Origin of the sequence: Flavobacterium eburneipallidum (assembly GCF_027111355.2) — a bacterium.
GTDB lineage: Bacteria > Bacteroidota > Bacteroidia > Flavobacteriales > Flavobacteriaceae > Flavobacterium > Flavobacterium eburneipallidum.
Window position 1 is genome coordinate 173,015 of sequence record NZ_CP114291.2, and the last position, 115,343, is coordinate 288,357.

At 36.0% G+C, this 115,343-nt stretch carries 74 protein-coding genes, 1 tRNA gene and 1 pseudogene (2 of these 76 running past the window's edge); 24 read left to right on the forward strand and 52 right to left on the reverse strand.

Annotated features, from left to right (window positions below; translation table 11 throughout):
- From ileS to gdhA, 4 genes are all read right to left on the reverse strand, one after another.
- Window positions 1-1,866 carry the 5' portion of an isoleucine--tRNA ligase gene (ileS, locus tag OZP15_RS00695; protein ID WP_281336720.1) on the reverse strand. 1,536 nt of this gene lie to the left of the window's left edge, so only the first 1,866 of its 3,402 coding nucleotides appear in the window; the start codon lies at window positions 1,864-1,866; its stop codon lies beyond the left edge, outside the window.
- 189 nt (window positions 1,867-2,055) lie between these two features.
- The gene (recO, locus tag OZP15_RS00700) at window positions 2,056-2,769 is read right to left on the reverse strand and encodes a DNA repair protein RecO (RefSeq protein WP_281336721.1); all 714 of its coding nucleotides are present in this window, start codon (window positions 2,767-2,769) and stop codon (window positions 2,056-2,058) included.
- Between the two features lie 65 nt (window positions 2,770-2,834).
- Complete coding sequence (porZ, locus tag OZP15_RS00705; RefSeq protein WP_269226581.1) at window positions 2,835-5,123, reverse strand: type IX secretion system anionic LPS delivery protein PorZ; 2,289 nt, start codon at window positions 5,121-5,123, stop codon at window positions 2,835-2,837.
- A 74-nt stretch (window positions 5,124-5,197) separates the two neighbouring features.
- Entirely contained in the window at window positions 5,198-6,541 is a 1,344-nt protein-coding gene (gene gdhA, locus OZP15_RS00710) for an NADP-specific glutamate dehydrogenase (RefSeq protein WP_281336722.1), read from the reverse strand.
- A gap of 245 nt (window positions 6,542-6,786) precedes the next feature.
- Here gdhA and OZP15_RS00715 point away from each other — a divergent pair, with 245 nt between their 5' ends.
- Complete coding sequence (locus OZP15_RS00715; protein WP_281336723.1) at window positions 6,787-7,590, forward strand: THC0290_0291 family protein; 804 nt, start codon at window positions 6,787-6,789, stop codon at window positions 7,588-7,590.
- Window positions 7,591-7,668: 78 nt separating this feature from the next.
- Here OZP15_RS00715 and OZP15_RS00720 read toward each other — a convergent pair whose 3' ends face one another.
- A complete protein-coding gene (locus OZP15_RS00720) occupies window positions 7,669-8,124 on the reverse strand; it encodes a DinB family protein (RefSeq protein WP_269226584.1) in 456 nt (151 codons plus the stop codon).
- A gap of 79 nt (window positions 8,125-8,203) precedes the next feature.
- On the opposite strand from OZP15_RS00720, the gene OZP15_RS00725 reads away from it, so the two are divergent.
- Window positions 8,204-8,560, forward strand: a complete 357-nt coding sequence (locus tag OZP15_RS00725; RefSeq protein WP_269226585.1) for an arsenate reductase family protein — start codon at window positions 8,204-8,206, stop codon at window positions 8,558-8,560.
- On the forward strand, window positions 8,553-9,452 hold the full coding sequence (locus OZP15_RS00730; RefSeq protein ID WP_281336724.1) for a DMT family transporter: 900 nt from the start codon (window positions 8,553-8,555) through the stop codon (window positions 9,450-9,452). The genes OZP15_RS00725 and OZP15_RS00730 overlap by 8 nt, the downstream gene beginning before the upstream one ends.
- A gap of 21 nt (window positions 9,453-9,473) precedes the next feature.
- Here OZP15_RS00730 and OZP15_RS00735 read toward each other — a convergent pair whose 3' ends face one another.
- From OZP15_RS00735 to OZP15_RS00745, 3 genes are all read right to left on the reverse strand, one after another.
- Window positions 9,474-10,685, reverse strand: coding sequence for an MFS transporter (locus OZP15_RS00735; protein ID WP_281336725.1), 1,212 nt, complete (start codon window positions 10,683-10,685; stop codon window positions 9,474-9,476).
- 94 nt (window positions 10,686-10,779) lie between these two features.
- Window positions 10,780-11,823, reverse strand: a complete 1,044-nt coding sequence (locus OZP15_RS00740) for a Gfo/Idh/MocA family oxidoreductase (RefSeq protein ID WP_281336726.1) — start codon at window positions 11,821-11,823, stop codon at window positions 10,780-10,782.
- 109 nt (window positions 11,824-11,932) lie between these two features.
- The gene (locus tag OZP15_RS00745; protein WP_281336727.1) at window positions 11,933-12,997 is read right to left on the reverse strand and encodes an NADH:flavin oxidoreductase/NADH oxidase; all 1,065 of its coding nucleotides are present in this window, start codon (window positions 12,995-12,997) and stop codon (window positions 11,933-11,935) included.
- A 263-nt stretch (window positions 12,998-13,260) separates the two neighbouring features.
- On the opposite strand from OZP15_RS00745, the gene rseP reads away from it, so the two are divergent.
- The 8 genes from rseP to OZP15_RS00785 all read left to right on the forward strand — a co-directional run bounded on the left by rseP (window position 13,261) and on the right by OZP15_RS00785 (window position 21,186).
- Entirely contained in the window at window positions 13,261-14,607 is a 1,347-nt protein-coding gene (gene rseP / locus OZP15_RS00750) for an RIP metalloprotease RseP (RefSeq protein ID WP_269226587.1), read from the forward strand.
- Between the two features lie 139 nt (window positions 14,608-14,746).
- Window positions 14,747-14,820 (forward strand) — tRNA-Asn (locus OZP15_RS00755).
- A 234-nt stretch (window positions 14,821-15,054) separates the two neighbouring features.
- A complete protein-coding gene (locus tag OZP15_RS00760) occupies window positions 15,055-16,218 on the forward strand; it encodes a DNA cytosine methyltransferase (RefSeq protein WP_281336728.1) in 1,164 nt (387 codons plus the stop codon).
- A 9-nt stretch (window positions 16,219-16,227) separates the two neighbouring features.
- Window positions 16,228-16,926, forward strand: coding sequence for a hypothetical protein (locus OZP15_RS00765; RefSeq protein WP_269226588.1), 699 nt, complete (start codon window positions 16,228-16,230; stop codon window positions 16,924-16,926).
- Window positions 16,927-17,364: 438 nt separating this feature from the next.
- A complete protein-coding gene (locus tag OZP15_RS00770) occupies window positions 17,365-17,652 on the forward strand; it encodes a helix-turn-helix domain-containing protein (RefSeq protein WP_281336729.1) in 288 nt (95 codons plus the stop codon).
- Window positions 17,653-17,662: 10 nt separating this feature from the next.
- A complete protein-coding gene (locus OZP15_RS00775; protein ID WP_281336730.1) occupies window positions 17,663-18,913 on the forward strand; it encodes a type II toxin-antitoxin system HipA family toxin in 1,251 nt (416 codons plus the stop codon).
- 46 nt (window positions 18,914-18,959) lie between these two features.
- Window positions 18,960-19,523 (forward strand): DUF4256 domain-containing protein, encoded by a 564-nt coding sequence (locus OZP15_RS00780; RefSeq protein ID WP_269226590.1) that lies wholly within the window; start codon window positions 18,960-18,962, stop codon window positions 19,521-19,523.
- Between the two features lie 61 nt (window positions 19,524-19,584).
- On the forward strand, window positions 19,585-21,186 hold the full coding sequence (locus OZP15_RS00785; RefSeq protein ID WP_281336731.1) for a family 43 glycosylhydrolase: 1,602 nt from the start codon (window positions 19,585-19,587) through the stop codon (window positions 21,184-21,186).
- Window positions 21,187-21,395: 209 nt separating this feature from the next.
- Here OZP15_RS00785 and OZP15_RS00790 read toward each other — a convergent pair whose 3' ends face one another.
- The 21 genes from OZP15_RS00790 to OZP15_RS00890 form a co-directional block, all read right to left on the reverse strand.
- A complete protein-coding gene (locus tag OZP15_RS00790; RefSeq protein ID WP_281336732.1) occupies window positions 21,396-25,442 on the reverse strand; it encodes a hybrid sensor histidine kinase/response regulator transcription factor in 4,047 nt (1,348 codons plus the stop codon).
- 207 nt (window positions 25,443-25,649) lie between these two features.
- On the reverse strand, window positions 25,650-27,086 hold the full coding sequence (locus OZP15_RS00795; protein WP_281336733.1) for an MFS transporter: 1,437 nt from the start codon (window positions 27,084-27,086) through the stop codon (window positions 25,650-25,652).
- A gap of 17 nt (window positions 27,087-27,103) precedes the next feature.
- Window positions 27,104-29,419: a GH92 family glycosyl hydrolase gene (locus tag OZP15_RS00800; RefSeq protein WP_281336734.1), complete on the reverse strand. Its 2,316-nt coding sequence runs from the start codon at window positions 29,417-29,419 to the stop codon at window positions 27,104-27,106.
- Window positions 29,420-29,682: 263 nt separating this feature from the next.
- Window positions 29,683-31,332: a RagB/SusD family nutrient uptake outer membrane protein gene (locus tag OZP15_RS00805; protein ID WP_269226599.1), complete on the reverse strand. Its 1,650-nt coding sequence runs from the start codon at window positions 31,330-31,332 to the stop codon at window positions 29,683-29,685.
- 27 nt (window positions 31,333-31,359) lie between these two features.
- Window positions 31,360-34,410: a SusC/RagA family TonB-linked outer membrane protein gene (locus OZP15_RS00810; protein ID WP_281336735.1), complete on the reverse strand. Its 3,051-nt coding sequence runs from the start codon at window positions 34,408-34,410 to the stop codon at window positions 31,360-31,362.
- Window positions 34,411-34,939: 529 nt separating this feature from the next.
- On the reverse strand, window positions 34,940-36,925 hold the full coding sequence (locus OZP15_RS00815) for an alpha-L-arabinofuranosidase C-terminal domain-containing protein (RefSeq protein WP_281336736.1): 1,986 nt from the start codon (window positions 36,923-36,925) through the stop codon (window positions 34,940-34,942).
- Between the two features lie 6 nt (window positions 36,926-36,931).
- Window positions 36,932-40,069: a beta-galactosidase, LacZ type gene (gene lacZ / locus OZP15_RS00820; RefSeq protein ID WP_281336737.1), complete on the reverse strand. Its 3,138-nt coding sequence runs from the start codon at window positions 40,067-40,069 to the stop codon at window positions 36,932-36,934.
- Window positions 40,070-40,430: 361 nt separating this feature from the next.
- Window positions 40,431-41,381 (reverse strand): family 43 glycosylhydrolase, encoded by a 951-nt coding sequence (locus tag OZP15_RS00825; protein ID WP_281336738.1) that lies wholly within the window; start codon window positions 41,379-41,381, stop codon window positions 40,431-40,433.
- 20 nt (window positions 41,382-41,401) lie between these two features.
- Entirely contained in the window at window positions 41,402-42,394 is a 993-nt protein-coding gene (locus OZP15_RS00830; protein ID WP_281336739.1) for a glycoside hydrolase family 43 protein, read from the reverse strand.
- A 27-nt stretch (window positions 42,395-42,421) separates the two neighbouring features.
- Window positions 42,422-43,735: a glycoside hydrolase family 43 protein gene (locus OZP15_RS00835; RefSeq protein ID WP_281336740.1), complete on the reverse strand. Its 1,314-nt coding sequence runs from the start codon at window positions 43,733-43,735 to the stop codon at window positions 42,422-42,424.
- A gap of 203 nt (window positions 43,736-43,938) precedes the next feature.
- A complete protein-coding gene (locus tag OZP15_RS00840; protein WP_281336741.1) occupies window positions 43,939-46,305 on the reverse strand; it encodes a glycoside hydrolase family 127 protein in 2,367 nt (788 codons plus the stop codon).
- 6 nt (window positions 46,306-46,311) lie between these two features.
- Window positions 46,312-47,382 (reverse strand): glycoside hydrolase family 43 protein, encoded by a 1,071-nt coding sequence (locus OZP15_RS00845; protein ID WP_281336742.1) that lies wholly within the window; start codon window positions 47,380-47,382, stop codon window positions 46,312-46,314.
- Between the two features lie 15 nt (window positions 47,383-47,397).
- The gene (locus OZP15_RS00850; protein ID WP_281336743.1) at window positions 47,398-49,236 is read right to left on the reverse strand and encodes an NPCBM/NEW2 domain-containing protein; all 1,839 of its coding nucleotides are present in this window, start codon (window positions 49,234-49,236) and stop codon (window positions 47,398-47,400) included.
- A 587-nt stretch (window positions 49,237-49,823) separates the two neighbouring features.
- On the reverse strand, window positions 49,824-52,241 hold the full coding sequence (locus tag OZP15_RS00855; protein ID WP_269226616.1) for a glycoside hydrolase family 2 TIM barrel-domain containing protein: 2,418 nt from the start codon (window positions 52,239-52,241) through the stop codon (window positions 49,824-49,826).
- A gap of 40 nt (window positions 52,242-52,281) precedes the next feature.
- Entirely contained in the window at window positions 52,282-53,274 is a 993-nt protein-coding gene (locus tag OZP15_RS00860; protein ID WP_349293279.1) for a glycoside hydrolase family 43 protein, read from the reverse strand.
- A gap of 70 nt (window positions 53,275-53,344) precedes the next feature.
- Entirely contained in the window at window positions 53,345-55,294 is a 1,950-nt protein-coding gene (locus tag OZP15_RS00865; protein ID WP_269226617.1) for a glycoside hydrolase family 97 protein, read from the reverse strand.
- A 145-nt stretch (window positions 55,295-55,439) separates the two neighbouring features.
- Entirely contained in the window at window positions 55,440-56,672 is a 1,233-nt protein-coding gene (locus OZP15_RS00870) for a DUF4998 domain-containing protein (RefSeq protein WP_281336744.1), read from the reverse strand.
- A 14-nt stretch (window positions 56,673-56,686) separates the two neighbouring features.
- A complete protein-coding gene (locus OZP15_RS00875; RefSeq protein WP_269226619.1) occupies window positions 56,687-57,892 on the reverse strand; it encodes a DUF5000 domain-containing lipoprotein in 1,206 nt (401 codons plus the stop codon).
- A 19-nt stretch (window positions 57,893-57,911) separates the two neighbouring features.
- Window positions 57,912-59,819, reverse strand: coding sequence for a RagB/SusD family nutrient uptake outer membrane protein (locus OZP15_RS00880; protein WP_281336745.1), 1,908 nt, complete (start codon window positions 59,817-59,819; stop codon window positions 57,912-57,914).
- An 83-nt stretch (window positions 59,820-59,902) separates the two neighbouring features.
- A complete protein-coding gene (locus OZP15_RS00885; protein ID WP_281336746.1) occupies window positions 59,903-63,130 on the reverse strand; it encodes a SusC/RagA family TonB-linked outer membrane protein in 3,228 nt (1,075 codons plus the stop codon).
- 551 nt (window positions 63,131-63,681) lie between these two features.
- Window positions 63,682-67,755, reverse strand: a complete 4,074-nt coding sequence (locus OZP15_RS00890; RefSeq protein ID WP_281336747.1) for a two-component regulator propeller domain-containing protein — start codon at window positions 67,753-67,755, stop codon at window positions 63,682-63,684.
- A 458-nt stretch (window positions 67,756-68,213) separates the two neighbouring features.
- On the opposite strand from OZP15_RS00890, the gene OZP15_RS00895 reads away from it, so the two are divergent.
- Entirely contained in the window at window positions 68,214-69,611 is a 1,398-nt protein-coding gene (locus tag OZP15_RS00895) for a Gfo/Idh/MocA family oxidoreductase (protein ID WP_281336748.1), read from the forward strand.
- 521 nt (window positions 69,612-70,132) lie between these two features.
- Here OZP15_RS00895 and OZP15_RS00900 read toward each other — a convergent pair.
- The 18 genes from OZP15_RS00900 to OZP15_RS00985 form a co-directional block, all read right to left on the reverse strand.
- Window positions 70,133-70,384, reverse strand: a complete 252-nt coding sequence (locus tag OZP15_RS00900; RefSeq protein WP_269226630.1) for a hypothetical protein — start codon at window positions 70,382-70,384, stop codon at window positions 70,133-70,135.
- Window positions 70,385-70,397: 13 nt separating this feature from the next.
- A complete protein-coding gene (locus OZP15_RS00905; protein ID WP_281336749.1) occupies window positions 70,398-71,891 on the reverse strand; it encodes an FGGY family carbohydrate kinase in 1,494 nt (497 codons plus the stop codon).
- A 5-nt stretch (window positions 71,892-71,896) separates the two neighbouring features.
- Entirely contained in the window at window positions 71,897-72,871 is a 975-nt protein-coding gene (locus tag OZP15_RS00910) for an ABC transporter permease (protein ID WP_269226633.1), read from the reverse strand.
- Between the two features lie 11 nt (window positions 72,872-72,882).
- A complete protein-coding gene (locus tag OZP15_RS00915; RefSeq protein WP_281336750.1) occupies window positions 72,883-74,388 on the reverse strand; it encodes a sugar ABC transporter ATP-binding protein in 1,506 nt (501 codons plus the stop codon).
- Between the two features lie 3 nt (window positions 74,389-74,391).
- Window positions 74,392-75,021, reverse strand: coding sequence for a DUF2291 domain-containing protein (locus OZP15_RS00920; protein ID WP_269226636.1), 630 nt, complete (start codon window positions 75,019-75,021; stop codon window positions 74,392-74,394).
- A 6-nt stretch (window positions 75,022-75,027) separates the two neighbouring features.
- Window positions 75,028-75,963, reverse strand: coding sequence for a D-ribose ABC transporter substrate-binding protein (locus OZP15_RS00925; RefSeq protein WP_281336751.1), 936 nt, complete (start codon window positions 75,961-75,963; stop codon window positions 75,028-75,030).
- A 52-nt stretch (window positions 75,964-76,015) separates the two neighbouring features.
- The gene (locus OZP15_RS00930) at window positions 76,016-76,987 is read right to left on the reverse strand and encodes a transketolase family protein (protein ID WP_281336752.1); all 972 of its coding nucleotides are present in this window, start codon (window positions 76,985-76,987) and stop codon (window positions 76,016-76,018) included.
- 4 nt (window positions 76,988-76,991) lie between these two features.
- A complete protein-coding gene (locus OZP15_RS00935) occupies window positions 76,992-77,813 on the reverse strand; it encodes a transketolase (protein WP_281336753.1) in 822 nt (273 codons plus the stop codon).
- A gap of 7 nt (window positions 77,814-77,820) precedes the next feature.
- A complete protein-coding gene (locus OZP15_RS00940; RefSeq protein ID WP_281336754.1) occupies window positions 77,821-79,239 on the reverse strand; it encodes an L-fucose/L-arabinose isomerase family protein in 1,419 nt (472 codons plus the stop codon).
- Window positions 79,240-79,255: 16 nt separating this feature from the next.
- Entirely contained in the window at window positions 79,256-80,020 is a 765-nt protein-coding gene (locus OZP15_RS00945; protein WP_281336755.1) for a DeoR/GlpR family DNA-binding transcription regulator, read from the reverse strand.
- Between the two features lie 270 nt (window positions 80,021-80,290).
- Window positions 80,291-81,697, reverse strand: coding sequence for a T9SS type A sorting domain-containing protein (locus OZP15_RS00950; protein ID WP_269226644.1), 1,407 nt, complete (start codon window positions 81,695-81,697; stop codon window positions 80,291-80,293).
- Window positions 81,698-81,871: 174 nt separating this feature from the next.
- Entirely contained in the window at window positions 81,872-82,840 is a 969-nt protein-coding gene (locus OZP15_RS00955) for a glycoside hydrolase family 5 protein (RefSeq protein WP_281336756.1), read from the reverse strand.
- Between the two features lie 10 nt (window positions 82,841-82,850).
- Window positions 82,851-84,086, reverse strand: coding sequence for a glycoside hydrolase family 27 protein (locus OZP15_RS00960; RefSeq protein WP_269226645.1), 1,236 nt, complete (start codon window positions 84,084-84,086; stop codon window positions 82,851-82,853).
- Between the two features lie 336 nt (window positions 84,087-84,422).
- Window positions 84,423-87,305, reverse strand: coding sequence for a beta-galactosidase GalA (gene galA, locus OZP15_RS00965; protein ID WP_281336757.1), 2,883 nt, complete (start codon window positions 87,303-87,305; stop codon window positions 84,423-84,425).
- Between the two features lie 126 nt (window positions 87,306-87,431).
- A complete protein-coding gene (locus tag OZP15_RS00970) occupies window positions 87,432-88,490 on the reverse strand; it encodes an IPT/TIG domain-containing protein (protein WP_281336758.1) in 1,059 nt (352 codons plus the stop codon).
- A 16-nt stretch (window positions 88,491-88,506) separates the two neighbouring features.
- Window positions 88,507-90,111, reverse strand: coding sequence for a RagB/SusD family nutrient uptake outer membrane protein (locus OZP15_RS00975; RefSeq protein WP_281336759.1), 1,605 nt, complete (start codon window positions 90,109-90,111; stop codon window positions 88,507-88,509).
- A 12-nt stretch (window positions 90,112-90,123) separates the two neighbouring features.
- Complete coding sequence (locus OZP15_RS00980) at window positions 90,124-93,321, reverse strand: SusC/RagA family TonB-linked outer membrane protein (RefSeq protein WP_281336760.1); 3,198 nt, start codon at window positions 93,319-93,321, stop codon at window positions 90,124-90,126.
- 317 nt (window positions 93,322-93,638) lie between these two features.
- A complete protein-coding gene (locus tag OZP15_RS00985) occupies window positions 93,639-94,517 on the reverse strand; it encodes an AraC family transcriptional regulator (protein ID WP_281336761.1) in 879 nt (292 codons plus the stop codon).
- Window positions 94,518-94,797: 280 nt separating this feature from the next.
- Between OZP15_RS00985 and OZP15_RS00990 the strand changes: the two genes are divergently transcribed.
- The 7 genes from OZP15_RS00990 to OZP15_RS01020 all read left to right on the forward strand — a co-directional run bounded on the left by OZP15_RS00990 (window position 94,798) and on the right by OZP15_RS01020 (window position 103,942).
- Window positions 94,798-95,943 carry a glycoside hydrolase family 26 protein gene (locus tag OZP15_RS00990; RefSeq protein ID WP_281336762.1) on the forward strand — a complete coding sequence of 382 codons (1,146 nt, stop codon included), beginning with the start codon at window positions 94,798-94,800 and terminating at the stop codon, window positions 95,941-95,943.
- A gap of 22 nt (window positions 95,944-95,965) precedes the next feature.
- On the forward strand, window positions 95,966-97,891 hold the full coding sequence (locus OZP15_RS00995; RefSeq protein ID WP_281336763.1) for a sodium:solute symporter family protein: 1,926 nt from the start codon (window positions 95,966-95,968) through the stop codon (window positions 97,889-97,891).
- A gap of 30 nt (window positions 97,892-97,921) precedes the next feature.
- The gene (locus OZP15_RS01000; protein ID WP_269226657.1) at window positions 97,922-99,112 is read left to right on the forward strand and encodes a glycoside hydrolase family 130 protein; all 1,191 of its coding nucleotides are present in this window, start codon (window positions 97,922-97,924) and stop codon (window positions 99,110-99,112) included.
- Between the two features lie 93 nt (window positions 99,113-99,205).
- Window positions 99,206-100,390, forward strand: coding sequence for an AGE family epimerase/isomerase (locus OZP15_RS01005; protein WP_269226658.1), 1,185 nt, complete (start codon window positions 99,206-99,208; stop codon window positions 100,388-100,390).
- A gap of 6 nt (window positions 100,391-100,396) precedes the next feature.
- Entirely contained in the window at window positions 100,397-101,407 is a 1,011-nt protein-coding gene (locus OZP15_RS01010) for a carbohydrate binding domain-containing protein (protein ID WP_269226659.1), read from the forward strand.
- Window positions 101,408-101,413: 6 nt separating this feature from the next.
- The gene (locus tag OZP15_RS01015) at window positions 101,414-102,646 is read left to right on the forward strand and encodes a glycoside hydrolase family 26 protein (RefSeq protein WP_269226660.1); all 1,233 of its coding nucleotides are present in this window, start codon (window positions 101,414-101,416) and stop codon (window positions 102,644-102,646) included.
- A gap of 9 nt (window positions 102,647-102,655) precedes the next feature.
- On the forward strand, window positions 102,656-103,942 hold the full coding sequence (locus OZP15_RS01020) for a glycoside hydrolase 5 family protein (RefSeq protein ID WP_281336764.1): 1,287 nt from the start codon (window positions 102,656-102,658) through the stop codon (window positions 103,940-103,942).
- Between the two features lie 45 nt (window positions 103,943-103,987).
- Here the strand turns inward: OZP15_RS01020 and OZP15_RS01025 are convergent, their stop codons facing one another.
- From OZP15_RS01025 to OZP15_RS01045, 5 genes are all read right to left on the reverse strand, one after another.
- Complete coding sequence (locus OZP15_RS01025) at window positions 103,988-104,833, reverse strand: RHS repeat domain-containing protein (RefSeq protein WP_269226663.1); 846 nt, start codon at window positions 104,831-104,833, stop codon at window positions 103,988-103,990.
- Between the two features lie 36 nt (window positions 104,834-104,869).
- Window positions 104,870-105,829: an aldo/keto reductase gene (locus OZP15_RS01030; RefSeq protein ID WP_281336765.1), complete on the reverse strand. Its 960-nt coding sequence runs from the start codon at window positions 105,827-105,829 to the stop codon at window positions 104,870-104,872.
- A 95-nt stretch (window positions 105,830-105,924) separates the two neighbouring features.
- Window positions 105,925-108,219, reverse strand: a complete 2,295-nt coding sequence (gene bglX, locus OZP15_RS01035) for a beta-glucosidase BglX (RefSeq protein ID WP_281336766.1) — start codon at window positions 108,217-108,219, stop codon at window positions 105,925-105,927.
- A gap of 105 nt (window positions 108,220-108,324) precedes the next feature.
- Window positions 108,325-109,704, reverse strand: coding sequence for a sialate O-acetylesterase (locus OZP15_RS01040; protein WP_281336767.1), 1,380 nt, complete (start codon window positions 109,702-109,704; stop codon window positions 108,325-108,327).
- The gene (locus OZP15_RS01045; protein ID WP_281336768.1) at window positions 109,694-110,791 is read right to left on the reverse strand and encodes an SGNH/GDSL hydrolase family protein; all 1,098 of its coding nucleotides are present in this window, start codon (window positions 110,789-110,791) and stop codon (window positions 109,694-109,696) included. The genes OZP15_RS01040 and OZP15_RS01045 overlap by 11 nt, the downstream gene beginning before the upstream one ends.
- 526 nt (window positions 110,792-111,317) lie before the next feature.
- On the opposite strand from OZP15_RS01045, the gene OZP15_RS01050 reads away from it, so the two are divergent.
- The 5 genes and pseudogenes from OZP15_RS01050 to OZP15_RS01070 form a co-directional block, all read left to right on the forward strand.
- The gene (locus OZP15_RS01050) at window positions 111,318-112,754 is read left to right on the forward strand and encodes a circularly permuted type 2 ATP-grasp protein (protein WP_281336769.1); all 1,437 of its coding nucleotides are present in this window, start codon (window positions 111,318-111,320) and stop codon (window positions 112,752-112,754) included.
- Between the two features lie 46 nt (window positions 112,755-112,800).
- On the forward strand, window positions 112,801-113,757 hold the full coding sequence (locus OZP15_RS01055; protein ID WP_281336770.1) for an alpha-E domain-containing protein: 957 nt from the start codon (window positions 112,801-112,803) through the stop codon (window positions 113,755-113,757).
- 6 nt (window positions 113,758-113,763) lie between these two features.
- A complete protein-coding gene (locus OZP15_RS01060; protein WP_281336771.1) occupies window positions 113,764-114,729 on the forward strand; it encodes a transglutaminase family protein in 966 nt (321 codons plus the stop codon).
- Between the two features lie 181 nt (window positions 114,730-114,910).
- The gene (locus tag OZP15_RS01065; protein ID WP_269226670.1) at window positions 114,911-115,129 is read left to right on the forward strand and encodes a hypothetical protein; all 219 of its coding nucleotides are present in this window, start codon (window positions 114,911-114,913) and stop codon (window positions 115,127-115,129) included.
- A 112-nt stretch (window positions 115,130-115,241) separates the two neighbouring features.
- A pseudogene (locus tag OZP15_RS01070) lies at window positions 115,242-115,343 on the forward strand (type II toxin-antitoxin system RelE/ParE family toxin) (its annotated part continues 87 nt past the right edge of the window); the annotation flags it as partial.

A 115,343-nucleotide genomic window follows, 5' to 3' on the forward strand; every position in this document is an offset into this window, starting at 1 on the left:
AAAAGGATAATGCCATTGCGCATAAGGCATTGAACCCGAATCAAACCAAACGTCAATCAGATCCGATTCGCGTTTCATTGGTTTTCCGGAAGCAGAAACCAAAGTAATTTCATCAACTACATTTTTATGCAAATCAATCAAATCATAGTTGGCTTCATCCATATTTCCAATTTCGAAACCTTTGAAAGGATTTGCTGCCTGGAAACCTGCTAATATAGATTTTTCGATTTCGTTATATAATTCTTCAACAGAACCAATCAAGATTTCTTCTGTTCCTTCTTCGTTTCTCCAAATTGGTAACGGAATTCCCCAAAAACGAGAACGGGATAAATTCCAGTCGTTGGCATTTTTCAACCAATTCCCGAAACGTCCTTCTCCGGTTGCTTTCGGTTTCCAGTTGATAGTTTCATTTAGTTCGAACATTCTATCGCGCACTTTCGTAATTTCGATAAACCAGGAATCTAACGGATAATATAAAATTGGCGTATCTGTTCTCCAGCAATGTGGGTAACTGTGCACGTATTTCTCTACTTTGAACGCTTTATTTTCTTCTTTTAACTGAATGGCAATTTCCACATCGGCAGAACGTTCAGGAGCGTCACCATCAGTATAATATTCGTTTTTAACGTATTTTCCAGAAAAACTTCCTAAACCGTCAATGAATTTTCCTTGCAAATTGACCAACGGAACTAGGTTTTCATTTTCATCTAAAACCAGCATTGGCGGAACTTCTGGAACCGCTTCTCTAGCCACTTTGGCATCATCAGCACCAAATGTTGGAGCGGTGTGCACGATTCCTGTACCGTCTTCGGTAGTCACGAAATCTCCTGAAATTACTCGGAAAGCATTTTCTGGAATATGGTATGGCAAAGCCAACTGCATCAATTGTTCGTAACGAATTCCAACTAAATCTGCTCCTTTGCATTCGGTCAGGATTTGGTATGGAATTTTCTTGTCGCCTTCTTTAAAATTTTCAAAATCGGAAGCTTCGGTACTTGGAAAAAATCCTTTTCCAAATTGTTTTCCAACCAAATTTTTAGCCAAAATTACTTTGACAGGTCGGAAGGTATATTGATTGAAAGTTTCAACTAAAACATAATCAATTTTTGGACCAACTGTCAACGCTGTATTCGAAGGCAAAGTCCAAGGCGTTGTCGTCCAAGCCAAGATATGAATATCTCCAAATTCCTGAAGAAATGAAGGCAAAGTTTCGTTTAATGCTTTAAATTGGGCAACTATCGTTGTATCGGTTACATCACGGTAAGATCCCGGTTGGTTTACTTCGTGAGAAGACAATCCTGTTCCTGCTTTTGGAGAATACGGCTGAATGGTGTAGCCTTTGTACATCAAATCCTTGTTGTAGATTTGTTTCAAAATCCACCAAACGGTTTCCATATACTTGGATTTGTAAGTCACATACGGATCTTCCATATCCACCCAATACCCCATTTTTTCGGTCAAATCGTTCCACACATCGGTATAACGCATCACGGTTTTTTTACAGGCTTCGTTGTATTCGGCTACGGAAATAGTTTTTCCAATATCTTCTTTGGTAATGCCTAATGACGCTTCGGTACCTAATTCTACAGGCAAACCGTGCGTATCCCAGCCAGCTTTACGCTTAACTTGGAATCCTTTTTGAGTTTTATAACGGCAAAATATATCTTTAATCGCACGTGCCATCACGTGGTGAATTCCCGGTAGTCCATTTGCCGAAGGTGGTCCTTCAAAAAACACGAATGGTGGGTTGCCTTCGCGAGTGGTTACACTCTTCTCGAATATGTTTTCTTTTTTCCAAAAATCAAGTACTTCCGATGCAACTGTAGGCAGGTTAAGTCCTTTGTATTCAGTAAATTTTATGCTCATTTTATCCTTTTCTTTAATCGCGGTGCGAAAGTAAGAAATAGTTATGAATTATGAGTGATGAGTGATGAGTTTTTGTTTACCGCAAAGACACAAAAGCGCAAAGTTTTATTAAGAATAGAATCAAAACTTTAATGAGCAAACAAAAACGCATTAAATCTTTGTGCCATCGAGCCTTTGCGGTTGAATTTTTCAAGAAAAAACTTCCTTTAAAACGTCCAAGGATTTTGGTTTTCTAAAACCGTCGAGATGGAAAGTATAGTAATCAATCAGGATTTTCAAGAGGATTTGCCTTTCAATGACGTGAAAGGTTTTTTGGTCGTTGTCGAATTTTAAATGGATGAGTTTTTTGAAAAGATTGGTTTCGTGTTCTGTCAATGAACCAATGCCGTGAAATGGGGTAAAAACACCCTCGTTGGCATCAAAAAAAGGAAATTCCATTTCGGAAATGTCGGGGTAAAAACCGAGATATTTCGTTATCTCCAGCATTAAAATCAGGTGAAAATTAGCGGTTTCATCGTGATTGTCGAGCCAATGCAAGGCCGTTTCCAAGAAAGCGAAAAGATGTTCGTTTTTCTCTTCTTCGTGAATGGAATGGTGCAGAATTTCGGAAATAAACATCACAATCGTACTCTTGAAAATATCCGAATGGATCGATTGAAACGGAGTTGCAATTTTGATTTCTTTGAAGTTCTCTAAAGTGCCTTTATTTTTGTGAACGGCTTCGATTTCGAGAATGGTCAACGGCTGGAAATAGGCAATTTTCTGGTTTGATTTTCGGGAAGAAAAAGCGTCTCGAACAAAGTAGGTTTTCAAACCGTGTGCTTGTGTAAAGCATTTTACAATCAAGCTTTTCTCCTGATATTTGAGAGAAGAAATGACGATGGCTTTGGTTTTGACTAACAATTTTAGATTTTAGATTTTAGATTTTAGATTTTAGATTTTAGATTTCAAGAATCTGCCATCTGATTTTACCTGATAATCATTACTTTTTTGACTTTGGTTTCAATACCATCCTGTGCCGAAATAAAAATCATGTAAACGCCCGAAGCTACTTTATGTTTTCCAAAAGCGGTGGTGTCCCATTCTATTGTTCCTCCTTCGGAAGTGGTTTCGTAAACAAGATTGCCTTCGATATCGGTAATCTTTACAGTAGCTTTATCCAACAATCCTGCGATTTTTACGGTTCCTTCAAATTCGGGACGAACAGGATTTGGATACACATAAACGTTGCTTAAATCTTCATTGGCAGCAGTAGCAGTTCCTTTGAATGAAACCATTCCCTTGCTGGTAGCAATAAAAACTTCTCCAGTTGTGCTATTGATATCAATATCATTGATAGTATTACTAGGCAAGGGCGAATTATTTATGGTAAAATGATATTTGGTTTCCTGTCCGTTTGGCGAAACAAGAAAAATACCAGAATCGGCAGTACCAATCCATTTATTATTAGCTCCATCTACGGCAATATCCGTAATCGATTGTTCATACATGAGTTCTTGAGCCAATCCATCTTCCAAAATAATTATCGGATTAGCTTTCATCTGATCTTCAGTTTGAAAACTACTTACACTAGACAACACTCTTAACCCTTTGGTTGTTCCTATCCAAAGTTGATTTCCAGTATCTATGGCTATAGTTCTAGTATCAGTAGTAGGTAAATTACCCGTATCTACACCAGAGGAAATTTTCTTAAATTTATTAGTTGATTCATTATAACTGATTAATCCGTCGGTATTCGTACACCACCATTTTGTGTTATTCTTATCAATTAGCATTCGCCCCATACTGGCATCAATACTTTTATCCAAGATTCCGTTTAAGGAAAAACTTTGCCAGGTTCCATCTTTTTTAAGGACTTTTAATCCATTCTCTATAAGACTATTATTGAGCCAAAGGTTTCCAGCGGTATCGAATGCACCTCCATTAATTCGAACATCACCACGATAACCTGGAATAAATGTAATATCTTCTAGTCCGCTATTAGTCTGATTGTACAAAAAAGTAGGAACGTCATTCTGAATTTTTAATAAACCAGAAAAATATGAACTTAAATAAACTTCTTTTTCGTTATTGGGATTAATCATGACTCTAACTATCGATTTTGCCCCCAACACTTTTTCATAAGGAATATTTAGCCAGCCTGTTGCGCTGTATTTACTAATACCATAACTGTCCAATGGAGTTATATCGTAGGTTGCTGTATAATCCCCATAAACTACCCACATCATATCCGAAGTGGTTTGAAGTGCAAAAATATTATTTCGAGAAGGACCATCTGGTGTATCATTTTCAAAACCAGAAGCAACTGCAATTGTGGTATTTATTAGACCATTTTCATTTGTACCAATATAAGCCACATCATTAATTGCTGTAGCACAAGTAAAACTAACTGCACTTCCAGTAATTTGATTGCTATTAATTTGACGGACAATTGCCATTTGATTGTTGTAGAAATAAACACTACTTGCCGTTGTGATAACCAAATAATTGGCTGTTTTTCTCATATCTACTGCAGCTTGAGGAAGTTGTGAATACCCAACAAAAGAATTAGAACCCGAATCGTATTTATGAATGTAGCCTGAAGAATTAATCGCAAAAAGTTCGGTTCCAAAAGCTTCAACACTTGACCAACTACCCGAGGCTATTGATGTCCATTGATTGTAATCGATTAAGTTTTTATTGTTTATATCTGCCTTTTTTATGCCTTCAATAGTTGAGGCGTAAATAAAACCATTAAAGACTGCTGTCTGGCTAATGCTTATTTCGGCACCATTGTTTCCAATGAAATAAGTATCCCCAAATAACATGGTTGTCATATTGAATTGCACAATTCCAAAATCACAAGAAACATAAACAATTCCATTGTGTTCCATGAAATGATTGATTTTCTTGATATTGGTGGGAATTTGTTTGTTGATTATATCCACAATATTCAACATACTTCCATCGGCTTCATTGATAACAATCATCAACCCATTTTGATAACCCACCAGAGTTTTATTAGATGTGGTGCTGTAATACAAAGAAGTTATGGTTTCACCCGAAAGTCCATCAATGGTATTAGTCGTTTTTATTTGACTTGTAGCTGTGTTTTTAGAAAACAAAGCATTTTCCGAAGCGGCAAAAATAGCTGTAGAAGATTGTGAAACATCTTTGATATTAGTATATGAAAAGTAACCTTGCCAAAGTTGTTTGCTTTGAGCAAAACCCATTTGCATAGTCATCAGAAGTACAAAATAAAACAGCTTTTTTTTCATTAATTGCATTAATATTGGTTGGCAAATATACTACAAACGAAAGTAATGGGTTTTTGTTATATTCAAAAAATGACTTACACTACCCCTTGAGCCAACATAGCATCGGCTACTTTCACAAATCCTGCAATATTAGCGCCTTTTACATAATCGACATAACCCGTAGCATCTGTACCATATTTTACACATGAAGCATGAATAGCAAGCATAATTCCTTTTAATTTTTCGTCAACTTCTTCGGCAGACCAGTTCATTCTCAAAGAGTTTTGTGACATTTCTAGTCCTGATGTGGCCACTCCACCCGCATTGGAAGCTTTTCCTGGTGAGAATAAAATTTTAGCTTTTTGAAATACAATTATAGCCTCTGGAGTAGCTGGCATATTTGCACCTTCAGCTACACAAATGCAACCATTGGCAACCAATATTTGTGCTTCTTCTTCGTTCAATTCATTTTGGGTAGCACAAGGCAAGGCAACATCACAAGCTATTTCCCAAGGTTTTTTTCCTGCTACAAATTTTGCATTTGGATATTGGGTGACATAATCGCTAATTCGTCCTCTTCGTTCATTTTTGATTTCCATTATATGTGCCAATTTATGAGAGCCAATACCTTCGGAATCGTAAATATAGCCATCCGAATCAGACATTGTCACTACTTTTCCGCCTAGTTGAGTGGCTTTTTCTACAGCATATTGCGCTACATTTCCCGAACCTGAAACTACTACAGTTTTGCCTGAAATACTTTCGCCTCTAGTTGCCAACATACTTTGGGCAAAATAAACCGCTCCATATCCTGTAGCTTCTGGTCGGATTAAGGATCCTCCAAACGAAATTCCTTTTCCAGTTAAAACACCTGTAAATTCATTGCGAAGTCGTTTATATTGTCCGAACATATAACCAACTTCTCTTCCACCAACTCCAATGTCACCGGCTGGAACATCGGTATCTGCGCCAATATGCTTGGATAATTCAGTCATAAAGGCTTGGCAAAAACGCATTACCTCATTATCTGATTTTCCTTTGGGATCAAAATCGGCTCCTCCTTTTCCACCGCCCATAGGCAAGGTAGTTAAGCTATTTTTGAACGTTTGTTCGAAAGCCAAAAATTTTAAAATACTTAAATTGACCGAAGGATGAAAACGAATACCTCCTTTATAAGGTCCAATTGCCGAATTCATTTGGATGCGATAGCCTCTATTGACTTGGGTTTCGCCTTTGTCATCCGTCCAAACTACTCTAAAAATAATAATTCTTTCTGATTCGACCATTCGTTCCAAAAGCATCTTGTTTTGGTATTTTTTATTTTCTTCAATAAAAGGAATTACGGTTTCGGCCACCTCTTTTACGGCTTGCATAAATTCGGGTTCGTTTGGATTTTTCTTGGCAACTAATTCGATGAAATCAATAATGCTTTGTGACATGATTATAGAATATTTAGGTTTAGAAAATCGTTTTTGCTTCTCTAACAAAGATACTGTTTATGAGCATATCTATCAGCAATTTAGGGATTTCTTCTGTTTCTGATATTATTTTTATTTATGATAAATGAATTTAATTTAAAATCATAAGAATTGTTGAGAAAAACCAAAATCTGTTATATTTTATTTGGAAAAAATCGGGATTGATTGATGTTTTTATATATTTGTAGAAAAGTAATTTATAATAAATGACCCCAAAATCTATTATAGCCTTCTGTATTTTTCTTTTTGGATTTTCAAATGCAACCCATGCGCAATTTGGATTTTCTCATGAAATTGGTGCTATTGCAGGACCAGTAGTCTTTCAATCCGATTATGGAGAAAGATATGATTTCACTACAAATCTTGGAAATTCTGGATTTGGAATTGGACTAATTCATTATCTAAACTTCTCTTACACAGCAGAATGTAACTGTTATACTCCCGAAACTTATTTTAATGACCACTTCAAATTAAGAAGCGAATTATCATACAATAAGACTGAATTAGAGCATTTTGGACAATGGACAGAAGGCAAACCATCGCTTGGCAAAGAGCAATTAAAAGCCATGACTGGAAACACTTCCGTAACCAATGTAGGAATGCAATTGGAATTTTTTCCTTTCAGTATTCGTGAATTTACCGCTACTACTGGAAGCTTGGCTCCCTATATCAGTTTTGGAGGGCAATTTAGTTTTTACAATGCAAAAGCTTCGTCAACAATGGGACCTTTGGGAACGCCTTTGACTACTTTTCCAAAATATTTAACTCCAACAGATGATCGATCTTATGGATTTAGTAGCGAAAGCGGCACGGTTTGGTCTTTAGTAACCAGTTTTGGAACACGTTACAAACTATCACCATTATCTGATTTGATGGTCGATTTACGATTTCAATATTATTTCTCGGACTGGGTAGATGGATTAAAGCCTAATCCAAGTCTTTATAAAGAAAACAAAGCCAACGACTGGAATATTTGGTTAAATTTTGGATACATTTATTACTTGCAATAATCTTCTAACACTAAATAACAAAAATCCCAATGCTGAATAATTTTGGCATTGGGATTTTTATTTTGTGCTATTTCTTAACTAAACAAACTTTCGGATGCTCATCATTATTCCAATGTGGATTCCTTCGTGAAAACTATTGAAAGTCATTGCGCCAACTGCACTTGTCAAAACAAAACCTGTTGAAGTTGGATATTCCGTATAATTTTTGAAAATTCCAGCATTGTAATCTTCTTTTGTTTTTTCGATAGTCGAAAACAACAAAGCTTTGATTTCATCTACTTCGGCTTGCGTAGCGTCTTGTTCTGGCTTTGTTCCTTTTCGGTATTTTTCTACCAATTCATCCGAAACCATCATCGGTAATCCAGAGAATTTATAGACCAACAATTGTTGCGTCACAATAATATGACCCATATTCCAAATCAAATTATTAGTAAATCCTTCGGGAATTTTGTTCAATTGCTCTAATGTATGGTTTTCTAGAATTTTAGAAACCATCGTTCTGCTGGTTGTTGTAACGGTAAATAGTTGCTCCATTTTTTTTAAATTTTCGATAAAAATAATCATTTTCCGTTTCAAATGAATTTTCTTTGCACAAAGAAAACCATCGCTTATCATGAACAAAATATACTATCTCGCTTCCTGCGATACTTGTCGAAAAATTATCAAATCGTTGCCACAAAATCACAATTTGAAATTTCACGATATCAAACAAGATCCCATCACGATTGAAGAATTGGAAGAAATGCACCGACTTTCTGGAAGCTATGAAGCGTTGTTTAGCAAAAAAGCACAACTCTATAAATCCATGGATTTGAAAAACAAATCCTTGACAGAAGCTGATTTCAAAAAATATATTTTGGAACATTACACTTTTTTAAGTCGTCCCGTTTTTATTATTGACGAGAAAATTTACATTGGCAACAGCCAGCAAAATATGCTTCAGGTAATGAAAGCTTTGTCGAATGACTAAAAGAACGCTTGCCCTCATTACCGCTACAATTGTTTCTATAATTTACGGCATGACTTTTACACTTGCCAAAGACGTGATGCCGAATTATGTCCAAGCTTACGGATTTATTATTTTGCGAGCGGGAGGTGCAACGATTCTATTTTGGCTTTTTTGGCTTTTCAGCAGGCAATCCAAATCCATTCGGGAAGAACAAATTGAACCTAAAGATTACCCCCGAATTGTGGCTGCCGCCTTTTTTGGTGTGGCTTTAAACATGCTTTCTTTTTTCAAAGGATTGAGTCTTACTTCGCCTATTTCGGCATCGGTTCTAATGGTTTCTACACCAATGATTGTGCTAGTGCTTTCGGCAATTATCCTAAAAGAACGGATGAAAAAACGCATGGTTTTTGGACTCATTCTCGGATTAATTGGTACTGCTTTTCTAATACTTTACGGAAAATCTGTTGGGAGCGCCAGTAATGCTAGTTTGGGAAATTTTCTAGTTTTTGTTAATGCTGCTTCCTACGGATTGTACTTGGTTCTAGTCAAAAATTTGATGGAAAAATACAATCCTTTCAATTTTGCCAAATGGATTTATTTGATTGGTTTTTTCATGGTTTTGCCTTTTGGCTGGAGCGAATTTGTAGCCGTGAATTGGGTTTCGATGCCAATGGCTATTTATTGGAGAATTGGATTTGTAGTTGTTTTTTCGACTTTCTTGACTTATTTGCTGAATTTGCTTTCGATGAAAGAACTGAAACCCACAACTATTGCGGTCTTTGTATATTTACAACCCGTTTTTGCAACTATTTTTGCCATTAGCCTCGGAAAAGACGAATTGACTTTAGTAAAAATCATTTCGGCAGTTTTGATTTTTTCAGGCGTGTCTTTAGTGACACAGAAGAAAAATTAATTTTCTCATCACTTACTAAAATTACTCAATAGCCTTAATTCTGGATACCATCAAGGCAATTGCAAATCCAAAAATACCAATAAAAGCGAATGAAAACCGTAAACTCGACAATTCAGCAATGTAGCCAATAACGGGTGGCCCCATCAAAAACCCTAGAAAACTTACACTAGAAACAGCTGTTAAAGCTTCGCCAGTTGGAATCGTTGGATGCTTTCCTGCAATGCTGTACAAAGTAGGAACTACAGTTGAAACGCCCAATCCAATGATCATAAAAGCAATCGTGGACGGAATAATGTATGGAAAAAGAACTGCCGTAAAAAACCCTGTAGAAATCATAATTCCACTGATTTGCATCACTTTTTTACGCCCGTATTTTTGAATTAGTCTATCGCCAAAAAATCGACCGCTCGCCATCATAATCATAAAAGAAGTGTAACCTAGAATCACCAATGCGCCTGGCACTTTGATAATATCTTTGAAAAACACACCGCTCCAGTCGAACATAATTCCTTCGCTCGCCATGCTGCAAAACCCAATAATTCCGAGTAAAATTAAGGATGTATCTCTTTTTCTTGGCCCTTTATCTTTTTTGACACGAACCGTTTCTTTGGCTTTGACCAAAAATTTGAAGTTGAAAATTACCAACAAAAAGGTAATTATGGCAACAATTACAAAATGAAAATAAGTACTAATTTCTAAAGCTAACATTCCTAAACCTACTAATGCTCCTGTAAATCCTGCTAAACTCCACATGCCATGAAAGGAAGACATAATGGTTCTTTTGAAAAGTCCTTCGGTATAAACGCCCTGTGTATTGACTGAAATATTGGTCAAATTACTAAAAACTCCAAAAACGTATAAGGCAAGAGCCAATTGCCAAGCATTTTGCGCCAATCCTAAATTAGTCATACTAAAAGCATACATCAAAATAGAAAAAAACAAAATACGATGACTCCCAAAACGAGTTACTAATTTTCCCGAAAAATACATCATCGTTAACTGTCCTACTGGCATAGCAAAAAGAATGGTTCCTAATTCGCCATCAGTCAATTGCAAAGCCGATTTGATATTCGGAATTCGGCTTGCCCAAGTGGCAAAACACAAACCCATGGCAAAATAAAACATAGAAACAGCCCATCGAATACGAACTAAATAAGAAGCTTTCGCATCACGGTAGTTTTTCTTGTATTTGCCTTTGGCTTTGTACCAACCAATAAAATTAAAATACTGCAAAATCGTTGCTGTTTATAATGAAATACAAAAGTACCTAATTCAAACCATCTAATTTTAGTGTTATTCTTACCAACTGAATTTACAACGTTATTGTTTATAAATTGATGATTTTCCCTTGTTTGTTGCTTTGAATCGCCGCTTCGATAATTTGTAAAGTATGAACACCATCTTGCGCAGTTACGGGTTCTGGTGCATGATTTGCAATGGCTTGGTACAATCCATCAAAAAAATGATAATAATTCCCTCGTAGCGTTGGCACTTTTTCTCTGATAATTTTACCATCAACTTCAGTGTGCAACAATCCTTCGTAGCCTTCTTGCTCGAATCCCCAAGTGGTTAAATTTGGTTTTTTACCTAATTTCAATTCGTCTTCCTGCACATCGCCACGCGATTTCAAAAACGAACCTTTTTTGCCATGAATTACATAAGACGGATTCGGCTCTCTGACAAAAAAACCAGCTTTCAATCTTACTCTAAAATCAGAATAATATAGCAAAATATCCAAATAATCATCCACGATAGAATGTTCTCTTGTAATTCGAATATCGGCAAAAACAGCATTGGGCAAACCAAATAATGACAAAGCTTGGTCGATAATATGTGGGCCTAAATCTTTCAAAACGCCCGATCCTGCACTTGCAATTTCTTTGTGTGCTTTTGGGCTTAAAATAGGATTGTAACGGTCAAAATGAAATTCGGCTTCGACAATTTCGCCTAAAACGCCTTCGTCGAAAATCTTTTTAACGGTTTTGAAATCGCTGTCCCATCTTCGGTTTTGAAAAACAGTTAACTTTAATCCTTTTTCTTTTGCTAAAGCGTTCAATTCTTGGGCTTCGGCAACTGTAGTAGTAAATGCTTTTTCGACCAAAGCGTGTTTTCCCGCCAACAAGACTTTTTTGGTGTATTCAAAATGGGTGCTGTTGGGCGTGTTAACGATAACCAAATCAATGGATTTATCTTCCAAAACAGATTCTAAAGTTTCATAACTCTTAACTTCGGGATAATCTTCTTGAATCAATTTTTTGCTTCTTTCCCAAGAACCTAACAGTTCAAAACCAGGATGAAGTGCTATAAATGGAGCGTGAAAAACTTTTCCCGACATTCCGTAAGACAATAGTGCTGTATTTATTTTTTTCATAATTAATTTTAAATTTTAGACTGTAGCTTTTAGATTGGTTGTAATAGAAAGTTGATTTCTGATTTTAGATTTTCTGCCAATATCGAAATCTAAACTCTAAAATCTACAATTATTTAGATCGTTCATATTGTTTTGGCCAAGAAATAGCTGCGCCTAATTCTTTAGCAAAATGCAATGCTAAATTAGGATTTCTCAATGATTCTCTGGCAAATAAAACCAAATCGGCTTTTCCTGAAGCAACAATTTCTTCCGCTTGATGGGCTTCGGTAATTAATCCCACAGCTCCTGTTGCAATTCCAATTTCTTTTTTAATTTTTTCCGCAAAATCAACCTGATACCCTGGTCCAACAGGAATTTGTTGGTGCGATACCAATCCACCAGAAGAAACATCTATCAAATCGACTCCTTTCGCTTTCAATATTTTCGAAAGTTGTACCGATTCTTCAATATTCCATCCGCCGTCAGCCCAATCTGTAGCGGATATTCTAACAAACAAAGGCAAATTATCTGGCCATTCGGATTGTACCGCTTCTAGAATTTCCAAAACCAAACGAATTCTGTTTTCGAAACTTCCTCCATATTCATCGGTTCTAAAATTAGACAAAGGCGACAGAAACTGATGTAACAAATAACCATGTGCAGCGTGAATTTCGATCACTTGAAAACCGGCTTTCACTGCTCTTTGAGTCGCTGATTTGAAATCGGAAATTACATTTTGGATTCCCGCTTTATCCAAAGCAATAGGCGGTTCTTCATTAGAATGATTGCTCACCGCACTGGGAGCTACTGGTTGCCAACCTCCTTTTGATTCATCCAGTCTTTTATTACCATTCCAAGGTTCAGACATGCTTGCTTTTCTTCCGGCATGCGCCAATTGAATACCCGGAATCGAGTTTTGAGAAAGAATAAACTGATTGATAATTTGTAATTTTTCGATATGTTCGTCTTTCCAAAGTCCCATATCGCTAGGCGAAATTCGTCCTTCGGGAGAAACCGAAGTTGCTTCCTGAATAATTAAACCTGCTCCGCCACTGGCTCGACTTCCTAAATGTACCAAATGCCAATCGTTAGCAAATCCATCCACAGATGAATATTGACACATGGGCGAAATGGTAATTCTATTCTTAAAAGTGAGACTTTTTATTTGAAGCGGTGAAAATAATTGTGCTGCCATATTTTTTATTTTAGATTTCTGACTGTAGATTTTAGATTGATTGGAATACAAAGTTGTTTTTGAGTCAAGATTTAAGAATTTAAACGCTGAAACCAATCATCTAAAATTATTTCAAAAAGTAAAGTTACGGGACAAGCAGGGAAGATAAAAAGGAAACAGGGCAATTATTAACAATTTTTTATAGTCTAGGCTAAAAGTAAATCTTTGCATCTAAAGTATAAAACCTTACTTTTGTCCGTTATCATAGAATTTAAAAACAAGAAATGGAAATAGTTATCAAGCTTTCTCAATTTTTATTGAGCTTATCATTACTGATTATACTTCACGAATTAGGTCATTTTATCCCCGCTAAATTATTCAAAACCCGAGTAGAAAAATTCTATTTGTTTTTCGATGTTAAATATGCTTTAATCAAAAAGAGATTTGGCGAAACCGAATACGGAATTGGTTGGTTGCCTCTTGGTGGCTACGTAAAAATTTCTGGAATGATTGACGAAAGTATGGACAAAGAGCAAATGGCTTTGCCTCCACAACCTTGGGAATTTCGTTCGAAACCAGCTTGGCAACGTCTGATTATTATGCTGGGTGGCGTTACTGTGAATTTCATTTTGGCCTTTATCATTTATATCGGAATGGCTTATACTTATGGCGATTATTACATCAAAAATGACTCTTTAAAAGACGGTATTTGGGTAACGAATCCTGTGGTTGAAAAAGCTGGAATCAAAACGGGAGATAAAATCATTTCGATTGATGGCGACAAAATTGAGCGATTTGAACCTGTGGTAAGTATGGATATATTGACTGCCAGAGAAGTTTTGGTAGAAAGAAATGGTCAGGAAAAAACCATAACCTTGCCAGTGAATTTTATTGGCAACTTTTTAGACACCGATAAAAAAGGAGTAATTGTCTTGAGAATGCCTTTTGTAGTAGGAAGTTTTACAGATACTTCTAAAAACAAAGAAGCCGTGAAACCAAAAGATATTATCGTTTCTCTTAACGGAGTTGACATAAAATATTTTGACCAAGCAGCTACTGTATTAAAAACAAATAAAGGCAAAAAAATAAACGCTGTAGTTTTGAGAAACCTAAAGGAAACACCTGTTACTGTTGAAGTGGACAAAGAAGGTAAATTAGGAATTTATCCAGGCTCTTTGACAGAAAGTAATCTGGAGAAATTAGGCTATTATAAATTTAACAAAGAAAGCTACAGTTTCATGGAATCCATTCCTGTTGGAATAGAGAAAGGAAAAAATCAGTTAATTGGTTACGGCAAACAATTGAAAATGATTTTCAATCCTAGCACTGGAGCCTACAAAGGTGTGGGTGGTTTTCATGCGATTTACAACGTTTTTCCAGATTCTTGGAGCTGGGAAGTGTTTTGGAACATTACTGCTTTGTTATCGATAATGCTTGGTGTGATGAATTTATTGCCTATTCCTGCCTTGGATGGTGGTCATGTTATGTTTTTGTTGTACGAAATAGTTAGTGGCAGAAAACCAAGCGACAAATTCCTAGAGTACGCCCAATTAGTTGGTTTTGTTTTACTTATCACGTTGTTATTATTTGCCAACGGAAATGATATTTATAAAGCGATTGTCGGGAAGTAAAAATTTTTAAAAATTTTTAAAAATTTGCTTGGAAAAAACAAATTTAGCACTATCTTTGCCACCGCTTAAACGATGAGACACAAACATCAGCAAGCATAGCAAAACGTTCTTAATACAGAAGATTTAAAAATATACAGTTTCCTCCTTAGCTCAGTTGGTTAGAGCATCTGACTGTTAATCAGAGGGTCCTTGGTTCGAGCCCAAGAGGGGGAGCTTCATAAAGCCTTTACAGCAATGTAGAGGCTTTTTTGTTTTTGGTGGTTTAGTAAAAAAATTTCTCGGTGATTTTTATATATATTTGTTTACATCTAAAATAGATTCTTTATACAAATTTGAACATATTTATATTTTAGCATTACTACGACATACATTATAAGCTAACTTATTCCTTTGAGAGAGAATCTTCAAAGAAAAACTTTAAAACTTGGATAAAACATTAGAATTAATATGAATTGTATAGATTTATTTTGCGGCTGTGGAGGAATGACTTTAGGCTTTAAATGGGCTGGATTTAGCTCAATTATTGCATCGGATATTGATGAAAATTGCGGCAAAACAATAAATAAAAATTTTAAGGAAACAACTTTTATTTTAGGTAATATATCAGAAGTTGACAAAAAAAACTTCGATGCTATTATTAAAAACAAAGAAGTAGATATAATTACTGGCGGACCTCCTTGTCAGGGTTTTAGTTTAGCAAATAAAAATAGAAACAAAGTAGATATAGATCCAAGAAATAAACTTTTTTACGAGTATGTAAAATTTATTAAATGGTATAGTCCAAAAGCATTTGTAATGGAAAATGTAAAAGGCTTACTTTCTATGGAAAAAGGAAAAGTAATTCAAACAATTAAAGAGGAGTTTGAAAATGCTGGTATTGGATATAATGTTGATTATAAAGTTTTAAAAGCATCTGATTATGGTGTTCCACAGGCTAGAGAAAGGGTTATACTAATTGGATTCCGTAAAGACTTGGAATTATTTCCAGAATTTCCTGATAAACAAAATAAAATCATAACTGTTGACGATGCTATTTTAGATTTACCTGAAATAAATGCAGGAGAGGGAAATACTGTAATGGAATATAAAACAAATCCATTAAATGAGTACCAATCATTTATGAGAAAAAATTCAGAAAATGTTCATAATCATATAGCTATGAAACATACTGAAAGATTAATTGAAAGATTTAAAGCAATACAACCCGGGAAAAACTTATTAGATGTTTGGGAAACGCATGGTTCCGTTAAAAGAGGGAATCCTAATGAAAAATCTGAAATAAAGTTTAGTCAAAATAACTTGAGATTGATTGGGAATAAACCTGCACCAACAATTGCAGCTTCTTTCCAAAGCAACTTTATTCATCCTTATTTACATCGGAATTTTACAGCAAGAGAAGGAGCCAGATTTCAATCTTTTCCTGATGATTTTATTTTTGAAGGAATGAGAACAAAAATGAGTTGGGAGATAGGTTTAAGTCAATATCAGCAAATAGGAAATGCTGTACCGCCCTTAATGGCTAAAGCAGTAGCTGATAAAATAAGAGATGTTTTAGAAAACGGTAATTCAAAAATTATTCAAAAAGAAAAACAATTAGAATTACAATTATAAAACTTTAAAATGAGTAAAATAAAAAATATTGTAGACGCATACAATTTATTAGTAAAAGGTATTGAGCAAAAAGCAAACGAAGATGAGAATAGAGCTTATGGTGGAATAATAAGAGCAGGTAAAGGACTAATGGTAGAAAGTATTACAAAACTACTTTTAGAAGTTGCTTGGGAAGAATTAGGTGGAGAGCCTGAAAGAATTTCGTTTGAAAAAACAACTAAAAAATTACCTATAAAAAAAGAGTATATAGATAAAATTGAAAATCAAGACGTAAAAGAATTTATGCTTGAAAATATTGAAAGCTATTATTACACTTTAAAAACAGATGTTCATTGTTGTATTGATAAAAATTTAATAATAGGTGTAGAGTGTAAAGCTTACACAGAAAACGCAATGATTAAAAGAATTTTAGTCGACTTTACCTTGATGAAACATGCTTGGAAAGATTTAAACTGTTTTTTATTACAATTAGAGAGCCAATTAGGTGGAGACTATTCAAATTTAAATTCTACAACAACTTTTGGAAGTAAATCAACCCATACATTATTTTCATATTTTGACGTAAACATTGAAATCCTGACACTTTTGAAAGGAGAACGAAAAGTAAATAAAGCAATTCATAAAGCAGAATTTTTCAAAGAAATTGATGAAGAACATTTAAAATTAGTTGTTGAAAAATTTAAAAAAGTTTTGATTAAGTACAAATAGAAGACATATCATTATAGTTTAGAAATTATAGAGAAATAAATCTGAAATGATTATCTATTAAGTTTGTATTAATTAAAATTTAGACTTTTGTTAGTGTAGAAATGGTAAAATATAATTCGCTTGCTTTTTTTAATTTTAGTGTATTAGATTTTACCTCAAAACAGCGAGCTTCATAAAGCCTTTACAGCAATGTAGAGGCTTTTTTGTTTTTGGTTGGTTTCCCAGCTCAACTTACCTTCCTTAAAAAAACCTGCCGTTATCGGCAAGAAAACGAATTAAAAATGTTTTTTACTCTATAAAACTTGCCGATAGATTTTGAACCATTATAACAATTTCCTTGGAGTTGCAATTTTAACCACTTGATTTATTATTTTACTAAAACGTTTATTATTATAAACAAAAACATTACATTTGTATATAATAATAAACGTTTTTATTATGAATACTAAAAAACAAACAGTATTTCCTAAACACCAAGAGATCTTAAACACGTTAGGAGAAAACATTAAACTGGCACGAAAAAGAAGAAAACTAACTGCCATTCAAGTTGCTGAACGTGCTAGTATTGCTAGAACCACTTTATATCAAATAGAAAAAGGGAGTTCAAAAGTAACTATCGGAGCTTACTTTAATGTGATGCGCGTTTTAGGTTTGCAAAATGATTTTCTAAAATTAGCTGCAGATGATGAATTGGGCAGAAAATTACAAGATTTAGAACTACTTTAATTTTTCGACTATGGCTATTAAAAAAACAAACCTCTATGTTTATGCTCATTGGCAAGGAATGACCGAACCAAAATTGATAGGAATCCTTTCAGCTCATCAAGGAAAAGGAAGAAAATCATTTGGTTTTGAATATGACAAAAATTGGATCAAATCGGAGCAACAATTTTTATTAGATCCCGACATACAATGGTTTTCTGGTCAACAATTTCCTAATCAAAAAGAGAATTTCGGCATATTTCTAGACAGTATGCCAGATACTTGGGGTCGAACATTAATGAAACGTCGTGAATCACAGCATGCAAAAGAATCTGGCTTACCTCCAACAAACCTCTATGAGATAGATTATTTGTTAGGTGTTTATGACGAAAGCAGAATGGGAGCTTTACGTTTCAAATTAGATCCTGAAGGTTCATTTTTGGATGACAACAACAATACTCCTACTCCGCCTTGGTCTTCTATTAGAGAATTACAACAAGCCGCAAATTCAATTGAAAATGACAAAGACAATAGTGAAATTAAAAAATGGTTGGCTATTTTGATAGCCCCTGGTTCTTCGTTAGGAGGCGCAAGACCTAAAGCTAATTTGTTAGATGAACATAAACATTTATGGATTGCAAAATTCCCTTCTCAAAATGATACTATAGATAAAGCAGCTTGGGAATTTTTGGCTTATCAATTGGCATTGAAAGCAGGAATAAATATGGCTCCGTCAAAAATTGAAAAAATTAGTGGCAAACATCGCACTTTTTTTACCCAACGTTTTGATAGAAACAATGGCGAAAGAATTCATTTTGCGTCAGCTATGACAATGACTGGAAATAATGAAGATATACTCCGCAATACTACCGCAAGTTATTTGGATATTGCCGAATTTATACAATACAATGGCTGCGAAATAAACGCTGATTTACATCAATTATGGCGACGCATCGTTTTTAATATTGCTATGTCAAATACAGACGATCATTTAAGGAATCACGGTTTTATATTGACCCCAAAAGGATGGCGATTATCTCCAGCTTATGACATTAATCCATCAATAGACAAAAACGGATTAGCATTAAACATTGACATGGATGATAACGCTTTGGATTTTGAATTAGCGCAAAGTGTTGGAGACTATTTTAAATTGAATGCCAAACAAATGAATGAAATAATAAATGAAGTTCTACAATCAGTTAAAGATTGGAAAATTATTGCCAATAAAATCGGAATTAGTAGAATGGAACAGGACTTAATGGAAGGAGCTTTTTATTCTTGATTAATTTGGTAAATTTAAGAAATCATCCATACATTACTTTTAACAAATGAAAAATACAAACCTGTTATCTCCAGAAGAACAATCTACCCTACTGGAAACAATAAAAACCCGTTTCGAGAAAAATAGCAACCGTCACCCAGACTTAAAATGGACAAAAATACAAGCCAAACTAGAAGCCAATCCTGAAAAACTCTGGTCACTCAACGAAATGGAAAAAACCGAGGGCGAACCCGATGTGGTAGGTTATGATAAAGCCACGGACGAATACCTTTTTTATGATTGTGCTGCCGAAAGTCCTAAAGGGCGAAGAAGCATTTGTTACGACCAAGAAGCATTGGATGCCAGAAAAGAAAACAAACCCAAAAACAGCGCTATCCAAATGGCATCTGAAATGGGTATCGAAATTTTATCAGAAGAGGAATACCGCAACTTACAACAATTAGGAAAATTTGATACCAAAACTTCCAGCTGGATCAAAACTCCTGAAAACATTCGAAAATTGGGCGGTGCAATTTTTTCAGATTTTCGTTACGGCACTATTTTTGTGTACCACAACGGCGCAGAATCTTATTATGCCGCCAGAGGTTTTCGGGCTTCATTACGAGTGTAAGATTTTGCAAATAATTCATTCAAAAACCAAATTCTTCACAAGCTTGAAAACTATTACAATAATGAAAATTAAAAAAAACTTGTCTTTCTCATCATCTATTAGACTTTTACTATGTCTTTTAGGATTTACTATTCAGACCACTTTTGCCCAAACCGAAAATATCAAGAACGATGTTTTTTGGAATACGAAAGACGGACAACCCATCAATAGTCAAGGTGGCGGTATCTTCAAATTTGCTGATCCAAAGACGGGAATTCAAAAATATTATTGGTATGGCGTTCATTATGAAGAGGCTGATAGTTACCGGAATGCACCGATTTTTACCTATCCCAACGCTACTTTTCAATCGGTTACTTGTTACAGTTCGACGGATTTGGTCAACTGGACTTTTGAAGGCGATGTGGTTACTAAAGAAGAAACCAACAAATCAGGCAAAACTTGGGTGGGTCGTTTGGGCGTGGCTTATATGAAAGAATTGAATAAATATGCCTTGCTCGTACAACATAGAAGCGAAGTATTGATTTTGCTTTCGGATTCGCCAACAGGAAATTTCACTTGGCATCAGAAAATAAATATGACCCAAATGATTGGCACGAGCAACACTGGAGATCAAACTGTTTTTACTGATGATGACGGAAAATCGTATTTGGTTTATTCTTACGGACAAGGAAGAAACAAAATATACGTTTCCGAAATTGGCGTTAAAGACGGAAAAGTTACTCTCTTGGACTGCACCCAAATTTTTAAGGGCGAAAGTCGCGAAGGCAATTGCATGTTCAAATACAACAACAAATACTATATGTTTGCTTCTAATATTTATGGTTGGGATAGCTCGCATGCCTATTATTTGATAGCCGACAAAATCAGAGGCCCTTATCTTCCTACCAATCAAATGCAGATTTTGGATGGCGCTTCGGAAGATTATGCACATGTAACTCAAACTGGATTTTTTATTAATGTAAAAGGAACCGAACAAGAAACCGTAATCTATTGCGGTGACCGATGGGCGAATTTTGCGGGTAATGGATTGGGTTACAACCAATGGTTTCCAATTTCATTTAACGGAAAAAAGCCTTATTTCAATTCGATTAGCTCGTGGAATCTCAATGAAAAAACAGGAAAATGGAATGTTGCACCAGACAATAATTATGTCAAAAACGGCAGTTTCGAAGCCGATCGCAGGCATATTCCGAGTCATTTCAAACCGATTCAAACCGAATTAACGGGTTGGCGCAATGAGGTTTTGGAAGGCAATAAAATTAATCTTGACAGCATTAATTCGCCTGTTATCAATTATTTCAATACCGAAAATGACAGAAAGATTGTTATTGGTGAGAAAAGCTTAAATATTAGTGATAAAGTCAATTTCAAACGAAAAATTTCTCAAATTATTAGCTCTTCTCCATTTGTAAAACTGGAAGATGGAAGCTATACTTTGACCGCCAAAATAAAAAATAGCTCTGATTTTTCTACTTTAGAAATGTATGCTTTAAGCAATAATCAAACGTTTCAATACAGCATCAAAGAGGAGAATACTTCTTGGAAAACCATAACGATTACGAATATTGCTGTTCAATCTGGAAAAGTGGAGATTGGATTTTTAGCCGATGGAAAAACAAATGCTTTTTGTCATGTTGATGATGTGACGCTGGTGAAAAACTAACATTGGTTTTTCTAACATCAATTCATCAGGTCAAACGCACCAATTATTTTTTGCCACGAATTACACCAATTGTCACTAATTTTTAAAAAATTTAAAATGAATTACACAAATTCTACCCGCAATAAGAATTCGTGTAATTAAAAAAGCATTCAAATTTGTGTAATTTGTGGCTGATTTATTATTTTTCAAACTCATGTGTTTGCCCTGCCTCAATTAATCAACTTACTTGGCGGAAAACCAAACTGTTTTTTGAAACACCTACTGAAATACAATGGATCGTTGAAACCCACTAAATCGGTCACTTCAGAAACGTTGTGTTTTTTGGATTTTAAAAATTCGGCAGCCTTTTTGAGACGAACGGTTCTAATGAATTCATTAGGAGCTAAATCAGTTAACTCTTTGATTTTTTTGTACAATTTAGAATAGCTTACGCCCATTTTATCGCATAAAAAATCGGTTGATAAATCTAAATCGCTTAAGTTTTCGTTGATCAAATGAGTCACTTTTGTCATAAATTCTTCATCAATTGGCGAATGCGTTAGTAGGCTAACATTACTTTCGACTTCTCCCGAAAACTTTAATTTTAATTCCGCTCTAGACTTGATAATGTTTTCGATAACCGTTTTTAATAATGAAGGTTCAAAAGGTTTGACCAAATAACTATCGGCTCCTATTTCGTATCCTTTTACTTTGTCTTCGTTTTCAGAAAGTGCCGTTAATAAAACTACCGGAATGTGACTAATAAACTCATCTTCTTTCAGCTGTTTGCAAAATTCGAGACCGTCCATTACAGGCATCATGACATCAGCAACACAAAGAATGGGTTTTATTTGTTTGCAAATTTTCAACCCTTCTTCACCATTTTCGGCATCATACACTTTATAATAATCAGACAAATAATCAATCAAATATTTTCGAAGTTCGCTATTGTCTTCTATTACCAATATTTTTTGTTTTAAATCTGTATTCTGAATGACTTTTTTAACGGGTTTTTCTGGAATAAAAGCATTTTCATTGTCATTGGTCAAAGCATATTCAAACACTTCTTTGTCGGAATAAAAACTACGCTCTATGGGAATTTCTACCGAAAATGTACTTCCTTGTCCTGGTGTACTTTCTACTTTTATTTTGCCTTTGTGGATTTCTACCAAGGATTTTACTAACGATAATCCTATTCCTGATCCGGTGTTATTGGCCTTACTATTGGTAGCTTGATAAAATCGTTTGAATATTTTTTCTTGACTTTTCAGCGCAATTCCTATTCCGTCGTCGCTTACATCAATAATTAGTATGCCTTCTGCTCCATCTTTTCGTCTAATGGATACATCTACATTTCCGTATTTGTTGGTAAATTTCAAAGCATTGGACAAAAGATTGTATAAAATTTTATCGTACTTATCGTTATCAATCCAACCCGTAATGGTTTCGTCTTCGGCAATAAAATTGAGCTTTATATTTTTATTATAAGCCATTTCCTTAAAAGCATCAAAAATATTTCTAGAATACAAGTAAATGTTGGTTTTCGAGACTTTTAACTTTAATTCACCCGACTGTGCTTTTCTAAAATCGAGCACTTGATTGACTAGATTCAATAATCTACTGGCGTTTTGATAAATGAGATTGTACCTTCCTTTTTCGTAGTCGGTGGCATGATTGCTTTCTTCTAATAATTGTTTGGCTGGGCCTAAAATTAGCGTCAATGGGGTTCTCAATTCATGTGAAATGTTAGTGAAAAAGCGAAGTTTTTCATTGTTTAATTTAACGTCCTGTTCCCTGTTTATTTTTTCGGTCAGTAATTCTTGTTTCAATCGGATGCGGTTTTTTATTTCTTTTCTAATAAAATAAAAGACAAGAGCTAAAACTACAAAAGCCAACAAAAATGCGGTTGGTGTTAACCAAAATGGTGGCAAAATCTTTATTTGATAAGCATCTGTTTTGCTCCAACTGCCATTGCTGTTGCTGGATCTTATTTTGAAAACATAATTACCCGAATAGAGATTGGTATATTGTACAATTCTGGAGCTGCTGTTGATGGTTATCCAATTTTTATCGAAACCTTCGAGCATGTACTGAAACCTATTGAGTCGCTCATTCGTATAAGATGGCGTAGAAAATTGAAGCGAAAAATTGCGGTTTTTATAACTCAATTCTATTTTTTTGCTGTAATTCAAATCTTTTAAAAGAGGCACTTGTCCGTTGATTTCCATATTCGGAAGCACTTCTTCATTTTGAATTCTGAAATCGGTGATAATGGGCATTGGAGTCCAGGTGTTTTTTTTCATTTTATGAGGCGAGAAATAAATAACCCCATTTTTGCCACCCAAATAAATATTGGCATCATTAAAATTAAAAAAACCGCTAGAGCTGAAAACGTCCAATCTATTACCACTATTGACATGATAAATGGCAATGTCTTTCAGATTGGTTTTGAGTCTTGCTACACTGTTATTGTTGATATTCAGCCATAAATCTCCGCTGGCATCCGAGAGCATTTCGGTAACCCATTTCCCCGCAATTTCTTTCGGACTGGTTATGGTTTTGAAATTGTTTTTCAACGGATTATATAGGTACAATCCAAATCGTGAAGATGCCCAAATTTTTCCTTTTTTATCTACAATGATATCGCTAATATCCTCAACATCATCCTCTTGATTGATTCCTTTTTCCTTAATATAAAGCGATTTATAGCGATGGCTTATCCCTGATTTTATATTGTATTTAACCACTCCAGCTTCTGTGGCAAACCAAAAGTTATTGTGATTGTCTTTTTCTACAGCATTAATTCTTAACTCTGGTAATAATCTAGGCGTTCCTGTCTTTTGTTTCAATGTTTTGGTATCCAAAATGATAGCTCCATCGCCAAAAGAACCCACCATAATAAATTGATCTGAAATTTTGGCAAAGGCAAATATTGGCGAAGCTTTGAAACCCAAATTAATTTCTTTGTAGCTATTATTCAGATAATTGTAAACCAAAACATTGCCGTTCCACAAGCCACAATAAAAAGTTTTCCCATCATCGGTATAGATACTTGCCATATCTTTTTTGGGATTATTCAACGGAACAAAACCAGCCGAATTGGAAATAAAAAGTCCGTCATGACGAGTTTGGACAATAATTTTGGAGTCGTAGGTTTTTAAAATTCCTCGAATTCTAGGAGCTTGGTTGCCTATGTATTTGGATATGTCTTTGTTCAGTACGAACTGATTTTCATAAGGATCGTATTTGTCTAATCCGTCTTCGGTTCCAATCCAAAGCACTCCTGATTTATCAAAATACAATGCCGCTACCAAGTTATCTACAATCGATTTATCATCCGACAAAACCGAATAATACCATTTGTAATTTCCCGCTGGAATATCTTCTAATTGATTGCAAACCAACAATCCGCCCAGCGTTCCTACCCAATATTTTCCATCGGGCGCTTGTGCAACGGATAAAAAATAAGGGCCTAAATTGCTTCTAACCTCATCATTGCTGATGTAGAGGTTAATGAATGTATTGTTAGCTTTATTTAGTTTATACAATCCTTGACGCGTTCCAACAAATAGGTCGGATTTTGCATCTTGATAGATAAAATTAACATAAGGATTTTTCTCCTCACTATTGGGAATCGTGAGTGTATAAGTATTGATTTTCAGAATTGCACCGTTAGTTCCTAAAGTGATTTTTGCCACAGAACCTGTTTCATAACTGCCAATCCAAATGTTGCCGTTTTTGTCTTCAAAAATTTCTTTTATGTAATCAAATCCTTGAATTGGAATTTTTTCGAATCGGTTTTCTTTCCCAGAAAACAAATACAACCCTTTGGCTTTTGTTCCTACCCAAACTCTTTTGAATTTATCCACATGAACCGACCGAACTTCTTGGTCGGGCAAACTTTTGGGATTGTTTTTTTGGGTGGTGAAAGTGGTAAAAGTATGATCATCAATTTTATAAAGTGCCAAACCTTTTCGGGTTCCTATCCATAAATTATTGGATGATTCATCGAGTTCTAATGCTGTAATATCGTCATTACGCAGCTTGTTGCTCCCAACAGAAGCACTCATAAAGTTCTTGAATTGGTATCCATCAAAACGGTTGAGTCCTGAATAAGTACCAAACCACAAAAAGCCTTTTTTGTCCTGAACAATATGCCTAATAGAGTTGTGAGACAACCCATCATTATCGTTATAATGCTCAAACTTTATATTCTGGGAATGTGAACATAAAAATGACATTAAACATAAAAATGATATGATAGAATTCAGTTTCATAAATAAATTTTAAAGGCAATTTGAATAGTGGTTTTCAAAAAAAATGGTAACTAAAATTTTGAAAAAACATTGATTTTTCAAACCATTAAAGGTATTTAAAAGAATTAAGATTTGTAGTGTTCTTAATTCTTTTAAATACCTTACTATTAAAATTGTATTCTATTTGCGATAAATTGTTACTGTTTTTTATCTCATATTCTTATAAAATCAATGTCCGCCGCTTACTTTTTTATCAAAATTTATTCCTTGGGCTTTTAAAATTCCGCTGACTTTCCAGGCATAAAAAGCTAAATAAGCAAAACACAAAACACCAACAATATAGCTATTCTGAATGCCAATACTATCCGAAACAAAACCTTGAATCCAACTGATAATTCCACCACCACAAATCATCATAATCAAAAAACTACTGCCTTGACTGGTGTGTTTTCCTAATCCACTTACTGCCAAAGTAAAGATGCAAGGCCAAAGCGTACTACAAAACAATCCAACACTGGTAAAGGCATACACACTTATCATTCCTGTAGTAGCCATTCCTGTACCCAGACTGACAATACCCAAAAAGGAGAAAATCAGCAACATTCTAGCTGGATTTCCTTTACTGGCCATATCAGCAAATATTAAAACCAAAATGATGAATCCATACACATAAAAAGGTGTCAAATCGTGTTTGGCAATCGCATTAACCAACAAGAAAATACCAAATGCCAAGTAAGGAGCCAAGAATCGCAATATCTTTTGCGTGTTCATATCATCTGTAAAAGCTTCTACAGCTCCTGTCCAGCGACCAATCATTAAACTCGCCCAATACAAGGAAATGTAGGGTGCAATATCGCCAATAGAAAATCCTAAATCGTTTTCCATATAAGCGGGCAAGTTACTGGCTGTAGAAACCTCAACTCCTACATAAAGAAAAATGGCAATCATTCCCATAACCAATTGAGAATACTGCAAAGCTGATTTTTTGGCTATAACCGTTTCTTCTTCCGATTCTATGATTGCTTCGGGTTGTTCGGGTAAGGATGAAAATTTTAGTAAGATAGCCACCAACAGAAAAGCCAATCCTAGAATCAAAAAAGGCACTTTTACACTTTGGATATCCATTGTAATATCGCCCGTTGTAGTAGATCCAAAAATAGCAAAACTAACAATCAATGGCCCAATAGTAGCACCAAAATTATTGATTCCTCCTGCCAGAGTCAATCGTTGTGAACCCGTTTTTATAGGCCCCAACGCAATGGCCAATGGATTAGCAACCGTTTGTTGCAAAGAAAATCCTAATCCAACTATAAACAAACCCGCTAGCATTAAGGTGTAAGAACCTAAATTTGCTGCTGGATAAAATAACAATGTGCCAAGCGCAGAAATGACTAAACCTAAAACCAATCCGTTTTTGTAACCAATTTTGTTGACTAAATCTTTTCCTAACAACAAGGAAACTCCCATGTATATTAGCGAACCCACCGTATAGGAAATATAAAAAGCAATGGAAACAAATTGGCTTTGCCCTTGAGTTAAATCGAATGCTTTTTTAAATACGGGAATTAAAATATCGTTACTGGCAGCAACAAATCCCCAAAAGAAGAAGACTGTTACGAGAGGAATAAGTTGTCCCCATTGGGTTTTTGAATTTTCTGAACTCATAGTTTTTGGTTTTTTAGTTAAAGCTTTGGTTTATTGGTCATTTCTAAAATTAATTCTCCTCCGTTTGTAATTTTATCGTGCGAAATATGAAAGTTTTCTATAACTGTATCATTTAATTTTACCTGATTGATATAAATGTTTTCCGCACTATTTTCACTGGCTTTAATAACAAATTCTTTCCCTGAATAATATTTTGGATTTAAGGCAATGGTAATTTTATTAAAGAGCGGACTTCCTAATTGGTACTCCGGATTTTGCTCGGTTCCACCATTCATTTGAAATAGACCTATTTTGAGCAATACATTCAAACTTCCCATTAATCCTTGATCTTCATCACCGTTGTAACCTGTGTTTGGAGCCAATCCGCTGAAGGTTTCTTTCAATACATTTCTGGTCCAATATTGTGTCAAATCAGGTCTTCCTAATAAATTGAAAATAAAGGAAGTTTGGATAGAAGGCTGATTCCCAAAATTGATAGGAATACGACTGTACTCGGGATGCAATTCAGCAGCATGAGAAGTTCCAGAAGTGAAACTCAACTTTTGAGCCACTTCGAATTGGGCATTTAATTTGGTTATGGCTTTTTGTTTTCCTCCCATTAGTTCTACTAAACCGTCAATATCATGTGGTACGAACCAGGTAGATTGCGCACTATTGGATTCTATAAATCCGTGTTCGTATTGATACGGATCAAAGTTTTGGAACCATTTTCCATCTGCATTTTTAGGGCGCATCCAGCCTTGTGATGGATCAAAAACATTTTGATAGTTTTTAGACCTTTTCATGAAATAGTTGTAATCGTCTTGATGATTTAATTTTTTGGCGAGTTGTGCCAAAGTCCAATCCTGATAGGCATATTCCATGGTTTGACTCGCACCATCTTGATGCAATCCGAAAGTAGTACCTTCGGGCAACGGATACGGCACATAGCCTTTGTCCATATAGTATTTCATTCCACCGCCAATATTAGTATCATGTTCGTAACCTGCTTTTCCCATGATTCCGTTGAGCATGTGGTTTTTTTTGAGTGCTACATAAATAGCTTCTAAATCATCTTTTATCAGTCCTTTTTGGATGGCACTCACCATAAACGGTGTGGTCGAAGCTCCCGTCATTACATACGTATAATTTCCACCCGCTGGACCACGAGGAATCATGCCGCCGTCTTTGTAATATTGCATTAAGGAATGTACAAAATCTTCCATTATTTCAGGATAAACCAATCCCCATAATGAATTTATAGTCCATTGAGCACCCCAAAAGGAGTCGGAATTGTATTGATTGTATTTTGGTTTTCCATCAGCTCCAAGCGGCAATTGTCCGATTCGGAATTTTTCGCCTGTATTGTCTGGATAAGCACCATTGACATCGCTAATCATTTTTCGACCTTGCAAAGCATGCCAAAGATCGGTGTAGAATCGTCTTTGGTCTTTTTCGGTTCCGCCTTCAATTTTAATTCTTCCCAACAAATTATTCCATTCGGTTCTTGATTCTGAAACGACTTGGTCAAAATCCCAATGGGGTAATTCTTGTTCGATATTATTGGTGGCATTTTCAACCGAAGTATAAGACAGACCGACTTTCATCAACACTTTTTGGCTTGATGGCTCTAAATTCACCAAATAATTGCCTGTTTTTTTGTCTAATTCTATTGCTGTTATAGGCTGATTTAATTTGATTTTAAAAAATACTTTTAACGGTTTTGGACGTCTGGTAGTAGGCGCCATTACGAAACTTCCTGTCAGTTCCTGATTGTTGTTTTTTTCTAATGTTCCTTCGATATTATCACAAGGTCCTAAAATGGTATTGAGATTAAACAGAATCGCTTTTTGTGCTTTTTCTGGGAAAGTGTATCTGTGAAATCCTACTCTTTTGGTACTCGTCAATTCAGTTGTGATTTGGTATCTTTCTAATACTAATGAATGATAACCTGGGGTAATTTTTTCTTTTTTGTGACTGAATTTAGAATAGAAATCGGTAAAAATACCTTTCTTATTCTCATTCGTTACCGAAACTGGCATCAGCGAAAGTCCCGCCATTTGCCATTCGTGAATGTGGCTAAATCCTTTTACGGTGTCTGTTTTGTATTTGTATCCCGTTCCCCAATCGCCTTTTATTTCGGTATCTGGACTCAAATTCATCATACCAAAAGGACGAGTAGCAGAAGAGAAGAAAAACCAACGAGAATTTTCGGTATCCAGCAAAGGATACACTTTATCTACTAATTGCTCTTTTGGAACAGCCATTGTGTTTTGCGTTTTGCAGGATACAAGCAAAACAAACAATAAACTTATTCCTATACTGCTGCTATAAAAAATTTTATTTCGTCTCATTTATGGTACTTTATTACATCATTTATTTTCAAGCTGCATTTTCTAGAAAAAGAACTTGTTGCATGATTGGTTTACTTTTCTATTTTAATTTTTGGTAGTACAGTTAGGTTGTTTTAAACCTTAAATGGCTTTTGTTAAGCGTTAATTTATAAAATAAATACAGGCGGGCAATTTCTTGCCCACCCATACCAACCAACAAAAGTTTATTTTTAATATTGTATTACATCTCACTTTTTGATTGAACCCAAAAGATTTCTTTTAGATTAATCGTACAATGGATTTTGTTTTATGCTTTTATTTGTATTATCAATTTCATATTGAGGAATAGGTCTCAAAAGGTGTTTTTCTTTCAAGGCATTATTCATTTTAGCATGTGGATTGTGTAATAAAGTACGCTCGATCAATTTTCCTGTTCTTTTCAAGTCCATCCATCGGTTTACTTCCCCTATTAATTCTCTAGCTCTTTCGTCAAGAATGAAATCAAGGGTTACTTGTCCAGCTGTTACTGGCGTAGTCAATCCGGCTCTGCTTCTTATTGCAGTAAGTTTAGTAGCTGCTGCTGTTGGATTTGATGCTTTCAAATAGGCTTCGGCAGCAATTAAGTATGCTTCGCCTGAACGCATCATGACCATATCTCTAGTTCCTTCTGAAAGTTCATTAGGCTGTTTGAAAGCTACGCCTGGTTCATCAAATTTTTTGAACATTGGCGTGTGCGCATTCGTAACACCATCTACTTCAAAATACTGGTCTGGATTGATAACTTTGTAAGGCACTGCAGCAATTTGAGCTGGTGTCCAAGCCACTTTTGGAAAATAAATCGCTCTACTTCCTGCAGGTACTGTAACTGGAACTCCTCCTAATGTAGATTGAAAATCTTTGTCGGCAATAATCTCTCTACGGAAACTAGCATCGGCTCTTTGATCGTTATCATCAAAAAGATTGTAGAAGAATAGTGTTGGCAACGGATCTAACCCTTTTTGGTACAAATTCCCTCTAATCATTCCTGGATAATCGTAGTAAGGAAACTTATACAACTGGTGTCTTGAATTTCCCCAACCTCTACTCACAGAAGTGCTTCCAAACAAATAAGAGAAGAAAACTTCCGAGTTGCGTTGATTAGTAATACTGGTCAATGAAGCAAAAGTAGGTACTAAAGCGTGTTTGCTAATAATAGTTTCGGCCAAAGTCGCTGCATTGGTAAAATCAGCAGGCAAACCAAAAGTTTTATAGCCTCTGGTAAGCAATACTTTTGACGTTAAATGTCTTACTGCATCTTTCGTTACTCTACCGTAAGCAGTAGCGGTTTCATTGGTTTCGGCCAAAGCTTCATCAAGATCTTTTAGGATTTGAGTGTAAACAGCCTCTTCGGTTGCACGAACATAATCTGTAGAAGAAGTTTTTACTTGGTTCAAAACCAATGGTACTCCTCCAAAATTCTCCACTAAATGGAAGTAAGACATGGCTCTGAAAAATTTAGCTTCGCCCACTCCAGCCGTTTTCACAGCAGGAACTACACCTTGAATTAGGTCTGCGTTATCTATTGCCAAATTGGCAGCAGCAATAATACTGTACTGATTTCTCCAATAATAAAAAACTGCCGAGTTGAATGAATTAAAATCGACGTAATCATTAACATCACTAACCCCAGAAACGGTTGTTCCTCTGGTTACAATATCAGTCCCTATATCTTCCAGTTGGTAATACAAATTAACATTAGCTTCATAGCGGGTTGAAGTTTCTCTCGCTCTTTCATAGATTGAAGCAACCAACTGATCAAAAGTTTTAGGATCAGAAAGAGCCAATTCAATAGTTACTTTTGATTTATTCTCTTCCTCAAGGTAGCTGTCGCAAGCTGTACCAAGAATACTTGCCGTTAGCAGTATTCCAATAATTTTATAATTAGAGTATTTCATTTTTCTCGAATTTTTAGTAAAAAATAATTAAAAGCTAATATTAAGACCTGTCATGAATGTACGTGAAGAAAATGATCCTCCAAACTGATCTCTTCCTGCATTTTCAGGATCCCATCCGTCGTATTTAGTGAATACAAAAGGATTTTGTACTGTTCCATACACTCTTAAACTTGCAATTTTAAGTTTTTCGAGAATTGTTGCTGGAATCTTGTACCCCAAAGTCATGAATCCTACTTTTACGAAAGATACGTCTTTGTAATATTCCGCATTCGCATAAACTCCACCATTACCTGGTTGGTGCCATTCGTCTGATTGTCTTTCTGGTGTCCAATAGTCAACCTTCATACCATTAAAAGTTCTAGTAGGAACATCTGCCCAAGACCATCCGTGGAAATTACTTTTATACATGTTTCCTTGGCTGATGTTTACAAATACAGAGAAGTCGAAATTTTTGTAATTCAACGTATTGGTAATACCTCCAGTCCATTTTGGACTAACTTGTCCTATTACTTTTCTATCTACAGTCGTAATTTTACCATCTCCATTCACATCGGTTACTCTTACTTGACCTGGACGTTGACCGAAAGTAGCTGCTTCAGCTGCCTCTTCTAAATGCCAGATACCATCAAACTCATAATCATAAACAGCTCCTAAAGGTTCTCCTACTCTGTGGATCAAATTGGTTCCACCAATACCATAAGTAATTTCAGTTACGCCACCATATAATTTTGTTAACTCATTTTTATTAGAAGCAAAATTGAAATTAGTGGTCCATTTGAAATCCCCTTTGTCAAAGTTCACAGTGTTTAATCCTATCTCGATTCCTTTATTTGTGGACTCTCCAATATTGTTAAATGTTCCTGGATAACCAGAAGTGGTTGGCAAAGGCATAAAGAATATGATGTCTGAATTTTTTCTATTATACACATCTATCGAACCCGTAATTTTGTTGTTTAAAAATCCAAAATCAAAACCTAAATTCAATTCTGTGGTTCTTTCCCAAGTAAGATTTTCATTCGCCAAACCTGTCAAATAAGCTGTTGCTATTGCTGAATCTCCAATATTGGTTGCGCTAGCACCTAATAATGATTGTGATTGTAGCGGTGTTAATCCACCACCTTGACCATTATTACCTGTTTGTCCATAACTCAATCTCAATTTAGCATTGGTAAACAATTTTTGCTTTTGCATAAAACTTTCGTCCATCATTTTCCAAGCAAAAGCTGCCGATGGGAAAAATGCCCATTTGTTCTTTTCTGATAATACAGATGATCCATCATAACGACCCGTTACAGTGAACATGTATTTATCCATCAAACCATAGTTTAATCTTCCGGTGTAAGATTCCAAAGTTTGTTTGGTCAAATCACTGTTTAGAGCAGTAATATTAGTTCCTGCATCTAAATTATAAAACTCAAAGGCATCGGTAGTAAAATTTCTAACCGTATTGTTGTAACCTTCTTTGCGTTCCATAAATCTTGAGATTACTGCCATCGCATCTAGAGCATGGATCCCTTTGGTAAATTTATAATTGAAGATGTTATCCCAAGCATAAGAAAAATAATTGGCATTGTTTACTGTAGCAGTACGAAGTGATGGTTGTGCTACTACATCTTTAGAGTACAATCCACGGTATTCACCATATCTTGAAAATTTAATATTTGGCGAAAATTTAGACGTAATAGTCAACGCTTCGATAGGCTTAATTTGCACGGCAATGTCTCCAAGAAATTGCAAATATCTCGTTTCTCTTACTTGATTGTCGGCCTCAAATAATGGATTGGTAATTTGAGTTTCCTTTGTTGTTGGAAAAAAACGCAACGATCCATCGTCATTATAAGCACGACCAATCGGTTTTAATCTGTAAGCACTTCTAAAGGCTTCCCAACTACCTGTGTTTTGCAAAGCATTTGTTATATAATTGCTCACACTCAAGTTCAACCATTTGGTAAGATCACTTTTCAAACTTCCTCTGATGTTGTATCGGTTGAAGTCTTCTCCTTCTATGGTTCCTTCATCTTTGGTATAAGCCAAACCTAAACCATAAGTAGTTTTATCCGTTCCTCCGCTCAAATTAAGGGTATGATTGGTTTGCATACCGTTTTTAAGTAACAAACCTACCCAGTCTGTACTTACTCCATCGGCAACATTTTGCAATTCTTCAGCATCTAAATAATTAGACAACACAACATCACTGGCTCTGTAATTCAGATTTCCTGTTGGTTTTATAAACTCATTACCTACTACAACATCTTTTAGAAAGGTAATATATTCTGAACCATTCCAAATTTCTGGCAAATGATACGCTTGTTTGAAACCTACATAGTTGCTGTATTCTACTCTTAAATCTCCCTTTTTACCTCTTTTGGTTTCTACAATAACAACCCCGTTACTACCTCTTGAACCGTAAATTGCAGTCGCCGAAGCATCTTTAAGGATATCCATTCTACTAATATCGGCTGGATTCAAGAAAGAAATATCGTCCACAAAAATTCCATCTACAATAAAAAGTGGATTTTGTCCCGGATTAGCTCCACCTCCAGATACGGTTGCATTAGTACTAATGGAACTAGCACCACGAATACGAATATTAAAACCACCATCGCCAGGCTTATTGTTCGTACGTTGAACCACTACCCCAGCCGCTTGTCCTTGTAATGCAGAAATTGCATCTACCTTGTTGGCTTGTTCTATTTGTTCTGCTCTAACAGAAGATACTGAACCCGTTACATCGGCACGTTTTACTTTTCCGTACCCAATAACTACTACTTCTTTTAGCAATTGATTTTCTTCATTAATGGATACATTCAAATTGGCTCCTCCTTTATAAGGAACTTCTACAGTCTTGTATCCCGCAAAAGAAAAAACAAGTACATCGCCAGTACTAGCACTGATTTGATATTTACCATCTATATCAGTTGAAACACCACTATTGGTTCCTTTGATAACAACATTAACTCCCGGAAGAGAAATCTTGTCTTGATCTGTTACCACACCCGTCACTGTTTTCTTTTGTGACCACGAATTAATTGAAAACCCCATAAAGAAGGCTAACAATAATAGTTTAAGTTTTACCATATTTTCTTTTTTTAGTTAGTTAATAGTGGAACAAAGCTACTGTTAAGGACATGTTAAGAAATGGACAAACCTTTATGAAACATGGACGTTTTTAGTAAAAGCAAAAAAAACAGCTTTTTTTCAGTAGATTGTACTAAAAACTTCACACTTATAAGTATGTTTTAGAGTATGGGATATTAATCTTTGTCAAAGTTTTTAAACTTTTACAAAGATGCTCGGCTATCAAGTTAACACTATTGAAATATTCAATTACAGGTTGCTCTTACAGAACTTTATTTTTAGAACTATAATAAATTAAATGAGGTTAATCTTTGTCAAAGTTTTAAACTTTGACAAAGATGCTCGAGTATATAGGTTAACACTATTGGGAGATTAAAATTTATAATTACCAGTCGTTTCCACATTGATTCATTTTTGGATAATTACTTTTCTGCATTCATAATCAAAACCCAAATCAACTCATTCATATAAACAAAAAAACCATCGAAAAACGATGGTCTTTAGTAATCATACAACAATATCAATGCTTTTATTTCATTTTTAATTTCAAAACAGTTACTGAATAAGGAAGCAAGCTCATTGGTGCTTTATCGCCTTTTAATTTATAATCCGTTTCTGTTGGACTGATTTTTTTTGGCGAAGCAAAACTATTTTCATCAGTCAAATTAGGGCTAGTAAGTGTTATAACCTTTCCTTTCGATTCTAACTTACTTCCTTTCAAATCAACGGTAACTTCTTGTGCTTTTGCCGATGTATTGACCAATTTTAGAATTATTTCTTTCGTATTAACATCTTTCACAGCTGATGCGTACAAATCATTTTGTCCTGTTAGTGGTTTTCCATCTTTGGTAATGTTCAATAAATCAGTTCCTTTGTTAGTAGCAAATAATTTTTGTACTTGATAATTTGCCGATCCATAAACCTCTAAATTATTAAACCAAATCATATCCGGTGCCCATTGCCAAGCTTCTTCGTGTGCCATCAATGGTGCATAAGAAGTGAGGTGAACCACTTCTGCATTTCGCTCTAATCCTGTCATGAAAGCCGCTTCGGAAAAGGCAGATTCCCAGTTATTTTTGGTAATTAAACTATTATCAATGGTACTGTGAGCCGCATATTCACCTGCAAAAACTTTAGGCCCTTTTCGGTCGTAGTTGTCGTAACGAGCAGCATTGTCCCTGAACCATTGCGGACTTTTATAATAATGTTCGTCTACCAATTCGGCATTCAACTTTTTGAGTTCCTGCATTCCATAATCAAAATATTCTCCGTCTGGCGAAGGCCCACTTCCGGAAACAATAATGATTTTTGGGTATTTGGCTTTTATGGCTTTTTCAAAAACTTTGTATCTTTCGATATAATCGGGTCCCCATTGCTCATTTCCAACACCAATGTATTTCAAATTAAACGGTTTTGGATGTCCCATATCCGAGCGTAATTTTCCCCAAGCAGTTGCTTCTGAACCATTGGCAAATTCAATTAAATCCAAAGCATCTTGCACATAAGGATCTAATTCTTCTAACGGAGCCAATTCGCCCGTGTTGTATTGACAAGCCATTCCGCAACTTAAAACCGGTAATGCGGCTGCGCCAATATCTTCGGAAAGTTGGAAATATTCAAAAAATCCCAATCCAAAACTTTGAAAATAATCGGGAGTTGCTTTTTTAGGAAATTCCACATTCCAACGGTTCGTCATCGTTTTTCGGTTCTCGATTTCACCCACCGAATTTTTCCATTGGTAACGGTCTGCCAAAGTTCTTCCCTCGACAATACAACCTCCTGGAAAACGTAAAAATCCTGGTTTCATATCATACAAAAGCTGAACAATATCTTTGCGTAAACCATTTTTTCTGTTCTTCCAAGTGTCTTCTGGAAACAAGGAAATCATGTCTAAATCGATAGTTCCCGTTCCTTCGAAAGTAATTTTCAGTTTGGCTTTGGCTTCCGTTTGAGTCGCCGTAAATTGTGTAGAATAGGTTTTCCAATCGTTTGATGTGGGAACAATACTGGTTTCGCCAAGGACTTTTTTGTCTTTGTCAATAAACTGAAAAATTATTTTTTTGATAACTCCGTCGTGATTTGCCGCCTTGAAAGACAAATTGTATTTTGCATCTTTTTTGACTCCCATTCCTCTGAATCCTTCATTCACAATAGCATATCCTTTGTCGTCATTGACCAAAACCCTGCAAAAATTAGGATTGGTTTTGTTTTCCTTCACATTGATAGGCGTAGCATAGCCCGATTGCTTGTTTTGAGAAAGTCTTTTGGTAGCAGGTTGCTCCCATCCCATCAAAGGTTTTTCAAATTCAAAGGAGCGGTTTTTAATCATTTCGGCATACAATCCTCCATCGGCAGCAAAATTGATGTCTTCAAAAAACAAACCGAACATTGTAGGCTGAATTTTAGTAACGCTTTTGGTTGCATCCAGTTCTAAAGTGGTCTTTTGTGCATTGGCGTAAAGCCCTGTAAATAATAAGCCGAAAAGGGATATTCTTGAAATAATATTGTGTTTCATGTTTTTTTATTCTATAGGTTTTATGACAAATCCGTAGCTGTATTCATTTTGTTTCAATAAATATTGTTCATGAGGATATGCTCCCCAACTGTTGTCGCCTCCTAATCCGCGCTGGGTTAAGTCAACACAAACTACAACTTCTTTTCTAGGAGTAATATCACTTGAATGTATATTTTTCTTGGATATTCCGCCATCAAAATCACTTGGATAATTATTTAAAGTACTCATTCCTAAAGGCTGCAATCCTTTTATTTCAAGACCTTTACCGTTATTGTTTAAAAGTGTAAACCAACGAACATCCGTTTTATATCCATTTTCTTGTGGACGAATGTAAGGTACATATTGATCGGCTACTTTGCTTTTATAAATCCCTTTGAGTGACGATTCGTTTCTGTCTGAATAATTTTCCCAAGGACCTCTTCCGTAATAATCCAGATTTTCTAGCGTGTTTTTAAGGGAGAAAATCATCCCAAAACGAGGCATATCTGGCAATGGATTATTGCCTTTTTTGAAAGAAGGTTGCACTTCTAAAGCACCTTCATTGTTCATTGAATACTTGATGGTGTAATCTGAAAAGACATCGTTCAATTTCATTTTTGCCACAACAGAACTTTTCCCATTTTCCTCCACCACTTGAATCGATTCTAGGGTATAATTATTACCAGCCGATCGCCATACATTGTTTCTCACAGGCATTTTATTACCAAAATCATTGTCTGTTGGCGCTCTCCAAAAATTAGGTTCTGGATATTGATTGAAATATTCTTCTCCTTTTAAACTGTAATAAGAAATCAACCCTGTCTTTTTGCTGATTTTTACCACAACATTATTGGCACTCAAAACAAATTCTTTTGATTCTTCTTTGACCTTTGTATCCGAATCTGTTTGTTGCGTTTTGACAAAATAATTTTCGCTTTCGAGAACAAATTGTTCTCTAGCAATTTCAAAATTTTGAGGTAATAATTCTGAACCTATTTTGGTATAGGCAAAAACATTCAACAAGTATTCTACACCTGCTTTTGATGGTAGTTTTGGCAAATCGATTTTAAATTGTTTTTTCGATTTTGGATTTAAAGCAACAGCTACAGAACCTTCCTTTATTGCTTTACCATTTTCTAAAACTTGGTATTTAAAATTATAATTATTCAAATTGGTAAATCCAAAATCGTTTATAATTTCAATCACGCCATTTTTAAGATCTGCAGGAGCAAACAAAATATCTTGATACACTTTTTTAACTTCAAATGCACCAGGATGTGGAGTACGATCCGGCCATACTAATCCATCGTTAGAACCATTTTCATCATTCGTATAATTTTGACCGCCCATATCACCACCATAAGCCCAGTAGCAGCGTCCTACTTCATCTTTCATTTCCAATCCTTGATCTACCCAATCCCAAATAAAACCGCCCTGCATATTTTTGCTTCCGCGAATAATATCCCAATATTCCTGAAAATTACCGGTGCTGTTTCCCATAGCATGCGCATACTCACACATAATATACGGGCGAGTAACTTCTTTACGCGCTGCATATTCTTTCATGTACGCAATGGTTGGATACATTGGGCAGATGACATCAGTGTTTTCGTTTTCTTTTGCCTGCTCAAACTGTACCAAACGGGTATTGTCTCTTTTTTTGATCCATTTGTACGCATCGTAAAAAACAGGTCCGTTGGCGCTTTCATTTCCTAATGACCAAAGGATTACAGAAGGTGCATTTTTGTCTCTTTCGACCAAACTATAAATTCTGTCCATGTGAGCGGCATGCCATTCTGGAAGATGACCTGGATTCGTTTTTGGATTCATCCAAATTAGAGGTTGCCCTTCAACTCCCATTCCGTGACTTTCAATATTGGCTTCGTCCACCAAAAACAAGCCGTATTTGTTACATAATTTTACCCATCGTATATTGTTAGGATAATGACTGCAACGCACCGAATTGATGTTTAATTGCTTCATCATCTTAATATCTTTGATCATTGTAGCTTCATCTTGATAATGCCCCGTTACTGGATTGTGCTCGTGAATATTAACGCCATGAAACATAATTCGAATGCCGTTGACCAATAATTGACCGCCTTTCAATTCTACTTTTCGGAAACCTATTTGGGTGGAAACGGTTTCAATTATACTGCCTTTTTCGTTTTTTAGCGTAAGCAACAAAGTGTATAAATTAGGCGTTTCGCTACTCCATAATTTTGGGTTAGAAACCTTTTGGTCAAAATTGATAGTCTGGATTTTATTGGCAGCAAAATTTACTTTCAAATCTTTGACGAATACAGTTGCCCCAGCAGCATTTACTAATTTGGCTTCTATTTTTTGATTGTTTACAGCAACCGAAGTCAGGTTTTTCAAATTAACTTCTACATTCAAACTTCCGTTTTTGTAGTTGGAATCTAAATCAGGTTTGGCAAAAAAATCGGAAATTCGAATATCATTAGTACTGTACAAATAAACATCACGGTCAATGCCCGAAAGTCGCCAGAAATCTTGATCTTCTAGATAAGAGCCATCACTCCATCGATAGACCTCAACAGCCAAGTCGTTTTTTCCAGGCTTTAAATACTTGGTAATATCAAATTCAGCGGGGCTTTTGGTGTTTTCAGTGTACCCTACTTTTTGTCCATTAACCCAAATATACATAGCTGATGTTCCTGCTTCGAAATGAAGAAACACATGGCGATTGTTCCAATTTTCGGGTAAAACGAAACCTCTTTTATACGAACCAACAGGATTATCGGCATGATTAATAAAAGGAGGGTTTTTATCAAAAGGATAGGTAATGTTAGTGTAAATTGGAATGCCATACCCATTCAATTCCCAATTGGAAGGCACCTGAAGTTCATTCCAATTCGTAGTGCTGAAAGTGGGATTGTAGAAATCTTTCGGACGCTGATCGGGTGTTGGCGACCAAGAAAATTTCCATTTTCCATTCAAAGAAAAATACCATGGAGAACTAGAATAATCATCGTTTATCGCCGATGCCTCGTCTGCATAAGGCAGAAATGCAGCGCGTGCTGGCTCTCTATTAATTTGAAAAAGCTCTGGGTTTTCCCAATCGTTTCTTTGCGCTTTTTCTTGTCCAAAAACAGTCGTTCCGCAAACTGCCCATAAACACAATAATACTATTTTATTTTTCATTTTCCTTGTGGTTTTTATTCTCTATAATCTAATCCGCAATTTTACGCTCGTATAAATTGCATTCAAACACAAAAATACTTTTTACATTAGAAAACAGAATGGACTAATACATCCAAAACATGTATAGATTTGAATTTGACGAGGATTATTTAGAGAAATGAAATGCAAATAACTTGAGCTCGATGAATAACTTTTAACCACATAGATTTATAAAAATATATTTTACAGGGGTTTGCATAGACATTTTATTTATACATAGCTATGAAATCTATGTTAAACCATGTGACTTTCTATTAAAAAACAATTTTTCTATGTGGTTTAAACTTTTTAACATTCATCGATTTCAGGTTATAATACAGCATTACTTCCCTTTAATTTTCACCGGTTTCACTTTTTCGAAAACATCAACTGGTAAAATGTTTCCGTCTTTGTCAAATCGCATTGGCGAAATACAAGTTTCACGATTGTAACCATTCCCATCAGGAATTTTGAAACGGTGGTAGGCTATGTACCATTCATCTTTACCGGGCACTTTCACCACAGAATGATGTCCAGCTCCTTTAACGATGCCTTTTCCTTTTAAAACTGGAAAACCTTCTGCTTTTGTAAATGGTCCTAAAGGCGAATCAGAAGTCGCATAAGCCACCGAATATCTTGGATCACGAGTGTCAAATTCTGACCACATCAGGTAATATTTTCCATTTCTTTTGAATACAAATGAACCTTCGTTGTAGCCTTTTGGTTTGATAGAAACAATTTTGGTGGCATCATACGAAATCATATCATCGTTTAGTTTTACCATATTGCAATTGCCTTGACCAAAGTACAAATAAGCCGAGCCATCATCGTCAACAAAAACCATAGGATCAATCATTTGACCTTTGAGCATTCCTTTTTTAGCCAATGGAACTCCCAAAACATCTTTGAAAGGTCCAGTTGGTTTATCGGAAACTGCCACACCAATATTCACGTCTGCCGAAAAATAATAATAGTATTTTCCGTTTTTGTAAGCAATCGCTGGTGCCCAAGCTCTTTCTTTTGCCCAGCTAATATCTTTCGGTAAATCTAAAATAACATTTTCAGATTTCCATTTTACCAAATCATTGGAAGACCAGCAGGTAAAACTGGTGGCTGCCCAACCTTCTGAACCATCAGTTGTTGGATAGATATAGAATTTCTTACCAAAAGCAGCAATATGTGGATCGGCATAAACGTCTGGCAAAGCCGCTTTTGGAGCATTTAAAGTGTCTTTTTGGGCATAAAAACTTGCCGAAAGCAAGAATGTAATTAAAATTAAGAAGGTGTTTTTCATATTATTTTCAATTATAAAGTTTATTTGTTTTTTCTAGATGTTTGAATTCCTTCAGAGGTCATAACGATTTTTTTTATGGTTCCATCTTTATTATACTCTAACAAATCAATGCAAACTGACCTGCTGTGACTAGTTCCGTTAGGTTGTATGGCTCCGTTGTGATATATAAAATAAGAACGTCCATTAAAGTCAATAATGGCTTGATGATTTGTATTGCTATTTCCTGCAATTTCATTTAGAATCCCTTTGTATTGGTAAGGACCTTCGATATTATCGGCTATGGCATAAGCCAATTTTTCTGGAAAACCCGTTGCGTAAGATAGATAATATTTTCCTTTTCGTTTATGAATCCAAGGAGCTTCGGTAAATTTGAAACCTTCAAAATCAATTTTTTTAACCGCTCCGTCAATTTCAGTCATATTCTCTTTTAATTTGGCATAATAACATACTCCATTACCCCAAAATATCCAAGCCTGACCATCATCATCCAGTATTACTGAAGGATCAATGCAAGTCCAACCATGAGTCGAGGCAAAACAATCTGCATTGGTCAATAAAGGTTTTCCAAGTGCATCTTTAAAAGGGCCTTGCGGAAAATCGGAAACAGCAACTCCAATACCTGAACCATTTGTACTGATGTACCAATAATATTTGCCATTTCGTTTTATGGCCTGTCCCGCATAAGCTCCTCCACTCTTATCCCATTTGAAATCCGATAATTTCAATGGCATTGGATATTCAACCCAGTTTTCTAAATCGGTTGTTGAAAATACGCACCAATCTTTCATTTTATAGCCTTTTTGTCCGCCTTCAAAATCGTGGCCAGTATATAACCAAAGGGTTTTTCCTTCTACAAATGCAGCTGGATCGGCTGTGAATTTATGTGTAATGATGGGATTTCCATTTGATTTAAAAGAATATAAGCTGTCTTTTACAGTTTGACTTTCAACTTGATTTATTGACAACAAACAAATCATAAAAAATCCAAAAACTCTATTGAATTTTAAATTCATAATTAAAATTTATCGTGATATTACTGATTATTTTTTCAATAAATTTTCGGGAACTCCGCCCCATTTTTCGTTCAATCGTTTGGCTTCTTCTACCGTTATTCCGATAATGCTTCCGTGGCGAGGATAGAAATTTTTGGTAAACGATTCGGGCGTTGGCGTAAACTGGTACAAATCTTTGCTGCGTTGAAATTCGTAGCGATGATTGGTGTATAAATCATACATTAACACATAAGAATCCGATTGGTTCAATTTGAAAATACTCGAACCTTCCACCACAATTTTTTTATCGGAATAAGCATCCAAATAATTGAAATTTTCTATCCAAGGTCCTTGAAGCGTTTTTCCAATCGCCTGACGGATTCCGTTTTTAAATTCTTTCCCGTTTTCATCCTTGGTGTTTCCTTTGAAAAAGAAATGATAAGTGCCATCTTTATAAATAATATCACCATCAATCGCTCCATATTTGGGACTGAATAGCAACTTTGGTTCGTTCTCAAAACCGCTGAAATCTTTGTTGGCGTAAGCGGCATAAAAATCGAGTTTCAAATCGTCTTTGTATTTCACGGTAAAATAAACCATATACTTATCAGCAGCAGGATCATAAATCGTTTGAGGTGCCCAAACCCATTGGATATTGGCAAAATTCACTGGATAACTTTTTTCGAGATCGATAAACGAATGCTTCCAATTAATAATATCATCCGATTGCAACATCACGATTCCGGGATTGTGTGCCCAACCGTTTTTGGCTGTATTCATATCGGTAGCGACCATATAAAAACTTTTTTCGTCCTCGCTTCTCAAAATATGAGGATCTCGAATTCCGCCCGTTCCCGATATTTTTTCGGAAGCAATAATAGGTTGGTTGTTGTTCAACGCAAACCAATTTATGGCATCGGCACTGGCTGCAAAACGAACTTGCTCGTCACTAGTTCTAGGTCCTGAACCTTCGAAATAGGTAAACAAATAGCCTTGCAATTCTGGATCGGGATAGGCTACCAAAACATCAAATGTCTTTTTAGTTTTTGCACTTCCGGAGCTAACTGTTGCGGTCATTGTAACCTTGATTTTTTTGCCTTTTCGAGGAGAGCGTTTCAAGAGTTTTCCATCGTTCGAAATGTAATCCGATTTGCTGGATTTCCAACTAATGATAGAACCATTCGAACCTATGGAATCGAGCAATAAATTCCAATGCAGGTTTTTGGAATAGCCTTCGGGAATGTTTAGATTTTTTGCATCAGAAGCTACTTTCTCTTTGTCTGTATTTTGAGCAAAAACTGCGGTTGACATCAAAAAAAAGATGGCAAGAATATAAGAGAAAGTTTGTTGTCTGTTTTTCATATTTGTGATTTTTTTATAATTCTATCGCAATAAACTCTTCTCCGCAAAGTCTCTGACTTTGAGGATGTGATACAAGGTCTCTGACCTTTATTATTTTATTATATTTATCCATTCATTTGTCTGTGTTTTAGTCAGTCGGAGACTGAAAAATACATCCACAAAGTCAGAGACTTTGCGGAGCGAGGCATCAAAATCAAATAATCCTATCGCAACAACCGCACTTCATAAATACCCGTAATACTCGAATTGGGTTTGGCTTTAAATTCTACTTTCAAGATTTTTGCATTTTGTTCAGAAGCAGGAAGTGCTATTATTTTGTCTATAAATTGATTGCCTTCTGAACCATCCAAATTTAGAGTTGCGACTAAAGTTTCATTTACAAAAACATCAAAATTTCTGTTCTTGTCGGCACCAAAATAGGTGATGCGTAGTTTTCGAGCTTCCAAATTATTGTTTTTCAAATCATAACTAAACGAACCTTTTCCGTTGCGGTAATGGTGTTCTTTGAACATTCCGGTGTCGGTTTTTTCGCCTTTAAAATTATGATCAGATTCAGGTTGTTGTTCGCCGGCAGTTACCAAATCAATAGTAATGGCTTCCAATTTCATTTGCGCTTCCTCACGATCTTTGATTGCTTTTTGTATTTCTGGCAACTTTTCTTTGGTCGTATAAGGCCAATACAACATATATCTCGCATCGTGAATTTGGAAGAACGGAATGAGTTGCAAATTTTTGTATTTCTCCTGATAAATAAGATCCGAAGCCGAAAAAGTAAAGGGTTTATTTTCTACTAATTGTAATGATGAAGCCAAATTAGTGTTGTTGGAAACCAATAAAGGAGCATCTTCAATCGGGTAAATTGCGCCGCTGGCAATATGTCCCATTCGGCTGTCGTCGGCTATTAATCCTTTTAAATCTGTAGTGTCGGTAATAGCGGCAAGCACAATTGGTCCGTGAACAAAAGAAACCCAATCCGATTTATCTGGCAATTGTTCGGTTTTGTTTTGCATTGGTAAAATAACCGAAATCACATCTCCTGTTTTCCATTTTCGGTCAATGGAAACATAAGAATTCTGATCTTTTACAAGGTTAATTTCTTTATTATTAACTGTAATTTTCATTTTACCGTCTTCAATCCAAGAAGGATAACGGAACTTGATGGCAAATTGCTGTGCTTTTTTTAATGTCAACGTGATGGAAGATTGTTCTTCAAACGGGAATTTGGTGTTTTGCGTAAGCGTAATTCCTTTTTCTTTCCAATTCAGAGTTGAAGGAATAAAAAGATTCACATATAGATTTTGTTTGTCGTGCGCATAAATCAGTTCGCCATATTTTCCGTGATTTTCCAAACCCGAACCTACACAACACCAAAACGAATGTTGCGCTTCCGAATATACTCGGTAATGACGTGGACGGATTGGCGTGAAATATACAAAACCGCCATCAGGATGTTGGGACGAAAGGATGTGATTGTAGGTTGTGCGCTCGTAATAATCCATATATTTTGACGAAGGGTCAGCGAGGAATAAATGCTTGCTCAATTTGAGCATATTGTAGCTGTTGCAGGTTTCAGGACCTTCTCTGGATTCCAGCATGGAAGAAAAATCGGTTGATGGATTAAAATGTTCTCGCACGCTGTTGCCTCCAATAGAAATCGTTCGGTTATCGACAACGGTTTTCCAGAAAAAGTTGGCAGCATTTGCCCAATCTTTATCGCCCGAAACTTCGGAAACACGCATAAAACCGATTACTTTTGGGATTTGAGTATTGGCGTGCATTCCGTTTAACACATCTTTATTTTCTAAAAGTGGATCCAAAATCACTTTGTGGGAGAATTTTTGAGCTAGAGTCAAGTATTTTTTATCGCCAGTAATGGCAGCCACATCAGCAAAAACTTCATTCATTCCGCCGTGTTCGCTGCGCAAGATTTCTTGAATTTGTTTATCGGATAAATTGGCGGTAAGCGTCAAACACCAATCCGAAAGTTGAATGAGCATTTTTTTAGCTTTTTCATTTCCAGTCAAGGTATAAGCATCTACCAATCCAGCATATACTTTATGGATATTGTACCAAGGCACCCATTTTTTGTTCAACGAAAAACTTCCAGCATCGATTTTTCCTTTGGCAATATCCGCCCATAATTCTTTGCTTCCGGGAACTCCGCCAATATATCCGTTGCCGTTTTTTTGTTGGCATTTTTCGAGACCATCCAACATATAATCCAATCTTTCCTTGATTTTTTGATTGCCTGTTGCGGCATACATTTCAGCCAAAGCTGAAAGATAATGACCGCCAATATGACCATCCAAACCGGTATTTTCCCAATTCGGATAATTAATAGCTTTGGTTTCCAATCCCGCTTCTTTGAAATAAGGAGCCAATAATCGATCTGCATCAAGGGATAAAATATATTTCAAATCCGTTCGTTGTGCCGCTTTTAAAGGACTTTCGAGCAATCGAACCGAGGACAACGGGAAAGATTGCAATTGAGCAGATTGTGCAAAAATTGTACTACTCGAAAGGAATATCAATCCGAAGTAAAGTGATTTTTTGATAGTATTGGGTATCATATTTCTTTAAAATTTTATATCGCAATTCCATTTTTTAGCCAATTTTCGAGCTTCTTTTTTAGTGATGTGAATTACCGCTGGATGCTTTGGAGATGAAAAGTTGGTCGCTTTCATCACGCCTTCGTTAAAATGCCCCAAGTCTTTAAAATTCACAAAATCAGAAGTTTCACTAAACCCAAAATTATGCGGATTGATGCGGTAAATATCATAAATCAACACCCATTTGTTTTCGCCAATGCGTTTGTAAATCGTTGGTGCTTCGCAACCTACTTTTTCGGGGTCGTACCATTTATCATCATACACATATCCAGAATTTACCGAATCGGAAACCATTTGTTTAACGCCCGCAGTTCCGTCGTGAGGCACATAAAATAAATGGTATTTATCACCTACTTTGGTAATATCGCCGTCAATATAAGACACGTCTTTTGGATATTCAAATAAGAGTTTTGGTGCGGTTTCTAGTTTGGTAAAATCGTCATTCATATACGAATAATACACTTTATCTTTCTGTTTGCCAAAGCGCATCGTGAAGTAAATCATTGTTTTTTGCTTTTTCTCATCATAAATGAGTTCTGGAGCCCAAGCACAGCCAATGTCTGCCAATTCTGGAAAAGCCTGATCCACACGAACTACAGTATGCGTCCAATGAATCAAATCTGGTGATTTCATTAGTACTAAACCACGATTATTTCCCCAGCCGTATTGTTTGCCATCACGTTCCCATTCGGTTTCGCGATATCCCATTTTTTGAGCATAAATGTGCAAATCGGTCAACGCCATATAAAACATTCCGTTGGGAGCTCTGTAAATGTACGGATCCCGAATTCCTTTTTGTTCGGCTATCGTATCTCCTGCTATGATGGGTTTAGCGTTGTTGATATCAGTAAATGTATAGCCGTCTTTGCTCAATGCCATATACAAACCGTGAGTATCGTCCTTGAAATAGACCATCAAATAGGCTCCCATCTTTTTCTCTTTTGGAAATTTATTTTTTTGTGCGAAAACCGTAGTGCCGACCAAAAAAAAGATTCCCACAACAATTAAGAATTTCAGTTTTTTCGGGATTGAATACATGTTTTTTAATAAAATTTATTTTGAAACTTTAACTATTTTATACAAACCAGCTCCGTGCGAATTGATTTCTGGAGCAAACTCTCCCGAAAATTGCCCAACCACTTTTCCAGACCATAAATCGGTTATCAAATAAGTCTCTGAAAGTCCAATGCTTTTTAGGTTAACAGGAATTTTTGCTGTTGGTGGCGGTGGCGGTCCAGCAGGATTTTCAGTAAATACGAAAAATTTCACAGTGGCTCCTACATTTTGTGAAATACAGGCTTCATCCAAACCAACAATGGCTTTGAAACGAGTGTAGCCTTCTGGCAAATCAAATTCTATGATGGAATTGGAATGCGTGCCGATGCCATTTTCGTATTTAATTTTATTGGTAATCAAACTATTGCCAGAAACACTTTGGTTCAGCTTTGGTTTTTGCCAGCCTGATGTTGCTTTTCTCCACTTCAAACTGGTCAACTTAATAGAATCTTTTCCTTTATACAAAGTAGGTTCTATCCAGTTGGCGTGATCCCAATCGGTATTGTCGCCAGAATCATTTACCACTAAATACAGTTTTTTGGCATTCGAAATATCAATGTCTAGTTTGACACTTTGATTGGTTCTTGACAGCAGCCCACTGTTCCAAACGGCTTTTTCTTCGGACACCATTTTTTGGTCGGTCGTGTTGAAAACCGCCAAATATTTAGCTCCCGTTTTGGATTCGTCGGCCATCCAAGCGGCTTTGTCTTTATCGGTAAAAAGGGGTTTGTTGTTTGTACTTTCATTCAAGACTTTCAACACATTTTTATTGGTCAACAACGAAAGCGTGAAAGGATCATTATCTGGAAGGTTGCCACCAAACATCAACGGCGATTTGAAAATGCTCCATAAAGTCATCAAGGTGTATTGTTCATCCTTGGTAAACGCAGTCATTCGAGGATCACCTCTTTCGGCTCGGATGCCAATTCGCCCCAAAGGCAACATATCACCATCAGGATAAGCACCGTAAGAACGCCATTTGTTCCAACGGTCAAAGACTTCGAAATGCTCTTTCAATTGTTGCCAACTGTCCCAAAAATCACCAACGGTACGCCACATATTGGCATTTTTCTGCACATGATCGGCGTGTGCAATTGGGGTTTCTCCGGGAGAAGTGCTCAAAACAATTTTGCGTCCTGTGCGGTCAATGGCTTTTCGGATTATGTCGATTTCGCCTTCAAAATAAATGGGAGAAGAAAGGTCGTCAATTTTGACAAAATCCAATCCCCAAGATGCATAGAGTTCAAAAAGTGAATTGTAGTATTCTTGCGCTCCAGGCTTGGTGGGAACAACCGTGTACATATCGCGCAACCAAGTGCATTGGTCTTTATCGGAGTAAATGTCTTTGGCCGTAAAATTCGTTCCTTTGATAGGCAAGTTTTGTTTTACGGCAATCACAGGAATTCCACGCATAATGTGGATTCCAAATTTTAAGCCTTTTTTATGCAAATAATCTGCCAAAGGTTTGAAGCCTTTTCCGCCCGCCGCCGAAGGGAAACGATTGATGGCTGGCATAAATCTTCCGTATTGGTCCAAGACATAATCGGGGTCTTTTTCGTTGTAGCCGTGGGCTTTGTCATTGCCCACATACCAGCGGATATCGACTACAACATAATCCCAACCATAGGGTTTTAAATATTTTGCCATATAATCGGCATTGGCTTTTACTTCGGCTTCGGTGACTGTGGGACCAAAGCAATCCCAACTATTCCAGCCCATTGGCGGAGTCGCTGCCCAATCGTGAAAGTCTTTTTTGATCTGGGATTGAACCATATAATTGGATGCTGAAAAGCATAAGATGGTGAGTGCAACTTTATAAAATTTAGATCGAATCATTTTGTATGATTTTATTGGTAAAATAATTTATTTATAAGTGTATTATTTACATTTGTAAATGTAATTTAAAAAAAGAGATAAAAAAAAATTAATATCACAAAAAAATAATGGTATTGAAAACTTTTTAGCATTACCCGTTGGGTATAATTCAAAATTTATGATTTTTAAACACATAGAAACATAGATTTTGTAAATTTTGAAAGGCGTTTCACTTTATTAAAGAAAAACATAGCTATGTGAACCCAACAATTGGGCTATACAACTCTTTTTTTCTGTGATTCTATGTGTTTAAATTTTATATCTTTTTGAAATTCTTTTATTTTTAATAATTACACCCAACGGGTTTTTAGCATTAATTAATTCAAAAGAATTCACTTCGATTAATGCCAAGAAAACTTGTTTAAAATCGAATACTGACTATTAAGAGTAAAACTAAAAACCCCGAAAGTATTATTTCCGGGGTTACTAACTAATCCGTTTTGTAAAATCAGGCACTTATACCAAATTATGGAAATAGACAACCAAAAGTCTATAGTAGTTAGTTTTTTTATGCGTATTTTATGAAGTAATTAGCAAAAAATACAGGGTTATTTTAATTGAATGATAACTTCTGTCGATTTTAGCCAGTTAGCTGTAAACTTAACAGTTATAGGCTCATTATTCCCTTTTGACTGAACATAAGCTACTAAATGTCCGTGAAAAACCCTCTGAACATTATCGGTATAATCGCCCATATCTTCATTATTTCCAGCTTCTAATCCTAACAAAGTTCCTGAACCGCTTACTGTACAAGTTACTTCGTTATCCGATAGCATTACTGGCAAACCTTTTTCGTCCACTACTTGTACGATTACTTTAGCCACTCCATTTTCTTTATTGATTGTGATATTTTTTTCATTGACAACCAAAGAATTAGGTTGTTGAGAAGTTTGTATTGCATATTGACTAATCACTTTGCCGTCTTTATTAAGACCTATTGCTTCTAACTTTCCTGAAGTAAAAGGAATATCCCAATAAATAACTCCCGTTTTTTCATTGTAATTTTTTTCTTCACCAACTACTTTTCCGTTCAATTCCAGACGGGCTTTTGCTGCATTGGTATAACAAACCACTCGAATCATTTGTCCTTCTTTATAATTCCACGAAGACCAAGCATCTATAGAAAGATAATTTTTAGCCGGATAAGTTCCTGCGTAAATCATTGGCTTATCGGACCATAAAGACTGACGGAAATAACCTCTTGGTTTGATAATTCCAGCAAGATCTACTAATCCAGAATAGAACCCTCTGGAAGGCCAAGCGTTAGATTCGCCTAAATAATCGATACCCGTCCATAGAAACTGCCCGAAAATGTGTTCATTATTTTTTACATCCAACCAAGGTTCGAATTCGTGTCGGGTTTCACTACCAAAAATCACCCTGTTTGGATATTTTTTATGATCCGATTGGTACTTACTTTCGGTATAATTATAGCCTGTAATATCTAAAAGACCTGGATATTCAGTTTCGTTAGACATCGCTACTCCTGCTAGTCCTGCTGTAGTTGGACGAGATTTATCGTATTTCTTTACAGCAGCCACAAGACGTTTGGCAATTCCGCCAAGTCGCATCGCATCTGGAGCCTCTTTTTTATAACCTCCGTAAGAAGCTTGTGAAAATCCCGAAACTTCACTCCCACCTAAAACAGGATGTGAGTAAGGATCATTTGGATAATCTACTTCATTACCAATGCTCCATGCAAAAACAGAAAGGTGATTTCGATCACGACGTACCATATCTTCCAAATCTTTTTCGCCCCAACTAACAAATATATCATTTGACCCTTGAAATCCTGGAGTACCTTGATTCCATCCTTCTAACCATTTTCGTTTAGGGAATTCCCATTCGTCATAAGCTTCGTTAAGAACCAACAATCCTAATTCGTCACAAAGTGTATAAAAATCAGGAGCTTGTGGATTGTGACTGGTACGAATGGCGTTTACACCAATTTCTTTCAAGGTTTGTAATCTTGTTTTCAAAACATCGCTTGGCACGGCAGAACCCAAAACTCCAGCATCGTGGTGCAAACAAACGCCTTTCATTTTCATCCATTTTCCGTTAAGAGCAAAACCTTTATTGGCATCGAAAATAAAATTTCTAAAACCTGTAGCTGTCAACGTTTTATCAATTGTTTTACCATCTTTTAAAACGGTTGTTTTTAACTGATACAAGTTGGGATGCTCTAAATCCCATAAATTTGGATTTTTTACATTTATTTTGGTTGCAATCTTGTTTTCAGTATTGGCTTCGACAAGCAGTTTTTGAGTAGTTGTTGCTACGACTTTTCCATTAGCATCTAAAAGTTCATTGACGATGGTAAGATTTGTTTTGTCGGCCGAACCGTTTTCTAAATTTACCTCAACATTCAAAATTCCATTTCCATTTGTAACTTCTGGATAAGCATAGACTCCCCATTGTGCAATATGCACTGGATTAGAATACACCAACCACACATTGCGATAAACTCCCGAACCCGAATACCAACGCGAGTCGGCACTCAAGCTGTGATCTACTTTTACAGCAATAACATTATCTTCTCCATATTTTACAAAAGGAGTAGCGTCATACGCAAATGAAATGTATCCGTTAGGGCGTTTTCCTAAAGACTGTCCGTTGATAAAAACTTCGCTTCTGTTGTACACTCCTTCAAAATAGAGATAAACTTTTTCGCCACGTTTCGCTTGTGGAATGTTCAATGTTTTTCGGTACCAACCAATTCCACCAGGCAAAAAACCGGTACAACTCGCCAAGGTAGGACTCAATCTGCCTTCGACACTCCAATCGTGTGGCACATTAACAGATTTCCATTTGCTGTCATTGTAGGTTGCTTTTTGAGCTTCGGGAGTGTCCTGAAGCATAAACTTCCAGTTGTCATTAATTTTTTGGGAATCTCCAAATGATATCTGGCTAAAAGCCGATAAGCAAGAAAAAATAAGGATTGGTAATAAGAATTTTTTAGTAACCATTATATATAATTTATGTTATTCGATGAATCGGTAGTTGTGTTTATTGTTTAGTATTTCCCCATTTGCTTTCTAATCGTGCCAATTCTTTAGCAGTTATTGGCATAACGGTTCCGTGACGCGGGTGAAAATTCATCGAAACAGCATTGTCAATAACCGAGAAATGCTCTAAATCACTGGATTTTGTAAACTGGTATTTTCCTTTGGTATAAAGATCATACATCAAGATATAATCATTGGAATTATTTAGTTTGAAAACGCCAGCACCTTCGACAGGATATGGAGTTTGTTGCACATATTGATCTCTCAAAACATAGCCTTCGGTAAGTTTGTTGGAAACGGCAATTTTTATGCCTGCTCCTGAACCTTCAGTTTTGAAAAACAAATGGTATTTGTTGTCTTTGAAAATAATTTCGCCATCAATGCAAGCACCATTCGTTGGACTGAAAAACAATTGTTTGGGTTCGGTTTCCAAATCGGTAAAATCAGCATTGGCGTACCCATAATAAATTTTGTCGGCTTCATTTCCGTGCTGCATCGACCAATAAATCATGTACTTTCCTTTTTGAGCATCGTATATTGTTTGTGGTGCCCAAACTCGTTTTAGGTTTTCTTGGTTTGAATATTTCTTTTGAATATCAATCACTGATGAACTCCAATTGATTAAATCGGTTGATTTTAATAAAACCATCGCTCGATTCGAATCCCAACCTTTGGCAGAAACCATATCGGTTGCGACCATATAGAAGGTTTTGCCATCTGCTCCACGAAGAATATGAGGGTCTCTTATTCCGCCAGAGGAACTGATTTGCTTGGAATCAATAATAGCCTGATTGTTATTTAAAGCCCTAAAGTTATAGCCATCGTTACTCACTGCAAATCGAATGGCTTCTTCTTTGATGTCATTTCCTGTGAAATAGGCAAATAAATAAGCGGTTGTTTTTAAGTTTTTCACTTGTTTTTTTGATTTTTGGGCAATCATCATATTACCAAAAAAAACCAAAATCAAGAGATATATAAGATTTTTATTTTTCATTTTAAAGGTCTGTTGCTTGATAAATGATACTGTGCTTTCTTTATTGATTAACATAATCAAATTTGATTTATTAATTCACTAAAACCACAGCACCATTACAAGGAATTGTCAATTCAATTTCTTGGTTTTTTTTCAGTTTTGTGGCTGTAAGACTTCCTTTTAACTGGGCATCATCTGTGTATTGCTCCAGTTCAGAACCTCCAGCAATCATAGGGAGTTTTACTTTAATTTTAAGGGTTTCTTTTTGAGCATTTATTCCAGCCACATACCATTTATCGCCTTGACGACGGGCTAATATGGCATATTTACCAGGATAACCAGCAATAAATTTCACTTCGTCCCAGGTTGTTGGTACTGTTTTCATAAAATCGATTGCCCATTTTGGCGTATCGGTAAGATTGTTTGGTGCTAATGCAAAATGCTGCACGCCACTTTGAAACAAAATAGCTGTAGCCAATGCGTAAACATCAGAAGTTAATCTTTTTGAACCTTTGTTTGGTGTGTTTTTATCATTGTAAAACTTATTCAAAGCACTTCCGCCAAAATCCATGCTTCCAACCGTATTTCGGATGAAAGTATGCAAGGTTGCGCTATAGGCTTCGGTATCGCAATACTTTTGATCAAAATAAAGATTTTCACTTGCCAAAACGGCTTCGCTCGAAGCATAGTTTGGATACATTCGTTCCCAACCACGTGGCAAGGTCGTTCCGTGAAAAATGACCATAATTCCGTAATCATTGGCATCAAATAAAATATCTTCGTACAACTTCATGGTTTCTTGTTTGTCACCTCCAAAAAAGTCCACTTTGATTCCTTTGATTCCAATACTTTTCATCCAAGCCATTTCTTTACGTCGGACAATACTATTATCCATTTTTCCTCTAGGTGTTTGAGGCGCATCATTCCAATATCCATTAGAATTGTACCATAAATACAAACCAACACCTTTGCTAGCACCATATTTTGCTAAAGCCTCTACCTTGTCACGTCCAACCTGAGTATCCCAAAGCGCATCCACTAAAAGTGTTTGATAACCCAAATCAGCACTAAAATCGATATATCGCATTTGTTCATCATAATTCATGCTTTTCTCCATACCAATAATCCAGCTCCAAGTTCCCTTGGTGTATTCGTATTTTTGAGAAGCTTCGTAACGCGGTTTCACCAAATCAAAAGGAACTGTTGTAGTTACAATAGGTTCTAAAGTTTCGCCAACAGTAATGGTTCGCCAAGGCGTTTCGCCAGGAAGTCGAATCCCAGGAGTTGAGGAACCAACGCCATTGTTTTCGCCTTGCATAGGAAAACCAATGGTGTACAACCCTTTTTCGTGACCCATTAATCTACTGGCGCAATAGTAACTGTCCACACCTGTTTCTGAAATTAAAACCCAGCCATTATTTTTGAGTTTAAAAAGACAAGGAAAAGTATAACCTTCACCTTTTCCATTTTCGCCTACTGGCGCATCAACAACATACGGAATTTCATAACTAGGCATTGTTCTTTCCCATCCTACCATTGCTTGACTTTGTGCTGAAAGAAATGAAGTAGTTCCCGCAGGGAATAAAAATCCAGATGCTTCTTCTTGAACCACTGCTGCAACCGTTGATTTTTGAGGATGTACTTTATACTTAAATGCAACATCATTATTGCTCACTCTAAAAGTAATATCAATGACTGCTTTGTTCTCTTTTGTGAATGAAAATACGGTTTGATTGGCTACATAATGAACCTTGCTTTGTTTGATATTTGGTAATTCGTAGGTTTCATCAATTTTTTGAACTTGATTTTCTTTTAATGCTAAACCTGTGCTGAAATCTCCAATATTGGTTTTTAGTCCAATGGGCGACGGTTCTAGAAACAACTTCCCATTGTAAGAAACACTATAGGTTGGTGTTCCGTTATTTACAGCGAGGTTTACGGTCAATTTTCCGTCAGGACTTGTTACAAGGGTTTGTTGTGCTTGAGTTTGGGCAACCAAAAAACCAACTAGCAAAACGCAATACAATGATTTAGCATTCATAAATAGATCAGATTTTAAAATCGAAAGTGTCATTTTTTTAATTTATAAAGGATTGGAAAATATTAAATGTACATTGAAAATAATTAATAAAAATGGAATGTGGTTTTGAAACTACATTCCATTTTACCAAACTAACCTAACAAATTTATAACTTTATTATTTCCCAAGATTTAATATTGCAGTATTTTTCACCTGTTTGAGTAGCTACAAGCCCAACTGAAATTTGAGAAACTTGAGGAACCGAAAAGTTAACTGTTAAAGTACCTCCATCAATTCCGCCAATCTTCTTGTAAGCTATAACTTCTGGTGCTGTAGTCACATTTTCGACATTAGGCAATCCGTTTGCTCCTAGAGCTATTACGAGATATGCACCTGCAGCATCATTAGTAGAATAATTAGAGGTTACTGTTGTAAACCTTAATTGATAATTTACATTTGCATCAGCTGTTGTTACTTGATGTATCTTGGCATTTGTATAATTAGGCGAACCCCAACCAGATTCTAAATTCATTGTTTTTTCTCTTCCTGCACAACAACCATTATCGTATCCGCCAACCCCATTATGAGTTTTTGCTGCAGCATTAGTTATCCAAGGTTCTGCTAAAGTGCCCCATCTGCCGCCAACTAATCCTGCAACTGTATCATAGGCAAAAGGTTGTTTTGCATTTTTTAGTGCTGGAGTAGGTCTTGGCTGTACCGTTGTGTAATCAGTATAAAATATATCAATTGCTGTTGTGGTAGGTTTAAAAGTAGTTCTGTATTTAAGAGGAGCCAAGAATTTTGAATCTGGAATAACTACATTAGAATCATTAATATCTACAAAAATTGTTTTTTCTAATCCATTAGAAGTTGTGTAAACAATCTCTGACCCTAGGACTCCTGAACTTCTGTCCATATCGGCAAAATTAATAGTGAGTCGATCCCCATCAGGTATGTTATTAATCATATTTCTATTGGTCAAACTTGCTTGATAACGTGGTCCATAGGTACTTGCTGTTACATTTTGAGCAATAGAACCATTTCCTTTGGCATCAAAAGTTTTTACTTCGAAATTATAAATGTTTTCGGGCAGGTTTTCTATAACAGTAGAAACGGCATCAACACCCGAAGTTCTGGTGATAGGCACTATAGCAGAATCCTTTTTGGAATTCCAATAAACTCTTAATTGAGTAACTTTAGGGTCTGAAATGATAAGTCCCTCAAGTTTTACTCTATTCCTTCCTGGAAGGATTTTCAAAGAATCAATTTTTCCTGTATAAGAAAGCTCTCCTTCTTCTACAAACTTTTTATAATCATCATTTACAGAGCATGAATAGACTCCTATAAGCAATGTCATAATAAAGTAGTAAGAAACTTTTTTAAAATTATACTTTTTCATGTTTGTCTTTTTAATTAATTAACTTTTCCATATATCAATAATTCAGAAAGTGCCATATACGAATTTCCATCCCAGCTCTCTAAACATTCGATGCGTATGTACCTCACATTAACATCACTTCTTGTTTCATAATCAACCCCAGCTTGTGCGGTTAAAAAATCCTCATTATTTTGCTGACCATAAGGCAGTCCTGAAGGTTTTACAGCGGTGTAATCGCCAAGTAGTGTCCATCCTGCTAAACTACCTGATTGATTAGGCGTAGAATCAATCCCCCAGATTCTGAATTTGCGCATACTGCCTAAATAATAATAATTTCCTCCTTCTAAATAATCCCAAATATGTATTCTACTTATTCTTGCAGAGGTTCCCATATCCATTGTAACGGTATGTTTTGGAACAGGGTTACTTCTTAAGGTTACCCATACTCTAGGCCATCCAAATTGACTGTCCCAAAGATATTCAACTCTATTTTCAGGATATGATGCTGGATCATTGTCTAGTCTTAAAGGTCTATAATTACTAACTGGTATTTTTTCTTCGAATAGAGGAGTGATTTCAGTAAAAAGAGTATCGGTAACATTTAACCATCTATCTCTAACTACAATGGCAAATTGGGTTGGTTTTGATTCAAAACTACCAGCATTAGCTCTAACATTTTTATTAATAATATCTGTACTTGTGTAAATGCTATTACGCAATGCTTCCCAATCTCCTGTGTTGTTTTTAGTCATTACCAAGAGAGCAATATTCTCTTTAGTTGGATTTGATGCTTTTATTCGAATTCCTCCAAAATCTACCGAGGTTTCAAGAGAATTAAATACGCCATAAATTGGTGCTAAAAGAGGACTAACAGTAATGTCTTTGGCTACTGATGATTTCTCACTACGATTTACAGCAGTAACTTTTACATTAACTTCTTTGCCTCCTGCGAAACCTTCTAACAACATACTATTATTGTAATACGAAGATTTTACCTCCATCTCTGTACCGTTTTCAAGTTTGTAATTAGCTTTTACATAAAGTAAATCTTGATTATCTGGCAACTCGTAAGTAAGCTTTACTTTTCCTGATAAATTTTCTATCGTTATATTCTCTACCATTCCCGGACCATTAGGATTATTTTCTAATGGTGTAGGTCCTTTTTCTTCAGAACAACTTACAAAAGTTAGAACCAAAGAAAACATAATAACCCAAAAGGATTTTCTTAAATTTCTTTCCATAATATTGTTGTTTTATTTTTTACCAACCTGGATTTTGAATTAAATTCGGATTTTGTCTAATTGTTTGCTCGTTTATTGGCCAAAAATAATCTCTTGGACCAACGAATCTTTGTTGAAATATTGTAGTAATTTGATAGTAACTCGCTTCATCAGTTCCTTTATAATTCCATCCTCTAATAGGTTGATTTAATTCAAGTACTGCTTTTTTCCATCTTTTTAGATCCCAAAAACGTTTTCCTTCAAAACACAATTCAATATTGCGCTCTTGGTGTATAATTTCTCTTAAACCATCTTTAGTAGTGTGTTTAGTTGGATTTTTTGAATAATTATTCCATGACTCCTTAACACCTATTAGTCCAGCTCTGTTTCTAATTTTATCTAAATAAGTAAAAATCTCTTCATTTCCTGGGCCATTTACCTCATTTAAAGCCTCTGCATAGTCTAAATATAATTCTGCTAAACGAATTTCTGGCCAAGCATAAGAACGAAAAGAAGCTCCTGTGCCAGTACCGCCCCAATTGTATCTATAATTTACTAGCTTTTTAAGATAATACCCTGTAATATTATAATGTCTAACATCATCACTACCGCTAGGTTCTGCAAACTTGGCTCTAAGCCAATATTTGGTTTCATCGGCTTGGCTACTTTCTAAATAATATACGGAACGATCAAAGGCTAAATCAGCATAAAATCTAGGTTCACGATCAAAATTCAATCTGGCTGTGCGTTCTCCTTCTTTAATATCAAATCTTTCACTTGCGGTAGCTCCTCTCAAAGCTTTAATATCAGAGAAATCTAGTGTCTTATCCTCTTCTATAGGCACACCATTTTTACTGTAAAACATTTGAGCCATTTTTAGAGTTGGTGCTAAAAATTTTTGAGCCGTATAATCGGGTTGCTCTGCATTTACTGGCCAAGCACATTGCACTTGAATTGCATTTGCCTGACTTTTAGTATTATGCCAGATCACCTCTCTACTTGTTCTATCCGTTATGGCTTCGGTAATAGACAATTTTCGTTTTGTTACATCACTTATATTGTATGAAGCATTTGTAAATGTGTAAAGATCATGGTTAGCTGCTAGTGCTAAATCTATTGCTGCCTTTGCGGCATCGGCAGCTAATTGCCATTTTTCAGGAACGTAAGTTTGATTGAAAAACGGTTTGCCATCTTTGGTAGTAAAACCTGCCATATCTGTATTACCGTTAAACAAAGGACTCGCTGATGTTAACAAAACTTGTGCTTTTAAAGCTGCAGCAACTGGTTTTGTAATTCTGCCTAAATCATTATTCTTATCTACAATTACAGGTTCTAAATTTACTGTTGCTTCATCTAATAATTGTACAATGTAATTTACTACTTCGTCAACTGGTTCACGAGAAACATACAATTCACTTAATGGAGCATCAATAGCTATATTTTTACGCATAACAGGGATAGGTCCATACATACGCATCATGTAGAAATGATAATAGGCTTTTAAGAATTTTGCTTCTGCAATCCATTTCAAACGCTCTGATTGTGTGATATCAGGCACCTTTGATTCATCTTCAAGATTTTCTATAAAAATATTACAATGTCTGATTCCATTCCACAATCTAAATTGATCATTAGGGCCACCACCTTGATATCTACCTTCCCATGCATCTACATAGGGATCAAACTTTCTTTGCAATCCTCTTGCAACATCAAAAGCATTACTATCAAGTGCTAAATCTTGCGGAGGAATCCATAGTTCGTCTCCACTAAGCATTGCTACATTCCATAATGCATCGCCATTAAGTGGCAAATAGGAATAACAGGTAAACAAATATTTTTCTGCCTCATTCCTTAATTTGAAAGCTTGCTCTATTGTTGCAACGTTATCTGGTACAACATCTAAAAAAGTATCTTCACACGATTCGAGTCCTATTAAAGATACAATCATCAAAGTAAAACCAAATGCTTTTATAAGCCTTTGCTTCGCTTTATTTAATGTATTATTATTTTTAGTTTTCATATTCTATATTTTTAAAAATCAAGTTTTAAACCTAAATTATAAACAGATTGTATTGGGTATCCTAAACCGTTACCTCCCATTTCTGGATCCCATAATTTGAATCTGCTCCAAACGGCTAAATTATTACCACTTGCATATATCCTAAGAGCAGAAATTCCTAATTTAGATATTGTCTTTTCTGGCACATTATATCCTGCCTCTATTGTTTTTAATCTTAAGAAAGAACCATCGCGCATCCACCAGGTTGAGACCCTGTTATTGTTCTCAACAAATGTGTCGCTTAACCTTGGGAAAAAAGCATAGGAATCTCTATTATCTTCAGACCAGTGATCCTTTGCGATAACATCTAACAAACCGTTTTGATAAGATCCATTTAAGACAAAAGGTGCTATATTTCCTGGATTAATAAAAAATGAAGATTGAGCTGATCCTTGGAAGAAAATACTAAAATCAAATTTTTTATAACCTACAGTACCCCCAAAACCAAAAACAATTTTTGGTACAGCAGGATCACCTAACGGAACGATATCATTTTGATTAATGACACCATCTTCATTAACATCGCGATACTTGATATCTCCTCCTAAATACTCTCCAAATTGCGTTGGTGAATTGGCTACTTCGGCATTATCAATAAATAAACGCTCGGCGATATAACCATACGATTGACTCACATTTTGTCCTATTTGAGAAAGGTATGACAAGTTACTTGGGTAAGTTACCTCATCATATTGTAATATTTTATTGTCTGCATAGGTAAAATTCCCTCTCAATTGTGTAAACCAATCATTGTTGAATTGTTTATTATAAACGACTGATACATCAAGACCTTTACTTTCTACTTTTCCAAAATTAGTTGCTGGCACTGCTGTAAGACCTATTGTCGAACCTATATTAGTTCTGTTTTGCAATATATTACTTCGTGTTTGTTTGTAAATATCAACTACTACATTAAAAGATTTAGCCAACTCTAAATCAAAGCCTAAATTAATTTGCTCTGATTCTTCCCAACCAATATTAGGATTAGCATAACGAGATAAAGAAACCCCATTACGGTAATAAGCAAACTCCTCACCAAAAGAAGTACCATAAGTAGGATCATTAAGGTTTACATTTGATAAATAAAAGAAACGGTCGCCTGCATTACCTATTTGATCATTACCCACCAAACCATAAGTGGCTCTAAGTTTAAATTGTGTTACAACATTTTTCAGTGGTTCCCAAAATTTTTCATTAGAAACATTATATGCTAAACCGAATGAAGGGAAAAAACCATATCTTTTTCCTGTTGCAAAACGTTCAGAACCATTGTAACCAAAATTAAATTCGGCCAAGTATCTGTCGTCATAACCATAGGTAAACCTTCCCGATACTCCATGATTTCTGTTGGCAAGCGAACCTTGTACACTTCCTGCATTACCTTGTTCAAAACTGGACAACAAGTTGATAAGCATACCCGAAACAGCATGTTTTTCGTTAAAAGTTCTATTGTAATTTATAGCTGCTTCAAGATAAATACGAGAATCTAAATTTTTTGCTCCCTCACTATAATTCAAATATTCGGTTCCTACAGTTCCTACACTATTTGCTCCACCATCATTTAGCACTTGTAATTGAATTTCATCTCCATTGACAACACCTTGATAATAAAAAGGATTGTATTGTCTTTGAACTTGATAGAAAGAATATCTTCTTACATACCCCATCGCTCTGGCGCTCAAACCTTCTAAAATACCTCCTAAATCTTGCTTTAACTCTATTTGTGCTTGTATTGTCGAAGCCTTACTTGTTTGGTACCCACGTACCATTTCGGCATAAGGGTTAATTAACAATGTATTACTATTACTATCTGTCAAAGCTCCTCCGAATAATGGATGTTCAATAAAAGGGAGAAAACTAGAAGGATATACTTTAGGAAACTTAACAGGATTAGACCATAATGCAAGATTAAATATACGTTGTCCTCCACCTATTGGACCATTATAATCATCAAATTGACCATAAACACGTATTGCTGCTTTTGTTGTAGCGGTAAGATCCAAATCAATATTAGATCTTAAAGAATAATTCCTAAGCTTTACGTTAGAATTAAAATTATTAAGCCCTTCAACATTCAACACGCCATTATCTACATTATAGGTTCCAGAAATATAATACCTTGCTTTTTCAGCACCTCCGCTAGCACTCAAATTAAAACCTTGATTAATCGTATAATCTTTGATTAATTCTTTGATCCAATTATTACTTGGATACAAATAAGGATTATCTCCTGCAGCCGTTCTATCAATTTTAGTTTGAGTATAAGGCAATATGGCTTGCGGATTTCTTGTTAATGTAGCTTCATTAGCTAAATTCATATAAGTAATATTATCGGCAAAATCAAAATTTCTGGTATTGGATGACATCCTAGTTTCTGAACGGAAACTGAACTTTGATTTTCCTTCTTTTCCTTTTTTTGTGGTAATTAAAACAACACCATTAGCTCCACGTGCTCCATAAACAGCAGCAGCAGCAGCATCTTTCAATACTGAAAAACTTTCAATATCATCTGGTTGTAATCTTGCCATATCGGTTGTATTAGATTCAATACCATCAACCAGGATTAATGGATCTCGCTTTCCTGCCCCAAATGATCCTAATCCACGAATAAAGAAATCCGAATTATCAGCACCAGGCTCACCTGTTCTTTGATAAGCAACCATTCCTGAAATTCTTCCCGCAAGCATATTAGTCAAGTTACTAGTAGGGCCTTTTAATTCTTTTGGATTAATTGTTGTAATCGAACTCACCATACTGGCTTTTTTTTGAGTTCCAAAACCTACAACTACAACCTCTTTTAGACCTTCTGAACTAGGTTTTATATTTACTTCAAAAACTGATTTGTTTTGGATTAAAATTTCAGTGGATTCATATCCTACAAAAGACACAACCAGTACTTTGTCTGTTTCATTTATTTTCAAAGAGAATTTTCCATCATAATCAGTCATAGCTGAATTTTGAGTCCCTTTTACAAAAACTGTTGCGCCAGGTAAAGGCATTCCACTCTCGTCTGTTACTTGTCCACTAATCGTTCTTTGCTGTTGCTGCTGTTGCTCAACTTTAGTTAAAACTGTAGCAGTTTCTGCATTTGCTTGAACTTGAAATAAAGGAAGAAATAAAAAAAGGAGTGCGTATTTCTTTTTTATATTAAAGTCCAAATCATAAAAATGCGTTTTCTTTATATTTATAAAGTTTTTCATATTTGGTTGATATTTTTTATTATTTAACTATGTTCTATTTACCGATGTTATCTGTTTGAAAAATCGACAAACTCATCAAGATTATAAGTTTTTTTATGGCATAGGCTAAAAGGTGGTTTTTGGTTATTAATAAATTGGTTAGTTAATTTTCAAATATTGATATTTTAATTTTTTTTACTCAAAACCCATTTTAATTAAATCTGTTTTTTATTATCCAAAGCTTTAAAATAAAAATATAGTTTTCTAATGACTTTTAATCACACTAGTAAAAACAATGCGGCATTATGAAATCTATATTGCAAAGTAATGGCTAGATAGAAAGTTGCAGGAGGGGTAAATTGGAAAAAAAAAGAGGTCAAATTGGTAATTGACCTCTTTTTTTATGATAAAAAATAAATAATACAAAAAAATACATGTGTTTTTTTTAATCATATATAATTTTTAACAAAAAATAGTAATAGCCGTTTTAGCCCTAAAAACAAAACTTATTTCAAGATTGAATACTTAAAAGATGGTTAAAAATGCAATTTTTTAGAATAACAAATGCCTTGTTATTTGATGACATTTAAGTCGGCATTAAAAGAGTTTTTGTATTTTTTGATGTATTCGGAAGGCGTCATTCCGAACAATTTCACAAATTGCTGTCTAAAATATTTGGGGTCTTCAAATCCTACTTCAACACTGGCTTGTGTGATATTCATGTTTTCGGTAAGCATTAGCATGGCGGCTCTTCTTATACGAACTGAACGTATGAATGCGTTTAGCGTTTGTCCTGAAATTATTTTAATTTTAGTGTAAAGTGTTTTGTGACTCATTCCCATTTCGTGGGCAAAATTTTTAATCGTAAAATCTCTTTTATGAATATTAGCTTCAATAACAGCTATACATTTTTTTAAAATAGCTTGGTATTCGGCAGGAACCTTTTGGGTATTCTCTTTCAGAGTGATGCTATCCAGAAAATATTTACGCAAATTACTGCGACTTTTGAGCAGTGATTCTACACGTGCTATTAGAATCTCGTCGTCGAATGGTTTTGTTATGTAATCATCTGCTCCATCACTGATGCCTTGAAGATGGGTTTCTGGATTTTTGGATGCAGTTAATAATATTACAGGAATGTGCGACAAATCTTCATTTTCTTTTATCTTTTTACACAATTCAAGACCGTCCATTACAGTCATAGCAATATCACTAATAACGAGATCCGGCAAGTGTTTTTTAGTCAGTTCAAGACCTTCTGCTCCATTATCAGCGCTATAAACAATATGCTTTTCTGAAAATAATTGTATTAAATAATTTCTTATATCAGTATTATCGTCTATTATCAAAAGGGTTCGCTTATCGGTAAGCATTGTTTTATGGAGTTCACTATTTGAGTTTGTATTCAGAGGTTGTTCCACATTTTCTTCTATATCATAATCGATAAGTTCTTTTACAAGAGGACTCATCCTAGGAATAGCAGTGCTGATTTCGATAGTATCAAAATGAGCTTGACCTTTTAAGAACGTCAATTCGAATACACTTCCTTTCCCTATTTCGCTATTACAACTTACGGTGCCTTTGTGTTTTTCTACAAAATACTTCACTATAAAAAGCCCAATTCCAAAACCTGAACTACCACCAATTGGGGTTTTAGAATCTACCTGTTTGAATTTATCAAAAATTGTAACCAAATCATTTTGGGCTATTCCGTTGCCGCTATCAGTAATTTTGATAGTAACTTCTTGTTCTGTTTCGGTCAGCAATAAGCCAATTTTGCCACCAACGGGTGTGTACTTAAAAGCATTTGACATTAAATTAAATAAAGAAATTTCTATTTTTTCATAATCGCCAATTATTTCAATGCTGTTTTCAGGTATCTCAAGCGTATAGTCAATGGTTTGTTCTTTGGCCTGGTTTACAAAAAATTGATAGACTTCATTACATAAATTATTGACATTTATTGTAGTAATATGGAGTTCATCAGCATCATTTTCGGCCTTACGAAAAAGCAGCAATTGATCTACTAAACTCAAAAGTCTTCTTGCGTTTCGATGCGCAATGACTAAATCATTTGTAAAAGAACTGTTTTCAGTAGTGGCTTTTTGGATTGTTTTTTTGAGTGGATTGATAATCAATGATAGCGGAGTGCGAAATTCATGAGAAATATAAGTAAACATAGAGGATTGTTTTTCGGCAATTTCCCTTTCTTTAAGTCTTTCTAATTCGGCAATTTTTACTTTATATTTTAATTTTTCTTTGTTCTTATTGTAGGTTACATAAACATAAATAATTCCTAGTCCAATACATAAATAGATACTGTATGCCCACCAGGTTCTGTACCAAGGAGGCAAAACTATAATGGTAACAAGTTTTGCTTCTTTATTCCATCCTCCTCTAAAGTTGGTGGTTTTTACTTTGAACACATATTTTCCTTCTGCTAATTTTGCATAATTAGCTTTGCGGGCTTGTCCAACATAATTCCATTGGTCATCCCAACCTTCCAAGAAGTAGGCGTAATTTATTTTATCGGAATTATTATAATTTAATGTTACAAATTCAATAGACAAGGTTGTTTGGTCATAGGGTAAATGTACCTCTATGATTTTTCCAGAATCCCATTTTGAAATCAATTCCTTTTTACTTTCTTCTACTGGTCTATTGTTTACATAAAAATCGGTTAATAATAAATTATCCCTCTGATCAAAATCTTTAATGTCTTCAGGAAAAAAAGAGTTAAACCCATTGATACCTCCAAAAAGAAACTCGCCTGTGGATAATTTCACACTGGCATTGAAACTAAACTGATTGCTTTGCAAACCATCATTTGCCGAAAAATTTCTGAAAATTTTCCTTTTTTTATCAAATCTGCAAATGCCATTATAGGTACTCATCCATAAATTTCCTGCTTTATCTTCTAGTATCCTCAAAATAGTATTAGAAGGCAAACCGTCATCTGTGGTTAGTCTTTTAAATTTGTTGGTCTTTCTATTAAACAATAGTAAGCCTCCTTCTTGAGTGCCCAACCAAAGATTTTTTTCTTTATCTTCATGGATGCTTCTTATTGGATTACCAATGGCAATTTTCTTATGCTTTCCTCTAGCCTTGTCAATTTCAAATAATGAGGCATAATTTCCTCCCCAAAGTTTTCCATCGGTTGTTTCTGTAAGACACTGTAAATTATCGATTGATGGATCAAAGAGTACAAAAGTATTTTTAGTTCTATCCAAAAAATATAAGAAACCTTCGTTCGTTGCACTTGCCCAAATTGTTCCTTTGGAGTCTTTATAAACAAACCAAATATTTTTCTCAACCTGTTTGGTATTTGGATTATAACAGGAATAATAACTGATTGTATTATTGGTAGTATTGATTCGGTTTACGCCTCCAAACCATGTTGAAAACCAAATCCTATTATCGTTATCCCTAATGATACTGGTTATGAAATTACTACTAATTTTGTGTGCATTATCACCAGTAGTACTGTAGAATGTATAAGTGTTTAGTCTTTTGTTCCAATACTTTAAACCTGCCCCATCTGTACCAATCCATAAATTTTTTTTCTCATCTTCACAAAAGGATAAAATAAAATTTTGAGCAGCATCATTTTCCTTCGCGTTGTATTTAATATTCTTAAAGTATTTTGGGATATTCCCTATCATACTGATTCCGCCTCTTAAAGTTCCAATCCACTTATTTCCTGCTACATCTTCATATAAACTCGAGATAGAATTGCTTTTTACAAGCTGATTGTTTTGAGCCGTTTGGTACGGAACTGCTTTTTTATCTTGCCCGATTACTTTATAAATACCACAACCATCTGTAGTAAGCCAAATTTCTTTTTTCTTATCTATGAGAATGTGTGTAACAGTACATTTATTCGAAAAATAATTATCTGATAGTAAACCAGTTCGGATATTGAACAAATAAAGACCTTCATCTGTACCCAACCATAGATTTCCATCTAAAGAAAGACGCATACATGTTACATCCATAAGCAAAGGATGCACTATCTTCAAACTTTTTGATTTATAATCGTAACTACAAATACCTTTGTTAACTACATAAAGCCAACAACGTCCGTTTGTAGGATCATCTTCAAGAACTTTAGCGTCATAACTAAATTCAATGGCTTTATTGTGCGGTGTTTTAAGTGCTATTGGCTTTCCTACAAGTGATTCGTTTTCAAAAATTAATAAACCAGAATTTTGAGAAGCAACCAAAACTAATTTTTCCGAAACAGATAGAATTTGATGAATAGTCCCCTTTAATGGTAGAGCTTTATTGTCGTCAGAAAGATACTCTAGTGGATAAAAAATAGATTTTTTCCTTTCAAAAACACAAGCACCATCTGAACCTCCTACCCAAATATTATTTTCCGAATCTCCTTCAATACAATAAATAGTATTAAAAGACAATGAACTTTTATCATTAATTCTATTGCGATACACTTTAAAATTGTAACCATCATACCGATTCAATCCATCATAAGTACCAAACCACATATATCCATTACGATCCTGATAAGTTGTAATAACTGAATTATTAGATAAACCATCGGATATGTCAAGAAATTTAACAGGGTAGTCTTGCGAAAAACCCGCCAAAAACCAAAATAACGATACAAATAATGCAAATTTTTTCAAAGGAAAAAAGGTGTAAAAGATTCACAAATTCATGTAAATCATGGTTTAAAAAAAGAACTGAATTTTAGAAACTTATAATACTTTGTTGATTATAACAAGGAAACAATTTATTATAAGTGTAATAAATACATTTGTAAATGTAATTTAAAAAAAAACATAAAAACAAATTAATATAACAAAAAATTAGCTGATAAAAAATAGAATTATAATTAAGGCTTGATGTTTTCATGACTTTTCTTGTTTTTGTAAGACATTGACTAAAATTAATTATAGAAGCAAAGTATAAATTGACACAAAAGCCTTTAAATGTCCGTAAAAACCAAATAGAATTAGCTATTGAACTCAAATAGAGCACAAAACAGCCTAAAAACTTATTGAAAAATATTTATTGTCAACAAAAAAACACTAACTTTTAAAAAAATTTCAGAGAGGAATTTAAGAACATCAAAACTGTAACTATGGAAAATTCGAGAAGAAAATTTTTAACCTCAATAAGCATGTTGGCTGCCTACACAGCTTTTCCAATCAATGCTTTCTCTTTTGGCAATTCAAAAAAGCTTCGGATTGTTCTTGTTGGCACAGGAATTCGGGGAACCAGCTTTTGGGGAAAAAGACTTGTTGATGAATATTCTGATATTCTCGAATTTGTGGGGCTTAGCGACATCAATCCCGGAAGGCTTCAATACGCAAAAGAATATATGGGGGTTAATTGTCCAACATTTGTGAATTTTGATGAAATGTTGCGCACCACCAAACCCGATTTAATCATTGTTACCACAGTAGATTCAACCCATCATGAATTCATCATAAAAGGCTTGACTTCTGGCTATGACGTGCTTACCGAAAAACCACTTACTACCGACGAAAACAAATCACAAGCAATTTTAGATGCCGAAAAAAAATCAGGCAAGAATCTTATCGTTGGATTTAATTATCGCTGGAGTCCGTATGCCACAAAAATCAAGGAACTATTGGCCAATAATACCATCGGTAAAATTACATCCGTGGATTTTAACTGGTATTTAAACACGTACCATGGCGCTTCTTATTTTAGAAGATGGCACGGGCAAAAAGACAAAGGAGGTTCACTATGGGTTCATAAAGCAACCCATCATTTTGATTTGTTGAATTGGTGGATAGATTCAGACCCTTCCGAAGTTTTTGCTTATGGAAGTTTAGAACATTATGGTGCCAATGGCCCGTATAGAGGAGATAATTGCCGAAGCTGCGAATTCAAATCCAAATGTGACTATTATTACGACATCACAAAAGACAAACGTTCCATGGAGCTTTATGTAGCCAATGAAAAACATGATGGATACATTCGCGACAACTGTCTTTTTAGAAAAGAAATCGACATCTATGATAAAATGTCTGCCCAAATAAAATACGCCAATAATGTAACCGTAAATTACTCCCTCACCACCTATTCGCCTTATGAAGGTTGGAGAATTGCTTTTAACGGAACCGAAGGCAGAATAGAAGCCTCTTTGGACATTCCATACCATAAAAATGTTGCGGCAAGTCAAGCAGAAATGCACGCGAAAGAAATGGAACAAAACTCCCTGGAAGAAACCAGTACCGAATCAATTATAGTTCATAAACTATGGAAAGATTTCGACACCGTTTTGGTGCCTACCGAAAAAGGAGGACATGGCGGTGGAGACAAGCGTTTGCATGATAAAATATTTAAAACACCAAATCTAGAAGATCCTTATGCCAGATCTGCAGGAATAAGAGATGGCGTGCTGTCTGTATTGATCGGGATTGCGGCAAGAAAAAGTATCGAATCGGATAAACCAATTAAAATAGCCGATTTAACTGATCTTAAGCCAATGTCTAAAAGAATAAAATAAGACCAAAAGCAGGATGCAACAAAATCAAAAAAGGCTGCCAAAAATTAATTTGACAGCTTTTTTCTTTTGTAAAACAAACACCATTAGTCGTTCGTGTAAATGGCTTTTGTTAGCGACCCTTCATTCTTTAAGCGTTTTAACTAATCCCAAAATTTTATATTCTAAATAACTTTCCATCGAGAATTTTTCTGGTCTAAATTCGTTAAAACTCTCTAAATTTTCAATTTCAGTTACTTGAGATTTAGAATATTCTTCTGTCTCCTTAAACTTCGAAAATAGTTGCTTCTTAAGTTTTAAAAAACTTTTATAGTCTAAATCATATTTTTTTTCAACTCTTCCGTTCCTTAATTCAAATACAAGATAATTTGTAAAATGTATATCAGTCCAATTCGATTTTGTCAATTCAATCTGTTTTCCATATGGAAATGTTTGTATTTTAGAATAATCCAGAACGACTTTCTTTTTGTCTTTGAAAAAGTCATTAAAGACTAATCTTGAATCTAAACCTCTTTCTTTCTTAACTAGGATGTAATGTCTGTTAAAAATAACGAGTCGTTTTCGATTGTATAAGTAAAAGTATAAAAGCCATAATTTGCAGTTGTTTCTATTGCATCTTCATGAACTTTAAAATTAAATTTTTTTATATAATCTCTTCCAAGATTAAAATTTCTCCATTCATACTTTTTCCCGTTGTATATCAAGATGTCTTGAATTTGTTCAGTTGCAAAGACTTTCAAAGATATTAATAAGGCAAATAGAATTATTTTCTTCATTTACGAGTGTTTCTTAAGTATTGTCGACATCTACCAGATCATTCCAAACCTGAAACTGTTTTCCAGCTTCCAAATATTTCCCCGAATTCAAAGCAGGTCTTTCTCCAAACAATTGTTGTACTTCCTCCAAATTTTTGAAAATTCCTGCACCCAAACCAGCCAAATAAGCCGCTCCCAAAGCCGAAACATCGGGCATCGTACTTTTGATTACCTTGCTGTCGAGCAAATCTGTCAAGAAATCCATAACAAAATCATTAGCCGTAATGCCACCATTGACCATCAATTCTTGAATGGGAACGCCGGTATCTTTTTGCATCGCATCCAAAACGGCCTTGATTTGGAACGGAATGGTTTCCAATGCTGCTCTCACAATATGATTCTTTTTGCAATCAAAAGTCAGTCCTTCTATGGAAGCTTTTCGGCTCATATTCCAATAAGGCGCGCCCAATCCGCTAAAAGCTGGTACGATATAAACCCCGTTATTATCTTGAACTGATGTTGCCATCGCTTCTGTTTCCCGGCTTTCGCCAAAGAGTTGCAATTCGTTTTTCATCCATTCGATGGTGGAACCACAAGAAACAATTACACCTTCGAGAGCATAATCTACTCGTTCTTCGGTGCTCCAACATATGGTGGTTATCATTCCGCTGGCAGATGATTTAGGCTTGTCGCCAATGTTCATCAATACTGAACAGCCTGTTCCTAAAGTCGCTTTGGCAGTTCCAGGATTCAAGCAGCCTTCTCCAAAAGCTGCAGCGTGCGAATCGCCAATCATTGCAGTAATAGGCAAGGGCTTTTCGAATAATCCATCAAAAAGAGATTCCCCATAATGAAATGACGATGGTTTGGGTTCGGGTAAATTGATTCCCGTCAATCCAAAAGTTTCGATTAATTCGGTATCCCATTCTAATTTTTCAAGATTGAATAATAAGGTTCGAGATGCGTTCGTATAATCGGTTAAATATTTTTGTCCATTCGTTAATTTATACAACAACCAAGTATCAACCGTTCCGAAAAAAGCTTCGCCCGATTGTATTTTATTTTTTACATCTTCATTGTTTTGGTTCAACCAAATTAACTTCGTTCCCGAAAAATAGGGGTCGATGATCAATCCGGTTTTGTTTTTTACTTGGTCAGCAATTCCGTTTTTGGAATTTAAGTCTTCACAAATCGAGATGGAACGTTTGCATTGCCAAACCACCGCAGGAGCAATCGCTTTTCCCGATTTATCCCAAACAATAAAAGTTTCTCTTTGGTTGGAAATCCCCGCTGATTTTATGTCTTCGATTTTTCCTCCATTCGAAGTAAAAACAGCCAAACAGGTTTTCACCGAAAGCAGGACATTTTGATAAATTCCTTCGGGATTTTGTTCAACATAACCGCCTTCTAGATAATTGGTTTCGAGGATTTCTGTGGCCTTTGCCAAAACTTCGCCTTTGGTATTGAAAATAATGGTTTTCGTGCTGCTTGTTCCTTGGTCGATGGCCAGAATTAAAGAGTTTTCCATAGTCGTTATTCGGCTTTTGAATTTGCTTTGTCAATCATCACGGCCAATAAAATCACCAATCCTTTCACGACTTGTTGCCAAAAAGGAGAAACATCCAACAACACCAATCCGTTATTCAAAACTCCAATAATTATGGCTCCAAGTACGGTTCCAATGATAGTTCCCCTTCCTCCAGAAAGCGAAGTTCCGCCAATTACAACCGCTGCGATAGCGTCTAATTCGTAACTCATTCCCGCATTGGGTTGCGCCGAATCTAATCTCGATGTAACCATAATTCCGCCAATGGCAGCCAAAGCTCCCGCCAACGTATAAACGATAATTTTTACTTTATTGATATTGATTCCCGATAATTTTGCCGCATTTTCATTGCCACCAATGGCATAAATATAGCGTCCCAAAGCTGTTTTATTGGAGATAATCATCGCTGCAATGATGACAGCAACTGCAATCCAAACCAAAATAGGAATTCCTAAAAACCAACCTGTTCCGATGTAGGCAAAATCAGTTCCTAAACTGGAGATTGGATAACCTTTGGTCCAAAGCATTGTAAATCCTCTTGCTACAGTAAGCATCGCTAGGGTTGCTACAAAAGGTGGGACTTTGAATTTGGTAATCACCCAGCCATTAAAAAATCCCAGAAAAGAGCCTGTTGCAATTCCTGCCAAAACAGTTCCTAATAAAGTAAATCCAATAAATAAATCATTCCCAGGAAAAGAGATTCCCGATTTTAAAAGTCCTGCGGCAACCGCACCGCTAAAGGCCAAAATGGAACCCACAGACAAATCGATACCCGCAGTCAGCACGACCAAAGTCATCCCGACAGAAATGCAAATATTGACCGAAATTTGTCGCAAAACGTTCCAGCCGTTATCAACTGTGAGGAATTTATCTGAAAGTATCGTTAATCCAATGCACAAAATTAATAAGGCAATTGTGGATTGAAATTTTGCAAGTTTTGAACGATCTAAAGCTATGTTCATATCTGTTTAAATTAAATTGTTTGTGGAATTGCCGCTTTCAAAATGGCATCTTCATTGGCATCAGCCGAAAGAAATTCAGCGGTGATTTTGCCTTCTGCCATTACCAGAACACGGTCTGAAACGGTTAGAATTTCAGGCAGTTCAGAAGAAACTACTATTATCCCAAGTCCCGCTTCGGAAAGTTCCATAATAAGTTTGTAAATCTCGTTTTTTGCTCCGGCATCGACTCCTCTTGTGGGTTCGTCGAGCATCAACACTTTGGGTTGGGTTGCCAAGCATCTTGCCAAAACGACTTTTTGTTGGTTGCCACCGCTTAAGTTTTTCACTTCTAAATGAGGCGAGGATGTTTTTATTTTTAGTGAATCGATGTATTTCTGGGTAAGTTCGAGTTCTTTTTTGGTAGATAAAAATCCTGTTTGCTGAATGTCTTTCAGAGTACTCAAAGTAATATTGGTTTTTACATCCAAACCTAAAACCAATCCGTCTCTTTTGCGGTCTTCAGGAACCAAAACAATTCCGGATTGTATGGCTTCACGAGGCGATTTTAATTTTACTTTCTGATTTTCGATGCTAATAGAATTCGAAGTATCTGAAGGGTGTATTCCTAAAATACATTCCAAAAGCTCGGTGCGTCCTGCTCCCATCAATCCAAAAATGCCGAGAATTTCTCCGCTTTTTAAATTGAAATTCAAATTGTCGAGCAGTATTCTTTTCGAACTATCTTTTTTTAATAAAGTTAAATTTTCGACTTTCAGTAACTCTTCATTTTTAGTGATGCGATTTCCTTTTTCGATGATTTTAATGTCGCGTCCCACCATTTTTTTGATGATTGAATCGTTATTCACGCCTTCCATTGTGCCGGTTTCGGTCACTTTTCCGTCACGAAGGACGATGTAACTGTCGGCAATTTTAAATAATTCGTCCAGTTTATGGGAAATGTAAACGATGGCTTTGTTTTCTTTCCGCAAGTCTTTGATGATGCCAAAAAGAATCTCCACTTCGTGGTCACTAATCGCCGAAGTAGGTTCGTCCATAATAATTACTTCGGAATCGGTCAACAAAGCTTTGGAAATTTCCACCACTTGTTGTTGCCCTAATTTCAAGTCTCGAATAAGCGTTTTTGGATTTACATCTAACTTTAGTCGTGTCAAAAGTTCCTGCGTTTTGTTGTACATCGCATTTTTATCCAAAAAGCCCCAAGCATTCACTAATTCCCTTCCTAAAAAAATGTTTTCAGTAATGGTCAAATCTGGAATTAAATTCAGTTCCTGATGAATAATTGCAATACCGCAGGCTTGTGCTTCTCTGGGATTTTCAAAACGCACTTCTTCTCCTTTGTAGATGATTTTCCCGTCGTATTCCGGATAAACGCCGGACAGGATTTTCATCAAGGTCGATTTTCCGGCACCATTTTCGCCAATGATGGCCGTGACTTTTCCAGGCAATAATACCATCGAAACATCGCACAATGCCGTGATACCCGAAAATTTCTTTCCTATTTTTTCTGCTGTTAACATTCGCTATTTGGAATTAATTTCGAGTTGCAACGGAACGATTTCCATATTCTCCGTCTTTGGATTCGATTGGCTCATTTCTATTCCACCCAAAAAAGAAACACTGTCTCCTTTTTGAACTTTCGCAGTAAATGGAGCCACGATTTCGGCTTTTATGAGTTTGTTGATTTCTTCTGAAACGTTGTTCAAATCCATTGTGTTGCTGAAATCATCAATGGAAATCAAGCCTGAACAATCCCTCGACGTGTTGCCAAAAATGTATTGGATGGCCAGTTTTATTTCTTCTCCCGAAGCTGTTTTAAGAATAACAAATTCCTCGTCGATGGCCGTTACTTTGCCTTCGCCTTTGACGAAGAAATATTTCATGTCGCCTTCATTTTGAAAATGACTGAAAGCTGTAAATGCCTTTTTGGAGTCTTTTTTCATTGCCGAAAGCAAATCCGAAACAGCAACCGCTTCTTTTTTGGCAGCCGGGATTTTCTCCAAAAGATAGGTTTTGGCGTAAGCCTTCGCATCAAAAACAGTTGCTATTTTTGACACCTGCATTTCGCTTATCTTTTTAAAATACACCGAATTGTACAGCAGCAATCCAAAAAAGAGCAGTATTAAAAAATACTTTATGATTTTTTGTACCATAACTCGTTATTTTTTACCGTAAGCAATGTACTTGTCAATGTTTTCTTTGGTTACCACCTCAACAGCGATAGGCAATTTTTTAGGAAAATCCTTTTTGCCCTTGAAATATTCATCGGCATAAGTGGCTGCAGTTTCGGCGATAACTTTAGGGAATTGCATGGCCGTGGCCGTTAATTTTCCTTCCTTGATGGAATTGATGGCATCTTCTGCTCCATCAAAACCAAAAACTTTTACTTTATCGGCTTTGTTGGCGGCAACCAATGCTTGGTATGCACCCATTGCCATAGCATCATTTCCACAAAAAACACCGTCAATATCGGGATGTGCTTGCAAAATAGATTCCATCACTTCCATCGCTTTGTTACGATCGAAATCGGCACTTTGTTGGGCCACCATTTTCAAACCTGGATAATTATCCACCGAACTATGGAAACCTTTCGAGCGATTCCAAGTGTTGTTGTCGGAAACAATCCCCAATAATTCAACATAATTCCCTTTTTTGCCTAATGTGTCCACGAACAATTTTCCCAATTGCACGCAAGCCGAATAACTGTCCGAAAGGATTTGCGAAGTCGCCGCATCGGTAGAATTAATTTCCCTGTCCATACAAAAAACAGGGATTCCAGCTGCTTTAGCTTTAGTAGCATTGGCAACAGAACCCGCTGCATCTGTCGGATTGAATAAAATAGCGTCATAGCCCGAAGAAATGGCGTTTTCGAAATGATCGCTTTCCAATGCCGTGTTGTTTTGAGAGTCAAAAATCTTGGATTCGTATCCTAATTCTTTTGCTTTTTTGGCGGCAGTTTCCGCTAAAAACACAAACCACGGATTGTTCAAAGTTGAAACTACAATGGCAATTTTCTTTGGTTCTTCGGCTTTATCGGATTTTTTGCAGCTGGTTAAACTGGCAAAAAGTACTAAAGCTAACAGTAATTTTTTCATAAAAATGGGTTGTTTTTTGGTTGTTAATAGATTTTTATATTTCAAATAATAATTACTTTTTTCCGATTAATTGAAGTGCCGTTTCGGTCAAACCTTCTTCGGAAATTCCGTAATGATTCAATATTTCGGTTTGCGAACCCGTTACGGTATATTCGTCGGGAATGCCCACAATTTTGAAAGGTTTATGAAATTGGTTTTCCAATAAAAAAGAGGCACAAGCTTCGCCTAAACCACCGTAAACGCTGTGTTCTTCGATCGTCATAATCGCACCTACTTCATTCGAAAGTGATTTCAATAAATTATAATCCAATGGTTTGATGGTGTGCATACTCACCACCGTAGCTTCGATATTGTGTTCTGTTTTTAACTTTTTTGCGGCTTGCAAAGCAGGATATACCGTTTCTCCAGTCGCGATTATGGCCAAATCTTTTCCTTTGGCAATGACTCTGCCTTTTCCGAATTCGAAAGTGTTTTCTTTGTCTTCCGTCAAAAGCGGCATTGGTTTTTTTCCAAAACGAAGGTAAAAAGGCTTGTTGATTTGACTGGCTTGTCGGATGGCTTGCTCGGTTTCGAAATTGTCCGCAGGTGCCACAATTATCAAATTGTTTATGGCTCTCAAAGCCGCATAATCGTGCAAACTGTGATGTGTTGAACCCAAGGCACCGTAACTCACTCCAGCGCTAATCCCAATCAATTTCACGGGATTATCGGAATAAGCCACATCATTTTTGATTTGTTCGAACGATCGGGCAGCCAAAAAACAGGCTGGTGAAACAGCAAACGTTTTTTTGCCTGTAGAGGCCAATCCAGCAGCAACTCCCACCAATACTTGTTCTGCGATTCCGACTTCTATGATTTGTTTTGGATATTTTTTTGCAAAAGGAACCAATTTTCCCGATCCTCTGGAATCGCTGGTAACGGCCAAAATATCTTGATCGTTTTCCGCCAATTCCTGCAAGGTCGAAGAAAAAACTTCGAGATTCGCTTTGGCATTATCTGCCGTAATTTCTACATGATTTCCCATTATTCTAGTTGTTTGCTGCTGCCGTTAATTCTTCAATAGCTTGTGCATATTGTTCCTTGTTGGGAACTCCGTGATGCCAGCTCAATTGATTTTCCATAAAACTCACGCCTTTGCCTTTTACCGTGTGGGCAATAATCAAATTGGGTTTCCCTTTTTCGAATGGAAGACTGGCAAAGGCTTCTTGCAATGCTTTTACATCGTTGCCGTCCACGTGTTTCACTGCCCAGCCAAAGCTTTCGAACTTGGTGTCAACGGGATCGGTATTGCAAACATCGGCCGTTGGGCCTGAAATTTGCAAAGTATTTTTGTCAATAATGGCGCATAAATTGTCGAGTTTGTAATGCGCTCCCGTCAAAGCGGCTTCCCAATTGGAACCCTCGGGTAATTCGCCATCGCCCAACAAGGTAAAAACACGATAGTCTTTATCGTCCAATTTTGCGGCAATGGCTGTTCCTACGGCAAGTGGCAAACCGTGTCCCAAAGCTCCCGTGTTTTGTTCGACACCTTTTATTTTGCGGGTGGGATGTCCAATATAATGGGATTTGTATTTACACAAAGTATTCAAATCGTCTTCGGGGAAAAATCCAACATCTGCCAAAACCACAAAAAGAGCTTCCACGCAATGACCTTTACTTTGAATGTATCGGTCTCTGTCGGGAGACGTAAAAGTTGCTGGACTTACCTTGAGAACTTCATTGTACAAAACATTGATAATGTCAATACTGGAAAGGCTTCCGCCGGTATGTCCGGCATTGGCACCAACAATATATTTCAATATTTTTTGACGGTATTGGTTCGATTTTTCTATCAATAATCTTGTGTTCATAATGCCATTATTTTGATTTTGAATGGTTGTAAACTTCCCAACCCATATAATTTCCAAGTGCTTCCTCAAGGATAGCTGCGGTTTTGGAAGCATTCATCACCACGTGATGTTCGAAACCGTTTTTGCACACATATTGCATCAAGTCTTGCAATCCATCGATTTGAGCAACGGCCCTGTTTCCAAAAGTATTCAATGGGTCATCAGTCAATTCGCCTTCTCCCAAATATACTTTGATGACTCCTTTAGGATCGTCGGTGCTGATTCTTCCGTAAGTCAATGGCGAAGCTGGCGTGCGACCGTCCAATGCGCCATAAGTATTTTCTACTCCAACCGTTGTCCCTAAAATGGGAGCATTGCTGATTTGAATGTCAGGCAAGAATGATTTTGCCCAGTTTCCGCAGTGAAAAAGCACGCATTTTTCATCATCATCCGCATAATTGTTGTTCCAATCCACCAAAGCACTTGGCGAACCCGAAGCCAATTGCATCGCATACATTGTCAAAGTTCCGGTAACGTCCACTTCGCAGGCACTTGGCAACATATTTTCGCTCATCATACTCATACTCGTACACACGTTGCAACCGTAATTTTGCTGCAAGGAAGTCCAACATTGAATGGCTGTGGCATCCAAGAAATTGTCGTCCATAAAATGTTTCAAAACCACATCGAGTTTTGCAATTTGAATCATCGCTTCATCAGGTGTTTTTCCTTTTGGAGCATAAGCCAAAATTTTGTCCAAATGTTCTTTTACTTCGGGATGGTCTTTGGTCAATTTATTGGCATTACCCAAAATTTCGGACAAATCCACTGTGGTTACCGAAATCCCGTTGCGTTGCAATATTTTCTCGCTGTATCTCACGGTATTAAATCCGCCCGGTCTTGCTCCAACGGCTCCAATTCTCACTTTTCGTAAACCTCTCACCACGCGACAAACTGCCACGAAATCGGTTAATTCTTTGGCGAAAGCCGGGTCTTTTGGATGCAAAACGTGATTGTCGGTAAGCGTATATTTTATTCCAAATTGATACAAGTTGTTGCAAACCGAAATCTTGCCACACCAAGAATCTCTTCTTCGGGCAACGTCCAATTTGGTCAATTCGTCTGGATAGGCCTGAATCAAGACCGGCACGTTCAAATCGGCCAGTTTCAAGGTTTCGGCCACACCACGTTCGTCCCCGAAATTCGGAAGGATTACCAAAACTCCGTTGATTTCGTCAGCGTGTTTCTTGAATAATGCCGCACATTTTTGGGCATCTTTGAAAGTTTCCACTCCGCCTAATTTGGTGTCTTCTTCTCCAAGAATAACGTAGTTGAGTTTCAGTTTTTCGAATTGTTCGATTACGTCCAATCGGGCTTCTGCTACTAATTTGTCTGGAAAAAAATCTCTATTGCCTATAATGATGCCAATGCTTGCTTTCTGTTTCATATTTGTATTTTCTTTTTTATTGTGCTACAATTATTTCTATTTCGTTGTCTTTGAATACTTGTTTGTCACGCTCTTTGATTCCTGAATCGGTAATGACATAATCAATGAGCGATAATGCGCCAAGGCTGGCCAATGAACTTTTTCCGATTTTGGTAGAATCGGCGACCAAAAACGTGGTTTCTGCTGCATCTATCATTGCTTTTTTAACCACGATATCACTGATGCTCGGATACGTCAAACCTGCTTTTAAGGACAATCCTGCGGTAGCCAAAAAAAGTTTATTGACATTCAATCCTTTAAAAAAATCAGCCGCTTTTTGACCTGTTAAGGATAAAGTAGGCGGTTTAAATTCGCCTCCGGTTACAATCAATTCAATGCCGGGTTCGGTTCCCAACATCAAGGCGATGTTTAAAGCGTTGGTAATCACCGTCAGATTTTTGAAGCCTTTCAATTTCTTGGCGATTTCCGTGGTAGTCGAACCAGAATCCAAGATAATGCTGTCGCCACTTTCGATATATTCGAGACATTTATTGGCGATTGCTTCTTTTTTGTCCAAGTTCTCCTGATTCGAAAGCGAAAAACTGCGCACTTGGTCTTCGATATTCTTCAGATAAGCTCCGCCGTGTTCTCGCAACAGCAAACCTTCTTTTTCCAACTTTTCCAAATCTTGCCGGATGGTCACTTCGGTCACCTTGAACAGCTTGGCTAGGTTGATTACTTTGGCAGAACCGTCTTCGGCCAAAAGTTCCAATATTTTGTCTTTTCTCTGTTGAGGAAGCATATTAATTTTCTATAAAGAGTTTGTTTAAACCAAAAACAACCTTTCGTTTGTTTTCGATTTTCAAATATAACAACAAAAAAGAAAGATAAACGAAAATTATAGTTAATTTTTTTATGGGATTAAGAAAAAAATGATAGTTATTGGAAAAATCTGTTTTTTTAAACCATATAAGACATATAAGGTCATTTAAGTTAGAGTTATTTGGAATATATAAAACCAAAAAAGGCTCACATTGCTGCGAGCCTTTCGTGTTTTTGATTCAATCGAAAATTATTCTTTTATAAATTTTAAAGTTGTGGAAGCTTCCCCAATTTTGATGGTACACAAATAAATTCCTTTGGCTAGTGTTGCTACATTAACAGATAATTTATCATTAGACGACACATTCTTTTTGGAATTAGAAAGCACTTTTGCCCCAGTCGTTGAATATAAATCTATTGTTACTTCTCCTGAAATAACATCTGATAATTCAATGTTTAAAATATCAGAAGCAGTTGTTGGATATAATTTCACCCCATTTAAAGCGTAATCTTCTAGACCTAAATTAGGACAATTAGTAGAAATCACTCCCGTTGCCGAAACTTGCAAGGTTGCTCCTGCTCCACAACTAGCATTGGAAACATAAGCCGCAACATTCGCTACCGGCAATACAGTGTAATTATAAGTTGGTTTTACAGCCGTTAATTTATCCAAACCTGTAACAACTGTTGGAGTTGTTCCTTTAGTGCAACCATCAAATTTTACGGAAGTAGTTCCAGAACCTTCGGTAACTGGACTCGAAATATTACTATTACCCGTAGCACCCACTTGTTCAAAATTACAATTCTCTACATAACAAGTCGTACCGCTATTTCCAGCACCCAAACCAACAGCAGAAGCTCCTGAAACGCTAGTTTTGAAATAACAATTTAGCACGTGCAACTCGGCATTTCTGGCTCTTGGCATTCTGGCCTTACAACCTTCTGCCCAATAACAATTTTTAAATGTAACACTAAATCTACCATCAGAAGAAGGTAAGTCAGTAATTCCTGAACCTACTAGATTAGTAAAACGATGATCGGCAGAACCACCGGTTCCTCCTGCAATAGCAGGTTTAAGATAAGTAAATTTACACCAAGAAACGGTTGTGTTGTCCGCTTGCCCTTTAATATCAAAATTGCCGTCCATTCCGTCTTGAAACTCACAATGATCGACCCAAATATTTCTGCCTTCATTGGTTAGCAAATCTCTACCATCTGCGTCAAAAGCTCCTGGTCCTTCGAAAATAAGATTTCTGACAATAACATTATTTGAACCTGATTTAATATACAAAATTCCTGAATTAGCAGCAGATGTCGAAGAATCACTCGCCGATGGAGGAGTAGAAGTTATGGTTATTTTAGTGTTTCTTAATTTTGCTCCTGGCAATCCAATAATGGTTCTGTTGGTCAACAAAACACTAGTGTAATCACAGTCGATAACTCCCGAAACCAAAATCACGGCATTGGTCGTTGCTGTTGAATTTAGGGCATTTTTTAGGGCAGTGTAGGTTGTCACTGTTATCGTGTTGGAAGCTGTTGGCGTTCCAGCTCCTGTGGCAGTTGCTCCAAAACCTTCTGGAGTTGGCATATAATAATTTTGAGCAGCAAGACTGCAAAAGCCTAATACAAAAAGGCTTAAAAATAATAATTTTTTCATTGTGTAAAAGTGGTTAGTTCAATAGATGCGGCGCAAATTACAACAAAAAACAATATATGTAATCGATTGCATAAAATTTATTGGTTTTTTACACACTATTCATAAAAAAAAACTTTTTATTAAGATAATCCTTTGACTCTTAACAAAAAGTGCTTTGTGAAAAGCAGTAAATACTTACTGTCTTTTAGGATTGTATTTTCGTAAAAATTCCCTCGTTTTTAGACCTGATTCTTTCAAATCTTCGTCCCTCCATTTTCCCTTTGATTTTGCTGATTTTTTGAGCATCGAACAGGTTTCGTCCTTGTCGGAAATGGACCAAGTGATCCAGCTAATTTTTCTTTCTTCCATCCAATCGATGTATTCCTGCCAAGATTTGTAATCCATTGGGCCGTCGCCTGTGGCTTCCATTCCTGCTGATTCAGAAACAAAAATAGGCAAGCCACTTTTCAGGGCTTCGTCGGTTCGATCTCGCAATTCTTTTTTGTGGGTTGCGGCATAAAAGTGCATTGTGTACATCAAATTTTCATAGCCTTTTATTGGATCGGCAGCTGGAAGATGTACATCTTGATCCCAATGTGGCGAACCAATCAAAATAATATTATCCGGATCATTGGCACGAATTACCTTAATTATCGCTTCAGAATAGGCTTTTACTTCCGACCAAGTTTCTTGATCTGGTTCATTAAAAATCTCATAAATTACATTGGGATACTTTCCATATTTTTTGGAAATTTCATCAAAATAATTCGTGGCTTCTTTTAGATTAATGTTGTGACTGTGCCAATCGATAATCACATAAATATCGGATTTAATTGCCCCTTTAATGACTGCTTCGATTTTATCTTTGGAAAACTGTGATTCTTTTTGATACGAATGTTCGCCAACTTCGATACCCATTGCGGCACGAACAATGTTGCAATTAAAATCATTTTTGAGCCAAGCCACCGCTTTTTGATTATAAAACCTGGGCCACATACTATGCCAGCCCAAACTGACTCCTCTCAAAACAATTGGGTTTTGATTTTTATCAACCAACTGCGTTACTTTTACTGAAAGTTGCCCGTGTTTCTCGACGAATTGTGCGTTTGAGAAACAACAAACGAACACTAATACAACTGTAAAGATTTTAGATTTTGCAAACATCTCTTTTAGTTTAAGGAATTAATTTCAACGTGATTACATCGTGAGCTATAATATCGCCTGTAAAATTCTTTTTGGTTGTTCCTGCTTCTTTGTTTTTCCAAAGGTCTTTGATTTTGAAAATAGTTTTGTTAAAATCGGCTTCGTAACCAAAATCAGCATCTTTAATTGGGTTTTTCTTCCAATCGAAATTGATTTTTTTAGGCAATTCGGTTCGGTTCAAGAAAGTAATTGCCCAAGCGCCATCGGATAAGGGTTTTACCCAAACCTCAACACCATCTTCTACCGTTAATTTGAATCCTTGAATTCCTAATTTATCCTGATCAACTGCAATTAGATTTTTATTGGTCAAAATAGCCAATGTTTCTGGTTCCATTTTTCGAAAATCATTTCCAGCAATAAGTGGCGATGCCATCATACACCACATCGCAAAATGAGAGCGGTCTTCTATAGTTGTCATTTCATTACCCACTTCCATCATATCAAAATCGTTCCAATGGTCTGGACCTGAATATTTACGAATGTCTTTTCGCATTTCGACAATTTTCATAAATCCCCATGATGACCAATTTTCGGGATGTTTGAATTCGCAATCGAAACAAGGATAAATATCGCCAGAAATTCTCCAAAGATTTCCCACAGGTTCGCCCCATTCCCACGGTTGATTGTCGCCCCATTCGCAAAGGCTAAAAACAATAGGTCTTCCGGCTACTTTCAATGCATTACTCATTGTCGTATAAGCTTCTTTGGCCGTGATTCCAGCAGTGTTACACCAGTCGTATTTTAGGAAATCGATTTCTAATTTGGCATAAAAACGAGCGTCTTGGTATTCGTAACCACGAGTTCCGGGATAACCCGCACAAGTATGTGTTCCAGCGCAATTGTACAAGCCGAATTTCAATCCTTTGGAATGCACATAATCTACAATGGCTTTCATTCCGCTTGGGAATTTTACTGGGTCTGGAATTAAATCGCCATTTTCATCTCGTTCTTTGGTCATCCAGCCGTCATCGAGTACAATATAGTTGTAGCCAGCAGCAGCCATTCCAGACGAAACCATTATATCTGCTGTTTCTTTGACTAATTTTTCGTCGATATTGGTGGCGAAGGTGTTCCAAGAATTCCAACCCATTGGCGGCGTCATTGCCAAGCCTTTGAATTTTCCAAATTCCTGCTTTCTGGTATTTCCTTGAGCAAAACCTAGAATTGTTGTTGCAGATAAAAGTAGTGTTAAAAGTAATTTTTTCATTTTATGTATTTTTTAATGATGGTGTTTTATTATCCAAAATGTCATTGAATTAAATAAATCCAGCGGATTTCAATGTTTATAGCAACCAAGATTCCATACGATACCAACTCCAGCGGGGTTGCATTATTTAGAATGATACGACCCTGCTAGGGTCGTTGCCTCAATCGGATATTATTTCTATAAATATTTGACCTTTCCAAGGTCTTTTAAATTATTAAATTGAGATAAACTAAAGACTATTATTTTACTGCATTTATTTTTAATTCAGATTTTTTAAGTCTTATTTGACCTTTCCAAGGTCTTTTAAATTATTAAATTGAGATAAACTGAAGACTATTATTTTGCTGCATTTATTTTTAATTCTCCTTTTTTGAGTCCATTTGCTGTTGCGGTCAAAATAATTTCGCCCGCTTCACCTGTCGATTGCACTATGACTTGTGCCAAACCACTAAACAAAGTACGTTTCCAGGTTGGAGCAGCTTCGATAAGTTGAATGGTTCCAGGATTGGTATTTACTGGATTCCATATATATTTATAGGTCAATGGTTCGGCTATGATAACAATGCTGTTTTTTCCTGCACGAAGATTGGCTTTATCCAATACAAAACTGTCTCCTTTTTTGTTTTCGGGAATGGTAATAGCAATTTGTTTTCCATTAATATAAATGGACTGCGATTTACCGATGCTGTTGTAAAAAAAGTTGATTTTGCAATCTTTGAAATTTTCGGGTAAATCAAAATTAGTTCCATAAATTAGCGCTTTGACTTTTTTTTCAAAAACCGTATCTCGGAGCTCTTTGAAAGCAGTATCCCAATTGGAAATATCCAAATTATCGCTGGTTTCCGTAACTTCAGAAATCGAATTGATTATTTTTTCTTTGAGATTCGTAATAGGAATAACTGTTATTTTTTCTAAAAATTGATCGGGTTCTACTGATGTTGGTTTTCCGTTTCCAACCCCAATTATTTTCCCTGGACCAGATATACTAAAACTTACTTCGTCTTCGGAAGTAGGAACTTGTAAGCCTGATTTGTCTTTGGTGTCAACCGTAATCATTGCAATATCAGTTCCATTGGCTTGAACAGTTTTTACATTCGAATGTAAACCAAGAGCAACGGCATCGGAAGTAGTTTTGATGGTTTCGGTCAAGAATTTCTTGCCATTTTTATAACCAATGGCTTCTAAAGTTCCGGCTTCGTAATTGACTTTCCATTCTAAATGACCATTTTTTTCGACTGTTTTTTTGCCTAGGCTTTTTTTGTTTAAAAACAATTCTACTGCATCGCAATTGCTGTATGCCCAAACGTCTATAGGTTGTCCTTCTTTTCTTTTCCAGTTCCAATGTGGCAAAAGGTGCAGGACAGGTTCTGTTCCCCACCAAGCTTTCAAGTACCAAGCATCGTCTTTGTAAAAAGCGCATTGGTCTAACATTCCAAAATAAGAACCTGTTGATGGCCATTGATACGGTGTGGGTTCTCCACGATAATCAAATCCTGTCCAGATGTACATTCCGGCGAGATAATCTCGAGAATCGTAGTGTTTCCAACCTTGCTCAATGCTGTACCAATCTTTGGATTGTGGCAAATCATAAGCGGGTTTGTAGTGCTTTTCGCTGTCTTCAAAATAAATGCCTCTTGTGGCTACTGTTGACCCTTCTTCAGTTCCCCAACTGGCTAGATTTGGAAATTCACGGTGGTGTTTGTCGGTGGTTTCTTTTCCGCCGTGTTTGATGTAATTGTAGCCCACAACATCAACCGCCGTGGCAATTCCGTTATCCCAACTACCACTTATTCCGGCTGTTATTCCTCTGGTAGTGTCAATCGTTTTAGCATAATCTTGAATGGTTCTTGTCATTCTAGCGCCTTTAATATCGCCTTCAATTCCCCATTCTTCATTGGCGATAGACCAACTTATAATGCTTGGATGATTTCGATCTCGGAGCATCATTCGTTTTAATTCCGTCAATTGAGTATTTGTAATTCCCATTAATCGGGTTTCGTCTATGACTACCATTCCCAAACGGTCACAGGCATCCAATAATTCTGGTGTTGGCGGATTGTGGGAACAGCGATAGGCATTGGAACCGAATGATTTTAAAGTTGCAATTCGAAAATCCTGTAAACCATCGGGCATTGCTACTCCAACTCCTGCGTGGTCTTGGTGATTATTGGTTCCTTTTATTTTGAGGTGTTTTCCGTTCAGAAAAAATCCTTTATTGGCATCAAAACGCAACGTTCTGATTCCGAAAGTCGTCGTTTGAATATCTGTTAATTCATTTCCTGAATAAATATTCGTCACCATTTTGTGCAAATACGGATTAGCAACTGACCAAAGATTAGGATTTGAAACAGTTAATTCAGTTTCAAATTCTTTGGTTTCCATTGGTCGCAAATTCAAGTTATCAATCGTAGCCGTTGCAATTGATTTTCCTGAAGCATCATAAACCGTTTGTATTATTTTGAAATTTTGAGTTTTACTCCCTTCATTAATCACTGAAACTTTTGAAGCTAATTCTGCATTGTTTATATTTAATTTTGTTGTGCTTACAAAAGTTCCGTCAGCGGGAACGTGTAAGGAATTGGTTTTGTTCAGCCAAACGTGTCTGTAAATTCCAGCACCTTCATAAAACCAGCCTTCTTCCATTGTAGCATCTACTCGAACTGCGATTGTATTTTCGCCACCATAGTTGATATAATCGGTAACATCGTATTCGAAACCCAAATAACCCGATGGATGTATGCCTAAATAATGTCCGTTGAACCAGACTATCGCATTGCGAAAAACGCCATCAAAAGCGATGTGAATTCTACGCCCGTAATCTTCTTTTGGAATGCTTATTTTTTTTCTATACCAACCAATGCTGGCTTCTGGAAATTGTCTTCCAATATTTTTGAAACCGTGACTGAAACTTGCCTTTTCGCTAAAACCTTGCTCGACTGCCCAATCGTGTGGTAAGTCGAGTTTTCGCCAGGAGCGATCGTCAAAATCTTTGGCGGCAGCTCCGTCACCATAAGTGGTTTTGGCCAAATAAGAAAAATAACCTGTTCCGTTATTGAAATCTTTGCTGGTATCAAAAGGATGACCAAAGGCGAATTGCCAATTTTTATCGATAGAAATATGCTCTCTCGGCTTTTCATTAGAAAATGATTGCGAGAAAACCGAAACACAACAGCAATAGAATAATAGGAATAGAAATGGAATTTTATTAGAATTTTTCATGGAATGAATTTTACATACAAGTATAGGAAATTGAAATATGACTTTAAAAAAACTACTTCTTAAAAAAATATTCCCTAACTTTTCAATTAGGGAATATTTCAAACTAACTTCAACTAAAACCAATTACTATTTTAAAACAAATCCAAGATCATCATACAAGATTGTATTGCCTCCGTCGTTATTTGATTCTTGAAAAGTTAGCATCCAAACACTTGAAGGACTATCCCAATAACTCAACGGAATTTCAATATATGTCCATGTAGTTGTAATAGGTAGTTCGTAATTTTTACCTCCATTGATATTAAAATTAACTTTTCCTGCTTTTAATCCTTTTACAACAATTCTAAATGCTTTGTACGGAGTCATATCAACATTAAAGCCCCAGTTTCCGCCATCCCATCCGCCATGAACCCATTGCCAAGATTTTGTTCCTTGATAAGCATCTCCATCATAATCAAAATTCACTCCTTTACCTGCCCATGGTCCGCCCCATTGAACACCATGCAAAACATCATCATACAGAGCAGTTCCGATGGCTTCTTTAGAAGTTGCTGAACCTGATATATTAGTTACGGTAAGGTTTCTATAATCAGCATTTGCTGGTAATTTTACCACTATTTTTTCTAAAGTAGAAGAAACTATAGTTACAGGAACGGCTGGTTTTGTAGCAGTTGCAGCAAGGGTAACCACTGGATTTAGAAAATATTTACCAGTAATAGTCACTTCGGTACCTGCTGTTGCATTTATTGGGCTAAAGCCTGTAAATGTTGGCGATGGCGGAGCTACAACTAGGTCATAAAATACGGTTCCGTTAGCTGTTACTACTTTTAATTTGTTTGACGCATTTGCATAAGGCGTGTTTTCATCCACCAATACAATTATTTCGGTATCGGTCACAAAAGTAGGTCTGAAATAAGTTTCGTAATCATTAAAATAAACTTTACTTACACTACTTAATCCTGTTCCTCTGATGATATAATAATTTTTAGGATCTACTTTAGTAACTGGTGTAAGAGGCAACAGGTTTCCTGCTAAATCATAACCCGAAGGGAGCACGCTCGTGATAACGGGCGGAGCTGTAGCATTCGTTTGTGTGTCGTCGTCATTGGTACAAGAACTAAAAAGTACCAAAGTTAACATCCATGCTACACATGTTGTGAACCAAGCTGTCTTTAAATTTTTCATATTTCTATTTTTTAAATTATTTGAAAGTATAAGGTACTACTTCCTTTAGTTTTGGATTTTTAATCAAATCATTTTCAGGATAAGGCAATAGAAGATTAGTAGCAGTGATTTTAATACGTTTTTCGGTATTTCTATCACCTCTATTTTGTGCTTCTAAGATGGCTTTGGCTTGAGCAAAAGGCAAACGTCCTAAATCGAAATAATAATCTCCTTCGCAGGCCAATTCTGCACGTCTTTCTTTGAAAATATCATCAAATGTGATGGATGTTTTTTCGGCTACACCAGCTCTTTTACGAACGGCATTGAAGGATTTTAGTGCAGCAGGATCTGATGTAGAACCTGTTTGTGATCCTAAAATAGCTTCGGCATGAATTAATAATAATTCAGCATAACGCATCATGTAGCTATTCATACTACTTTCACCATTAAATGGTGGGTTAAATTTACCTGTGATAGGAAGGTTTTCTTTTCCGATTACATATTTTTTTAATCCAGCTCCTGATAATTGAGCCTCATTCTCGATTTTGAAAGTATATCCTAAAAGGATTGGAGCACCTAAAGCTAATGTTTCGGCATAGCTCAAATTTGGATAATAATCGCCTGGTAACATGAAGGTTTCTATTCTTCTTTTGTCTCCAGGACCATATACATTTTTGATTAAATCTTGAGATGGAGCGATTTGTCCTGAATAAGTAGTTTCTACTAATCTATTTTCTGGAGCAAATAAAGTATTAGAAAAATTTCCATCAAAATAAGTTCCAGCTCCTGTCCATTGCCATGCAAAGATTGACTCTTGATTGTTGTTGTTTTTTTGTAAAAATAAATCGGCAAAAGACATAGTTGGTAATTCTTCTCCCCCTAACAATTTGAATTCTCCGCTATTGATTACTTCGGCAGCCATTTGTTTGGCTTCGGCATATTTCTTTTGATACAAATATACTTTGGCTAAAAAGGCTTTGGCCGAACCACTAGAAACATGAGCATTAGCAGCATAATTTGTGCCTCTGTTTTTAACTCTTAAATTAGCAATAGCAAATTTTAAATCATTTTCGATAAACTTATAAACGTCAGCAACGGGGTTACTTGGAATTACAAAGTTTTGAGAATATTCGGCATTGTTCTCGATAATTGGCACGTTGCCCCATAATCTTACCAAGAAAAAATAAGAGAAAGCACGAATAAAATGGGCTTCACCCATAGCATTGTTTAGGGCTTCGGCACTTACATTAGGTCCAACACTTTTAGGCAAATTGTTGATATAAGCATTAGAATTAGCAATGGCTCCAAAACAAGATCTCCAAGAATCTTGAATGTATGGGGAAGAATTGGTAAAACTCAAATCGGTAAATTTCCCGAAAGTGTTAAATTCTGCTGCATACATATTTCCTGAAATAACATCGGTTATTCCATAAAATCCTTCTTTGTTCATGTTGAACCAAACCAAACCATAAAGCCCATTGGCTGCATTGTCTAATTTTTCGTCCGAGTCATAATAATTTCCTAATGTAGGAGCTCCTTCGGCAGGAACGTCTATAAAATCTTGTGAGCAGGAAGACAAAATTATTGATGTTACTAGTAACGTTACAATAAAATTTATTTTCATTTTTATTATATTTTTCATAATTAATACGTTTTAAAATTCAATATTACAACCAAAAGAAATCAATCTTGGCGATGGATAGCGACCACTATCTACTCCACTTAACAAAGCGTCTTGGTTAAAAGAACCTACTTCGGGATCATAGCCTGAATATTTGGTAAAGGTGAATAAATTTTGTCCTGTAGCATAAATTCTTAATCGAGATAATTTCATTTTTGACAATATATCTGATGGTACAGAGTAGCCTAAAGTTACGTTTTGAATTCTTAAATAAGAGCCATCTTCTACGAAACGAGTGGATATGGCGTTATTAATATTATCAAAAGTTGAAGGTCTTGGCAAGGCAGCATCTAAATTAGAAGCGGAATAAAAATCAGCTGCTTCTGTTAAAGCATTAACTCCTAACATACCATTAAGGGTTCCTGACAATCGAGTTAAATTCATCAATTTATTACCAGATGTTCCTTGTACGAAAATAGACAAATCTACATTTTTGTATTTGAAGGTATTAGTAAATCCGAAAGTAAAATCTGGATTCGGATTTCCAATAGTAGTCAAATCTTTAGTATCTATGATTCCGTCATTGTTTTGATCTTTATAAATAACATCTCCTTTTGCAAAATTAGGCAGCAAAGAGTTGGTTCCGTCTTTCAAAACTACTTTAGTACCACCGGCATTGGTATAACCATAAGTAAGCAAATCAGCATCAGTTCTATAAATTCCTAAAGCCTCATATCCTACATAAGATCCTATTGGTAATCCTTCTTGAGTTCTAGAAATTGTCATGGTGTTGTAAGCCAAAGTATTGGCTGTTTTTATGATATTCAACCCTGCCATATCAGCTACTTCATTAACATACTTGGTGAAATTCAAATTGGCATTCCAAGAGAAATTATCTGTGAATTTTTTATTGTATCCTAAACTAACCTCAATTCCTTTATTGACCATTTTTCCAAGGTTAAAAGAGGGTGGATTTACCCCACCTTCATAATCACCACCTCCAGAAAGGAACATTGGCAATGGAACTTGATAAAGGAAATCTTTAGATACTTTTCTGTAAACATCAACGGTTGCATTGAAACCAGAATTAAACAATGTAAAATCTAATCCTAAATTGGTCTGCTCTTGCGTTTCCCATGTCAAATCTTTATTAGGAGTATTGGCAGGTAAAAATGAATTACCCATGGAGCTATTTATTAAATGTAAATTTGAGTCGAATAAATTATTACCAATCTGATTGTTACCTGTTTCTCCGAAACCAAATCTAAATTTAATATTGTCTATATATTTTTTGGTCCCTTCCATGAATGTTTCGTTTGATAACTTCCAAGAAGCTCCAACTGATCTAAAAACACCCCATTTGTTGCCAACAAAAAATTTAGAAGAACCATCTGTTCTAATAGCTGCAGAAACACCATATTTACCAGCATAATCATAAACAGCTCTTCCAAGATAGGAGGATAAAGTTTGTGTTCCGCTATACGGAAATTGTAATACTGCTTTTGACAAATCAGAATCAGCAAGTTCTTTTCCTGAATTATCTTTAAATCCTGTAGCAGTTAGAGAATGTCCTTCCCAATGTGCTCTATTCGATTCTTGAACGGCCAATACAGTAAAGTTATGTTTGCCTATTGTATTTCTATAAGTCAACATATTTTTTATGTTCCAAGAGTTGCTCATAGATGGTCTATAATACAAATTTGCAAAGCTTTTTACAGCATTTCCAAGAGAATACATAGGGTCAAATTCTTTATTCAAATTATTTTCTGTGTAGCCTCCAACTTCAAAACGATAGTCAAAACCTTTAAATAAATCAACTTGAGTATAGAAATTTCCAGAATAATTTTTTCTAACTAATTTATTAGAACCCAATAAAGATACCGCAACAGGATTAATAAATGAGGTTTGACCACCTACTGGAGGCCCCGAAAAAGCACCTGTTAATTCTCTAACACTTACATCTGGTGTACTCAATAAAGAAGTAGCGATCACACCATTGAACTGACCATTTAAAGTTAGTTTTTCATCAGTATGAGCTCCACTAATATTAACTCCTACTTTTATAAATTTATTGATTCTTGCATCTAAATTAGTTCTGAAATTATATCTCTTAAAACCTGATTCAATAACAATACCTTCTTGATTCAGAATTCCACCTGAAACATAATAGCTTATACCATCTTTTCCGCCCGAAAATGATACTTGGTTAGACATCATGATTCCTGTTTGATAAATTTCTTCTTGCCAATCTGTTCCTTTACCTAAAAGAGATGGATTTGCAAATTCTTGTCTTGGTGTAACATTATAAGCATCAGCCAAAGCATTTTGATAAATGGCATATTGTTGCAAATTCATAGAATCCAACTTTTTAGGAATTGTACTTATCGAATAGGAAGTGTCAAAAGAGAATTTTCCTGTTCCTTTTTTTCCTGATTTTGTAGTTACGATAACAACACCATTAGCACCACGAGAACCATAAATAGCAGTTGCCGAAGCATCTTTCAAAATATCTATAGATTCAATATCATTAGGATTAATAGAAGCCAAAGGACTTAAAGTAATGTTACCCGCATTCGAGAAATTAGAATTTCCTGTAGCACTTCTTCCAGATGTTGAAGAATTTCTGGCATCACCAGAAATAGGCACTCCATCAATTACATACAAAGGTTCGTTAGTGCCTGTCAAAGAAGAAACTCCTCTAATTTTTACAGAAACGTTACTTCCTGGCTGACCTGAATTACTGCTTACAGTAACCCCAGCGGCTTTACCTTGCAACATCTGATCGAAAGACACCACTTTCAAATCTTCAATATCACTTGATTTAATTGAAGAAATGGCACTGTTTACATCTTTTCGCTTTTGTGTTCCATATCCCACTTGAACTACAACTTCTTTCAAATCTTCGGTGGCTGATTTTAATATTACATTAATTTTTTCAGCTCCTTTGATGGCAATGTTTTGGGAAACAAAACCTACGAATGAAAACGATAAAGTACCATTTGCAGGTGCGTTGATTTCATATTTCCCGTCAATATTAGTTGAAACTGAAACCGAAGATCCAACAACTGATACATTTACACCAGGTATTGTCATTCCCGATGGATCTGAAACCACACCTTGTACTTTGGTTTGAGCAGTAATACTACTACTTGCTAGTAGTAAAAAACACAACATTGGAAATGCAATGAGATTCCCTTTCCAATGTGTTAAATGAAACAATAGTTTTTTCATAATAAATGTTTAGTTAGTTAATGGTTGCTGATTGCTGTGGTTGGTATTCAACAATCAAATTAATGTTAATTATTTTATAAATTAACAAAGACAAATTTAGGACAGTAAGTAACATCAAATTAGTATTATTCTATCATTTCATGATAATATATTTTCAAAATGAAAAATATAATTACATATAATAAAATTATATTTATATTTTTTTGAACAATATATATTTAATTAATATAATAAATGTAAAATATACAATTATAAAAAACAAAAAAGCTCCTTGAAAAAACATCTCAAGGAGCTTTGAAATTAGGAGAAATACAGCCTTATAAAATCCTTTTTAGCCCTGAAAAATCTTCACGGTATTGACTAGGAGTACATTTCTTAAAAGCCTTGAAACTTCTATTAAAATTAGCAATATTATTAAATCCAGATTTAAAAGCAATTTCAAAAATACTCAAGTCTTTTTCTACTAACCATCTGGCTGCGTATCCAATACGGATATCATTAATATAATTGACAAAGGTTTTTCCTGTACGTTTTTTTATAAATCGGTTAAAAGAAATGGTCGTCATATTAGCAACTCCTGCCACTTCTTCTAAAGACAATTTTTCGGCAAAATTCTTTTGAACATAATCATAGACTAATTTCATCTTATCATACTCTTCGAAAGTGTCATTTTCGACCGTAAATGTGGATAAAATCCTTTGATTTCGGGAGTTCGCAAGGTCATATAGAATCGAAACTATCTCCAAGAAATAATCCATTCCGTCCAGCTTGGATATCTTCATTAACCGTGGAGTGAGCATTTCTGCTACCTGTTTTGAAAATAAAATACCATGTATAGAACGGTTAAACATATCCTTTATAGGAGTCATAATTCGCCTTGACAACAAAAATTCATGAAACAGATCATGATGAAACTGAATCGTTATTTCGTGTATTCCGTTATTTTTACATTTATTTATTTCCCATCCGTGGTACAAATTAGGGCCAACAAGAACTAACTCAACATCGTCAATCTCTTCTATATTATCGCCTACCACGCGTTTAACTCCTTTGCCATTCAAAATAAAATTGATTTCATACTCTGGATGATAATGAACCGGAAAATCAAAAGTGTCTTTAATTCTATCAAAAACCAAAAAACTATCTTGAGCGGCTAGCGGAACTATTTCTCTGTGAAAATTCTTAAAAGTTGCCATAATCCATTTTTTTATTTGCAATAATAAGATATAATATTGACAAAATAATACTAATTCAAAACATCTTAATGGTATATCTTTGAAAAATAAATTTTCAATTTTACATATTAAAAACCACATATAAATACAATATGTTTTTTAAGATATGATTTTTTAACATTTTGATAAAAAATTAATAAAAACATGATTTTTAAAAACAAACAATTCTAACCATACCGAATCGGTTTTGAAATCAATTCAAAATTCATTTCAACAAATTCAAAAAAAAACTAAAATCAAAATGATAAAATCGAATCCTATAGTCTTCTTTTTTTTAGCATGGAGTGCATCATTTTCGGCTTTTTCTCAAGGCAATAATACTAAATTGTCATTAAGTGATACAAAAGCAACAAAAAGCACAACACAATTATACCAAAACCTACAAAAATTAACCCAAAAAGGAATATTATTTGGGCATCAAGACGATTTGGCCTATGGCGTAAACTGGAAATATGAATCAGGTAGAAGCGATGTAAAAGACGTTACAGGCGATTATCCCGCAGTATATGGATGGGATTTGGGAGGGTTAGAAAAAAAATCAGATAAGAATATTGATGGCATTCCTTTTGACAAAATGCGACAATACATAAAAGAAGGACATTCTCGTGGCGGAATCATTACTTTGAGTTGGCATTTTGATAATCCTTTGACAGGAAAAAACGCTTGGGACATTACCCCAAAATCACTCGTATCGGTATTACCTGGAGGTGAAAGTCACGAAAAATTTAAGTCTTGGCTAGACGAAGCCGTGACTTACATCAAAACTCTTAAAGATAAAAGCGGAAAACCCATTCCGATACTCTATCGTCCGTATCACGAACTAACAGGAACTTGGTTTTGGTGGTGCAAAAACAACGCAAATCCCGAAGAATTCAAAACTTTATGGAAATTTTCGATGGCGTATTTTCAGAAAAAAGGAATTCATAATTTGATTTACGTTTACAACACCGCCGATTTTAATTCGAAAGAAGAATTCCTAGAATATTATCCTGGAACTGATTATGTTGACATTTTAAGTTTTGACAAATACCAATACAACGACCCTACAAAAGACAATTCATTCGTAGAAAATTGCCAAAAACAATTCAAAATAATGAACGAAGTTGCCAAGGAACAAAACAAGATTATGGCTTTTGCCGAAACGGGTTATGAAGCCATTCCGTATTCTAAATGGTGGACAGATACTTTGCTAAAAGCCATTGGGAATTATAAAATTTCTTATGTATTGGTCTGGCGAAATCACGGTTGGCAAGAATCCGAAAAGAAAATGCACTATTACGCTCCCATAAAAGGAGACGTCAGCGAAAAAGATTTTATAGATTTCTATAATCTGGATCGCATTTTATTCGAAAAAGACGCTGCCAAAGCGCAACTTTATAAAAAATAACTACTAAACTAAATAACCAAAAATGAGATTATCTCCAATTGATTTAACCATCATTGCCGCCTACTTCATTCTGATGATTGTAATAGGTTTTGTGATGAAAAACCGAGCCAAACGCAGTAAAGACAGCTACCTTTTAGGAGGAAAAAAACTGCCTTGGTATATGTTAGGATTAAGCGATGCCAGCGATATGTTTGACATATCTGGAACCATGTTGCTAACGAGTATGGCTTTTTTATATGGTTTCAAAAGTGTTTGGATTCCGTGGATGTGGCCTGTTTTTAACCAAATATTCTTGATGGTTTTCTTAAGCAAATGGCTGCGCCGAAGTAATGCTACAACGGGAGCCGAATGGCTGGGAACTCGTTTTGGACTTTCGGACAAAGGAGTCAAACAAAGTCACGCAATTGTAGTGGTTTTTGCTCTGATGCTTTGTATTGGATATATGGCGTATGCGTTTGTAGGCGTGGGCGAATTTCTAGAAATATTCATTCCGTATGAAACTATAAAAGAGGTTGTGCCATTTTTAGACCATCATCTCGAAAATCTTACCGTAGGTTCTCCTGAATATCTTGAAGGTATAATTGCAGCCAAATCTGCAACGGCACAATTCTACGGCGTTAGCATTTGCATTATTGCTACACTTTATAGTATTGCTGGCGGAATGCACGGAATTGTCCTAGCCGATTTTATCAAATACATGATTATGATAATCTGTTCTATTTGTGTTGGAACTATTGCCATGCAACATTTAGCCGCATCGGGAATCAACATTTTAGACCGAGTACCGTTGGGTTGGGATAATCCTATTTTTGGTAAAGAACTCAACCTCAACTGGAGTAAACTCTTGCCAGATGCCCAAGTAAAATTACAAAAAGACGGCTACAAATTGTTTTCGGCTATTGTAAGTATGATGTTCTTTTCCGGGGTTTTAAAAAGTTTAGCTGGTCCAGCACCTAATTACGATTGTCAGAAAATTTTAAGTACAAAATCGCCTGAAGAAGCCAGTAAAATGAGTGGTTTTATTTCGGTTATTCTGATGCCTGTTCGCTATTTTATGACCATGGGATTGTGTATTCTGGGTGTATTGTATTTCAAAGAATTGGCCTTACATCAAACCGCAGATGGTGTGAACTTCGAAAGTATCATGCCAGCTGTTATCAATAAATATTTACCTGTTGGATTAGTCGGATTAGTATTAGCTGGATTTCTGGGTGCTTTTATGAGCAACTTCTCTGGAACACTAAATGCAGGTCAGGCGTATATTGTAAATGATATTTATTTGAAATTCATAAAACCCGATGCTGCCCGAAAAGAAATCATCAATATGGGATATCTGTCTGGAATTGTAATGGTAATTCTAGGGGTTGGATTAGGATTATTGATCAAAGATGTCAATATGATTTTCAACATCATCACCGCTGGATTATACGGTGGTTTTGTGTGTGCCAATGTCCTAAAATGGTATTGGTGGCGTTTCAATGCCAATGGCTATTTCTACGGAATGTTGTTTGGGATTATTGCCAGCGCCATTCCTCCTGCCTTATCTGTTTCGGGAGTTACAACCTATTTTGACGGAACGAGAATGCTGTATTTCTTCCCAATTTTTATCTTAATCCAACTTATTGCTTGTATTATCGGTTCTTATTCCGCTCCCCCAACAAACGAGAAAACATTAATTGCTTTCTATAAAAACGTACGCCCTTGGGGATTTTGGAAACCAATTCACGAAAAAGCCTTGGCAGAAGATCCAACTTTAGTAAAAAACAAAAATTTCAAAGTCAATATGTTAAACATCGGATTAGGAATTGTAGGTCAAATTCTACTCACGCTTCTCCCAATGTATTTAATCCTTTCCAAATGGAGCGCACTTGCCATCGTCCTGGTTTTCCTCGCTGGAATTATGATTGTCATGAGAAAAACTTGGTGGCAGCGATTATCCGATTATTAAAATAAAAATTAAGCATAAAAACATATCAATATGTCAACATCCATTCTTTCAAAAAATCTAAATTTTGAAGCCTTAAAGAAAAATCATCAGGAATTAATAGAAAAACAAAATCGCCCTGAAGACTTTCCTAATGGCATCTATACTCGCTATAAAAATCCAATCCTTACAGCAGCTCATGCACCTATCGAGTGGCGATACGATTTGAATCCAGCAACCAATCCATTTGGTATGGAACGCATCGGCATCAACGCTACTTTCAATGCTGGAGCAATGAAATGGGGCGACAATTACGTTCTAGCCGTTCGAGTAGAAGGCATCGACAGAAAATCGTTTTTTGCCATTGCCGAAAGCCCGAATGGTATCGATAATTTCAAATTCTGGGACAAACCCTGCGTCATTCCACAAACCGAAAATCCAGACACGAATGTCTATGATATGCGTTTGATAAACCACGAAGACGGTTGGATTTACGGCATTTTTTGCACCGAAAGAAAAGATCCAAAAGCACCCAAAAGTGATACCAGTTCGGCTGTTGCCAATGCTGGAATTGTTCGTACCAAAGATTTAATCAATTGGGAACGTCTTCCAGATTTGATTTCGAACACAGGACAACAACGCAATGTAGTCTTGCATCCCGAATTTGTAAACGGAAAATACGCTTTATACACCCGTCCACAAGACGGATTCATCGATGTTGGAAATGGTGGCGGAATCGGTTTAGGATATGTTGACGATATGAATAATCCAGTCGTAAAAGACGAAAAAATCATCTTCGGGAAACAATACCACACCATTTATGAACTCAAAAACGGTTTAGGTCCAGCACCAATCAAAACTGAAAAAGGCTGGTTGCACATGGCACACGGAGTACGAAATACCGCAGCTGGATTGCGTTACACCCTATATTTATTTATGACAGATTTGAATGATATTTCCAAAGTGACTCACGTTCCTGCAGGACATTTTATGGCTCCAGATGGAATAGAAAGAGTAGGCGATGTATCGAATGTATTATTCTCAAACGGATGGATTGCCGACCAAGATGGAACCGTTTTTATCTATTACGCTTCTTCCGATACCCGAATGCACGTAGCGGTTTCTACAGTAGAAAAATTAGTAGATTATGTAATCAACACACCGGCTGATACATTTATTTCTGCAGGTTCTGTGAATACAATTATTACACAAGTAAATAAGAATAAAGAATATTTAGGAGATTAATAATTTTGAATGCTCCGCAAAGTCTCCGACTTTGAGGATGCGACTAGCTGTCTCCGACCGCCTTTCTAACAAAATAGTTATAAAAACAAAAACGTGTTCCAAAAAACAAAAAATCTAAAAAATGAACTCAACACCGAACTCCATAACATTATGGCGTATTGGTCAAAACATACTATTGACCAAAAAAATGGTGGTTTTGTGGGTCAAATAAATTTTAAGGAACAAACTAATTTAGAAGCGGAAAAAGGTGCGATATTAAACGCCCGAATTTTATGGTCTTTTGCAGCAGCTTATACAATTACAAAAGACGAAGAACATAAAAAAAATGCCCAAAAAGCTTTCGAATTTATTCTAAAGTATTTTTATGATTCGGAATTTGGCGGAATTTACTGGAGCATCAATCCTGATGCCACTCCAAAAGACACTAAAAATCAAATTTATGCTTTGGCTTTTGTAATTTATGGGATGACCGAATATTATGCGATTTCCAAAGATGAAAAAGCATTAGAAATTGCCATTTCTTTATATAAAAAAATACAGGAATACAGTTACGACCCAATCCATAAAGGTTATTTCGAAGCTTTTACTCAAGATTGGCAACCTATAGATGATTTGCGTTTGAGCGATAAAGATGCCAACGAAAAGAAAACGATGAACACGCATTTGCACATTGTTGAAGGATTTGCCAATTTATATAAAGTTTGGAAAGACGAAACACTTCGAGATGTCATCATTGAATTATTAGAAACTATCGAAAAGCATTTTATCAACGAAGAAACGGGACATTTACGATTATTCTTTGATGAAAACTGGATCGAAAAACCAGATGTGATTTCGTATGGACACGACATTGAAGCGGCTTGGTTGTTATTGCAATGTGCCGAAATTGTTGGTGATGAAAATCTCATTAACAACTATAAAAAATACGCCATTCAAATGACAGACGCTACTCTCGAAGGAATTGATAAAGATGGTGGTTTGTGGTATGAATTAGATCCAGAACAGAACAAATTGGTAGCCGAAAAACATTGGTGGCCACAAGCCGAATTAATGATTGGTTTTTATAATGCCTATCAACTTACTGCCGATGAAAATTACCTAGAAGTTGTGCTAAAAAATTGGGCGTTTATAAAAAACCATATTCTAGACAATCTAAATGGAGAATGGTTTTGGGGCGTTAAAGAAGATTATTCATTAATCGAAAAAGACAAAGTAGGTTTTTGGAAATGTCCGTATCACAATAGCAGAGCCTGTATTGAATTGATTAACCGAATTTAAACCACTATGAAAAATATACTTTTATTACTCATTTTGCCTTTGTGCCAAATTTCATTTTCTCAAACCAACCTCATCAAAAACGGAGGTTTCGAAACCGAATTTGAAAGCTGGAGAGGACAAGAAGTAGCCACTATTTCGCCTTACGACAAAAAATCAGGTAAAAACGGCTGTAGCATCAATCAATTTGTAGGAGCCGAATGGAAAGGGCTGGATCAAATTGTAAATATTCCGAAAAACACCGTAGCCATAGAATTGAGCGGTTGGGTAAAAGCAGAAGCGATAGAAAAAGGAGCCAACGTTTGGAACACCGGAAAATTCGATATTGAATTTTTAAATTCTGGCGACAAAGGCATCAAAAACGAGAGTATTGCATCCGTTCTAGGAACAACACCTTGGACCTTTTATAAAAAGACAATTCCCGTTCCTGCTGGTGCTTCCAAATTAAGAATAATGCTTGCTTTAGGACAAACGAACGGCACCATACTTTTTGATGATTTGAAAGCCATTGCCATCTCTCAAGAACAAATGGATAAAATTCAAGCAGCCGAAAATGCTAAAACAGCCGCAGCAAATCAAGTAATTTTATCCAACGGTGGTTTCGAAGACGGAATGAATTCTTGGAGAGGAAATGTAACCACATCATCAACCATTTTCAAAGAAGGAAAAACAGCATTGGCATTAAATTCCACCACAATGGATTGGACAGGAATCGATCAAATTGCGGATGTTCCAGAAAATGTAACTTCCATAACGCTTTCGGGTTGGTTAAAATCAGACAATATCAAACAAGGAAAAGAGATTTGGAACAACGGCTTATTCAACGTAGAATTTACAGGAAATAACGACCAGAAAACGGGCGATCAAAACATCGCATTTGTAACCGCAACCACCGACTGGACTTTTTACACCAAAACTTTTCCAATTCCATCGGGAACCAAAAAATACAGAATTATGCTGGCTTTGGGATTTGCATCGGGAACACTTTATGCAGATGATATTACGGTAAGTTTTAAATAAATCATTATGAAAACTACAAATAAGAGCTTAATTCTAATCGGCTTGTTAGTGCTGACGGCTTGTTCTAAAGATGAGCCTACATCAGATTCTGTCTTGATAATTCCACCTGTTCTGGTTACTGATGTTTTGACCAGCGCAAACGTAAAAACCTATATGGTCGATCCAAATGCTACGGCAGAAACAGTGGCTTTGTTTTATAATTTAAAGAAATTAGCCAAAACAAAATTTGCTATTGGTCAACAAGATGCGTTCAATTCTTTTTACAACAACGGTTCTTCAACCGAGTCGGACATCAAAAAAACTACGGGTTTTGACCCTGCTGTTCTGTCCTCTGATTTTATGTTTATTACCGACAAAAACAATACTGGTCAAGCCAACAATTGGTTTTACCAGCAAGAAGTGATTATTACCGATGATGTAAAAGAAGCCTACGCCAAAGGAATGATTAACACTTTCTCTTGGCACATTCGTGAACCTAATAAAGAAGACAGTTTTTATGCTTCTGATATGACTGCGGATCAAAAGGTAACTGCTTTCAAAAGTATTTTACCTGGAGGTACCTATCACGCTTGGTACAAGGCAAAACTCGACAAAGTAGCCAGCGTTTTCCTGAATTTAAAAGGTTCTAAAGGCGAATTGATTCCCATTATTTTCAGACCTTTTCACGAATTTGATGGCAGTTGGTTTTGGTGGGGAGCTAATTTTTGTACGCCCGAAGAATACAAAACAGCATACAAATTTACCGTAGAATATTTAAGAGATACCAAGGGCGTTCACAATATTTTATATGCTTTTTCTCCTGACAACTCCTACACTACGTCCGACAATTATTTGAGTCGTTATCCTGGCGATGCCTACGTGGATGTTTTAGGAATGGATAATTATGGTGATTTTGCTGCTGGACAAGGACAAACAGGTTCGGATAGAGCCAATCTCAAACTGAAAATGATTTCGGATTTGGCTGTAGCCAAAGTAAAAATAGCCGCTCTGACCGAAACGGGCTACCAAGTAACAGCAACAACACCAGCCATAACGGATTGGTTTTCGACCTATTTGTACAATGCCCTAACTGCAAACAATATCGAAATAAGTTATGTTGTTTTTTGGAACAATCATCAAAATGGCTATTATGTTCCAACGCCAACAGCGTCTAATGCTTCTGATTTTAAAACATTTACCACGAAATCAAAATCCACTTTGGTGAATACGTTGCCCAAAATGTATGTTTTACCTAATTAATTAGAACAAATGAAAAACTTCATCTTCACTTTTTTACTCGTTTGCTGTGTAATAACCATTGGTTTTTCGCAGAAACAACAACCCAGAATCACGGTAAAAGGCACTCAATTCTTCAAAGCAGATCAACCCTATTCTTATATTGGAACCAATTATTGGTACGGAAGTTTGTTGGCTTCCAAGAAAGTGGGCGACCGAAAAAGACTGCTGCGAGAACTGGATTTGATGCAAAAAAACGGTATCGACAACTTGAGAATTTTGGTAGGAGCCGATGGTGGGAAATACGATTTTACCGTTCGTCCCGCTTTACAATACGCACAAGGAAAATACGACCCAGACTTGCTGGACGGTTTGGATTTCCTGATTGCCGAAATGGGCAAACGCAAGATGTACGCCGTTTTATTTTTGACCAATAACTGGGAATGGTCGGGCGGAATGTCACAATACTTGGAATGGTCTGGAAAAGGAGCGATTCCGGTTCCTGCTATTCCACCCAATACTTGGCCGCAATTTATGTCTTATACCGAAAAATTCTACAGCTGTGAATCGTGTATGGAAGCTTTGAATAATCACGTGAAGTTTATTATGACGAGAACCAATGCCTACACCAAAAGAAAGTACAACGATGACAATACTATTATGGCTTGGCAAGTCGGCAACGAACCGAGACTTTTTACCGTGGAAAATGAAGCCAAATTTACCGCTTGGCTCAACAACATTGTCGATTTGATGGATAGCTTGGACAAAAATCATTTGATTTCGACTGGTTCCGAAGGATTGAATAGTTCGAACGACAAGATAGAAATTTTCGAAAGAACGCATCAAAACCCGAATATCGATTATTTGACTATGCACATTTGGCCCAAAAACTGGAATTGGTTCAAAGCCGACGATGCCGAAAAAACCTTGCCAACCACATTAGAAAATGCCGGAAAATATATTGATGCCCACATCCAAGTGGCGCAAAATCTAAAAAGACCGATTATTATTGAAGAATTTGGTTTGCCAAGAGAAAACGAAAGTTTAATTTCTAGTTCAAATGTAGCCAATCGAGATGTTTTTTACAATTATATCTTCAATAGAGTTCTGGAAAGTCATAAAAATAAGGGCGTGTTGCAAGCCGCCAATTTCTGGGGATTTGGTGGCGAAGGTAAAGCCGTTACCCTAGACGGAAAATGGAAACCAGGTGATCCATTAACCACCGATCCACCGCAAGAACCACAGGGATTGAACAGTGTTTTTTCTTCGGATAAATCGACTTTGGATATTGTGAAAAAGTATAATTTGGAGTTGAAGTAAATAGAAAAAGGGAGCGAATATTAAAAATTTTGCTCCCTTTTTTTATTATTTACAAATGTTATATTGATAAACCTGAATTATCTTTACATCATAAGTCAACTTGGTAATTTCTTTTTTTGTAATTAAATTTTCCTGATTATAAAAATTTGTTGTTAATGATTCGCCTTTCACATTAATTGTAGTTACATTTCCAAATTTATCATAAGAATATTCAACATCATTCTCCTTTGAATAGCCATCAATATAATTTTTTGAAATTAGTCTTTTGTTTTCATCATATAAATATAAAAACTTATTATAAAGTTTATCTTTTCCGTCTAAATGATAAAAATTTTCTTCTTCAATAATTTGATTATTATCATTGTATTTATAAAATTGATTAATATGAAAAGGGTTGCCATCAACATATTCAGCTAATTTATTCCCTTTTTCATCATATTTAAACAAAATTTCTTTAGTTTCATTTTTTGATTTATTCGTATGAATTATTTTATAAATTTTATTTTTTAAATCATAATAAAACTTATCTGAAAAACTCTTACTCCATTGTTCAATTATTTTATTTTCAAAGTCATATTTATAATGAAGTTCATTATACAAATCCTTTTTTCCGTTTTCGATAGTTATCGTTTTGGAATTATTACTGTCATATTGAAATTCAAATTTAGAAAGTAATTTATTGTTATCATTATATATCAAAGATGTTATTTCATTCCCTTTTGAGTCATATTTAGTAATTTGTATGTTTTTAGGTCTTGTTTCATTACCAAAAAAGGAAAGAATTTTTACTTCACAAATTTTATTCTTTTTATAATATTCATTCATATTAGTTTGTGAAAATAAAAAAGATATTGATAAAAAATATATTGGAATAAATATTCTAAATTTCATATTCATTTTTTTGATTATAACAACTCACTCCCATTTTTACACAGACGCCAAAATAGCTTCAATCTTGCCCAATTCTGCTTGCGTAAAATCGATATTTCCCAACGCATCAATATTGTTCTGCAATTGTCCCACCGAGCTCGCACCAATCAACACCGAAGTAATTCGGTTGTCCTTGAGCAACCAAGCCAATGCCATTTGAGCCAAAGTTTGGTTTCTTTCTTGAGCAATGTCATTCAATGCCACGATTATCTTGATTTTTTCTTCGGTGATGTATTCGGGTTTCAAAAATCCTGCTTTGGAAGCTCTCGAATTTTCGGGAATTCCTTTGAGGTATTTATCGGTCAAAAGTCCTTGTGCCAATGGCGAAAAGGCGATGCAACCAATTCCTTTTTCTCCCAAAACGTCCAACAAACCTTCTTCGGGCGTGCGAACAAACATCGAATATTTCACTTGATGAATCAAACAAGGCGTTCCCAATTCTTTCAGAATCGCCGAAGCTTCGGCGGTTTGTTGGGGCGGATAATTGGAAATTCCTGCATACAAAGCTTTTCCACTTCGAACGGCATAATCCAAGGCCGTCATCGTTTCTTCCAAAGGCGTTTCGGGGTCAAAACGGTGCGAATAGAAAATATCCACGTATTCCAAATCCATTCGTTTCAAACTTTGATCCAAACTCGACAACATATATTTGCGAGAACCCCAATCGCCATAAGGCCCATCCCACATCGTGTAACCTGCTTTGGTCGAAATCACGATTTCATCACGCAAATTTCCTTGAAAATTGTTTTTGAGGATTTTACCAAAATTAGTCTCCGCCGAACCCGGAACAGGCCCGTAATTATTGGCCAAATCAAAATGGGTGATTCCTTTGTCGAAAGCCGCTTTGGCAATACTCTCGGCATTTTCGAATGAATCCACCGAACCGAAGTTGTGCCATAATCCCAAGGAAATTTGCGGCAATTTCAAACCACTTTTCCCACATCTATTGTATTCCATTGTATCGATTTAAAAAGTATAAAATATAAAACACGAATTTCACGAATTTTCACCAATAAATTAGTGCAAATTCGTGAAATTCGTGTTTCTTTTTTTTACTCCAACTCAAAACTACCTTCCAAACCTTTGTCGGAGCTTCCTCCCACCATAATTTTGAAAGTTCCCGGTTCTACTAAATAATTGCCGTCATTGTCAAAGAAACCCAATTCTTTGTCGGTTAAAGTCAGCGTAACAGTTTTGGTTTCACCTTTTTTCAATTCGATTAATTCAAAACCTTTTAACTCTTTTACCGGTCTTGCCAAACTGGCGGCAACATCGTGAATGTACAATTGAACCACTTCTTTTCCATCGTAATTCCCAGAATTGGTCACCTCAACCGAAACTTTTACCGCTTCTCCTTTGGCGAAAGCCGTTTTGTTGATTTTCAAATTTTTATAGTCGAAAGTCGTGTAACTCAATCCAAATCCAAAAGGGAATTGTGGTGTTTTCTCCACGTCGGTATAATGCGACCAAAACACATTTTTATCACTATTATTAGGTCTTCCCGTATTGAAATGGTTGTAATAAATAGGACATTGCCCCACGTTTCTTGGGAAAGACATTGGTAATTTTCCACTCGGATTGTAATCTCCATACAAGACTTGCGCCACAGCATTTCCAGTTTGAGTCCCCAAGTGCCAAGCCTCGACAATGGCAGGAATATGTTCGGCTGCCCAAGGCAAAGCCAAAGGTCTTCCGTTGTTTAACACTAATACAATATTCGGGTTAACTTTGTAGATTTCTTCCAACAATTCTTGCTGAACACCCGGCAAATCCAGATTCGTTCTACTACGACCTTCCCCCGATTGGAAACCAATTTCACCCAAAACCATCACCACAACATCGGCATTGGCTGCTACTTTTTTAGCAGCTTCAAATCCAGATTTATCGGTGGTGTTGAAAACCAATTCATCTTTGAAAGACTGTTTTTCCACCACTACATCAGCTCCTTTTTCGAAAGTCAGTTGGTTGTTTTTGTACTGTTGCATTCCTTCCAAAACCGAAACAGCAGTATTGTCGTCGGCAGCAATTCGCCAACTTCCCAATGGGCTGTTTTTGTCATTGGCCAAAGCGCCAATCAAGGCAATTTTTTGTCCTGATTTTTTTAGCGGCAACAAATTCTTATCATTCTTTAACAAGACGATTGATTTTTTGGCCATATCCAAAACCCCGTCGTTGTTGGCTTTGTTGCCAATGGTCGCTTTTTCTCTAGCTTCGTCGCAATATTTGTAAGGATCGTCAAACAATCCCAATTCGAATTTTACCCGAAGAATTCTTCGAACGGCATCGTCCACCAAAGCTTCTTTTACTTTTCCGTCTTTGACCAATTTGACCAATTCTTTTACATACAAATGCGATTCCATATCCATATCCGAACCTGCTTTCACGGCTTTTTCAGAAGCTTCGGCTCCATCTTTGGCAAAACCGTGCGAAACCATTTCTTTGATAGAAGCCCAATCGGTAATTACGAATCCGTCAAATTTCCATTTGCCTTTTAAGATGTCTCTTTGCAAAAAACTACTTCCTGTAGCAGGAATTCCGTTCAAAATATTAAAGGAATTCATATAGGTTCGCACTCCAGCATCGTTTGCCGCCTTGAATGGTGGCAAAACCGTGTTGTAAAGCGTGGCATTACTAATATCAACCGTGTTGTATTCCAGTCCAGCTTCGGCAAAACCGTAGGCTGCAAAATGTTTGGCGCAAGCCGCAATGGTATTTACTTTCGATAAATCGGCTTTGGTTTCTCCTTGAAAACCTTTGACTCTGGCCGTTGCAATTTTGCTTCCCAAATACGGGTCTTCGCCGGCACCTTCCATCACTCTTCCCCAACGTGCGTCACGGGAAATATCGACCATTGGGCCAAAAGTCCAGTTAATTCCCGATGCCGAAGCTTCGTCAGCCGCAATTTGAGCCGATTTTTTGATCGCTTCCAAATCCCAACTGGCCGCTTCTGCCAACGGAATTGGACTCAACGTTTTGTATCCGTGAATGACATCAAAACCTATGATTAATGGAATTCCCAATCGCGTTTCTTCGACAGCAATTTTTTGGACTGCACGCACTTCTTTCACACCACGAACCGTTAACATCGAACCGACCCAACCGTCACGCAAATGTTTGTATTTTATTTCGGCGTTTCCAGTTTTTGGTGCTGGGCCTGTTACTTCCCAAAAACCATTGTATTGATTCATTTGACCCACTTTTTCTTCGATGGTCATTTCTTTCATTAACAATGAAATGCGTTCTTCAATAGGTTTTGTTTTATCTAAATGTGGTTTTTTTTGTGCGTTCATAGTTCCAATGGTAATCAGGCTAAAAAATCCTGTGATGATTATTTTTTTGTTTTTCATAGTGATAGTTTGATTTCCTGCAAGGTTTCTAAAACCTTGTAGGTGTTTTTTAATTCATTAAACCTACAAGGTTCGAAAAAAACCTTGCAGGACGGACAACTACAATTACTCGCTTAAAAAAGACGAAGCGGGTAAATTGGCTTTATTAAAAAGTTGAGATTGTGCATTATTTTTCCATTCGAAACGCACTTTTACAGGTGTTTTCACTTTATCCGATTGTAGAATTACTGAATTATTTTTGATGATTGCCACAGCTTCATAATAAACGCCATCCGCTCCAGCTATTTCAAATTGATTGACTTTAGTATTTGAAAAATGCAATCCATCGGCGAAATCGAAAGCAACTATTACTTTATTTTTTTCAATTTTTATTCCTTTGTAAAGTGGTCCGTTAGCTAATGCAGTATTGGTTTTATACGTATTCACTAATGCCAAATTCGCCAAACGAATTCCCACCGATTTTTTGTCTTTTGGATGAATGTCGTCAATAGGCGAAATGTCGCTGGTGATTGCCATTCCAGTATTGGGAACTACTTGCAACACTTTTCGTTGCGCATCTCGGATTATTGCTCCTGCAAAATGATTTTCTCCGTAATTAAAAGGCGCAATCTGAACGTAATAAAACGGAAAATCCGATTTCCATAATTTCCTCCAAGAGGTAATTAAAGCCGAAAAGGTTTTGTCATAAACTGACGAACCTACGTTGCTTTCGCCTTGATACCAAATCACGCCAGCGATTTTGAAGTTTATCAATGGATAAATCATCGCATTGAACGCGCGTCCGGGTTGGTTTGGTCCATATCTTTCTTCTTTTCGGGTTTTGGCGGCTTCTAATAAAATAGCATCGTTTTGAATCACTTCTTCTGGTGTCCAAATTTCTGCTGGAGTTCCTCCCCAATTGGACGAAATCAAACCGATGGGCACATTTTTTAAATCTTCCTGCAAACGTTTGGCAAAAAAATAACCCACAGCACTGAAATATTTCATCGTTTCGGGCGTGCTTTCTGTCCAGTTTCCTGATAAATTATTTTGAGGAGTTGTAGCCGTTAATTTAGGAATTTTAAAAAATCGGATATTCGGATTTGTGGCATTTTTGACTGCTTCATCACCGTTTTCGATTCCCCAACCGGCATTCATTTCCATATTAGATTGTCCAGAACAAATCCAAACTTCGCCAATTAGGATGTTTTTCAAGACAATTTCATTGTAGCCTTTTATAGAAATCGTGTATGGTCCACCTTCTTTGGGCGTTGGAATCTGGATTTCCCATTTCGCCTGATTGTTGGTTTTGACTTTATAGGTTTGATTGTTCCAACTTGGAGAAACGACTATTTCTTCCTGTGCATCTGCCCAACCCCAAATGGTAACTTCAGCATTGCGTTGCAAAACCATATTATCCGAAATTACATTCGGCAGCGTAATATTGGCGAAAGCCGAATTGTAAAATGTCAAAAAAAGAACGAATGTGATTATATTATTTTTCATCTAATAATTTTTTAAAGAAAGGAATTAATTGTTCTGCCATAATTTTATCATCATTCATATCGGGATGATAGCCGCACCCTTTTGGAATCATTGGTTGGAATTCAAACAATTCGATTTTTTTGTGAATAGTGTCGTTTTCGAATGCTTGAATTACTTTTTTCAAACATTTTACCAAAGTCACATTTCTATCTCCCGAAACCATTGGACTGTTGAGCACAACAATTCGAGTGTTAGGAGCGTGTTTGTAAACGGTTTTGATGAATTCGATGTAATTCGAAACGTATTTTTCTTCGTTGAAGGGCAGTCTCGGTTTTTTACCATCGCCATCGGAAAGGTCGTTGGTTCCCAAACAAATGCTTACCAAATCGGGTTGAAATTTAAAATCGTAGAGTTTTGATTTATCTGTATTGAGATATAAATTTTCATAAACATCGGGGATAATGGGTTCTAACAGATGCTCGTCGTTCCAGTTGCGATACATTCCGTAACCCGAAACGGAACTTAATACAAAATCGAGATTCAAAGCTCTAGAAAGCACTGGACCATAAGCCAAATAGGCGTTATGCTGGTCGAACCAATCGCCCGTTCCACAAGGAATTGTGGTGGCATCGTTGCCAAATCCACAGGTGATGGAATCGCCAATGAGTTCTATTTTTTTCTTGTTTTTGGGGGCTGTACTTTCAATTAATTGGGCTGTTGTTCCTGCAAATAAAACGCCACCATTGGCTGCTTCGGTAGCTTTGTAAATGGCGAGATGGTGGGTGTTTTTCTTTTCGGTGACTGTGATTGGGAAAGATTTGGCTTCGCCTTTTTCGATTCTTATTCTTCCTATATATTTTCCGTCGAGTTCAAGTGAAACGTAATTTTGGTGATCGACCAAACTTTGCAAAGAAATGGAACAAGAATTTCCTTTAAAATCAAAAGAAATGGAAGAGGCTGCACCAACCAATATGGCTTTATTTTCCTCTATTTTTTCTATTCTCCCTTGGTAATGAAAATGCGATTGGGTTTGCTCCTCCTTTTGAGCCAAAGATGTTAACGAAATTGCAAATACTACAATTAAGAGCTGAATTTTTCTAAATATCATTTTTTATCGACTTAAATTATGAATATAATAACGTTGTAAATATAAAATTTTAATACATCTCAAAAAGATACTATAATATCAAATTATAATCGAAAATTTACTTTATCGAAAATTTAAAAAATAAAGGTAAACTATTTTAAAAACTAGTAAATAGCTTCAATTTTTCAACTATCTTTAACAAAAACCAATCCAAGAAGTACATTTTATTACTATTAGAACAATTATTGATTTAGAAACAATAATAAAACATAAAAAGCTAAAAAATTTATTATTTTTACTATAATACCCCTATAAAAAACAGGGTTAACTAGATATTTATAGCTTTTATAATTACAAAATTGAAAAAACTAGGGGGTAAAATAATATATATTATCAAAAATGATTGTCAAAATAACGAATATAGCATAAGTTGTTAAATATTCAAGAAAAACGTCATTTTGAATAAAATAAAATAATAAATTTGTCTTAAACAGCTGTTTTCTACATCAAAATAGCACAAAATTAGAATATTTAACAAAGAACAAATATGATGGAGTTGACACCAAAATTAAACCCGAATGGTTGGGACGAAATGTTTTCGAGTAAAGGAGTACGAACTTCTTATTCGAAAGTATTGCAAACGATACAAAACTTGAGTCCCGAAAATTTAAGTCAAAAGCAAAAACAATCTGCTGATTTTTTTATGAATCAGGGTATCACTTTTACGGTTTATAGCGATGACAACCAAGGAATTGAACGCATTTTCCCGTTTGATATTATTCCTAGAATTATTACCAAAAAAGAATGGAACGAAGTAGAATCAGGTATTAAACAACGTTTGAAAGCGCTGAATTTATTTTTGGAAGACATTTACAACGAGCAACTTATCATCAAAGAAGGCTTGATTCCTGCTTCATTAATTGCATCTTGTCCACATTACATTCAGGAAGTTCATGGTATTAAATTACCACATAACATTCACATTCACATTGCTGGAATCGATTTAATTCGTGGAGCAAAAGGCGAATTTTATGTCTTGGAAGACAACCTTAGATGTCCGAGTGGTGTGAGTTATATGCTAGAGAATCGTGAAATAACCAAACGAATTTTTCCAGAAATGCTTTCGGCAAATCATGTGAGCATGGTGGGGAAATATCCCATGATTTTGCACAATATTTTGATTTCGATGTCGCCAAGAAACATTTCGAATCCGAATGTGGTTTTGCTGACTCCGGGTATTTACAATTCGGCTTATTACGAACACACTTTTTTAGCCCGACAAATGGGAGTTCCGCTTGTAGAAGGTCGTGATTTAGTGGTAAACAACAACAGAGTTTATATGAAAACTACTTCGGGATTGCAACAAGTAGATGTGATTTACAGACGTTTGGACGATGAATATATGGATCCATTGGTCTTTAAACCAGACAGTACTTTAGGAGTTCCTGGATTGATAAGCGCCTATAAACACGGTAATGTTGCCCTAGTAAATGCTGTTGGAAATGGGGTTGCCGATGACAAAGCGGTTTATGCTTTTGTACCTCAAATGATAAAATTTTACCTCAACGAAGAGCCTATTCTGAAAAATGTTCCTACCTACCAAATGGAAAACGAAGAGGAAAGAGAACATGTATTTGCCAATATGGAAAATATGGTTATCAAAGAAACCAATCAAAGTGGTGGCTACGGAATGATTATGGGGAACAAAGCCACTCAAGAAGAACTAGAAAAAGGCAAAATTGCCATTCTGGCCGATCCTCGTAATTTCATCGCTCAACCAATTATTCAGCTTAGCACCGTGCCATGTTTGATTGATGGGGAATTAAAACTGCGACATGTAGATTTAAGACCTTATGCTTTGTGTGGGCCTAATGGGGTAGAAATTGTTCCTGGTGGACTAACCAGAGTAGCTTTGACCGAAGGTTCGCTAGTCGTTAACTCTTCGCAAGGTGGTGGCAGTAAAGACACTTGGATAATAGAGTAAAATAAAAATTAAAAAGGGTTCTTTTTTCCTTTATATAAAAAACAATATGATGAAAACAAATATGCTCAGCCGAGTTGCAGATGGAATGTTTTGGCTTAACCGCTATATGGAAAGAGCAGATGGAATGCTACTGACTCTAAACACCTTCTACATCCTATCTTTTGACAAAGAAATGAATGATTCTCAAGGCTACAAACCTTTGTTAGAATACTATACCGATTTATCAAGAACACAAATTGCACAATCACAATACGACACTAATTTTGTATTAAAATACATTATTTGTGACAATCAAAATTACAATTCAGTCAAAAATTTAGTGATTAAAGCCCGTGAAAATGCCAGAGGTTCTCAAGATAAGATAACCAAAGAACTTTGGGAACACATCAACTCGCTGTATCATTATATGAATGCGCCTGATTTGCCAAAACGATTAGAAACTTATGAAGCTTTGAGTATCATCACCAAACTCAACAAAGACCTTTTGCTCTACAACGGGATTCTTCACGTTACCATGCCAAGGGGAATGGGGTGGTGTTTTTCAAGTGTTGGTAAGCACATTGAGCGCTGTTTACAAACCATTTCGCTAACACAAGCGTACTACAAACCTATCAGTTACAATTTAGATGGCGAAGAAGATTTACTGTACTGGAGAAGGCTATTATTGTCTCTATCGGGTTACGAACAATATTTAAAAAGTTACAGCAACATTTCGCACAGTCGTAAAGTAGTACAGCACGTGATTTTTAACAAAGATTTTTCGCATTCGGTAATGTACACTTTAGAATACATTGACAAATATCTGGATTATTTAATCATGGACAATAATTCTAGCGAAGCCAGAACCTTGCAAAATCAATTTGGAAGGCTAAAAAGCTTGGTCGAATTTACCGATTATTATAACCTGAACAATAAGCAATTAGAAGAAGTTTTAGAACAAACTAAAAAACAATTGATTCAGTTTTCGACTGATTTTTCTAAATTATTTTTCTCTTATACCTAAAAAAAAATGGCAGTTTTTAAAATAGTTCACATCACAAAATACCAATACAATTGGCCTATCAAAGAGAGCATCAACGAGATTCGATTGTTTCCTTACAACTTTGAAAATCAAGATGTATTGCAGCACCATATTTCGATATCAAACAACCCTAGTGTTGATATTTCACATGATTATTATGGCAACAGGGTGGGGAATTTTAACACACTTGAAGCCCATCAGGAAATGACTATAGAGTCGAGGATGCTTGTGCGTGTCAATCATTCGCTAAAGATTCCCGAAATTGATGCAACAACAGTCGAGGATTTGGATAAAGAAAAAGAAAAAAGCATTATGTTGCAACGCCTTTGTTATCCTGAACTCATCGAAAAACAAAAGCAAATTGATCTTGTTTTAAAAAAAATCAATCTCCCAGGCAAATCAATTGTAGCCATTGCTCAAGAGTGTAACGAATATATTTTCAAAAATTTTACTTACACCAAAGGCATTACCAACATCAAAACCACCTTGGACGAAGTGCTGGAAATTAGAAAAGGAGTATGTCAGGATTTTGCCCATTTATTGTTGCAATTTTTGCGAACAGTAGGCATACCATCCCGTTATGTCAGTGGATATGTTTGCCCTAATGCAAGCGGACTTCGAGGCGAAGGTGCTACGCATGCTTGGGTCGAAATTTATACGCCTACGCAAGGCTGGCTTGGTCTTGATCCCACCAACAATATCTGGACCATGGACAATCACGTTAAACTTTCGGTAGGAAGAAATTTTTATGATTGTACGCTGGTAAAAGGAACTTTTAAAGGATTTGCTCGCCAAACGCTTTCAGTTTGTGTATCTATTGGTTATGAAGACGGAAGACAGTTTGAGGAAGTCAATAACGTACAACTGCAAGAAGCCACAGAGGCCGAAAAAGTACAATACGATTATCTGGATGAATTGCAGAAACAAAAACAACAACAGCAACAACAGCAATAAAAGCTAGCAAAATAATTACAGAAAGCCTTGTTTCATATTCTAGAAACAAGGCTTTTTTATTGGAATAAATTATACGGATTTAGATTATGATTACGATTGGATAAAAATTTAGACCGAATTATTTAAACAAATAAAATAAGCAATAAAATACTTATCTTTGGGATAATAAACACTCGATATTATGAACTTGCAAGCAACAAAAATGGAGCTAATTGAAATGCTCATAAGCACAAAAAAAGCTACAGTCCTAAAGAAAATAAAAGCCATTTTAGAAGAAGAACAAGAGTATTTAACAAAGGAAGATTATAAAATAATTAATGCTCGTAGAGAACGCCATTTAAGTGGCGAAAGCAAATCCTATTCTTGGCAAGAAGCGAGGCAAAAAATCCAAAATCGCTAGTTTAATAATGAAATATACTTTAGAGATCATAGAAGAAGCAATTGCAGATATGCAAAAAGCCTATGATTACTACGAAGAAAACAAAACAGGATTAGGCTAACGCTTTTTAAATACTTTAGATTATTATTTTGAACGATTACAAAAACATCCTGAACATTATCAAATTAAGAGAAAACCTTACCGAGAAGCATTTATAAAAGACTTTCCTTATTTG

What these genes read in the sequence shown, in the direction of transcription:
- porZ (WP_269226581.1), bottom strand. Translation starts at nt 5,123, where the DNA reads ATGAAAAAAAAGCTGTTTTATTTTGTACTTCTGATGACTATGCAAATG.
- gdhA (WP_281336722.1), bottom strand. Translation starts at nt 6,541, where the DNA reads ATGTCACAAAGCATTATTGATTTCATCGAATTAGTTGCCAAGAAAAAT.
- OZP15_RS00715 (WP_281336723.1), top strand. Translation starts at nt 6,787, where the DNA reads ATGACCCCAAAATCTATTATAGCCTTCTGTATTTTTCTTTTTGGATTT.
- OZP15_RS00720 (WP_269226584.1), bottom strand. Translation starts at nt 8,124, where the DNA reads ATGGAGCAACTATTTACCGTTACAACAACCAGCAGAACGATGGTTTCT.
- OZP15_RS00725 (WP_269226585.1), top strand. Translation starts at nt 8,204, where the DNA reads ATGAACAAAATATACTATCTCGCTTCCTGCGATACTTGTCGAAAAATT.
- OZP15_RS00730 (WP_281336724.1), top strand. Translation starts at nt 8,553, where the DNA reads ATGACTAAAAGAACGCTTGCCCTCATTACCGCTACAATTGTTTCTATA.
- OZP15_RS00740 (WP_281336726.1), bottom strand. Translation starts at nt 11,823, where the DNA reads ATGAAAAAAATAAATACAGCACTATTGTCTTACGGAATGTCGGGAAAA.
- OZP15_RS00745 (WP_281336727.1), bottom strand. Translation starts at nt 12,997, where the DNA reads ATGGCAGCACAATTATTTTCACCGCTTCAAATAAAAAGTCTCACTTTT.
- rseP (WP_269226587.1), top strand. Translation starts at nt 13,261, where the DNA reads ATGGAAATAGTTATCAAGCTTTCTCAATTTTTATTGAGCTTATCATTA.
- OZP15_RS00760 (WP_281336728.1), top strand. Translation starts at nt 15,055, where the DNA reads ATGAATTGTATAGATTTATTTTGCGGCTGTGGAGGAATGACTTTAGGC.
- OZP15_RS00765 (WP_269226588.1), top strand. Translation starts at nt 16,228, where the DNA reads ATGAGTAAAATAAAAAATATTGTAGACGCATACAATTTATTAGTAAAA.
- OZP15_RS00770 (WP_281336729.1), top strand. Translation starts at nt 17,365, where the DNA reads ATGAATACTAAAAAACAAACAGTATTTCCTAAACACCAAGAGATCTTA.
- OZP15_RS00775 (WP_281336730.1), top strand. Translation starts at nt 17,663, where the DNA reads ATGGCTATTAAAAAAACAAACCTCTATGTTTATGCTCATTGGCAAGGA.
- OZP15_RS00780 (WP_269226590.1), top strand. Translation starts at nt 18,960, where the DNA reads ATGAAAAATACAAACCTGTTATCTCCAGAAGAACAATCTACCCTACTG.
- OZP15_RS00785 (WP_281336731.1), top strand. Translation starts at nt 19,585, where the DNA reads ATGAAAATTAAAAAAAACTTGTCTTTCTCATCATCTATTAGACTTTTA.
- OZP15_RS00790 (WP_281336732.1), bottom strand. Translation starts at nt 25,442, where the DNA reads ATGAAACTGAATTCTATCATATCATTTTTATGTTTAATGTCATTTTTA.
- OZP15_RS00795 (WP_281336733.1), bottom strand. Translation starts at nt 27,086, where the DNA reads ATGAGTTCAGAAAATTCAAAAACCCAATGGGGACAACTTATTCCTCTC.
- OZP15_RS00800 (WP_281336734.1), bottom strand. Translation starts at nt 29,419, where the DNA reads ATGAGACGAAATAAAATTTTTTATAGCAGCAGTATAGGAATAAGTTTA.
- OZP15_RS00805 (WP_269226599.1), bottom strand. Translation starts at nt 31,332, where the DNA reads ATGAAATACTCTAATTATAAAATTATTGGAATACTGCTAACGGCAAGT.
- OZP15_RS00810 (WP_281336735.1), bottom strand. Translation starts at nt 34,410, where the DNA reads ATGGTAAAACTTAAACTATTATTGTTAGCCTTCTTTATGGGGTTTTCA.
- OZP15_RS00815 (WP_281336736.1), bottom strand. Translation starts at nt 36,925, where the DNA reads ATGAAACACAATATTATTTCAAGAATATCCCTTTTCGGCTTATTATTT.
- lacZ (WP_281336737.1), bottom strand. Translation starts at nt 40,069, where the DNA reads ATGAAAAATAAAATAGTATTATTGTGTTTATGGGCAGTTTGCGGAACG.
- OZP15_RS00825 (WP_281336738.1), bottom strand. Translation starts at nt 41,381, where the DNA reads ATGAAAAACACCTTCTTAATTTTAATTACATTCTTGCTTTCGGCAAGT.
- OZP15_RS00830 (WP_281336739.1), bottom strand. Translation starts at nt 42,394, where the DNA reads ATGAATTTAAAATTCAATAGAGTTTTTGGATTTTTTATGATTTGTTTG.
- OZP15_RS00835 (WP_281336740.1), bottom strand. Translation starts at nt 43,735, where the DNA reads ATGAAAAACAGACAACAAACTTTCTCTTATATTCTTGCCATCTTTTTT.
- OZP15_RS00840 (WP_281336741.1), bottom strand. Translation starts at nt 46,305, where the DNA reads ATGATACCCAATACTATCAAAAAATCACTTTACTTCGGATTGATATTC.
- OZP15_RS00845 (WP_281336742.1), bottom strand. Translation starts at nt 47,382, where the DNA reads ATGTATTCAATCCCGAAAAAACTGAAATTCTTAATTGTTGTGGGAATC.
- OZP15_RS00850 (WP_281336743.1), bottom strand. Translation starts at nt 49,236, where the DNA reads ATGATTCGATCTAAATTTTATAAAGTTGCACTCACCATCTTATGCTTT.
- OZP15_RS00855 (WP_269226616.1), bottom strand. Translation starts at nt 52,241, where the DNA reads ATGGTTACTAAAAAATTCTTATTACCAATCCTTATTTTTTCTTGCTTA.
- OZP15_RS00860 (WP_349293279.1), bottom strand. Translation starts at nt 53,274, where the DNA reads ATGAAAAATAAAAATCTTATATATCTCTTGATTTTGGTTTTTTTTGGT.
- OZP15_RS00865 (WP_269226617.1), bottom strand. Translation starts at nt 55,294, where the DNA reads ATGAATGCTAAATCATTGTATTGCGTTTTGCTAGTTGGTTTTTTGGTT.
- OZP15_RS00870 (WP_281336744.1), bottom strand. Translation starts at nt 56,672, where the DNA reads ATGAAAAAGTATAATTTTAAAAAAGTTTCTTACTACTTTATTATGACA.
- OZP15_RS00875 (WP_269226619.1), bottom strand. Translation starts at nt 57,892, where the DNA reads ATGGAAAGAAATTTAAGAAAATCCTTTTGGGTTATTATGTTTTCTTTG.
- OZP15_RS00880 (WP_281336745.1), bottom strand. Translation starts at nt 59,819, where the DNA reads ATGATTGTATCTTTAATAGGACTCGAATCGTGTGAAGATACTTTTTTA.
- OZP15_RS00885 (WP_281336746.1), bottom strand. Translation starts at nt 63,130, where the DNA reads ATGAAAAACTTTATAAATATAAAGAAAACGCATTTTTATGATTTGGAC.
- OZP15_RS00895 (WP_281336748.1), top strand. Translation starts at nt 68,214, where the DNA reads ATGGAAAATTCGAGAAGAAAATTTTTAACCTCAATAAGCATGTTGGCT.
- OZP15_RS00900 (WP_269226630.1), bottom strand. Translation starts at nt 70,384, where the DNA reads ATGAAGAAAATAATTCTATTTGCCTTATTAATATCTTTGAAAGTCTTT.
- OZP15_RS00905 (WP_281336749.1), bottom strand. Translation starts at nt 71,891, where the DNA reads ATGGAAAACTCTTTAATTCTGGCCATCGACCAAGGAACAAGCAGCACG.
- OZP15_RS00910 (WP_269226633.1), bottom strand. Translation starts at nt 72,871, where the DNA reads ATGAACATAGCTTTAGATCGTTCAAAACTTGCAAAATTTCAATCCACA.
- OZP15_RS00915 (WP_281336750.1), bottom strand. Translation starts at nt 74,388, where the DNA reads ATGTTAACAGCAGAAAAAATAGGAAAGAAATTTTCGGGTATCACGGCA.
- OZP15_RS00920 (WP_269226636.1), bottom strand. Translation starts at nt 75,021, where the DNA reads ATGGTACAAAAAATCATAAAGTATTTTTTAATACTGCTCTTTTTTGGA.
- OZP15_RS00925 (WP_281336751.1), bottom strand. Translation starts at nt 75,963, where the DNA reads ATGAAAAAATTACTGTTAGCTTTAGTACTTTTTGCCAGTTTAACCAGC.
- OZP15_RS00930 (WP_281336752.1), bottom strand. Translation starts at nt 76,987, where the DNA reads ATGGGAAATCATGTAGAAATTACGGCAGATAATGCCAAAGCGAATCTC.
- OZP15_RS00935 (WP_281336753.1), bottom strand. Translation starts at nt 77,813, where the DNA reads ATGAACACAAGATTATTGATAGAAAAATCGAACCAATACCGTCAAAAA.
- OZP15_RS00940 (WP_281336754.1), bottom strand. Translation starts at nt 79,239, where the DNA reads ATGAAACAGAAAGCAAGCATTGGCATCATTATAGGCAATAGAGATTTT.
- OZP15_RS00945 (WP_281336755.1), bottom strand. Translation starts at nt 80,020, where the DNA reads ATGCTTCCTCAACAGAGAAAAGACAAAATATTGGAACTTTTGGCCGAA.
- OZP15_RS00950 (WP_269226644.1), bottom strand. Translation starts at nt 81,697, where the DNA reads ATGAAAAAATTATTATTTTTAAGCCTTTTTGTATTAGGCTTTTGCAGT.
- OZP15_RS00955 (WP_281336756.1), bottom strand. Translation starts at nt 82,840, where the DNA reads ATGTTTGCAAAATCTAAAATCTTTACAGTTGTATTAGTGTTCGTTTGT.
- OZP15_RS00960 (WP_269226645.1), bottom strand. Translation starts at nt 84,086, where the DNA reads ATGAAAAAATTACTTTTAACACTACTTTTATCTGCAACAACAATTCTA.
- galA (WP_281336757.1), bottom strand. Translation starts at nt 87,305, where the DNA reads ATGAAAAATTCTAATAAAATTCCATTTCTATTCCTATTATTCTATTGC.
- OZP15_RS00970 (WP_281336758.1), bottom strand. Translation starts at nt 88,490, where the DNA reads ATGAAAAATTTAAAGACAGCTTGGTTCACAACATGTGTAGCATGGATG.
- OZP15_RS00975 (WP_281336759.1), bottom strand. Translation starts at nt 90,111, where the DNA reads ATGAAAAATATAATAAAAATGAAAATAAATTTTATTGTAACGTTACTA.
- OZP15_RS00980 (WP_281336760.1), bottom strand. Translation starts at nt 93,321, where the DNA reads ATGAAAAAACTATTGTTTCATTTAACACATTGGAAAGGGAATCTCATT.
- OZP15_RS00985 (WP_281336761.1), bottom strand. Translation starts at nt 94,517, where the DNA reads ATGGCAACTTTTAAGAATTTTCACAGAGAAATAGTTCCGCTAGCCGCT.
- OZP15_RS00990 (WP_281336762.1), top strand. Translation starts at nt 94,798, where the DNA reads ATGATAAAATCGAATCCTATAGTCTTCTTTTTTTTAGCATGGAGTGCA.
- OZP15_RS00995 (WP_281336763.1), top strand. Translation starts at nt 95,966, where the DNA reads ATGAGATTATCTCCAATTGATTTAACCATCATTGCCGCCTACTTCATT.
- OZP15_RS01000 (WP_269226657.1), top strand. Translation starts at nt 97,922, where the DNA reads ATGTCAACATCCATTCTTTCAAAAAATCTAAATTTTGAAGCCTTAAAG.
- OZP15_RS01010 (WP_269226659.1), top strand. Translation starts at nt 100,397, where the DNA reads ATGAAAAATATACTTTTATTACTCATTTTGCCTTTGTGCCAAATTTCA.
- OZP15_RS01015 (WP_269226660.1), top strand. Translation starts at nt 101,414, where the DNA reads ATGAAAACTACAAATAAGAGCTTAATTCTAATCGGCTTGTTAGTGCTG.
- OZP15_RS01020 (WP_281336764.1), top strand. Translation starts at nt 102,656, where the DNA reads ATGAAAAACTTCATCTTCACTTTTTTACTCGTTTGCTGTGTAATAACC.
- OZP15_RS01025 (WP_269226663.1), bottom strand. Translation starts at nt 104,833, where the DNA reads ATGAAATTTAGAATATTTATTCCAATATATTTTTTATCAATATCTTTT.
- OZP15_RS01030 (WP_281336765.1), bottom strand. Translation starts at nt 105,829, where the DNA reads ATGGAATACAATAGATGTGGGAAAAGTGGTTTGAAATTGCCGCAAATT.
- bglX (WP_281336766.1), bottom strand. Translation starts at nt 108,219, where the DNA reads ATGAAAAACAAAAAAATAATCATCACAGGATTTTTTAGCCTGATTACC.
- OZP15_RS01040 (WP_281336767.1), bottom strand. Translation starts at nt 109,704, where the DNA reads ATGAAAAATAATATAATCACATTCGTTCTTTTTTTGACATTTTACAAT.
- OZP15_RS01045 (WP_281336768.1), bottom strand. Translation starts at nt 110,791, where the DNA reads ATGATATTTAGAAAAATTCAGCTCTTAATTGTAGTATTTGCAATTTCG.
- OZP15_RS01050 (WP_281336769.1), top strand. Translation starts at nt 111,318, where the DNA reads ATGATGGAGTTGACACCAAAATTAAACCCGAATGGTTGGGACGAAATG.
- OZP15_RS01055 (WP_281336770.1), top strand. Translation starts at nt 112,801, where the DNA reads ATGATGAAAACAAATATGCTCAGCCGAGTTGCAGATGGAATGTTTTGG.
- OZP15_RS01060 (WP_281336771.1), top strand. Translation starts at nt 113,764, where the DNA reads ATGGCAGTTTTTAAAATAGTTCACATCACAAAATACCAATACAATTGG.
- OZP15_RS01065 (WP_269226670.1), top strand. Translation starts at nt 114,911, where the DNA reads ATGAACTTGCAAGCAACAAAAATGGAGCTAATTGAAATGCTCATAAGC.